Origin of the sequence: Francisella sciaenopsi, from assembly GCF_045862875.1 — a bacterium.
Classification (GTDB): domain Bacteria; phylum Pseudomonadota; class Gammaproteobacteria; order Francisellales; family Francisellaceae; genus Francisella; species Francisella sciaenopsi.
The window spans coordinates 115344-230686 of sequence record NZ_BTHG01000003.1 but is presented as its reverse complement, the minus strand read 5'-3'; the positions used below and the strand labels follow the sequence as shown (position 1 = coordinate 230686).

Sequence of the window (115343 nt, the reverse complement as noted above, 5' to 3'; positions counted from 1 at the left end):
AAATATACTGGGAATATACTAGCTCTACAGTTATGGTTATGGAACGTGTCAGTGGTGTGAGAGTATCTGATATCGAAACCCTCGATGCTTTAGGAGTAGACCGTCGCCTGTTAGCACAGCGTGGAGTAGAAATATTCTACTCTCAAGTATTTGATAACTGCTTCTTCCATGCAGATATGCACCCTGGAAATATGTTTATAGATGTCACAAATCCAGCAGATCCAAAATACATATCTATCGATTTTGGTATTGTTGGCACACTTAATCGCGATGACCAGCGTTATTTAGCAGGTAATTTTTTGGCATTCTTTAAACGTGATTATCGTAAAGTAGCCGAACTACACATAGAGTCAGGTTGGGTCCCCAGTGATACGCGTGAAGATGTACTAGAGTCTGCTATTAGAACAGTTTGTGAACCAATTTTTGAAAAACCTATGAAAGAGATTTCACTAGGCTATACTTTGATGCAGCTATTTGCTGTCGCTCGTCGTTTTAATATGAATATACAGCCTCAACTTACATTATTACAGAAAACTCTATTTCATGTTGAGGGTCTTGGACAAAAACTATGCCCAGAACTTAATATATGGGAAACATCCCGTCCAATATTAGAGAAATGGATGAAAGAGCAAATGGGATTGAGAGGTTTTTACCATCGTTCGCTAGAAAATATGCCTAGAGTTAGTGATAAGCTACCAGAGCTACCACGTATGGTATTTGATATATTACAACATACACAGATGAATTTAAAAACATCATCACCTAGCCAGGTTAGTGAAACTAAAGAGCCAAAGAAAAGGCATCGATTTGCATTGGGTGTAAGTATTGTGTTGATAGCTACAGGAGCTATAGCAAGTGTAACTAAAGATACTAACTCTCTGACTAAATTACAGAATTTAGTTACTACTCACAGTACAACCATATTGGTAGCAGGTGCTGTTTGTTTGGCTTATTATATTTTTAAAAAGGAGAAATAGATGTCTGATTGTATTTTTTGTAAGATTATTACTGGCGAGATTCCATCAAAGAAAGTTTATGAAGATGAGAATGTTTTTGCTTTTCACGATATTAATCCAGCTGCTGACACTCATGTTTTAGTTATTCCAAAAAAACATATAGCTAGCCTAAATGAGCTAACAGAGCAGGATGAAGAGCTTATGGGTAAATTTATGTTAAGCATTCCTAAAGTTGCTAAGCTTCTTGGTTTGAAAGGATTTAAAACCGTTTTTAATACAGGTAAAGAAGGTGGGCAAATGGTTTTTCATATTCATGCCCATATTCTAGGTGGTAAAATCAAACTCAAACTTCCTGAATAGACTTTACTCAGCTAATATCATCACTGGTGGTGGAAATGAGCTACTTGAGAAACTGTTTATCTCATGTAAACCACTAGCAAAACTTATATTTATTAATCCTATAACTGAAAACACTGATAAAACTAACTTTTTCATTTTAATATCTTTTTTGTAAACTTTTCTAATTTAGAAGAGTATTATTACATGACAATTTAACTTTGTTAAATATATTGACTTTATTATTTAAATAAGTTTTTCTTATTGACGGTGTTTTTAAATCATCCTCTAAATTAGTCAGGGCGCACGAGAGTAACTATAGATATTTTATCAATTTGACTATCTTTTGAAATGGTCTCTACAAATTCTCTAATTGTAGCGCCTGTCGTCAACACATCATCAAAAACTAAAAGATGCTTAGCTTTTATTGGCTGATTGAGTTTAAATACATTTTTTATTTGTGAAGCTCTTTTTTGTTTGGATGACTTAGCTTGTGACTTTGTATATTTGATACGCGAGTAATTTGAAAACACTGTTTTAATATCAGCATATTCTGCTAATTTGTCAGCAAGAAGCTCAGATTGATTAAATCCTCTGTAGATATATCTAAGTCTGTGTATTGGTACTGTAGCAATGGCATCTACATCTGAGAAATAGATATTTGCCATTTTATCCCACCATTTCTGCATAAGCTTACTGAACACCTGCGCTACTAACAAATCTTTTTGAAACTTAAACTTTTGCAATAAATATCTAACTTCTGTGGTGTAACTAAGTAAATGATAGTAATTATATTCGATATCAAAATCTAACTTGTACTGCTGTGTATTCAAGTCTTCTTCTAGATTGTGTAAACAATAATTACAAACGATATCATCACTATACTGTCTACACAAAATACAGTTCTGACTCTTTATAAACCTATATATACAGGCAAGAATATTACCAAAACTCATTTATATGTAAATATTCCTTGCTCTACTAGATTACTAAGACTTTCAGGCTTTGATAATAAATATCCTTGTACATATCTATATCCCAGATTACGCAACTTATCCAACGACTCTTGTGTTTCAACACCTTCAACAATGATATCCATATCCATTTCTGTAGCAATTTCTTTTATGGCTTTAAAAGTACTATTGCTACCTATCACATCATCTGCTAACTTATCAAGTAATGATTTATCTATCTTAAGAAGATTGAATCTACCGCCAATAAGTCTTTCAAAAGTTGAATATCCAGTTCCAAAATCATCAATAGCAAATAATATTTCTGCATCTTTAAATACATTTTGTATCTCAATCAACTCTAGCTCTGTTAAATCCATAAGTGCAGATTCTGTAAGTTCAAAAACTACCTTACACCTATTTTTAAAAGCTTTCTTTTTTTTAAGGACTAAATTTACCAAATCTTTAAGGTGCTGTAAAAAATTTGTTACAAAAGGCGATATGTTAATATTAATCCTGAAATCACAAGGTATATTTACAGTTTTTAGCTCATCAAAAACCACATTTATAATTAGTTTATTAAATTTATCTACTAAACCATTACGCTCGATCAGTCGAACTAGATTTTCGATATTTACATTTTTATACTCATTGATTGATGATCTTACTAAAGCTTCTACTCCTATAGCTTTCTCAGTAGATATTTCAAATATCGGTTGATATACAACTTTTATATGCTCTTTATTTATCAGACCCTTTAATACATGATTTAAAACAACTTCTTCTTTATATTGTTTTTTTATATCTTCATTAAAAAAACAGATTCCTAAATTTTTATTTTTTGCAGCTCGAATAGCATAGCTAGCATAAGTGATAATTTTATTGTCATCATAATCTGAAAATACAACACCAATCGCAGAGCTAACATCTATATCTAAGTCTCCAACTTTTACTCTTGAATTTACGATATTTGAGACTCTATTTACTACGATTTCAACCTCTTTGTTAGAACTTATGTTATTACAAAATATAGCAAATTCATTACCTCCGATTCTAGATAGAATATCTTGACTTCTAAACCTTATTGATTCTTTTAAGGTAGTAGCTATTTTCTTAAGAAGTTTATCCCCCGTATCATCCCCATAATAGTCATTTATTTGCTTAAACTTTCTTATATCTATAACTATTATTGCAAATAAAATATTTGTTTCCTTAAATTTTTTAGCTGCCTCTTTAAGAGTTTTTTCAAAAAAGAATCTACTATATACTTTTGTAAGAGAGTCTAGATTAACTACTCTTTTAAGAGTTGCATATTGAATTCTATAAGTATTATCTATAACAATGCCATCTATATGGATTACCTGACCTGAGTAATTTAAAGAATAATTAGCAAAAATTCTAAATATTTTTTCAGAATCATAATATGGCTTACAGATTATATCTATAGGCCTTTTTTCTTTAATACATTTTTGTACTGCTAATATAAATTTATCACGATCGTCAAACTGAAGAAGAGAAAGCCATTTATCCAGACTAATACTTCTATCTGGTGACTCATTAATAGCAAAATAATTAAAAAGATTTTTATCCCAATAAAACATATTCTTTTTAACATCAAAACTCCATGAAGCATATTCAATTACATCAAGAGCTTTATACTTAGCATTTTGCCTTATCTGTTGAGTTAAATCCTGAATAATCCCTATAAAAAAAGGTTCATGTGCCTGCACCTCACTTACTGATAAAAAAAGATTAAGTTCGCTTCTATCCTTTTTTAATCCTGTAATAACCCTACCCTTACCTATAATTGTTTTCTTATGAGTTTCAATATATTTATCAACATACTTATCATGATGATCTGCTATCTGTGCCGGCATTAATATTTTTATATTTTCGTTAAGTAATTCACTTTTATGGTACCCAAACAATTTACAGGCTGATTTATTAACCATCCTAATTTTTTTGAATCTATCTATAAGTATTACTGGTAGAACAGCATCATCTAATACAGAAAAATGACTAATATCTAATTCTTTCATATTCTACATAACTACCTTAAAATCTATATAAAATAATACATTATCCTTTTTATATTCTACCAATATCAATCTGCACTGGAACATCATTAATATTATATTGTTCCGGTATTTTTTCGACTGGCTTCACTATAATGACGACCATCGATTCATTTGAATCGAACATATTTTTTTCGTCACTTGACTCTGCAAATACAGGCCTTGATTCAACAACACCTTTAAATGTAGCTCCATTTTGGAAGCGAATAGTTACTTTAGTACCTTTTGAAACATAAGAAATAAATTCAGAATCTAGATGCGCTCGAATAAACGGCTCATCAAATAATGATAATAAAGCTAGTTCTTGACCCTTTTGTACAAATTCACCTTTATAGACATATACTCTACTAACTATAGCATCAACATCAATCTTTATGTCTAGGCTAGCAATCTTTTCTTCTAATATTCTCTTTTGGAGCTGAAGCTTCATAAGCACCTCCCCATAACTATTAGCCTTATCTAAAGCATAGCGCTGCTTTTCTACAAGAACCTCTTCAAGATCCATCTCAGCTGTATGCAATACCTGTGATGATTGCTGTAGTTCTATGATATTAATAATATTCTTCTTGCGTAGATCAATCATTGCATTATAGAACTTATCATTAATATCTACATATTTTTTAGCTACCTGATATTTCTCTTCAAGAGCTTTTAAATCACTATTATAAAGTCTCTCTTGCAATGTATTAATTTCTTTAATTTGAGAGTCAACTTCTGATAATTCTGCATTGAGTAATGGAGATGACATTTCAAAAACCATATCACCATTTGTTACTAGCTTTCCAACATAAATATTACTATTTTTTATAAAACTATCTTCATGGGCCCTGATAAGATATTTTTTTGTAACAATTGTTCCATTCGCAACTATGAAATAATTACTACTAAAAATTAACCACACTATATACACTAACGGTGCAATTACTACAGCAATAACTGAGTACCACTGCCACCTTGCAATATTCTTTTTTATCGGTGAAGCCTTTGGTTGTAATACTTGCTTATTTTTGGGTGGTCTAAACTTCATATAACAAAACCTTATTTAACTTTTTTGTTGACCCAGGTTAGAGCCATTGTACTATCACGATGTGTTTTTATAAAAAACTCACTCAACACAGCAACTGTTGCAACAAATTTCAAAAATATTGAATAAAATGGCATAAAAGGTAAGACATACCACATCGCCAAATCCTGTTTCTTGCGCTCTGATACTAATAATATAAATGTTATAAACAAAAATACACTTATAACTAGATAATAAATATATACTGTAATATATATAGGTACAATTACGTGAACTGGAAATACAAAAACACTATAAATAAGACTAATAACTATAACAATAGGTTGTATGGCATGAAAGAATAATCCAGAAAATATCGTCACAAAAAATGTTCTCCAGCCTAAATACTTCGGTAAAAGCCTTTTTAAATGTCGCCTTATATAAATAAAATATGTATCACCATCCCAACGCATCCTTTGTTTTATGAGTCCCCAAACTTTTTCTGGAGCTTCGGTATGAGCTATACTATCTTGTGAGTGGGTTACCTTGAGATTCTTATGTCTTTTGAAGAAAAACTGTAATCTCAAAGTAAAGTCTAAATCTTCAGCTGATCCATTTCTCCAGAGAGTTGTATTTTTGATAATGAAATCTCTCCTATAACACCCATAAGCACTTGATACATTATTAACACTATTAGCATTGGATAAAGCTATTTTTGATAAATGGATTCCAAGCATATACTCTATGCCTTGCATTTTCGTTAGCAAATTTTTATTAATATTTCTAACTCTAAGAGTACCTGAACAAGCTACAACATTCTTATCAACAAACTGTTGTACCATATTACTAATCATATCATTATCACAAGAGGTATCAGCATCAAGAGTCATAATCAACTCTCCAGTACTCAACTTAACTCCTAAGTTAGATGATGATGCGTGCCCCCCTCTATGCCATTTTGGAATTACTTTAAGAGATCTCTTAACATTTGCCTTAAAAGTTTTTTTATACTCCATTGCTACATCAAGGGTTTCTTTATTCACATCAGCGCCATCTATTACTAACAAAACCTCAATATGCCCACGATATAACTGCTCTTCCAAACTCTTTAAAGTAATTAAAATATCTCTTCCCTCACTATAAGCTGTAATAATACAACTAACTTTAGGGTAATATGGCACGCGTGCAGAAACACTAGTTACTTGCCTAAAATAAGAATATAATACTCCTAAAAATATAAATATTGTGTATGGTGTCTCAGTCAACAGCACAATAGCAAAAACAGAAACAAATAATTCTGTAGGATGAGAAAAAATCGCTAATAATTGATGATATAAGACACTTATAATCGTCACAATCTAGATTCCTGTAGATAACCTCTGTAAGAATTTCTCAGCAGTAGCATATGCGTCTAAACTCTTTGAGTGATATGTAGTCATTTTAACTGCACTTTCAATTCTACTTCCTTGTGATATATGTATTTGCTTAAGTTTATTGACTACTACTTCAGCACCTTTTATAGGTGTATTAGGTAGCCACAACCATATATCATATTTAGTGATTCTTGTTAACATATCTGTCTTACGCAATACATCTCTTAATGCCTTTGAAACAACGGCAACATCCGCCATACTTATATAATCAAATATATCAATTTGTATCAGTGAGAACTCATATGCGTCATTTCTATTTTGCATAGAATATGCCCAATCAACTAAGCTATAAAAAAACTCTGGCGCAATATAGTTTATTTCATCAAATACTGACATTGAGTATTCTAATAAACTCATTCTAATATAATTTTTTGCTTTGTCTGTAAGCTTATATTCAACAACCTTTTGCTTACGCATATTTTCTGTAGGTGTAATTGTACCGCAATCAATACATTCTGTGACTACTTCTGGATCTATAAATATACTATGACAAGCTCTACACGAATAACTTTCCAGAGGCCTATCATAATCAACACCTATATGCTTAAGTTTAGACTTACATTGAGGACAAACCAGCTCATCATCTGTAGTCATAAACTCACTTTCTGGTGCAATATTCCCACAGGTATAACAATGCAAAAAATCTGCCAGTAAAATATCTTCACTTTGACAATCAGGACATCGCTCTGAAAACAAAGCACGAGCTGATGAGCAATTAGAGCAACAAAAAAATGATTTGATAAATTTTTTAAAAGTTAGAATATCTCTATCGTTAAGTTCTCTAATCCAATCATAATAGTTAAACTGAGTATCTTCACAAAAAATGTCCAGCGCAGGATATGTATAATATGTATTTTTAGACTTATCTTTACAGGGAGTTAAGCCCCGTATAGATCTGCGAGTATACATATATATCAAAAACCTCGCTTGCCAATCATTAGCTATATTTTTGATATTTTGGGTAATTTGTTCAACTGTACTAACCTCATGATTAATTATATCAACAAATTTCACCAGTTCCTTAAGATCCACAAAATTCTCTACTGTATAATCACCACATTGATCACTACTACAAAATATTGGTTTAAGGTATGTATATGGATTTGCTCTTATTCTTTTAATAAGCTCAATAACATCGGAGATACTCTCATTGTCTTTATTTTGATCAAGTACAAAAGCATCCATCTGCTCTAACTCTTTGGATAGTTCATCATCACATGAGAGCTCATGAAGTAAACAGCCATCTAGCTTTTCACGGACTCCTGGACTTGTTGATGCCAATACAGCAATATTTAAGTTATCCATAGTCAGTTCATTAAAGAATCATAGTTTAACGATATATTTTTTGCTAAAAAAAGTAAATGTGTTTAAGGATTTATCATATATAAAAATATATAATAACTGATGTAACTATTTCCACGAGGTGTATGAGGAATTGTATTTAGTTCAGAGAAAGTCAGACATTATATTGAGTACTATAGTTATGCTAATAACTAGTACAGTTCTATTTGGCTGGATTACTAATAACCTAACAATAGTTAAATTAAGCCCAAACTTTCCACCTATGCAATTCAACACCGCATTTTGCCTACTACTATTAGCCATAGCAAATATAATACCTAAAAAAACCAAAATATCTTTTACTCGATGCTTTATATCTATAATGGTTTTGGTAATTGCTAGTGGAACTTTACTAGAATATTTATTCAATCTAAATCTTGGTCTTGATAATATCTTTTATAAGACCTGTGATAGTTCACTATATCCAGGTAGAATGTCACCAAACACTGCTATTTGCTTTACATTATTAGCCTTAGCCAATACTTTTACTCAATTTAAATTTCATACTACTTTATTTAAGGCTCTATATTCATCAGCCATCACAACAGTAGTTCTTATCACATTAGTAGCATTCTTTGGGTATCTATTTAATATTTCTTATTATTTTAATTGGGGCTATGTAACAGGCATGGCTTTACATACAACAACATGTATGTTTTTACTAGCAATATCAAGACTATCTTTTAGAACTATACATGATATATGGCAGAAATTAGCAATAATAGCCTCAAGTACAATATTTGTGATGTTTTTTATTCTTTGGCTATATTCAGTTCACTATGACGATCAAAGAATATATAAGCAAATAGGTGAAGACCTTCTATATATAAAGATAAATCTTAATAATGACTTAAACCTTGAGTATAGTGCTATTGATAGACTCTATAAAAGACTTATAACCAACTCCTATTCAAGTGATAAGGCCATATATGCAGACTTTCAAGCCTATGCAGATGATTATCCAAGTATTTACTTTATAGAATATACAAAAAATAATAAGCTTTTATTTCTATCTAATTATGATTTATCAAAATCAAACTTCTCTGAAATACTAAACCAGTGCAATGCAGTGGATAAATCAGAAAACAAGCTAATTTGTATTAAAAAACAAGAAGGAAACTTTAATGTTGTCTTTAAGACTAATTTCTCTGAGCAAACAATCGAAAGATATAATTCAAAAAATTATAACTTAGAGATTTATCTTAATAAGAGTAAAGTCTATTCAAATCTAAAAAACGATAAAGAATATACCAAGCAAATAAAAAAACATTTCAAAGGTAATGAAAATTGGACAATTATTGCAAACCTAACAACTAATGATTACGAAAATATGCAAAGAATTTTTCCTACAATATTTTTTGTACTTGGCGTCATCATTAGTCTAATGTCTGAAATTTTCTTTTATTTTTTGGACATTAACGCTCGAAAAAATAAAATACTTAAATCTCGAGAAAGAAAGCTAAAAGAACTTAGTTCCACAGATACACTAACCAAATCTCTAAATAGGCACGCTCTAATGAGCAGACTTAATTCTATGCTGAGTAGTAATAGAAAAAAAGATCTAAGATTAAGTTTACTATTTATAGACTTAGACAATTTTAAGTATATTAACGACAATTATGGTCATAATGTTGGTGATAAAATTTTAACAGAAACATCCTACAGGCTAAAAGATGCTTTAAGAAGTGATGATCTAATTGCACGTATTGGTGGCGATGAATTTATAGTTGTACTTACAGATATTGATAGTAAAGAAGCTATCACGGCTATTGTATCTAGGATGCTTAAGTTGTTTGAGAGCAGTATGTATATATCTAACGAGATTAGCATAACTCAATTCATTAGTATTGGTATATCCACTTATGAAAGTACAACCAACGAACACATGACAGCAGATGAACTTATTAAACAGGCTGATAAAGCCATGTATATAGCAAAAAGTAAAGGCAAAAATAATTATTACTATTACACATAATCAATAAGTGTAATAGTGCAAATAATAACTAAATTACTTATAATTAGATTGTAGGTTAGATCGGTGGGTTTATGGAACATTACTTAAAGACAGAACTATATAAGCTTTTGAGTGAAGATAAAAATATTTTTGATGCTCTTCAAGAAGCTAGTCTTGATGGTCTATGGTACTGGGATCTAGAAAATCCAGAGAATGAATGGATGAGTGAAAAATTCTGGGAAACACTTGGTTTTGATCCTAAAGAAAAAAAACATCTAGCGTCTGAATGGCAAGATTTGATTCATCCAGATGATCTAAAACATGCTTTATATAAATTTGAAAGACACTTAGCTGATCCTAATTATGAATATTCTCTAATTGTTCGCTATAAACACAAAAATGGCTCTACAGTTTGGGTTAGGTGCAGAGGTATGGCAATTCGTAATGAAAATGGTAAGCCTATTCGACTTCTTGGTGCTCACAATGATATCACTAGCTTAAAAGAAACTGAATTAATGCTCAAAGATATTAATAACTTCTCAGAACTTATGTTCAATGCAAGTGAAGATATCATGTTTATAAAAGACAGCGAATATCGCATTATTAAAGCTAATCAGGCAATGCTAAACTTATATCCCAAAGATATGCAAGATAGCATAATAGGATCAACAACTGTTGAAAAATATAATCCTAAAGATGCAGAATACTTCTTACGTCATGATAAAATTGCTTTTGATAAAGGATTTTCGAGAACCATTGAAAATGTAAAAATGCCTAATGGTGAAGATAAGATTATCGATACTCACAAAATCAGATTCTACGATAAAAATGGGCATGTCTTTATATTTGGGATTGCTAGAGATGTCACATTAAGAGAAAAACTACTACTACAAGTTCAAGATGCTAACAACAAATTAAAGTTTCTTGCGTATAATGACGATTTAACAGGTCTCTATAATCGACAAGGATTCATAGATAATGTTAAGAAAAAGCTTTTAAAAAACTCTTCACCTAATTTAACAGCTCTTTTAGTCATTGACCTAGATGGTTTTAAATATATTAATGATACTCTAGGTTATTCTATCGGTGATAAATTAATAATAGCAATATCTGAAATCCTGAAAAATGAACTTAGCGATTCAACATCAATTGCAAGATCAGGTGGTGATGATTTCTTAGTAATGATACAAGATATTCCAAATATCGAATGCCTCATTACTATAGTTAACAATTTACGTACTCAAATTTCAAAACCTCTAAAAATCAATAAAAATACTATAATGCAATCAACTAGTATAGGCATATCAGTATATCCCAATGATGCTGACAATATCGAAAAGCTATTACAATACGCAGATACTGCCATGCATAGTGCGAAATCTCAAGGTAAAAATACTTATGCCTTTTATAACGCGGATTTTGATGAAACTATACAAAGACGTAATGCAATAGACAAAGAGCTTAGAAACCTCGATATAAATGAGTTTCATATTGTATATCAGCCCCAATATGATAGAAACAAAAATATTTATGGAGTTGAAGCTCTACTTAGATGGAATTCTCCAGCTTTAGGCAATGTTACTCCTGATGAGTTTATTCCTCTTGCAGAAAAAAACCAAATGATCAAAGAACTTGGACATTGGATATTTACTCAAACAATCAAAGATTGGCAAGAACTTTCAGATGAAAATTTGGTTGATAATCTTAAGTTATCAATAAATATCTCAAGTGTACAGCTACTAGAGGAGAGTTTCTCGAGTGACATCATTAAAAATTTTGGTCAAATTGAAAAACAACATGTAACATTTGAGATTACAGAAACACACTTATTAAACAATATTGATCTTACAAGATCCATCATTGCTAATATCAACAAACTAGGTATTAGCTTTGCACTTGATGATTTTGGGACAGGTTATTCTTCACTTAAATATCTTGCTAACTTACCAATTGACTACTTAAAGATTGATAAAGGTTTCGTCCAAAATCTAGATAAACAAAATAATAAAGGCATAGTAGTAGCAATAGTCGAACTAGCTAAAAACCTTGGTAAACATTGTGTCGCAGAAGGTGTAGAGACTATTGAACAACTACAATTCCTTGAGTCTATTAATTGTGATTATTATCAAGGTTACTATTTTAGTAGACCTATATCTTTTAATGATCTAAAAAATTTACTAAAATCTAAATAAAAATAAGTAGTTTTTTTATGTTTAATTATAATCTCTTCTTAAATAGAATATCCAACAGAAAATTATATCGACAGTCTTTCATAAAAAATGAGATAGCTCATAGGCTACTCAAAAGACTAGATTTTATAAAACTTAATCCGTCAGACATCTTGATGACAGGATATTGTGATGACGATTATCTAAACAGTTTACAAAGTCGCTTTCCTAATGCAAAAATACATAAAAACCAAGATCAGACCCAATCTTTCGATATAATCATATCAAATAGTATTATTCATCTAACTAGTAACTTATCTCAAGAGCTAGATGACTATTATGAACTACTAAATGATGACGGCATACTGCTATTCTCAACTTTTGGTGATAAGTCTTTTGCCACTATGAAACAAGCTTTCGCATCTGTTAGTAAATCAAAGCATACAAATGATATGATCGATCTACTAACTTGGGGAAATACCTTACAAGCTAGTAGATACAAAACTCCTGCTATCGAATCAGATCTAATCACATTTACTTATGAAAATGTTAGGACTGTATTTGAGGATATAAGACACCTAAACGAGCCTCTAGCAGATACAAATATGAATACTTGTTTGACTGGTAAAAATAAATGGAATACTTTTATTGATAAATTCAAACAAAATCTGCAATTAGAAATAGAAGCTCTATACGGTTATGCAGTTCGCAAGAGTGAAGATAATAATATTACTCCACGCGCAAATCCTAATAGAATAAGTCTAGACGAGCTCAAAAAGCAAATAACTGAATTTAAGAAAAACTAATAAATACTTCTAAAAGCTTAACAATACATAATAGACATAGATGACAACTGTTGCCAGTCATAATCAGGACATTTGGTAGGTTGTTTAAGAGGCTGACAATACGTTCTCCATGTACCACCACCATAAGTCTTCATTATTAAACATTTTTTATAGCGCTTTTGTTCTCCATCTAATAATCCCACTGTAGTTATCTGTTCGATAGGATAACCATCCTTTAGCTTATATTTGAAATTATCGTTATCATCTTCATCTATATCATTGAAAGATTCTTCAATATCCTTAGGAGTACTGATACTTTCAAGAAGTCCATCATAGTTTTTTGGCTTATAATCCTCATCATAGTTTTTAACATTTTCATTTATATAATCACCTGATGATTTTTCTGAATATGTATTATAGGATTTATCAAATTTCTGATCCACTTTCTGCATTTGATTATTATTAACTATATCGCTCGCTTTACTCAAAGTATTACTTGCTGTACTTCTAAGAAACTCATCCTTTTCTTTTCGGGATTTTTCTTCTAATTCTTTATTAAAAGCATCGATCTTTTTTTTAGTTTCAGATGGTGTGCTATCCGCTAAAATAGCATTTGCCTCTGCAATTAGCTTATCGTAATCATCATCGCTTGTATCAACTAGACTACTTAATGCATCTCCATAATCATTTGCCTTAGGAACATTATCATTAGCCTGATTTGTTTTACTGATCTGAGTATTATTTGATGATGTAGATGCCGTATTAATTGCTGAATCTATATTTATAGATGTTTTTTGAGCATAATCTCGTAATGGATTATCATTCGTATCTACATCAACTGCTTGATTAGCTTTAGCTGTAATAGTATCAGCAAAAGAACTACCAAAAAATAAAGATACCATAACAAAAGAAGATAAAATCTTTACTTTCATAATTAATTAAAAATATTTTTCCTAAGCAAAGTATATTAGATATTAAACATATAAAAAAGAGCTTTCAACTAAAGATACTAAATAACGATTTGTTCCTCGTGCAATTCAATATTATAATGTTCTAAAATCTGCTGTTTTATAAACTCTATAAGTTGTAATACGTCCAGACCTGTTGCATGATCGTTATTAACTATAATTCCACCATGTTTAGGTGATATCTGTGCACCACCAATTTGTTTACCCTTAAGCCCTAGCTCTTCGACCATAACACCTACAGGTACATTTGCTTGAGGTCTTTTAAACACACTGCCAGCAGTTGGTTTTTGAGGTAAGTTCAATAATCTGCGTGAATAAATATCATCAAGTTTTGCCTTAATATCTTGCTTAGACTTCGGTTCAAACTCAAACTCTGCTGATAATATACAAATATTTTTGAGGTACTTAAACATAGAATATCTATAACCATACTCTATATCTTCTTTGAGATATTTTTTTATTTGTTTAGTTTCAAGATCTAGAACTGTAACACTTTTGACATAAGTATATATTTCATCACCATAAGCTCCTGCATTCATAATCAATGCACCACCCACACTAGCTGGAACATCATAAAAAGTCTCTATACCACTTAAACCTGCTCGATATGTTGCTAATGCAAGATCTTGTAACAAAGCACCTGACTGTACATCAAGACAATTACCCATAATAGTGTAAGAGTTAAAATTCTTACAAAAAACCACAAATGCAACATCATCATAATACTCTTTTGAGAAAATAATATTACTACCATTACCAAGGAAAAATACTTGATCATGCTTGTCTATTATCCGTAACAATTCCTGTTCACTACTTGGAAAATAAACATGCTTAGCATAAGATTTAATACGATATGTATTATATTGCTCTAAAGATATATACTCTAACATTTGCTACCTAAATATTATCATCCAAAATCTCAATCTGCATAAAATGAGACATATTTTCTATAAGATTATTATACCCTCTAAAAATTTGATGGGCATTATTAATAGTCGAAAACTCATTCAACAACGAACCCGCCATCAAACAAGCCATGCCCGCACGCAAGTCTTTGACACTCATTACAGCAGGACGTATATTTCTCAAATCATTTATAGGATTAATCTTTATTAGATTATTGTCTATTGAAATATTAAAACCCATCTTACGAATTTGATACACATAATTAATTCGCTCAGGATATACAGTATCCTGAATAGTACTTGAGCTATTTGCCATAAATAGCATAACTGCATATATTGGCTGTAAATCGGTAGGAAAGTGCGGAAAAGGAGCTGCAATTATATCATCACCTTTTATAGAACTATCTTTACCAAAAAACTTAATACTACGACTAGACTGATCATACTCCCATTTGGCTCCTATACTAGTAAGCTTCTCAAGAGGCTTTTCTATACTATAAGTATCAGGAGTATTAATATTTGTGATTGTAACATTTGTTTTGTACAGATATGCCATAGCAGCATAAGTCATAGCTTGGATTCGATCAAAGATTATCTCAAATTCACACCCTGATAATCTCGATACACCTATAATTCTAATTTTTCTACTATCAGTATCAAAATAAATATTAGCTCCACACTGATTTAGATAATCAATTAAAGTAACAACTTCCGGCTCTAATGCAACATTCTCAAGCACAACTTCTGAGCTACCTATAACAGCATACATGACTAAATTCATAGTTGCTCCGACAGAAGGAAAAGGCATCTTAAACTCAGCATCTTTTTCTTCTTTATAGATAACATCTATATAATCATCAGCTAATTTAACCTCAGCTCCTAGAGCCTCTAATCCATTAAGATGGATATCAAACGGTCGCTTCTCACTAAAGCTACATCCCCCAGGAAAACCAATCCTTACACGGCCTTTTTTCTTCAGCATAGAGCCCAACAACATTAATGAACATCTAGTTTTAGATGTCATCTCACCACATAGCTCTAATGGCTCATTTGAGATGGGATTAGTATCAATAGTTACACACTCTCCTTTCTCAACAACATTTGCACCAACATTTTCTAATATTTCTTTAGCTCCTTTATAGTCCAAAAGAGTTGTGGGTACATTAGAGAATTTGGTTTTAGTATCAGGAATCAAAGCTGCAAAGATCAAATGCAGAAGAGCATTTTTTGCACCACTAATATTAATCGTTATTTCATCAGCAATTTTATTTAGTTTTTTTACTCTTACTGCCTTCATCTTTTGTTCTCTTATTTTTTCTATCTGCAAAAGGATTTTCTGACTGCTTAAATTCAAATACTATAGGAGTACCACGAAAATCTAAAGCCTCTCTAAAGAAATTTTCTAAATATCTCTTATAAGAGTTAGGCAACCTATTAACTTGATTACCATGTATAACAATAACTGGAGGATTATGCCCACCCACATGAGCGTACTTCAGTTTGATTCTAAATTTGCCAACCATTGGTGGTGAATGTGCCTCTACCGCAAGTTGCATCAGACGAGTTGCATCTGCTGTAGTTATTTTTTTATTCGCACAAGCATATGCTGTATCTATAGACTCAAATACATGACCAACATTGGTGCCATGCAATGCTGAAATAAAGTGAATATCAACATAGTCCTCTAAGAAAAATAATTTTCGCTTCAAGTCCTGTTTGACTTGATTACGATCTTCCTCAGTCATACCATCCCACTTATTTATAGCTAACACAAGTGCTCTACCATTCTTGATAGCAAAATGTATCAAACTTAAATCCTGATCTGAAATTCCTTCTCTAGCATCTACTACTGCAACTACAACATTTGAGTCTTGTATGGCCTGTAAAGTTTTAATCACTGAGAATTTCTCTAGAGTTTGCTTGACCTTACCTCTTTTACGTACACCTGCTGTATCTACGATAGTATATTTATGTCCATGGCGCTCAAATGGAATACTAACACTATCAATAGTAGTACCAGGCATATCAAAAACTACAACCCGTTCTTCTCCAAGCATCCTATTTGTAAGAGTAGATTTACCCACATTAGGACGTCCAATAAGTGAGAAATGTATACCGTGACGAAGTTGTTCTTTATGTTCTTGTGTTTGCGTATAATCTTGATAAAACCCATTCAAAGGCTTCTTAAGAAACTTATCAAGTAACTTTTGAGTATTTCTTCTGTGAGCTGCTGATATTGCAAAAACCTTATCAAATCCTAGCTCATAAAATTCTGCCATTGCTGATTCTTCTTCAACACCGTCAACTTTGTTTACAACGACAACAACTCTTTTGTCCTTTTGACGCAAAAGATTCGCGACATACTCATCTCCAGATGTCAAACCTGACCTACCATCAACGACAAAGAAAACAAGATTTGCTTCATCTATAGCCATCTGCGACTGTTTTGCCATAAACTCATCAAAGCCAGCATCTTGATCTGATATACCACCTGTATCAACTACCAAATAATCTAAGTCATCATATTTAGCTTGACCATATTGACGATCACGAGTTACCCCCTCAAAATCAAAAACTAATGCATCTCGAGAGTTTGTTAAAACATTAAAAAGTGTAGACTTACCAACATTGGCTCTACCGACTATTGCAACTAAAAAAGACATAATTATTCTATTATCTTAAATATTATAAATTTATAACCAATCTTACTCTATTTATCGTTTTTTATAAAGCTAAAGCTTATATTAAACATATACAGATAAATCTATAGTAAATGTATTCATCTTTTGACCATTATATAAGCTTTGCCAAGAATACTCTGGACCAACCAAAACATTATCATCAAACAGAGATCTTTGAGTAGATATTAGTATTTGATCTTTAATACCTGAAGCTGTCTTGAATGTTCCTACGCCTGCTGACAATGGCATAGGTATATTATCAGCATTATATGAGTGTCCATAGCTGGCGTTAATATTTTGTCCCTTACCAAACAATTTCATAGTATAAGCTGCCTGTACTGTAAATGCTCCTGCATAGGCATTACTATAGCCATTATACTGTGTACTTTGTGTCGTAGTCGTAGCCCAACCAGCACCAAGATTTAGACTACCAGGTAAAAAAGGTATACTCTGAAAACTTGCTGCCGTATCAATATTAAACTCGCCTACACGACTATTTATAAAATTAAATCGACTACTAGCACCTCTAATATCATGCATATAGCCCAAATTAAAACCAATTTGTGCTAGATTTTCAATTTTTACAGCATCAAAATATGCTAATGAAAAAGTAGCATGATTCTCCGCATCAAAAAGCGTAATGTTAGCATTTGATGTATCTCCACGATAGTTAACAGCAGCATTGGTTACCCTATTGGGTCTAAACATATTAGCAGTGATACTATTTGTCCACGGTCCACCACCACCGTATGATCCAACAGAAGGTCTATATTTACCAACAGATACAAATATCGGTGTTGTATCAAGATTACCAAAAATGACAAAACCATCCTGGAGATCATAGTTATTGTTCTGATCGGCAACAAAATCCATATTGGCGGTTACATAATGACCAAGATTTGCTAAGAAATATAATGTCGCACTAGTTAAGTATATATTCTCGCCATTACCATTAAAGGTTCCGCCAGATCTTGTTGTTATATTACTACCATTCCATGCCTGGGCATCTGCTTGAATAAATCCACCGAAAAAAATCGCATAATCATCAAAGAAAGCTCTTTGTCTAAGAATACTTGATGCAAAAAGGTTACTAGGTAACTGTCCAATTGGTACGGTGTTATTACTTGAGAATGAACCCACATAAGTAACTTCACCTTGTGTAGTAATCTTAATTTGATCACCGACATCGACCTGATCGCTATTAACGGGGGCTCCGATAACCATTTGTTCTTGCAGATATTGCTCTCTAACTCTTACATTTTTATCAAAATCACCAAATTCAACATTCGTATTTTTTTGTTGGGAACCCAATCCAATAGCAACTTCACTACTTTCTTGTTTATTTAAGTTATTAATTTCAACTTGTAATGATTTAATTTGATTAGCAAGTTGCTCAACCTCTTGCTGACTCAACTGCTGTTGCTGATCCAGTTGTGACTGTTGATTACTAGCATAAGATGCATTAAAAAATAATGATATAAATACTAAAGCATATATATTTTTCTTAAACATTCATAAAAATATTTTATACGTATACTACCATATCGAGAGTAAGAGTATTCATATGCTCGCCACTATATAGCCTTTGGTAAGCCCACTCTGGACCGAACAGAACATTATCATCAAAATATGCTCTCTGAGCTGAGAAAACAAGCTGCTCTTTGATACCGGTGGCCGTTTGACCAAATGCAGGCGAAGCATTAGCAGTACTCATAGGAATAAGTGTAGCATTATAAGTCTGACCGTAGGTCACACCAAAGTTAGTATTTCTACCTCCAAGCATAGCAGCATAGTTAAGTGCTCCATACCACGCTCCAGCCAGTACATTACCTGTACCTATGCCATTGAACTCTTCGGCGTTAGTTGTGCTTGCCCAACCAGCGCCCATGTTGATAATACCACCCCAAACACTATAAGCTAAGTTTCCATCAACGTTCAGAGCTCCTACAGTATCTCCAGCACGCCCAAGACGATCTAACGAGTTACTAATATTGCTATTTCGAGCACCTGCAATATTATACACATAACCAATGTTAAAACCAGCTCCCAAATTCGGTGTCCAACTATCTGCATAAAATAAACCCGTCGAAAAGTTAGCATGCTTATCATCTGAACCAAATACAGCTACCGCAGCGTTCCATACACTATCTTTATAGTTTAGAGAAACGTTGGTAGGTGATCCCGGTTGTAAGAAACCTGTCACACCACCTACCCAAGCACCACCACCACCATAAGAACCAACTGTTAGTTTATTTCTACCAGCTGTAACAAAGAATGGTGATGTATCAAGATTACCGAATATAACAAAAGCATTACCCAAACCAAAGCTTCCTGATTCATCTGTATCAAAATCAAACTGAGCTGTTACATAGTGGCCTAAATTTGATAAGAAATATAGATTTGCTGCGGTTAGGTATATATTCTGCCCATTACTAGAAAGTGCATTATTACTAGAATCCCATTTAGATATACCACTACCCCACCAAGCTTGGGCATCTGCTTCTATCTTTCCTCCAAAAAATACTGAGTAATCATCAAATTTCTCTCTTTGACCTAATAATGTAGATGCAAAAAGGTTAGAAGATATCATCCCTATAGGAATACTGTTGTTACCAGAATATGAACCCAAATAAGTTACCTGACCCTGTGTTGTAATTGCAGGACCGCCACCGACGTCAATACCACCATTTGAGCTGAAAATACCTCCAGCAGGTTGATCACCTAAATTAACAATTGAATCACTAGCACTTACATTCTGCATAATGTCAGACGGATTACTATTTGACACCAAAGCTCTACTTAAATCCCTACTCTCACCATTACCACCAAGAGAAGCAGGGCCTTGATTACCATCAACTTTCGAACTATAAGTTGTGAATGATGACTTCCCATTAGATGTATTCTTTAAGCCACCTTCATCTTGTGACTTTAATTGCTGCAACTGACCTTGAAGCTGCTGAACTTGTCTTTGTAAACTTAGCAGTAATTCTCTTTCATTAATATTACCACTAGACTGCTGCGAAGAATTTGTTGTGCCAGAAGCTGAATTTGTACTACCTTGTGACGCTTGACCAAGGCTTTGATCTCCAATACTTGTTGCTCCTAAAGGCCCACCCTGTGAAACTACTTGAGGAGAATCTTCAGAATAAGCATAACCATAGCAAGCTAGTAAGCTGCCAACCAACATACAAGTTTTTTTCAATTTACTTACCACAACGAATCTTCCTCTAAAAAATTTAATCAGCGACACAGAAAAATCTTTTTGAGAATAGCATAATTTAATAGCTAGTTTCAACAATTTTTGTGCATCAAAATCAGATAGTGTTTATCAAATTTAGATAGGCATATATGGAGCGTATGTTGGCGTCCACGAAGAGAGATTAATTAATCTCTCTACTTCACTATCAAATTCATTTTCAGTAAGGTCTTCTAGATCAACATCTACACCATGGACATTTTCCAAAATAGCCTGCTTAGCTACTGCTTTTGTTATTTCCTTCGTTACCACTACCAAGTCAGATATCTTAGCAAGTAATGGTTGAGTTATATCTTCATTGATAACCATCGGTGACAACTCACTCAACCTATAGCAAGCTGCTCTAATCATACCTTTAGTTAGTACTCTAGCGTGCACTGCGACAGACCCTAGGCCTAAACCAGGGAATATAAACGCATTATTACCCTGAGATATACGATACTGACAACCATTAAAAGTAACATCTGGGAACGGGCTGCCTGCAGCTATTAATGCTCTACCTTCTGTCCATTTAATAATATCTTCAGGTAATGCTTCACATAGTGATGTAGGATTAGACAAAGGCATAATAATTGGATAATTATTATTTTTAGCCATTGTTTTAATAATCTCTTCAGTAAACGATCCTGGTTGACCAGACGTTCCAATTAAAATATCACACTTAGTATTTTTAACTGCCTCTTCTAGTGTTATGTAGTTTGGATCTTCAACTTTCCAACTATCAATCTCTTCACTAGATTTAACAAAAGGTTTTTGCTCTGGTGTAATTCTCTTAGCTCTTAATTTATCGCAAATCAAACCGTATCTATCAACTAGATAAATACTTTTCATAGCTTCCTCTATAGAGACTCCCGCTCTATCTGATATTACATCTGCAAGCTGTCTTGCAATACCGCAACCCGCACTTCCGGCACCAAATACAACTATTTTGATATCACATATACTGCTTAGAGCTTCTTCAACTGTTAATTCCCCTGCTGCTATTCTTTTGCCATTTGCTGTCTTAACAGCTGCAATACAGTTTGCAGCAGCAACAATACCTGTACCTTCTATATCATCATTAAATGTACATAGTTTATCTTTATATTTCTCAAGAATACGAGTAGCATTATCACGTCCTAGATCTTCCCAATGCAAGAAGACATTAGGGAATCTTGCTTTAACTTGAGTTACAAACTCATCAATGAACTCATCATAAGTCTCACCTGAAACTCTAGGTAATCTAATACCCAAGTAACCTTGTGCATTCAGCAAAGAATCGTTATTCGTCCCCATATCAAGCTGAACAGGTAAAACTCTTGCTGGATCTATACCACTAGCAGCAACATACACCATGATCTTACCAATGCTAATATTCATACCACCGATACCTTGATCGCCTATACCAAGAACAGCTTCGCCATCTGTAACAAGCACTAAATCAATACTATTATACTCATATCTTTCTAAAATCTTAGCAATGTGTTTTTTGTGACTTATAGATAAGAAAAGTCCACTTTGCTTCCTAAATGAGCTGCTATACTTTTGTACCGCCTCACCCACTGTAGGTGTATATATAATCGGCATTATTTCTTCAAGATTTTCTCTAATAAAATGATAAAAAAGAGTTGTGTTTAGATCATGCAACCTATTCAAAAAAACATACTTCTCTAGTGCATTTGGCTTAAGCTTTAACTGCCTCCTTACTCTAGCTGCTTGCTCATTAAGACTCTCAACCTTCTCAGGAAGATAACCAATAAGGTCAAAAGCAATTCTTTCTTCTTGACTGAAGGCAACATCTTTGTTTAAAACACGGTTATTTAACAACTGCCTACCAGTAAGATTTGTTTCAATCGCAAAAACCTTACCAATTTTATTTCTTAATTTTCTAATTCTTTTTTCACCTGCCATGACTAAACCACTCAATAAAATTTGTACTACACAATAACCCAAATATCTAACAGATAAGTATCTATCAGTAGTTGCTTTTTTTCAACAAAAAATGAATACTATACGCTATTATACTCCTAAATAAAATAGCTTTAAACCTTCTTTTTTATAATGAAAATTATTACAAACTTAAACAAAACTAATAATTCTTTAGCTAAAGCTGTAGCTATAGGATCATTTGATGGTGTTCATTTAGGGCATCAGGCTATTATACAAAAGCTTATATCTATCGCTAAAGAAAATGATCTAGTACCTTATATTATGTTTTTTGAACCTCTACCTAAAGAATTTTTTCTGAAGGAAATAGCTCCTACAAGAATATATGACTTTAGAAATAAGGTTATCAATCTCAACAAAATGGGAATCGAACATATAATTTGTCATAAATTTAATCAAAGGTTTGCAGATATTGAAGCAAAAGAATTCATTGAAGAGTTTCTTGTTAGAAAATTAAATACTAAGCACATCATAGTAGGCGATGATTTTAAATTCGGTAGAAATCGGATTGGCGATTACACTTTACTAAAACAATACTCCCTAACTCATGACTTCACTGTAGATAGAATTTCTACTCTAAATCTTGATAACCATCGTATAAGTAGTAGCCAAATTCGTCAAGCTATTGCTGAACACGATATTGAACAAGCCAACAAACTAATAGGTAGCTCACTAAAAATTAATTCAAGAGTTTTACATGGGCAAAAAAATGGTAGAAAAATTGGGTTTCCTACTGTTAACCAGAAACTCCTAAAGAACTCTGTCCTTAAAGGAGTATACTTATCAAAAATTTATATAGATGATCAAGTATTTTTTGGTATTAGTAATGCTGGAACTAGACCTACAATAGATGGTAAAAATAATCTTTTAGAAACACATATTTTTAATTTTGATGAATTTATATATGGCAAACATATAACAACCGAAATTATTGATTTCATCCGACCTGAAAAAAAATTCAACTCTTTTGATGAACTAAAAACCCAAATATATAAAGATGTCGAGATTGCAAAAAAATATTTCTTCAATTAATCACACAAATTTTTCTTTTAGTCTAAAATATAACTAATTTAATTTCTTTGACTAGATAACAAATAAAATAATTATAAACTAAGATATCAAATGAAAAACTCTATTTCTCAACCAACATCATGGATATACTTATCAGCTGTACTTCTACCCTTTAATGGTGGTTATATCAATGCAGCAACACTAATAAGTTTTCTACAAAACTCAGTAGGTTATGTAACAGGTAATTTAACTTATGCTGGTGTATTTTTATCTAATGGAGAGTTTTTAATATTTGCAAGAATGATCTTGCTGGTTATCTTTTTTTTAGTAGGTACTATAATTAGTGGATTAATCATAAAAAGTCCTCATTACAACCAAGACTACAGCTACCCCACCAACTTAATATTACAACTACTTTTAGTCCTTATTGCCATTTTATTTTTAAATTCACATCTAAGCTACTGTGAATATATTCTTGCTATGACAATGGGATTACAAAATGCTATGACAACATACTATGGCTCGGCAATAATTAGAACCACTCACATGACAGGAACGACTACGGACTTAGGGCTACTTATTGCTTATAAAATAAAAAATAGAAAAATTGCCACATGGAAACTTAAACTATACATAATATTAATATTATCTTTTTTAACAGGTTCTTTTATTGGAGCTTTAGCTTTTAAAAATTTTCATGGCAATGCTCTATACTGCTCTATACTTATTTATTCAATAATGATTATCCTCTATAAAAAGAACCATCAAACAAACTAGTTACTATCTATGTTTTTTTATGCAATTTATCTATTAACATAATCATCTTTGTACTTTATAATTTGAGCTTAAGTAATTTTAATTTCAAACATAACTTATTTAAATACCTAAGGAATCCAAATGAGTGACTATAAAGACACCTTAAATCTTCCCCAAACTTCTTTCTCAATGAAAGGTAACTTAGCTAACAAAGAACCAATGATCCTCAACAAATGGGAAAAACAAGGTATTTATAAGAAAATTAGAGAGCATTTTGCTGGTCGCGATAAATTTGTATTACATGATGGTCCTCCGTATGCTAATGGGAGCATACATGTTGGGCATGCTGTTAATAAAATTCTAAAAGATATAATCGTCAAATCGAAAACATTGAGCGGCTTTGATGCTCCTTATATTCCAACTTGGGATTGTCATGGCTTACCAATAGAATTACAAGTCGAAAAGAAACACGGCAAAGCTGGTCAGAAAATATCTGATGATGCTTTTAGAAAAGAGTGCCGTAAATATGCAAAACAACAAGTAGAAATACAAAAGAAAGACTTTAAGAGACTTGGTGTATTAGGTCAGTGGGAACAGCCTTATTTGACTATGGACTTTAGCTACGAAGCTAATATGATTAGAACATTAGCTAAAATAATTGAGAACAAGCATTTAACAAAAGGATTTAAACCTGTTCACTGGTGTACTGACTGCGGATCAGCACTTGCTGAAGCTGAAGTCGAATACAAAGATAAAATCTCACCAGCAATTGATGTAAAGTTCAAAATCAAAGAGAAAGAAAAACTTGCTAAAGCTTTTAATCTACAGTCTTTAAGCCATGATGCTTTTGCAATAATTTGGACAACTACCCCATGGACATTACCAGCCAACCAAGCAATCGCAGTTAATAATCAACTTAACTATAGTCTAATTAAAATTGAGGACTTCTACATTATTTTGGCAGAGAATTTAGTGGAACAAACACTCAAAAGATATGCTATTGAAAACTCTCAGGTTATAGCTAGCACAAGCGGAGATAAACTAATCGATATTATTGCAGAGCATCCTTTCTATAGCCGCCATGTACCTATCTTACATGGTGACCATGTAACTGATGATTCAGGTACGGGGATGGTTCATACAGCGCCTACTCACGGTGTTGAAGATTTCACTCTCGGGAAAGAGCATGATTTATCCATGGAGATTTTTGTAAAAGGCAATGGCTGCTATAGTGAAAATACTAAACTATTTGCTGGTGAGTTTGTATTTAAAGCAAATGATAGAGTTATTGAACTTCTTGGCGAGAAAAAGCGTCTAATGAACTTTGATAAACTTAAACATAGCTATCCTCATTGCTGGCGCCATAAAACTCCTTTGATATTCAGAGCTACACCTCAATGGTTTATTAGCATGGAAAAAGAAGGTTTACGAGAAAAGGCTATAGAAGCAATTAAAGAAACTAGCTGGGCTCCTAGTTGGGGACAAGCTCGTATAGAGGGTATGATTAAAGATAGACCAGATTGGTGCATATCTCGTCAAAGAACATGGGGCGTACCATTACCATTATTTATCCACAGAGAAACTGAAGAACTACACCCTGACACTATTGAAATACTTCACAAAGTAGCTCAAAAGATAGAAAAAGGTGGTATTGAGGCATGGTTTAATGCTGATGATAATGAGTTCATAGCTGAGACAGATACATATAAACGTGTAAAAGACACATTAGATGTATGGTTTGACTCTGGTTCATCAAGCATGTGTATTTTAGATATAGACAAAAGTTTAAGCTACCCTGCTGATTTGTATTTAGAAGGGTCTGATCAACATCGTGGCTGGTTCCAAACATCACTATTAGTGGCTATGTCTGCTAAAGGTAGCAAGCCTTACAAGGAAGTTTTCACCCATGGCTTTGTGGTTGACGAGCATGGACGTAAAATGTCTAAATCTCTAGGCAATGTAACTTCACCTCAAGATATTTATAATACCCTAGGTGCAGATATACTTCGTCTATGGACAGCATCTACTGATTACAAGAGCGAAATGGCTGTTTCTGATCAGATTCTAAAAAGAACTGCTGATACCTATCGTAGATTACGCAATACTGCTAGATTCTTATTATCAAACCTAGAAGGCTTTAATCCAGAAACAGATATTATTGAGTTTGACAAACTAGTCAAATTAGATCAATGGGCAATAGCTAAAACAAAAGAATTCCAAGACAAAATAATTGAAGCTTACGATAAATATCAAACTCATACTGTAGCTCAATTAATCCACCATTTTTGCTCTATTGAAATGGGTAGTTTCTATCTAGATATTATCAAAGATAGACAATATACTGCAAAAGCAGATGGTCATCCACGTAAATCAGCTCAGACTGCCATATATCATATAGTACATGCTCTAGTAAGATGGATGTCTCCTATACTTTCATATACAGCTGATGAAATCTGGGAAGCTACGCCAAAAACAACTGATTTACCTATTCAACTTTGTGAATGGTATACTGATCTAAAATCATTTAATGATCAGGATGAGTTAAATCTAGAATTCTGGGCAAAAATTCAAGAAATACGCTCAGAAGTCAATAGAATACTTGAGATTAAAAGAAATGAAGATGTAATTAAAGCATCATTAGAAGCAGAAATTATCATATATGCAGATAATGATAATTATAAACTTCTAGAGAAGCTTGGCAATGAACTGAGATTTTTACTGATATCATCAAAAGTAAGTCTGAGAACTATTGAAGAAAAAACAGCTAACTCTATTGAATCAAATATCACTGGTCTAAATATTGAAGTTAATAAGATTGAAGAGCCAAAATGTGAAAGATGTTGGCATCGTAGTGCTACTGTAGGCCAAAATCAAGAATATCAAGATATCTGCAGTCGTTGCGTTGAAAATATTACTACTGAAGACGGAGAGTCACGTGAATTCGCTTAAACCTAAGCTTAAATATTTTATTTTGGCAATTGCTATTATAATTGCTGATCTATACTCAAAATATTTGGCCAATACGCAATTAGAATTTGCCCAACCTGTTAAAGTGACTAGCTTCTTTAATTTTACTTTATTATACAATCATGGCGCGGCATTTAGCTTACTAAGTAATGATCAAACATCATGGCAAATGATTATGTTTGCCACTATTTCATTAATCGCAGCGATCATACTTATATATCTAATTATCAAACAACCAACTAGTGCCAAACTTAACTTGATTTCTTTCTCGCTTATATTAGGAGGGGCACTGGGTAACTTCTATGATCGAGCTTTTCAAGGTTATGTCATAGACTTTTTAGATTTTCATATTGGTAATTACCACTGGCCATCTTTTAATATAGCTGATTCAGCAATAACATGTGGAGTAATACTTCTCATCTTTGCCTCATTATTTACTAAAAAGTCATAGCGTTTTCTTATAGTTCGTATAGAATTGTCGAGCTTTAAACTCATTACCTCCATAAGAGATACTATATACAGTTTGACCCATTTTTGAATCTTGCTCCATTATAACTCCCATATACTTCATATCAGGAAGAGGCTTATTAAGTTCAGCAATAACAGTAGCTGTTTGAGGCAGCTTCTCATTTATCATAACTGTATAGCCATTATCTTTAAGATACTCTACTAACTTCTTATATCTGTCATCAAAATCTTTACCATCTAAACGAATAACTTGATCCGGATAGTTTGCAACTAAAAATCTAATACCATCAATATCATTTGTATACTTAGCATAACTAACCTCTTTAGTTTTACTATACCTAGTTAATTTATCATAGTGATCAATATTGTCTTGAATATCTTCTTTTATAGTACAAGAGGCCATAGACAAACCTATTAAACAGACCACAAATATTTTTCTATACATACTAAACTCAAAACATGAGAATCCTAGTAAATTAATTATAACTCTAAAACATCTGTTTTATAAGCTTTTGATATACATAAAAACAATATCCATCAGCATACTTTATTTATCTATAAAATATTCATACAATATAAAGAAAAAATTCTAAGATAACTATGTCTAAAGGTTCTAGTACTAAGAAATGGATTCAAGAGCATACTTCTGATTACTATGTAGCTCAAGCCAATAAACTTGGCTATCGAAGCAGGGCTAGTTTCAAAATTCTTGAAATACAAGATAAATATAACTTATTCAAACAAAATATGTTTATAGTTGATCTTGGAGCTGCTCCAGGAGGGTGGTCAGAACAAGTAATAAAGTTTATAGGCAATAATGGTAAACTTATTGCTCTTGATTTACTTGAAATGACTCCTATTGCTGGTGTCGAGTTTATCCAGGGAGACTTTTCTAGTGATGAAACTTACGAAAAGCTAAATCAACTTATAAATAACAACAAGATTGACTGTGTAATATCTGATATGGCCCCAAACCTAAGTGGAAACAAAACCTCTGATCAGGCAAGATCAATTTATCTTCTTGAACTTGCTCTAGACTTTGCAACTACGAATCTTAATAAAAATGGCTCTTTTGTTGCAAAGGTTTTTCAAGGTCAAGGAAGTGACGAGTATCTTAAATTAGTGAGAGAATCTTTCAATAAGGTAGTTCAATTCAAGCCCAAATCATCAAAACCCAAATCAAGAGAATTCTACGTTGTGGCAACTGGATTTAAAGGGTAAAAATTAGATATCATGCTTCCACAACTCTAGCATTTTATTTGCCACAACTCTATTAGCCTTCGCAGTGGGATGACAATAGTCCCAGCATAAATATTTCTCAGGGTCTCCAAGTATGTCTATATCATATTGAATATTACCCAAAGAATCCGCACCCCCATAACTATCAATACAAGCATCAGTAACATTTTCAAATCCATATTTTCTTGGAGAATCAATACAATCATTTAATAAGGTAAAAAAGTCAAAAAGCTTAAGATTAACACTTGGAAAAAGCATTTGAAGCTCTGCCACACGATTTCTTAATAATCCATTTTGCAAATTTACATTAGTTTTCAAATATGACTTAAAAAATTTACCAACCCAGTTAGAAAGATACTCTTTGTATCCAGGCGCTCTAGTTACATCTGGAATATTCCACAAGATTATATTTTTAGCACCCATTTTTATAACTTTACGGACAATTTTATTTAAGTCTCTAGCCACTCTAAATTTTGGCATTAGATTTATATATGGTATTTCATTATATACCATAAACATGAAGTTATTTGCTCCACCATTGACAATAACCAAATCATCAGCAGCAAAGCGCCCTTCTTCATTCTCAAATCTAGCAACTTGATCAGATACTGCAAACGAGTGATAACGTAATAGAGATGAAGGATTAGCTCCATGGGTCAATGCCCCACCTATTGCATAATTCTTATGTTTAATTTCTTGCATTTTTTGATCTTTAGCCAAGATTTCAGCCAAAACCTCTGTTGAAACAAGCCCATTTGAAAATCTGCCATCATGATATGGTTTACCTGGTATATCTAATGTCTTCATAATATTACCATTATCTAAAAGGCTATCACCAAAGACTACAATTCTACCTATTTGTTGCATACCTAATCCTTATACTCAAAAAAATTAGCCATCCAGTGGGCTATTATTAAACTATTATCCCTAATTCTTAAACTTTCTAAAGCATGATGAAATTCATTTTTTATATCATCTTGGTATTCTTTTATAAGAGCATGATTATGTACTTTTAGCATCTCAGGATGAGCCTGTATCCCTAAAATATGATTATTGATGCAAAACATTTGAACCTTACAATAATCACTTGTGCTTATAAGTTCAGCATCCTTAGGTAGCTCAACTATCATATCTTGATGATAAAATAATAAACTTAGATAGTTATGAAACGGACTCATCCATGCTTTCTTTAAAAGAACCTCAACATTACGTACACCTACTGCAAATCCCTTAGGACCTCTCTCTACTCTTCCACCAAGGGCTTGAGCTAAAATTTGATGTCCAAAACAGATACCTATAATCTTTCTATTCTGTTCGTAAAGCCTCTTTATTTCAGCTTTTAACTTAATAATCCACCCAAGATTATCAAAAGCAGTAGCCTTACTACCTGTAATAATAAAACCATCATAAATATCATAATTCTCTGGATATTCTTGGATAGTTACATCATAAATATCAAAATCAACAACCACAGACAATTTAAAAAAAAGATTAGCAAACATCTCAGGGTAATTACCACCTGCAACCCCTCGTCGATGCTCTGGAATATGGTCTGTTTGTAATATTGCTATTTTCATCTTAATTTTATTAACTTATTAATGCATCAAATAATATTTTTTTAAATTCTTCTGTTATCTCAAAAGTATAGCTATGATTCTTTGAATCCCCTCTGGCACCCTTTATTATCAGAAGATTACCATCTTTAGAAATATTCTTGATATTAATCACATTGATCTTTTCACTATCTAATATCTCAGCTTTACGCTTCCAGTTATCTCTATATCTAGTGATAGCACTACGATATGATCCTGATATTTTATTTTCTAAAGCTTTTTGAATAAACTGTTGAGCACCTTTGGGTATCTCTTCTGCGAACTTTTTAAGTTCATATAAAGTTCTTACATCTTCAATAATGCCTTTATTTGATAATTCACGAATGTTATCTTCAGCATCTGCTATTTTTAGACGCATCGATATCCAACTATTATCTCGACCTAGGACTTTGGCTATATCAGATTTTTTAACATTCTTATTTTCAATCAAATCTCTTAATGCATCAGCCTCTTCAAATGGTGATACATTCTCTCTTTGATCATTTTCTAAAAGCTGTAATAAGATAATACTAGCATCAGACTCTTCTTGTCTTACAATACACGGTATAGTTGTCAAACCTGCTTTTTGACTTGCTAAATATCTTCTTTCTCCAGCAATTATATGATGTACTCCATCATCTTTTTTAGCAGTAACAATAATTGGCTGAATAATGCCATTTTCTCGAATACTTTCCGCAAGAGAATCAATATTCTTAAATGTCTTTCTTGGCTGATTAGCATCAGGTTTAACAAGACTCAAAGGCAATTCAAAAAGTTGACCTACTTTGCTTGCTTGATCACTGAGCTCCTGTAATTGCATAGCCCTAAGAATATCTTTTTTTTCTTGGGCTACTGCGTCATGAATTTTAGGATTAGTTTTACGGTTCATTAAAGAAACTTTCTTAACCATTATTTTTCTTCTCCAAAAAACTCTATTATTTCTCTAGCGAGTTTTTTAACCTGAATATGTACTTTGCTTTGTTTCGCATAATCACCAACATATACTCCTTCAGCTTCAGCCTCAATGAACTTAACACTTTGAGAGACATAAGCTTCAAAGAAATTCCCATCTTCTTCAAAAAATTCTAGTAAGCTCTTTGCCATATTTGATTGCATTTGCACTCTATTAGCAAAAAACTTGTATGGCTTCTCAGCCGTTAACGCTAAATCTTTAGCTTCTATCAAACCTGACAAATCCATACCACTTGGAGAACACGGTATAACTACTAAGTCAGACAGCAGTGCTGACTTTAGAGCCGCTGTTTGGAAATTAGGTGGCGTATCAATAACAACAAAATCTAAATTTTGTTTTAATTCCATAACTTTTTCTCTTACATTTTTCTCATCAAGGTTATAAACAAAATCACTAGTATCATTGTTTTTTGTCATCCACATGTATGCATCTGGTTTATCTTTATCCATATCAACTATAGCAACCTTGTAGCCTTGCTCTTTTAGACCACACGCAATATTAATTGCCGTTGTTGTTTTTCCTGAGCCACCTTTTTGTTGCAACAAAGACACAACTTTTGCACATTTTTGATTCATTTTAAAAAAACCTTAAAATATATAAATTAACTTATTATATAGAGTACTCAAGAAATTATAGTCTATATTTGCTTGCTATAAAACCAACTTTTATACATTAACTATTGATAAGCTGACTGTTTTCTTATATTTTATTAATTCACTTGCGAGTATTCACAGAAATACTCTTTTTATACAAAATTATTTCAAAGGTTAAAAATGGCAAAAAATTTAGTAATTGTAGAGTCACCAGCCAAAACGAAGACTATAAAAAAATATCTTGGTAACGATTTTGATATTTTAGCATCATTTGGACATGTTAGAGAAATACCTTCTAAAGATACCTCTATTGATGTAAATGATGACTTTAAAATCAAATTTACAACAAGTGAAAAAAGCAAGAAACATTTAGATGCAATCAAAAAATCTGCAAAAAATGCTGAAAACATATATCTTGCTACCGACCCAGATAGGGAAGGAGAAGCAATATCTTGGCATGTACAAGAAGTACTCAAAAATGCACGCTTACTAAAAGATAAAAATGTTTATCGTGTCACATTTAATGAGATTACAAAATCAGCCGTAACAAATGCTATAGAGAATCCAAAAGAACTCTCTATGGATTTAGTTAATGCTCAAAAAGCTCGTCAAGCATTAGACTTTCTAGTTGGTTTTAATTTATCGCCTTTGCTATGGCGCAAAATAACTAGTGGATTATCAGCAGGAAGAGTCCAAAGCCCCGCTTTGAGAATGATCGTTGAGCGTGAAATAGAGCGTGAAAACTTTATAAAACAAGACTACTGGAGTCTAACTGCTGATGTTTTTAAACAAAAACAAATATTCGCAAATTTAATAGAGTTTAATAACTCTAAAGTAGAACAATTTACTTTTACTGCTGAAAAAGATGCTGACAAAGCTAAATCTACCATTGTTAAAGATGCAAACGGATTTTTGATAGTTGAAGGAATCACAGAAAAGAAAACTAGAAGGAACCCTTACCCTCCTTTTATAACATCAACACTCCAACAAGAAGCTTCAAAAAAATTAGGCTTCACTGCTAAAAGAACAATGTCTACAGCTCAGAAGCTTTATGAAGGTATTGATCTTGGTAATGGTGAATCTGTAGGTCTTATATCTTATATGAGAACAGACTCAACCAACCTATCTAATGATGCTCTAAATGACATAAGAAACTTTATTGAGTCTAAATTTGATAAGGACATGCTACCATCTAAGCCTAGAATTTTTGGCAAGAAGTCACAAAATGCTCAAGAAGCTCATGAAGCTATCCGTGTAACAGCAGCAAATAGAACTCCTGAATCAATCAAGCAACACTTAACCTCAGACGAGTTTAAACTGTATAGCCTAATATATAATAGAACTATTGCTTGCCAAATGAAGCATGCAACATTAAATAGCACCTCTGTTGATTTAATCACAGAAAACACAAAGCACAAATTCAGAGTTACGGGAACTGTCATTGTCGATGCAGGATTTTTAAAAATCTATAATGTTGAAAAAGATGAAGATGAAAAAGATTCTGATGATGAGCAAACTTTACCGAAGTTTGAAAAAGGTGAAAAAATACCATTAAGTGATATCATAATAAAGGCTCACTCAACTGAACCTCCTCCTCGTTACACCGAAGCATCTTTAGTTAAAGCTTTAGAAAAACATGGTATTGGCAGACCATCGACGTACGCCACTATCATTTCAACATTACAACAAAGAGACTATGTAGAGGTTGATAAACGTCGCTTTATACCTACTGACAAAGGTCGTATTGTAAATAAATTCTTAACCGAGTATTTTAAAAAATATGTTGAGTATTCTTATACTGCAGGACTAGAAAAAGAACTTGATGAAATCGCTAATCATAAAAATGACTATCTAACCGTATTAAATAGCTTCTGGAAGCCTTTCATTGAGAGAATTAACAAAATTTCTGAAGATGTATCTCGTAAAGATGTAATCCAAGAGGAACTTGATGAAGACTGCCCTGAATGTGGTAGTAAATTATCATCTCGCTTAGGTAAAAATGGTAGATTTATTGGTTGTACAAACTACCCTACCTGTAAATACACTCGTCGCATTGATAATGATGGTAAAGAAATAGAAAAAGAAGAACCTACTATTGTCGAAGGTAGAAAATGCCCAGAGTGCGAATCTGATCTACACATCAAGCAAGGACGTTATGGTAAGTTTATTGGCTGTTCTAATTACCCAACATGTAAACACATGGAACCTCTCGAAAAACCTAAAGATACCGGTGTAGTATGCCCTAAGTGCAATAAAAATCACATTGTTGAGAAAAAATCTCGCAAAGGCAAAGTATTTTATGCTTGCTCAGGCTTCCCTAAATGTAAAAATGCTTACTGGTATCCACCAATAAAAGAAGAATGTCCAAAATGTAAATCACCAATACTTTTACATAAAACAACTAAAAAAGATGGTGAACAAAAAGCATGCCCAAATACAGAATGTGATTACGCTGTACCTTGGGAAGAAAACAAATAATAACATTTTGCTATCTAAAAGTTTCTATTTAAATATTAGTAACCACACATCATGCATACTAAGTTTCTCTAGTATCTTTAAAGTTTATAAGTTAAAAGTTGAAATTTGAGTCTACAATTTTAGAATAACTAGCTCATATCCACATAGGTGGAAATATAAGAGGTAATATTGTTATACAAAATATACTAGCAAATATTAATGTTCCAACTACTATATAGCTTACAACTGACACATCAGTATTCTGCTTAGATTGTTTTACAAAAATAGATACGCAAAAGCCAAATACAAACACACAACCAAATAATCCTAGCGATGTTTTAAACATAGCATTTAACATGCCATCTATCATTCCAGCTGTTAGCATCATCACAAACATACAGTGATAAGGGTTAACACAAATATCTATACGTTTTTTAAGTAAATTTTTAACCGCTGTAATAATAACTATAATCGCAGCAATAAAAGCTGGAATACCCCATTGTGACCATATTTCTAGTAATAAATTATGAGGATATCCATCTGGTCGCTTAGTAATTGCAAGGTAATTCCATTGCCCTACTCCAGTAAGAGGATGTTCTACACCTATCCAGAATGCTTCATTCCATAGAGGAATCCTACCACTAAAACCTCCTCTAATAAGATCTGCTGATGACTTAATATTAGTATTATCAACCGCTGATATAAAATGAGTATAGAACAAGTCTAGTAAACCTCCACAAACCAAAGTTAAGCTAAGTATCAAGACAACTATCTTAAAATACTTACGAGCAAAAATAAAAAGCAAAGGTATTATTACAATATACTCAGCAAATATTGTTCTAAAAGCATGATTTATCAATACAAACCAAACTATAGTTAATGCTATAAAAGAACCTATCTTGTAAATAGGTCTTAAATCAATAAACCATGGTAATAATAACAAAGGTAAAAACCAACTAAAGTAATTATCCAAAAATCTTGGATTTAGACAGTTATATATGAACAATAAAACTTTTTGGATGCTACCAGCAACTACAGCTCCATAGACCGAATAATTAGCCAATGATAGCTGTAAAAATAATGCTCCTCCGAAGAAAATTAAAGAGAGTAATATAATCACATAAAAATATTGTATAGACTTAAAATTATCTCTCACATAACCTGCAATAAACAATACGCATATAAATTGTAAAAATGTTACGCTAACACCTTTAAATGCAATTGAAGGAGAAATAGCAAAAGCCGAAGATACAATGCCGAATATAAAAAACATGAAGATTGAATATCTTACTAGATTGCCAAAGCTCAAAAATACTTGTATAAGTTTAGAAAAACTTTGCTTATTTAGCAAAATAGCGACACTAGCAATACAAAGCGTATAAAAAAAAATATAATATCTATCTAAAAACAGATAAATGTTCGCACTAAAAGTATCATTAAAATAATGAGTAATCTTACCCCCTGATGACACTGGTACTAAATTTAGTGGGGTATATTTCATAAAAGGCATTAAAAATACCCAAAATAGTGAAATAGCAAGAAAATAAAATATACAGTCGTTATAATTAATCTTTTTGACAAAGTTTTTCACAATTAATTCTCGTGTTAGGAATTCATGTTAATAAGAAATATTGTAGTATTTGAAAGTACTAGAAAAATTTATTTAATCTCAATTGAAGACTTAGCGAGTTCTGAATTATCAGATTTATTAACAACAGTAGCAGTCCAAGTACCATCACAAACCTTATCATCACTAAGAACACTCTGATTGTCTACAGTATAGTCTTGAACATCTTTAAACTTTGTAATAGGGAAAGATGTACTATAGCAGTTAGTATCTTTAGGTGCTCTCCATGTTAAATAAATAGTGCCTTGTGGTGCACCATTCCAATTGGTTATTATCTTTGCCTCAATTTCATGAGACTCTGATTGATAGTTCAAGTTCAAAGTGGCTGTTGGCTTATCTTCTGAACTATCTTGAAGATCTTCTTGATCAGGATTATCAAGATTATCATCAGGATTAACTTGTATTGAATCATCCGAACTATACAACTTATCAACAAATGAGTTATATGTACTACATCCAGCTAAACCTGCTGTTATTAAAGTTAATAGTAAAATCTTTTTCATTATATTCTTATCCATTACTTTTTAGTTTCCTTTTTGCTCAACGACTATCTTATCTTTAAGTTGTTGAATTTCTTGATTTGTTTGCTCAAGATTATCTTGAGTTTGCTTTGTTTGTTCTTCTAACTTCTGAGATTTTTCTCTATAAATAGATGCTTTTTTAGTATAGCGTTTAAGTCTTTTTTGAATATGTACAGAATCTTGGGCAGATTTCATTAACTGTGCTTTTAATTCTTGTTTTTTAGCTAATGCTTCAGCTGTATTCTCTTTACTAAGTTTAGCGTGCTGAGCCTCCATCTTATCAATTTCTTGCTGCTGCTCATCCAATAAACTCTTATATTTATTAGAGAGTTTCTCATATTTATCAGCTTTCTGCTGAACCTTAGCTATTTCTTCCTGGAGGACTACTGTCTGCTGCTGTATTTGTTGCTGATTTTTTTGTAACTCAGCTAATTTTTCTGTATCTGAAGCACAAGCTGTTAGCATCAAGGCCATTAAAGAAATTAAGCAAATTAATAAAGTTGATAGATTATTTTTCATATATTAAGTTTATCTGTATAGTCTTATAAACATATATTTTATCAGCTAGACACCTTAAGTAAAGAAGATTAACAACTCAAGATAACAAATATATATATTATTTTGATTTAGACTGAAGCTCTACAATTTGTTGAGCTATTTTAGATGCTTGGTTTGCTTGAGTTTGCGAAGTAGCTTTTAGATTATTTATCTGCGATTGATATCCATTTGCAAGAGTTCGATACTCATTTATTTTCTCATCAATTTTAGCTTTTTGAAGAGTCTTTTGTACTAGTTCTTTATTAACAGCTATTGCACTATCATTATTTGGATCACTAAAGTTACTATACGCTTTCTTGAGATCATCGATATCACTACCTAATTTATCTGATTCTTTCTGTAAATCATCTGCTTGTAACCTATACTTGGCTATTTTAGTTTGTAGACTATCGATATTAGCAAGATTCTGAGACGCTTGTTCACTCAATTGTTTTTGTAACTGCTGAAGCTGTTGGATTTGTTCTGCAGTACTAGATCCACAAGAACTAAGACTTAATACTGCTGACAATACCACAGATGCTATTAAAACCTTTTTCATAAAACTTATTACCATCATTATTCCTGAATAATAAAGTATAGCAAAAAGTGCCACTTAATAATAATCTGATTTTCTAAATTTAAGAGTAGATTTTTAAAAGAGTTCCGTTAATTTTCAGGATGACTATACAGTGATTGAATCAGAAGCAATTACTTGCTTATCAAAAAGAACGTTTGCTGTCCATTTACCACTACAATACTTATTACCCTGTTTAATTTCCACAGTAGCCCAAGTTTTATCATTCTTCTCAGCATACTTAGTAATAGGGAAGCTAGTATCATGACACTTAGATCCTTCCGGAGCTTGCCATTGTAATCTTACACTTCCTTGAGGATTATTATTGTAAGTAGTATAGACCGTAGCTTTAATATCATCTTGGTTAGTTTTCTTTAGCTTGATCTTAGCCGTAGGTGCTATGCTCGTAGAAGCTTGAACAGCTGTTGCATCTGAAGCTTGCGCTGCTTGATCTTGAGCAGCAGGCTTATCACCTGACACTGTAGAACAACTAGCAAGACCTGCAACTGACAAAGATAAAAGACTTAGTTTGATTATTTTTTTCATATAAACCACTCCCATATAAGTTATACATTCACGATCGATTATAACACTAATTACTGTTAAATAAACAACTGTTTATCAAATGATAATACAACTGACACTACGATTTTCATTAACAAGTAAATTATATGTCTTACAAGCAGTATCACTTGCCATAAAATCAACACTTCTATTAGCCTTTGCAAGCTGATTAATTATTTCTATTGGAGGTAATAATTGTTTTTTCCCTGTACCAATAATGATGATCTCTGGACTTGTTGATAACACAAGATCAAGATGACCTTGATTAATGCTGTTAATATCACTAATTTTATCTTGATATTCTAACACCTCTGTAGAGGATAAAATCAAAGGATGATTATACTCACCAATATTAAGGATAATTCGCCCATCAATATATTCTTTAAAAAAAACAGGTGCTTGAATTTTTTCTTCTTGTAAAGTCATCATAGCAAAAAAACCTTGATTATAATAATATAGTTAGCATATACAAATTATAACTTATCAGTATCATATCTAAACATTATTTTGAGGCTATCATGAATTCAATACTAGAAGAATCTAATTTACCTAAACTTGCTGAGTTTAAAACCGATGAAGTCAAGCCAGCAATAGACTACCTTTTTGAGCAAGCTGAAAACCAACTTCAAAAAGCACTGCAAGAACAAAATCCTAGCTGGCAAACTCTCCTACAACTAGAAGTAGATGATGAGAAAATAAGCCAAGCGTTTTCTACAATTGCGCATATGAATGCAGTTTGTAATTCTAAGGAGTTACGCGAGAGCTACGAATACGCTGTAACCAAACTTACAGAGTACTATACAAAACTTGGACAAAATAAAGATTTATACAACTTATATAAACAAATCCAAAATCACGATCTTAATTCCGATCAAACACAAGCTATAAAAAAAGCTATCGTCGGCTTTGAGCAGTCTGGGGTAAATCTTGACGAATCCAAAAGAAAAAGACTACAAGAAATCTCGCAAGAGTTAGCCCAGCTAACTACAAAATTTGAAAATAATGTCTTAGATGCCACTATGGACTGGCTCTACACCACAAATGATGAGAAAGAGCTAAAAGGTCTATCTCAAAATACTATTGAATCAGCAATAAATAAAGCTAAACAAAAAAATACTGCTGAAAAATATGCATTAGGAATAGATATTCCAACATACCTAGCAGTATTACAGCAAGCTAACAATCGTAAACTACGTGAGAAATTCTATAAAGCATATTGTACTAGAGGATCAAAAGAAGCAGATAACAAAAACTTCAATAATGATGACAATATTGAAAAAATTCTAAAACTACGTGCTGAAAAATCGCAAATACTTGGTTTTGATAATTATGCAGAGAACTCTCTATTTACTAAAATGGCTGAATCTCCAAACCAAGTACTTGAGCTACTTAATAATCTTCTTGAAAAATCATTACCTCAAGCAAAGAAAGAACTTAATGAATTACGTAGATTTGCTGAAGATGCAGGACTAGTAGATGCCCTTCAACCATGGGATACAGCATATTATTCTGAGAAGCTCAAAAAGGCTAAATTTGACTTTACTGAAGAAGAGCTTAGAGAATATTTCCCATTAGAGAGAGTTTTAGAAGGACTGTTTAAGATACTTAATAAAATCTATAACTTAGAAATAAAAGAAAATACCATCTATACAAAATACATAGACGGACAACAGACTTTTGATTTTTTCAAAGATGGGGAATATATCGGTAGTATAATTTGTGATTTTTTTGCTCGTGATAATAAGCGCGGTGGGGCATGGATGGATGGTTCACGTACTGCATTTATCAAATTAGATGGCTTAGTTCAAAAACCAGTCGCTTATGTTAATTGCAATTTCTTACCACCGTCTAAAGATGGTGCAAACTTAACTCATAGCGATGTAGTAACACTATTTCACGAGTTTGGACATGCCCTTCATCATATCTTATCACGTGTAACTATTGCTTCAATTTCTGGAACCAATGGAGTTGAATGGGATGCTGTGGAATTACCTAGCCAATTCATGGAGAATTTCTGCTGGTGTGAAGAAGGACTAGCACTTATATCTGGATCACGAGATGGTAAAGCCCTTAGTGAAAAACAAATTGATAAACTTGTAGGTACTAGACATTTTCAATCTGCATTGATGATGGTTAGACAACTTGAGTTTGGTATATTTGATATGAATATCCACTATAAGAAATTAACTACCGCGACTGAAGTCCAAAATGAGCTAGATAGTATCAGAGAAAAAGTAAGCTTGCTTAAAACTCCTAGCTACAATAGATTCCAAAATGGATTTTCACATATTTTTGCTGGAGGCTATGCTGCTGGATACTATAGTTACAAATGGGCTGAAATATTATCTTCAGATGTGTTTTCACGTTTTGAAAATGAAGGAATCCTTAGTAATGAAGTTGGTAATGACTTATTAGAAAACATAATTTCAAAGGGCTCTTCACGTGATGCTATGGATAACTTTGTAGCATTTATGGGGCGTAAACCAAATGAAGAAGCCTTGCTTCGACATAGTGGAATTAATTAAAGTAACAAAGCTAAATGTAGCTATAGATCTTTAATCTACCAATAACATTTATTCGTACAATATATATCACAGTTATAAAAACTTCTAAAAATATGAAAACAATTGAAATAGGTAATAAAGCTGAAGAACAAGCCTCTAAATTTTTACGAACTAAAAACTTACAAATTCTAGCTCAAAACTTCAGAGCCTTACCTTATGGTGAAATTGATATTATTGCTTTAGAACAAAATACTCTTATATTTATTGAAGTAAAATATCGTAGCAAAACAAAATTTGCTAAAGCTGAGGAAATGCTAACTTATAGTAAACAACAAAAACTTATAAATACAGCTCATATCTTCTTGCAACAAAATCGCAAATTCGAAGATTATGAATGTCGATTCGATTTAATAGCAATTAACAAAAAAGATATTAACTGGATAAAGAATGCTTTTATCTTAAATTAAAGCTCTTGAGAAAGTTCTATAAGCTTTTTAGCTTGTAATAACTGATAAGCATCTGTTTCATCATTAAGGTTAAGATTTAGATGCCCTACTTTTCTGCCCTTACGTGGCTCCTTGTTATAGCTATGAATCTTAACTCTATCAAGTGCTGCTAAATCTTTTGTCGCTGGCATACCACCAATACAATTTAACATAACCGTCTTACGACTAGTTGTATCACCCAAAATCAATCCAGCAATAGCTCTAACATGATTTTCAAACTGTGAGGTAATTGAACCATCAATACTCCAATGTCCACTGTTATGCACTCTAGGAGCTATCTCGTTAACTATTAACTCATCGCCTTTGACAAAGAACTCTATGGCTAAAGTACCAACATAGGCAAACTCTTTGACTAATGTTTTAGCTATCTGCTGTGCTCTTTCAGCTAACACTAGATTTTCAAAAGGCGCTTCTGATTCAACTATAATACCTTGTTTATGAATATTTTTAGCTAATGGATAAAAAGCTACATTTCCTTTAATATCAGCCGTACATATTTGTGAAACTTCATAATCAAAGTCGACAAAAGCCTCATAAATAAGACCATCTGGAGCATTTTTAAGAGCATCCCAAGCTTTTGATACATCTTCTTGAAATTTCATCACAAACTGACCTTTGCCATCATAGCCAAATCTACGTGTTTTGACTATAGCCGGTAGCCCATAATCTTGTACAACTTTTTCAAGCTTGTCTAGACTATCAATATTTACAAATTTAGCAGTAGCTATACCATGATCTTGCATAAAAGATTTCTCAAGTAATCTATCTTGAGATATAGCAATAGCTTTCGCAGATGGATATACATTCACATCATGATTAATTGCTTTGATAAGCTCGTGAGATATATTTTCATTCTCAAAAGTTATTACATCAAACTGTTTTGCCCATGCAACAACATCATTAACTTGTTCTAAATCAATATCTGTAACACTTTTTACAACCTCTTCGGCGCAATCTCCTGTCTTGCCTAGACAATGAAATTCTAAACCTAAAGGCGTACCTGCTATACTTAGCATCCTTGCAAGCTGACCAGCACCAATAATACCTATTTTCATACTATTGCTCCCTAGGGTTAGGATTATCTAGAACTGATTGAGTTTGATCTGCTCTAAACTTAGCTAATGCTTGACCAACTTTTGAATCTACAAGTTGCAAAATACTTGCAGCAAAAAGAGCTGCATTTTTAGCCCCTGCCACACCAATAGCAAAAGTAGCAACCGGAATACCTGCTGGCATTTGCACGATTGATAGTAGACTATCTTTACCACTTAGCGTACTAGATTTCACGGGTACACCTAATACTGGTAGATCTGTTTTAGCAGCGACCATCCCCGGCAGATGGGCTGCACCACCAGCACCAGCGATTATCACTTTCAAGCCTCTAGATTTAGCTGCTTCAGCATAATCAAACATTTTGTCAGGAGTTCTATGAGCTGAAACAACCTCACACTCATAACTGATACCTAGATTTTCTAAAATATCACAACACTCTTTCATTGTGCTCCAATCAGATTTAGAGCCCATGATTACACCAACATCTATACTCATATATCATCTCTCCACATTAAAGCTAAATGTCATGCTAAATTCATTCAGCATTGTTGCTTTTATATTAATTGAGCTATTTCTTCCAATTCTTAATAACTTCAATCCAGGCTGTACTCTCTAATGCCTGTACTTTTTCTTTTAAGCTTTCAGCTGTATCATCTTTTGTTACATCACATTTTAACTGTAAGACTATATCACCACCATCAACCTCTTCACTTACTTGATGAATAGTGCATCCAGATATACTATCTCTAGCGTCAATAACTGACTGATGTACTGCCAAATCCATTAATCCTGCGTGCTTTGGTAATAGTGATGGATGAATATTTAGAATTTTACTCTCAAAAGCCTTTATAAATACTGGACTTAAAATACGCATAAAACCAATTAGTAAGATCAGGTCTGGATTGTATTTCTCTATTTCTTCGACAAGAAGCTTATCATAAACCTCTCTTGATAGACCTTTTGAAGCTATGAATTTATTAGCTATATCCTGATTTTTTGCTCTTTGTAAAATATAGGAATCTTGCTTATTAGAAATAACCAAACTTATTTCAGCATCTATTTGCTTATTCGCTATAGCATCCATTATAGCTTGCATATTAGTCCCTCGTGTAGAGCCTAATACAACAATTTTAAGCTTAGACATTTCTAAAGCTCCTGATACTTATTACCACGTAATAAATTCATATGCTTAATGCGCTTATTGATAAGCTCTTTAGTGCCAATATCAGGACGATGGAATAACTTACCGTAGATGTTTTTGACAGCGTTTTCTGCTTTTTGCTCTGCTTCTGCTATCGTATCGCCTAAACCTAATACTGCTATCGCTCTAGAACCCGTACCAATTAGTTTACCATCTCTAAAATCTACAGCTCCTAAGAAAATTTCAACATTATCAGGGCATTTTGATATATCTATCTCAAAGTTTTTGACTGACTGATTTGGATACCCTAGTGGTACTAAATATTTACAGACACTTGCTTTATTTTTAAATTTAGCTTTTAGCTTATCAAGAGTACCATTAGTTATTGCTTGTACTATCTCAACAAAATCTGTTTCAAGTAAAGTTAGCAAATTCATAGCCTCAGGATCTCCAAAACGAGCATTATACTCAATAACTTTTGTATCATCTTTGGTAGCCATAAAACCACCATATAGAATACCTTGATAAGGTTCGCCAAATTTATCAGCCAATGCTTTTGCAACTTTCTCATTTATCTCTTTTGCTCTAGCTATATCAGAATCTGATAAAAATGGTAAGCTATGGTTAGCATCTGAGTAAGTACCCATACCACCAGTATTTGGGCCTTTATCGTCCTCATGTGCACGTTTGTGATCTTGTACAGCTGGCATGTGAATAAAATGCTCACCGTCAGTGAAAGATATCAAAGAGAACTCTTGACCGACAAGCTTCTCCTCAATCACAAATTCCTTGCCTGAATCTATCAATGACTGACAATGTTTAAGAGCATCACTCATTGCATGCAAGTGATCTCCCCATACAAGAACCCCTTTACCCCCCATCAAACCGTCTGCTTTTATGACAAACTGATTTCTATACTCCTTGAGAGTCTCTTCTACACCATCCATAGTTGAGAACTTTCTAAAGAAAGGGTTTGCACCTATATCATAGTCGCGGATTAGATCTCTTGTGAAACCTTTTGATGTTTCAAGTTGAGCAAGCTTTTTAGTTGGACCAACCACACCTATGCCATTTTCTTTAAGAGTATCAGCAAGACCTACCTCAAGTGGAGCCTCTGGACCAATAATAGCTATATCAATACTCTCTGCTTTTGCATACTCAAGAACTGCCTCACAATCACAGATATTACCAACTTTATATCCTTGAGCTATTCTATCAATACCAGGATTTACCGCTGTACTTATACAAAAAAGGTTACTCTTAATAGCACTTCTTTTAACCGCTTCAGCTATTGCATGTTCTCTACTTCCTGAACCTACTAAAAGAATATTCACTTGACTCTCCGTACTTAAATAATTTGCAACATTTTTTGCTATTCTTTGACTAATATTTTTGACATCTACTGATACATCAAACTTTTGACCAGTTATCATCTCAAAAAGTGTTATGTATTTTTGTGACAACTCTACAACCAACTCTTGCGGCGCTTGTGGTAAGATATCATCATTGTATGGATCACAGTTTTTTGCAAACCATAATCTAAAAAATTCTTTGTCAATATTTTCTGGCTCTTCACCATTTTCAAATTTCTCTGCATAGCTATCTTTTAGCCAAAATCTTGAGCTATCAGGTGTATGAATCTCATCTATTAAAATAATTTCACCAGTCTTTTCATCAACTCCAAACTCATACTTTGTATCAGCTAATATCAAACCATGTTCTAGGGCTTTCTGCTGACCAAATTCAAATAATTCTAAGGCTTTTTGTGAAGCAAAATCCCATTGCTCTTGAGTTAACCAACCTTCTTTGACGATATCTTCGGCTGAAATTGGTCTATCATGATCTTGTTCTTTTGTTGTTGGTGTTAGAATATTTTGTGGTAGCTTTTGATTCTTTTTCAAACCCTCTGGGAGAATATTGCCACAATAATCACGACTTCCATTTTTGTAATGTGTCCACAACGATGTCGAAGTTGATCCAGTTATATAGCCTCTTACTACGAACTCAATTGGCAAGACCTTTGCTTTTCTTGCGATTACGACATTTGCATCAGGAGATGCTATAAAATGATTTTTGACAATATGAGCAGTTTCTTTGAACCACCAAACTGATGATTGAGCAAGAATCTGACCCTTAAATGGAATAAACCCTAACGATCTATCAAAAGCTGACTGTCTATCAGTTGATATCAAAATACTTTTATCATCAGTAAAGTACATATCTCTAACTTTACCAGTGTATTTATCTTTGATACCCAGATCTGTTGATTTTAAAACATTTTGTATATTATTGATGATGACTTGCTTATCAATCATTAGATAATTTCCACCTTGCCTGTATTTGTAATCTTACCTATTTGATATAGTTTCGTATTTGTATGCTTTTTAGCTAACTCTTTCATCTTATCAAATTGATCTTGGCTGGCAATTATAGTCATACCTATACCCATATTAAATGAGCGATACATCTCAAATTCACTAATGTCGCCAATTCTTTGCATAACTCTAAAGATAGCAGGAGTTTCAAAGCTATCTTTAACAATCTCAGCACCTAACCCTTGTGGTAAAACTCTTGGAATATTTTCTATAAATCCACCACCTGTAATATGTGCCATACCTTTGATATAAACACCATTATCCAAGAAATTATGGATAATATTAGTGTAGTTAATATGTGGTTCTAGCAATACATCACCGATAGTTTTGCCATCTAGCTCTGGATATGTATCAGTGTGCTTGTTGCCAGCGACATCAAAGAATAATTTACGTGCGAATGAATATCCATTTGTATGCAATCCTGATGAACTAAGACCAAATACTATATCACCTTCTTTGATATTCTCGCCATTGATAACTTTATTTTTATCAACGATGCCTGTGATTACACCCACCATGTCAATCTCACTTGCTTGATACACTCCTGGCATCTCGGCGGTTTCACCACCAACAAGAGATACACCACATTCGGCACAAGCTTTTGACATACCTTTTACAAGCTCTTCCATAATTGCTGGATCAAGCTTATCATGAGCAACATAATCTAGAAAAGTGATTGGTTTAGCGCCCATCACGACAATATCATTTGTCGCAGCTGAGAAAAGATCATAACCAAGATTTTCAAACTTGCCACACATTACTGCAACTTTAGTTTTAGTTCCAACACCATCTATTGATTGTACTAAAACAGGATCATCATAGTTATTGATGATCTCTTTTAATGAATAAAGAGATCCAAAACTCCCTAAGCCTGTCAAAACATTCTTTGTAAATGTTTTTTTGACATGTTCTTTCATTCTATTAACAGCTTCATTACCTGCTTCAATATTTACGCCAGCATCTTCATATTTTAAGCTTGCCATGTTATTTCCTTTCTACATAAATTAGTATCCCCGAGCAAGCGGGAATCTTTTCAATCTTATCCATTGGCCTAGAGATATCCGTCCACGAGGATATAACTTGCCATAATAAATTCGCTACCTATTTAACTCCTGAGCACACTGAAAAGTATTATAAAGAAGCTCTGTAATAGTCATAGGACCAACACCTCCCGGTACTGGAGTAATTGCAGCAACTTTATCTTTCACTACTTCAAAATCAACATCGCCAACAATTTTACCATCAACATGATTAATACCGACATCTATAACAACAGCACCACCTTTGACCATATCAGCTGTGATAAAACCTGGCTTGCCTACCGCTACTACCAAAATATCTGCTTTGGTTGTATGGGATTTAAGATCTTTAGTAAACCTATGACACGTTGTGACAGTTGCTTTGGCATTTAACAATAACTGAGAAACAGGTTTGCCGACCACATTACTAGCTCCAACTACTACTGCATGAGCGCCTTCTGTCTGTATACCATACTCTTTAAGCATAGTCAGGATACCTTTGGGTGTACAAGACTCTAGACACTTTTTGTCTCTAAGTTGTAGTCTACCAACATTTGCTGGATGAAAGCCATCCACGTCTTTTTCTGGCTTGATAGCATAGATAACTTTTTGCTTATTAATATGAGTTGGTAACGGTAATTGCACTAGAATAGCATGTACACTAGAGTCGTTGTTTAGTTTGTCAATCAATTCTAACAACTCTTGCTCAGTTGTTGCTTCAGGAAGTGTTATAACTTCTGAATTTATACCTACTTTTTCACAGGCTTTTTCTTTTGAGCCTACGTAAGTCTTACTAGCAGGATCATCGCCAACAATTATTGCTACTAACTTAGGAACTATACCAGTTTGTTCTTTGTACTCTCGAAGTTGATCGGTCAATCTTTCTTTTAGATCTATAGAAAGCTTTTTGCCATCGATTAAAGTCATTTTTTGATTACTTAATTTAATGAATAAAAAAGATATTAGATATAATATCAAATTTAATAGAATCTTTGGAGCTTTTTTAGAAATCTTTTTATAAAAATAAATTAAGAGATAATTAAATATCTTTAGAATTTTATTTTTTTGAAAGTAACTTTCTATTTAACATCCAATAATATATATATGCAGTACAGTAACAACCCAAGGCTACTCCAAAAATCACATCACTTGGATAGTGAGAACCAACTATAATTCTACTACCAGCAAATACAACTATTAATACATACCACAAATATTTAAATTTTGGAAAGATATAAAAAAACGCTATAAACATCGCACCGACCGTGATCGAGTGTCCTGAAGGCATACTTGCAAAATCATAACCCGGAGCATGAAAATGCTGAAAATAATGCGACCCATATTCTAAGAAAAATTTCGGTCTAGCTCTGCCTATTATAGTTTTGAGCACTTGCCCTACAATACCACTAATTGCTACTGTTGCTAGAATAAATCCCGAATATATACAAATCTTATTAAAAGCAATTTCGGCACTCTCAGAAATCTTATCTATATTGGTAAATAATCTTATTAAAACTATTACTCCACATATTATCAATATATACTCTGCTTTACCAACATCTGTAATATATCTAAAAGCATTACCAACAGCTTCAGGCATTGAATGTTTGATATAGTTCTCGACAGGCGTATCAAGGTTATAAAACGCAAATACAACCAAAATCAGTATTGGCACAAATGTATATTTAAGTTGCAAATATTTAGGTAAATGATAGTTGTGTTGCTTAGGTTTTTTAAAGATTGCTTTGAAGTCTTTAAAATTAGTTTTTAGTACATTTTTAAGCATAGTTGCTCAACAGTTAGTAGTTTTATTAGAACTTTATATTATAGCAGAATATTACTCGCTCGACAGAGTTTATAAATTTAAAGCTATAGTTCTAATACTCATAGCCATCATAGTGCTTGACATGTGGTGCTCTTAACCACTTGATAGATCTCCGTCCACGCGAGAATGACCACAAATATTAAATCAACGACTTTTGTAAGTGAAATTAATAATATTCTAAAACCATCTAATAGATACATTTAGATATATTTCAGCTATTAGTTTTTACTGTCTACCATTAGGTTTTGATCGATGACTATTTATAATAATCTTGGTATATTGCTCATCGAACAAATACATAATCATTCTTAAATAATAATGGGAATCATTAATTTATTTTAAATTAAATTATTAAATATAAAATTAATGTGCGGCAATGAAAACACTTGCATCATTTAATTTTAAGAATATAATGTAGTTCACAGTGAATTGACTTAATTTACTGGGATGTTAAAATCTAAACGTTATAAAAACAAAAGGAAAATAAATCATGAAAAAGAAAATGCAAAAAGGTTTCTCACTTGTTGAGTTAATGGTTGTAATCGCAATTATCGCAATCTTAGCAGCAGTTGCGATCCCTATGTACTCTAACTACACTACTCGTGCTAAAGTTTCAAGTGAAATCTCAGAAATGGGCGGTGCTAAAGCCGATGCTGCTGAGCGAATCGCAAATACTAATCCTACTTCAGGATCAACTATAGCTATTACAGCTCAATCTGCGGGAACAGGTGGATTGGCTCCAGACACTCAAATTCTTGATAATGGTACTGTTCAGAAATCTTCTACTGCATTATCAGGCTCAAACATTCAGTTGGTCCCTGCAGCAACTTCAGGTTCGATTCAATGGACTTGTAAGATAACAGGAAGTCCTTCTACTTCAAGCATTCCTTCAAATTGTAGTTCAATAGCTTAAAGCTAACAAGCATCAAAACCACCTCGCGTGGTCTTTTTATCTATAAATTCATCTTAATTTCTATTTTATTTTTTTTTAGCTATAATTAGCTTACAATGTTTTTTAGTTTTATAAAATATATGCAAATACAGAAACAATTCGGCTTCTCCCTTGTTGAGCTAATGATTGTAATCGCAATTATCGCGATCTTAGCAGCTATAGCAATACCAATATACTCAAACCATAAAGAACGTGCCGCAATTATTGAATCTTTTAATATTATTGGCAATATTAAAGCTAGTATCCAAAATGATATCAACAATAACAAAGATATCTCACAACAGACTTATGATCTACCTACAGGTGTTACCGTAACGGGAAGCACTTCAGGCGCAACAATAAATATAAACCTAAGCCAAACTGCTCCTCAGTATTTCACTAATACAAATGATATTATTAGACTTAGTGGTGTAGTTAGTGGTAGCACTTTCCAGTGGATATGCTCACATAATACAAATGCTTCTACACTAACATCTAGCAATGTCCCGCATACTTGCAAAAATACATTTATCACTTAGGATTTTAATACTACTCCGACCTATTTCGCAGCCCATCCACGAAGGCAAATATCTCTTTGGTACCAATTGATATTAAACCACCCTATAGTTTTAGAGTTGATATATTGATATAAATTAAGCAATTGAATTTGCCCTTTTATAATATATAATTAAATTAATTTTTTATTAATTATAACAGTATGCTAAACCATAATATTAAAAAAGGGTTCTCACTTGTTGAGTTAATGGTTGTAATCGCAATTATCGCGATCCTAGCAGCGGTAGCAATACCAGCATATTCAAATTATGTTACAAGAACTAAGCTGACCGAAAGTCTCACCTCCTTAGAGAATTATAAAAAAGATGTGCAGGACTATTTTTTTTCACATGGTGTTTCTACTCAAGAACAATTAGAAAACTATGATGTCACAGATGATGCTGATATTGGCGATGCAAGTACAAGCGTGATGAGTGATATAGTTGGGCATAACGGTAGAATCGTAGGTGTAAGCAACATAAAAGGCACAACCTACCAAATAGCCCTAACTCCAAGAATACAAGATAATACATTTCAATGGTCATGTTCAATATCTATCGTTGAAGAAGAATCCAGTATCGAAAGTAACTATAATGGACAGGTTAATTTCAGCTTCATTGATAGCTCCGGATCTTTTGCAGCACCAAGTAACAGTGTTCTACCAAGAGGCTGTAATTCATCTAGTGAAAACTTAGATAGTGACTTTGAGGAGTATAAATCTCAAAGACAAACACTAGATAATGAGTTAGTTAGTAGCCATCAAAATGCTCTCTCAGCATGGCAAAGTAGAACGGCTGAAGCAATAGCACAGGATAGTGAGTATGATGATCTTATAAGTGCTATGAGCACAGCTGAAACCAGTGCAGATAATGCTTTCAGTGATTACCAAAAATATCAAGACATACAAAGTAATCAATCTAATTTAGACTACTATCAAGGACTGATTGATAACGCTGCAAATGGTGTTGATACAACATCTTGGCAAAATAGTGTCGATTACTACCAAGGTAGAATCGATAATATAGAAGCGACAATGTCTAGCCAAGCAGGTAGCAACTACAATAACGCTACAGAAGCTGCAGCTTACTTTAATGAGCAAACAGATATTTATAATACTAATCGACAAGATGCAAATGCAAGATCGATAGAGCTTCAAAATGAACAGAGAAACGTATCTAGTTCAATTAATGGCATTGAAAGCCAGGGGTTTGATTCAGATTACAATGGCGCTTATGAACAATATAATAGCTCTATGGATTCACTACAATCTAGCGTCAATAGCTCAGTAAATGTTGAAAAATTAGATACTCAACAAGCTGAAAATTATAATCCCGGCACTTTTAATCAAACTTCTGATAAATATAGCTCTTGGCAGTATAATCAAATCAAAAGTTAAAAGTCTGATAACTACATCTATACAGTTTTAGCTATATAAATCCTTACTTAACTTATAACAATTACCTGTCGTATTCACACAGATGAATATCCGTGAAACACTATCATCAAGCATTAAGTGGACATACCACCTACACAAATCACAAACCTAAAAGCTCTCTAGCATGAGATAATGTATTTTCTGAAATATCTACTCCACCTACTATTTTAGCTATTTCTTCAATACGCTGTTGCTGACTTAGCTCTATAATTTTTGATTCTGTAGTATTTTTAAGATACTTCTTAGATACATGCAAATGTGTTTGACCTTGAGCTGCAACCTGTGGCTGATGAGTTATACACAACACTTGTAGTCTTTCTGATAGCTTCTTGAGCAACTTGCCAACTATCTCTGCCGTAGCTCCTGATATACCAACATCTACCTCATCAAAGACTAATGTTGGATAAGATCTCTTAGCAGCTGATACTGCCTGTATTGCTAACCCTATCCTACTGAGCTCACCACCTGAAGCAACTTTTCTAACTGGTGCAAGTTGCTCACCTAGATTAAAGTTAATCATAAATTGACACTCATCTATGCCTTTAGATGTTTTGCTTTGAGATGACAAAATCTGTACTACAAAACTACCTTTAGGTATATTTAGAGAACGAATATTTTTCTCAACTTGTTTAGAGAATTCTTTTGCGGCCATTTGACGTGCTTGGCTTAGCTCTTTAGCATAATTATCATATTCTTGCCCAAGCTTTTGCTTTTGGAGATTAAGTTGCACTAGCTTCTCACCATCTTGACTAAAATTTTCCAACTCACTATGAAGCTCTTGGATATAATGATACATATAGCTAGGTTCAACTTTATGTTTACGGGAAAATTCATATATCTCACTCATTCTTTGCTCGACTTTTGCTAGCTCTTCTGGATCTTGCTCTAGAGATTCTAGTCTACTCTGTGCTTCATCATAGCTTTCTTGAGCATACACCTTAGTTTGTGAAATCAACTCCTGAAGATTACTGAAAGATACACTATTAAGTTTTGACACCTCTTTTTCAATATCTGTTAGCATTGCTATAACATTAGTATCAGCATCATACATCAAATTTGAAATATAATTAAGGCTATAACCAATATCATCGACACTTGAAAGATCTTTTTGACGCTGAGATAACTCTTCAAACTCATTCTCTTCTAGATTTAATCCTACAAGCTCATCAAGTTTATATTCTAAGAGCTCACGTTGACTATTTTGTCCTTCAACAGATTCTTGAAGCTCTGATATTTCTACATTTATCTTTTGTAACTGATAAAAAACACTAGAGACTTTTTTTAAAATTTCATCATTATTTGCAAAGCTATCTAACAAGCTCAATTGTGATTTTGGATCGAGTAAATCTTGGTGAGAGTTTTGACTATAAATATTTATAAGCTTATCTGAGATTTTCTTAACATCTGTAGTTTTAGCAACACTGCCATTTATAAATAGTCGACTTTGTTTTGATTTGTTAACTACACGCCTAAATGTACATTCATCATTTTCATAGTCTATGAAAAGATCATCCAAAAGCCTTTTTGCTCTTTGATTATCTTTGATACAAAATGTCGCCGAAACTTCAGTTACATTACCATCTTGTAAAAAAGTTTTTTCTAACCTTGCACCAAGTACAAAACTCAAAGCATCAAGTAAAATAGACTTACCAGCTCCTGTCTCACCAGTTAGAACAGTCATACCCTCTCTAAAGTCAATTTCTGTAGATTTTATAATCGCAAAATTTTTAATAGCCAGATGTTGTAGCATACTAATATCACCCGAAATATTGTAACCTCTTCATTATATATACTTTTGTAGAAATTCTAAATTTATTAGTAATCGAAAATGGTATTCGAGCAAATAGGTAGTCAATAAATAATAAAATCAATTAATAAGTAACAAGTTCAAATAATTAGCTTATTTTTTCTAATTTATAATTTTTTAAGCTTTGAAAATATATTATAATCAAATTGTATATCTTAAACCAATGTCAAACAAAAAGGATTTACTAAATGCAATTATCAAGAAGAGTTAAGGCTATGCAAGCCTCTCCTGTACGTAAGTTAGTGCCATATTCTATAGCAGCTCAAAAGCAAGGCAAAAAGGTTTACCACCTAAATATAGGTCAACCTGATATCAAAACTCCTAGTGAATTTATGGATGCTATCAGAGCTTTTGATGAAGAGACTATCGCATACTCAGTAGCTAACGGTGAACCTAGCCTAATCAAGGCAATCTCAAAATACTACAAAAGATTCGGTATGGATTTTGCTGAAGACGAGATCTTAATTACAAATGGTGGTTCAGAAGCGTTAATATTTGCAGCGATTGCTGTTTGTAATGCTGGCGAAGAGATACTTGTACCAGAACCTTTTTATACAAATTACAATGGTTTTACAACTGCCGTTGATGTAGCAATTAGACCAATTACTACAAAAGCTGAAGAAGGTTTCCACTTACCTTCAAAAGAAGAAATTCTAGCATGTGTAACTGATAAAACTCGTGCTATCATGATATCTAACCCAGGTAACCCTACTGGTGTTGTATACTCTAAAGAAGAATTAGAAACTTTGGCAGAAGTAGCTAAAGAGAAAGACTTATTCATAATAAGTGACGAAGTTTATAGAGAATTCACTTATGATGGCCTTACTTGTACATCTTTCGGCAACATCAAAGGTGTTGAAGATCGCGTAATCATAGTTGACTCTGTATCTAAGCGTTATAGCGCTTGTGGTGCTAGAATCGGTTCTCTTTGTACAAAAAACAAAGAGTTCATCAAAGAAGTTACTAAACTATGCCAAACTAGACTATGTGTACCTACTCTTGAACAAATTGGTGCCGCAGCTCTTTATGAAGTATCTGAAGATTACTTAAAAGAAGTAAACACAGAATACCAAAAAAGAAGAGATATAACTTTTGAAGCTCTTTCAAAAATGGATAATGTAGTTTGTGAAAAGCCTACTGGAGCTTTTTATGTAATTGCTAAACTTCCTATTGATGATGCTGAGAAGTTCGCATTATGGCTACTAACAGACTTTGAAGATAATAAAGAAACAGTAATGGTTTCTCCTGCTGGGGATTTCTATGCAACTAAAGGTCTTGGTAAAGATGAAATAAGAATCGCATACATCTTAGAAGAAAAAGCTCTAAAAAGAGCTCTTGAGCTTCTAGACAAAGCTATCAAAGCCTATAACAACAAATAAATTTATTTTCTAAGTTCTTTTTGCCCTATAATTTCTTATTTAAGAATTTTACCATCAAATACTGATGATCAATTAACCTAAGTATTTCTTTAATTTATAGATATAAACTACTATGTCTAAAAGTAATACTTGACCGAATAGCTTATTAATAAGCTAAGAAGAAATACACGCATTCGTGAGAATAACGGCATGAAATACAATATATAGAATATCTAAAAAGTAACCACTGTTCTTATATTGTTATGCATATTTTCAAAGCCCTTATTAATATCTTCTATCTTAATATTTGAAGTAATAAGGCTATCAATATCAATACGACCATCCATATACCAATCAACAATCATTGGTACATCTGTTCTGCCACGCATGCCTCCAAATGCAGAACCCTTCCAAGTACGGCCTGTTACCAACTGAAATGGTCTAGTAGATATCTCTTCACCAGCGCCAGCAACGCCTATTATCACACTTTGCCCCCAACCTTTATGAGCACACTCTAAAGCCTGACGCATAACTTTTGTATTACCAATACACTCAAAACTATAATCGGCTCCGCCTCCTGTTAGACGTATTAAATGCTGTACTAAGTCTTCATCAATTTCATTTGGGTTAACAAAGTCTGTCATTCCATATTTTTCTGCTAATGCTTTCTTATCATTATTAGTATCAACACCAACAATCTGACCTGCTCCAACCAGCTTCGCTCCTTGAATAACATTTAGACCAATCCCACCTAGACCAAATACAACAACACTAGCACCAGCTTCAACATTTGCTGTTTTAACTACAGCACCCACACCAGTTGTCACTCCACAGCCGATATAGCAAACTTTATCCAAAGGCGCGTCTTTACGAATCTTAGCTACAGCAATCTCTGGTAGAACAGTATAATTTGAAAAAGTTGAGCAACCCATATAATGAAAAATCTCTCTGCCATCTTGAGTAGTAAACCTTGAACTACCATCAGGCATAAGACCTTTTCCTTGAGTTTCTCTAATTGCCTGACACAAGTTTGTTTTAGGATTTAAACAGTACTCACACTCTCTACATTCTGGAGTGTACAAAGCAATAACATGATCACCAGGTTTAACAGTGGTTACATTTTTACCAACTGCTACCACTTCACCAGCTCCTTCATGACCTAATATAGCTGGAAAAAGACCTTCAGGATCTCTACCTGAAAGCGTATATGCATCTGTATGACATATTCCTGTAGCCTTAATTTCAACTAGCACTTCATTATCCCTTGGTAGTGCTACATTTACTATCTCTACAGAGAGTGGCGCTCCTGCTTTATATGCTACAGCTGCTTTTGATTTTATAGACATTAAAATTATCTCCAACTATATGAAATTGTTGATTTTATACTTAAGTAGTATTTTAGATGATGAAGAAAAAATAAGTAACTTTTTTAGAAGAGTTTTAGAGAATTAATCACGCTTATATATATCTTCTAAACGTACAATATCATCTTCTCCAAGATAATCACCAACTTGAACTTCAATAATTTGAATGTCACTATCTGTGAAGTTCTCTAATCTATGCACAGCTTCTTTAGGGATAAATATATGCTCGCCAACATTATATTCTTTGACACTTTCATTAACAGTTATAGTCGGTTTACCAGTTACAACCACCCAATGCTCCGCTCTTTTGAAATGCTTCTGTAAAGAAAGTTGTCCTTTAGGCTTTACAGTGATTATCTTAGTTTGACTTTTTTCTGTAAAATTAATTGTTTGATAAGTCCCCCAAGGACGCTCGTAGACTTTACCAACTTGATTCATTTCAGACATTATTAAATCCTCTATCTAAACTATACATTCCAACTATAAGAACATTATTTAGTAAAAGCAAAATAAATTCAAGTTGAATAACTGCATAATTTTTTATTGACAAAGATGAAACTCGGTCTATAATTCGCTTACCTCATACATGAAGTACGTGAGAATACAGAAATCATATCTAAGTATTTTTGTATGAGTTTATTGCTTTGAATCACGATAGCAACTAACTATCCACCAAAATTCAAAGCGCTAAAAAAACCAATAAACAAAAAAAATAAAAATCTGTATTTTCAGGTACTTTGTGTAACAATTTTTGGAGGTAGTGTTATGGCATTAGCTAAAACTCTAAAACCTCGCCACATTGAGCTAATAGCTCTTGGCGGTATCATTGGTTCTTGTTTCTTTTTAGGCACAGGATATGTTCTCTCAGAAGTTGGTCCAGCGGCTATCATTGCTTATATATTAGCAGGTATCATAGTGTACTGCGTTACGCTATGCTTAGCTGAGTTAACGGCAAATTCGCCAAATTCAGGATCCTTTATTCACTATACAGCAAAATACGTCTCTCCTTCGATAGCGTGTGGTATGGGATGGTCATACTGGCTTAATTGGATAATTTATATTCCTTCGGAATGTATAGCTGGTGGAATAATCATGCATACATTCTTGCCTTCTGTACCAACTTATATGTGGGCAACTCTGTTTGGGTTATTTATAACAATCATAAACCTTACTAAAGTCAAGCTTTTTGGTGAAATTGAGTTCTGGTTAGCTCTTATAAAAATCATAGCTCTTGGCTTATTTAGTGTAGTGGCTATACTTATATTTTTCAACATTATCAGTAATGATACTGGTGGTGTACTAGGTAGCACTTATATTGTTGGTGAAGAGGGTTTTTTTCCTAAAGGAAAATTAATTCTAATCACAACAATGGTCATACTACTAGTAAATTTCCAAGGCTCTGAAATCATCGGGTTAGCTGCAAGTGAATCTAATGATGCAGGAAAACAAATGCCTAAAATTGCTAAACATGTAGCAGTAAGAATTGTAGGATTATATGTAATTCCAGTATTCCTATTAGCAACAATTTTTCCTTGGCAACAAATGAATTTAAGCGACTCTGTATTTGCTACAGCACTACAACACTATCACCTTGACAAATTTGCTGGAGCATTTGCATTTGTAGTACTTGTAGCTGCATTTTCATGTGCAAATAGTGGCTTCTATGCAGCTGTTCGTTCTCTATATGGATTATCTAAAATGCGAATGGCTCCTAGTATTTTTAGAAAGTTAAATAGCTCTTCAATACCGCATTATGCTGTGTATGTGAGCATAGCTGGGGTATGGATATTTTTAATACTTTCATTCAAACTATCTGCATCTGCTGCATTTACAAACTTACTTGCTATGTCAGGCTTCACAGCTACAATCTGCTGGATCTGTATATGTTGGTCGCAATATAACTTTAGAAAGCAAATGATACAAAAAAATGCAGTTGAAACAATGGTATTCAAAACGCCATTATTTCCATACATCCCTCTTTTTGGAGTTTGGATACAAGTATTATGTTTAGTACTAACATTATTTAACGAAGATATAAGAGGAGCTTTTTATTTTGGTGCTCCAGCGATGATTATTCCTTGCTGTGTATACTTTTTTATTTCAAAAAGAAAAAGTACAAAAGTAATCAAAGAACCTATTTTTTTGAAAAAGGTATTTTAAGCATACTTAAAAATGGTTGAGTAATTTTAGAATCTCTATAATTGCTTAATCCTATATCCATTTGAATATGTCCCTTCTTAGGTTGAGCAATATAAGTCCCCATGATCTTATCCCACCAAATTAGATTAAAACCGAAATTAGAGTTTGTCTCAGCAGGTATTGTAGAATGATGAACCCTATGAGTATCTGGTGTTACCATAAACAATCTCAAAAACTTATCAAACGATTTTGGTAAGCGAATATTGCCATGATTAAACAAAGAAGTACTATTAAGAACTATTTCAAAAATAATAACAGCTAATACAGGTGCTCCAATAAGAAATATTGCCATAAATTTTATCAACATTGACAAAACTATCTCGACAGGATGAAAGCGCAACCCTGTAGTGACATCATAATCCAAGTCAATATGATGAACCTTATGAAATCTCCATAACAATGGTAAATAGTGAAATAATACATGTTGAAGATATATCGTAAAATCTAAAGCTAAAAAAGCTACTATAACCTTAATCCAAGCAGGTATATCAAAAAGGTTCAATAATCCTAAATTATATTGCTGAGAAGATATCGCTACTCCAACAGCTGCTGCAGGAAATAAAATTCTTAATATCAAGGTATCTAAAAATACCAGCACTAAGTTATTAAACCAGCGAGAGATTTTAGAAAGTCTGAGCTTACGCATAGGAGCTACAGTCTCCCAAATAGAAATTCCAAAAAGAATCAGTAGAAAAAAACCTAATCTAGCTATTAGTTCATAACTCATAGTTTAATCTGTAATAACCCCACACCACATTCTAGCACCACCCCCACCTAAAGGTTTTGGAGTATCTGAGTAATTATCTCCTCCTTCATGAATCATCAAACTATGACCTTCCAGCTCTTCTAAAGAATCAAGTCTTGGTGCCACCACAGATTTAGTTGCAGTACCATCCGCATTCACAACTAACTCTGGCAAATCCCCTTTATGCCCTTTGTCATTATAAGGACCAAGGTGTTTACCAGTATTATCAGGATCCCAGTGCCCTCCTGCAGCCATGCCGCCATTATCACAGCTAGGATTAATATGGATATGCATACCATGCACACTTGATGCTGGCAAGTTATATAGATAAGGTGTTATTAGAATACCATCCTGTTTGCCATCTTGAGTGTGATATGAAATTGTTACTGTACCCACATCTTTTTGAGTTTTAACATCTTTCATATGCACAATTAGCTCATTATCATGATAAAGATCATACGGTTTATTTTGTTTATCAAATAGTGAACAGTTAGTTAGCAAAAACGTACACATACTTATACCCAACAACTTACAAAAATTACTCATTTATATACCTCTAAAAAATTGTAGTTTATATACAAACAATCATACAAATATTTATTTTTTTAATCTAGAGTTTAAACCACAATTAATATTTTAACCGTAAAAAAATATATATAATGTTTAAATAGATAGTTAAAAGTAAAGGGTGGTGTTTGATGAGTAAGTTAGTATCTGTTATTTTTTTTGTGCTTCCATTAATAAGCTTTGCAAACATTCCTAGTTGGCAAAACTTTGATAAACAAAAAGCCTTAGCCAACCTTAGCAAGCAACAATATTATGTAACACAACAAGGCGGTACTGAAAAAGCATTTAATAACGAATACTGGAATAATCATAAACAAGGAATTTATGTTGATGTTGTGTCTGGTGAACCTTTGTTTAGCTCAACAGATAAATATGATTCTGGAACTGGATGGCCAAGCTTCACAAAACCTATAAATGATTCATTCATTAAAACCAAAAATGACAATAGCTGGTTTATGAGTAGAACAGAAGTTCTGTCTAAATATGGAGATTCTCATCTAGGTCATGTCTTTAACGATGGTCCGCAACCTACCGGTAAAAGATATTGCATAAATTCCGCAGCTTTGAGATTTATACCTAAAAAGGATATGCAAAAAGAAGGTTATGGTAAGTATCTACAGCTATTTAAATAAACCTTGGTTGTAATTATTTGTTAAAATCTTAATAAGTGTTATTATTAACAGCATCATATTTAAATAAAAATAGAGATAATGGACGGTTCTTTTTTTGGCCAAATTATTTTAAATGTCTCTATCATATTATATTGTGGTCAATTTATTCCACAGATAATACATAATAATAAAAATAAGAACTCTCTATCTAATATTAGCGTATTAACTCAACTTGGTATTTTCATTACTGTTCTATGTGACATAATACAAACTATTAGCTTTGGGTATGAGTGGCAGTATGCAACTGTTGCTATAATCTATTTAATAGGAGTATCTATACAACAGCTACAAATTTCTATTTTTTATAAGAAATTACCCGAAATAGTTAATTTCAGCTTTATTATTTTATTTATGCTTGCATTACTTGCGATGGGATCTGATAATGAAAATATCTATAGTTTAATAGAGTATATTGGTTTCGTTGTAAACACGTTATATTGGTTACCGCAGATTTACAAAAATTATAGACAAAAAAGAGCTGATGGTTTTTGCTTAAGTTTTATATTGATTGCATTAATAGGAACTAGCCTTTATATAGCGAGTAGTTTTATACTCTCGTGGGGACCAATATTTACACCAAACGCACTAATAATTCTCCCTGCATTAATAATACTTTTAGTACAGAAGTTTTATTACAAAAATAACTACCATAAGAAAAATATTACAATAGGTAGATTTTAGTCAACTACGACCATATAATTAAAGATAGTAAATATAAATTCAAATAGTTCGTACATGGAACAACTATCGACTAGCACTCAAGAGCTTAGCGAATTGGTTTTAAACATATCACTTATAATATATTTAATACAATTTATTCCACAAATTATCTATAGCACAAAAAATAGAGAGTCTCTAAATAACATAAGTATACTTACCCAATTTAGTCTACTTATTTTTACACTTTGTTGTATTGTACAAATAGTTAGTTTAAACCTTGACTGGAGATTGCTAGTTATCGCTATGGGTTGCCTAATCGGAATAACGATACAACAATTACAAATATCTTTTAATAACAAAAGAATGCCAGAAGTAATCAATTTGGTTTTTGTGATGCTAATTACAATCGCGATATTAGCTATTCGTTATAAACCAAATGCAATGTACATGTTCACAACAGTTTTAGGTATTTTAGCATGCTCTATATATTGGTTACCTCAAACATACAAAAATCACAAACAAAAACTTTTTACAGGATATTGTTCACTATTTATTATTCTAGCTTGGCTAGGTTTTTTATGCCTTCTAATAAATAGTTTCTTACTTTATACTCCACTAAACATAAAAATAGGACTAGTCGTAATAACTATAACCATACCATTATTAATTATTCAAAAACTGCTCTATAGAAACTCTAAAAAAATAGTCTAACACATTTAAATTAAAATAGCTCAACGCTAGGTACTTATAAGGCTAGTAAAGGCTCGGTCATATATTAGGGGCAATATTAGAAACAAAAAACTTTTTATCTAAAATGGATATTAGATTAGACAAATTTAGTTATCATTTATGCTATTATAAAAAAATACACTATTTATTATTGTTGAGTATGTCAGGAAATACTTTTGGTAAAATTTTTACAGTAACAACATGTGGTGAGAGCCATGGCGATTCACTTGCAGCAATTATTGACGGTTGTCCAAGCAACATCCCTCTCTGCGAAGCAGATATACAGTTTGAACTAGATAGACGTAAGCCAGGTCAATCTAAATTTACAACTCAACGCAAAGAGCCTGATGAAGTTAAAATCATCTCAGGTATTTTTGAAGGTAAAACTACAGGAACGCCAATAGGTCTAATAATAAAGAATCAAGATCAGAAATCAAAAGATTATGGTGAAATAAAAGATAAATTTCGTCCAGGCCATGCGGATTACACATATTTCAAAAAATATGGAATTCGCGATTATCGTGGTGGAGGAAGATCTTCTGCTAGAGAAACAGCTATGCGTGTTGCAGCTGGTGCAATAGCAAAAAAAATATTAAAACATAATGGTATCGAAATTTTTGGTTTCTGCTCGCAAATTGGTGATCTTAAGATTGATTTTGTAGAAAAAGACTTTATTAATGAAAATCCCTTTTTCATAGCAAATAGAGGTGCCATTACAAGTTGTGAAAACTTAATTCATAATATTCGTAAACAGGGAGATTCAATTGGTGCAGAAGTCTCTGTTATTGCTACTGGTCTACAAGCAGGACTTGGTAGACCAGTTTTTGATAGGCTTGATGCTACTATTGCTTACGCTATGATGAGTATTAATGCTGTAAAAGCAGTCAGCATTGGTGACGGCTTTGATTGTGTTAGTCAAAAAGGTAGTGAGCATCGCGATGAAATAACTCAAAAACAAGGTTTCTTAACAAACCATGCTGGTGGAGTTTTAGGTGGTATATCCACAGGGCAAGATATTATTACTAAACTTGCTTTTAAACCAACATCTAGTATTTTACAGCCTGGTAAAAGCATAGATATAAGTGGTAATGACACTACAGTTGTTACAAAAGGTAGACATGACCCTTGTGTTGGCATTAGAGGTGTGCCTATAGCCGAAGCAATGCTCGCACTAGTTTTGGTTGATGAATTACTAATCACAAATGCTTACGGAAAGTAAACATGACTCAAGCTGAATTTTGGAATCTATTAATGGATTGGGGATATTTAGCTGTAATATTAGCAGTCCTAATAGAAGGTGAGATATTTCTGATTATGGTTGGTATAGCAACAGCGGCGGCATTGTTTAATTATCCACTAGTTATTTTAGCAGCGACATTTGGAGCTATACTCCATGACAACACGATATTTACTATCTCTAAACTTATGGGTGAAAGAGTTCTTACAAAAAAAGCTTCTTGGCACTACAAAGCTCAAAGATCTCTAGCTATTTTAGATAAGCATGAAACATTAGCAATATTAAGTATAAGATTTTTATATGGCTTAAGAACAGTTACTATCTTAATCGTAGGTATTAGTAAAGTAAAAAGAGCTAAATTTATGACCTTAGATGCTATAAGCAGTTTTGTTTGGTCAACTATATATATATCTTTAGGATATATTTTTGGTAATGCTCTATTACAACTAGTCAATAAAGCTAATATTAAACTATGGATATATGAACACAAATTCTTATCATTATTTATCCTTATATTCATCTCTAGTATTACATACTATGGATATAGAAAAATTCGCTCAAAAAGAGCTAAGAGGCATACAAAATGAATAGATTAGATCTCCTAAAAAAAGCTCCCTCAACTAGTCAAAAAAAAGCTAGTACTAAAAGCAACCCTCGTGGTGGAATGTTAGGACAAAAACCACAACAAAATTCAGATGAGTTATCTGATGATATATTACTAGAAGATGATTTTGAGAATGATTTAGTTGATACTACGGCTGATGCGTATGATACCAATGATGATATTAGTGATGATATTGATATCGATGATGAAAATGTAAATATTATTGAAATTGATCTCGGAGAAACTAAAGGACTTGATATAGATTCTTCACTTATAAATGAAGAAAATGAGAACAATGAAATTGTTGATGAAGATGATATAAATAGCGGTGAGTTGGCTATCAAAGAAGATAATGATAGCTCAACTGAAATAGTCGAAGGTCAAATAGGAGTTGACTATAGTGAAGATGACATTAAATTTGAAAAAGAATATTTATTTGATCAGCGTGAACAACTATATAATCACTTTGTTAAGTTAATCAAAAATGGTGGTATAGAAATTGGTAGCTCAAAACTATTACACTTAGATGATATAGTAAGAATCTCTGTAACTCTGTCTGAATTAAAAGAACAAGTTGGCTGTGAAGCTCGAGTTATTTCTATTTTTCCACCAAGTATTTCAATTAATGATGAAAATGCAGAAAGATATCGCTATATAGTTCAATTCATCGGTCCCAATGCTTCTGAAACTGAGAGAATACTCTCCAAGTATCTATTAGGTTATAAGGCAAAATAAACTAAATCATGGCTAAGCAAAAAACGATCTTTATTTGCCAAGAATGCGGAGCTTCTTCACCTAGATGGCAAGGACAGTGTCATAATTGTAATCAATGGAATACATTTATTGAAGAGATCAAACCTGATCCGAAAAAAACTCCTCAAGCTAGAGCTGGATTTGCTGGCAGTATCTCAAAGGCTACTGCATTATCGGATATCAAAGGTAAAGAACATTCCAGGATGTCTACCAATATATCTGAATTTGACCGAGTACTTGGTGGTGGAATTGTAAAAGGATCTGTAACACTAGTTGGTGGAGATCCTGGTATTGGTAAGTCTTCAATATTACTACAAATTATGTCTTTTTTATCTCTAAAAAAGAAAGTTCTATATGTTAGCGGTGAAGAATCTCTTGAGCAAATAGCACTACGAGCAGAAAGATTAAATCTCCCCAAAGATAATCTTCTAGTAATGTGCGAGACAAATATAGAGCAAATCTCTAGCTATATGATAGAACACAAACCAGAAGTAGTTGTAATAGACTCAATCCAGACTATGTATAATCCTGAAATCTCATCTATGGTCGGAGGCGTCTCACAAGTACGAGAGTCTACAGCTTATATCACTCAAATTGCCAAGCAACATGAGATATCTATTTTTTTGGTAGGACATGTCACTAAGTCTGGCGAGGTTGCTGGTCCACGAGTATTAGAACATATTGTTGATGCGGTAATATTTATAGAATCTCAAGACAATGGCAGATATCGTATGATGCGCGCCCTAAAGAATAGATTTGGTGCTGTAAATGAAATTGGTGTCTTTGCAATGACTGATAAAGGTATGAAAGAAGTCAAAAACCCATCTGCGATTTTCTTAAATAATGGTCGCACAAATTTAATTGGTAGCGTAATAGTATCAGTTTGGGAAGGTACACGCCCTCTACTTGTTGAGCTACAATCATTAGTTGTGGACAAAAATATTAATCAGCCTCCACGAAGATTATGTGTGGGTATTGATAGCAATCGTTTAGCAATGATACTAGCCATTATTCAACGCTATATGCATATTGACTTATATGACAAGGATGTATTTTTAAATGTTGTTGGTGGAATCAAAATTAGTGAAACAAGTATTGATTTGGCACTAATATTGATTATATATTCTAGTATAAAGGAAATAGAGATTCCTCATGATATGCTAATAATGGGAGAAGTTGGTTTATCAGGTGAAATTAGGCCAGTACCTTATGGTATAGAACGAATAAATGAAGCTAAGAAACATGGTTTTAAGAAAATCATTATACCTCAATCTAATGTTTCAAAATCGCTAAAGACTGATGGTATTGAGATTATTGGGATAACAAAATTGAATCAAATCAAAGATATAATCACGGGATAAAAAATGGATTTTTTAACAAGTCTTAACTTTTTAGATATTCTTATAATAATCTTTATTTTTATACTAAGTCTTTTTGCAGCTGTGAAAGGATTATTCAAAAATATTGTGTTATTTATTCTTATGATATTTGCCGTAGTATTAGCAGGTATACTTGCTCAAAAAATACAAAACGCATACCTTAATTCTCTGATCACAGACAACAATACCTCCTATATAACTTCATTTATACTAGTTCTAGTCTGCGCATACTTAATCATATTTGGTGTAATGAAAGTATTTATGCGCAATAATAAAGAAAAAGAAGGTATATCAAATACTTTATTTGCTTTCATAATAGCGTTAGTTCGTTTTAGCTTTATAGCAGCAATCGTATGCTCAACTCTCAACTCTATTGATTATGTGAAAAACTCTTCTTTATGGGAAAATTCGACTATAGTTAAACCTCTAATTAAGTTTGGTGACTACGCTTTTAATACTAAAGTAAAAATGCAAGAAACTAACTTCAAAGATTATGTACCAAAACAAGTTGCTGGAGGAGATTAATTTTCATTTTTTAACTGTCTATTCATTAGCTGTCTAACCATATCTTTTGGATCTACATTCTCATATAAAACTCTATATGTAGCAAAGACCAAAGGCATATCAACTCCATGCTTTTGAGCAAGTTTATATACTGCTATAGCAGTAGAATATCCTTCAACAACATTATTTACCTTAAGCAAAGACTCTTCTATAGACATACCTTGACCTAGGTAATATCCAAATCTACGATTACGCGATTGATTGTCTGAACAAGTAAGCAACAAATCACCAAGACAGCTCAAGCCCATAAATGTTTCAACATCGGCTCCAAGCTTAAGTCCTAATTTTTTAATTTCTGCTAGACCTCTTGTAATTAACGCTGCATGAGCATTAACACCAAAGTCCATACCCGCAGCAATACCCGCAGCAATTGCTAAGACATTCTTGACAGCCCCACCAACCTGAGCACCGATAATATCAGTAGTTGTATAACACCTAAAATTTTCATTGCTGAAAAGCTTTTGCGTGTATTTAGCATACTCAATATCTTTAGATGCTACTACAACAGCTGTTGGGAGTTTATTAGCTACCTCTTTGGCAAAACTTGGGCCTGTTAATAAAGCGAATTTTGTATTTGGTATAATATCTTCTGCTATTTCACTTAGTAGAGCATAGGTATCATGACAAAATCCTTTCGTAGCACTAATAATATTTTGATGAGGCAACATACTCTCTTTTAGCTCTAAAATAGTCTTCTTAAAACCAGAACTAGGAGTTGCAACTAATATATCATCAAAATAATCAATACTAGCTTGCCAATTTTGTATAGCTTTTAGTGTATTTGGGAATTTTTCTATGCTCGGTAAATATTTTTGATTATTACCTTCTGCGAGCATTTGATCGTTATGCTCCGCTTTCCAAGAGTTAATTCTCACTTCATGGCCTTTATAAGCTAACTGTAATGCCAGTGCAGTACCCCAAGCACCAGCACCTAAAACAAGTATTTTCTTGTGCATAAACTAAACCTGTTTTCTTTTTATATCTACTATATTCTATAGTTGTTAAACTGTAAACACTTACACATCATAAGTTTTTATTATCAAACTTATACATTTAATATATTTAACATTACGGAAATATGCTGAGATAATACACACATCAAATATTAGAAAGTATTTTAAGGAATGAGAAATGAAAAAGATTATGTTAGCAGTGGTAACAATTTTAAGTATTATTTCAGTATCTAATGCTAGTAACTTACATCAAATAAATAGTTTTTCATCTAAGTCATTTCCAGCGCCCATAATGATTTTAGCAGAGTAAAAGCTACTTTTTAGGTTGTGCTATAACATATATACCTTTTATACCTTTTGAATCTTGCCACATATATTGAAATCTATCTGGATTAATAGCGCTCAATCCATAAATGGTTTTCACATTATTAAAATGTGCTGCCGGATCAATCATAAACAATGTATCTTTATCATCATCAATTGTTTTTCCCAACTTCTGATATCCTGATACTAATGTCCAGTGGCCTCCCCAATCAATCCAATCTACAAGTACAGGTACACCTTTATCTATACTCTGATAAATCAGTTTGATATCACCATCAGTAGCATATTTTACCTCAAAGCCATGTTTTTCTAGCCAGTTAGCTATCTGTTGCGCTGTAGTACCATAATCATCATTTGTACCCATTTCTTTAGCTATTTGCAACTCCATTTGATGATTCATTTGAGAATCCTTAAGGACTCCATAATAATTGAGCAAACTCATAACAGCAGATGGTCCACAAGTATAATCGGTAGTTTGTTGATGATCTTTTATGTCTAGTATTTTTATATTCTTATCTGTTGATAAATCAAATGTTTTAACAACATTTTCTATATAAGTCTTATTAGCATATTCTCCAGAACTATAACTTAAACTCATAGTAAAAATTAAAGTTAATAAAATAAAAATCACTCTTTTAGACATATCATTTAACCCACTAATTTAGAAATTTGAGAGATTTTAGCATTAACTTTGAAAAAAGAAATTAAAATCTGCTATATCACTTGAATATAATAAACTTTATGAATATTATTTCGTTAATTCGCGAAACATGGTTTTATAAAAATGAAATTAGCAAATATCGTAGATTTTCAAAAAGCATTAAGCGATGAAACTAGAATTAGAATTCTAATGGTTATATATCAGCATGAACTATGCCTTTGTCATCTAGCTCATATTTTCAAACTTGCAAACTCAACATTATCTAAACATTTAGATATACTTAGACGTAATGGTTTTATACATAAGCGTAAACAAGGCAGATTCCACTACTTTTATTTTAATTCTGCATTCAAAGAGCAGTTAAACTGGCTACTAGACACTCTTAATGATGACGAAATTATTCAAGCCGATCAAAAACTAGTCAAGAACTTAATACAAGAAAATCTAGAGCATTTACCAGAGATACATGCAAAGGAGAGTATTGTATGAGTAAACAATATCAAAGCTTTAAAGTATATGGATTAGACTGTATTGAAGAAGTCAATATTATCAAAAAAGCATTAAGTAAAAAAATTCCCGCAGATAGTATGCAATTTGACCTACTTAACGGTAAATTATCTATTGATAATCAAAATATTTCTGAAAAAGAAATTATAACTCTAATAAAAAAAGCAGGACTAAAAGCAATTACTTGGGGTGAGCATATTACAGAAAATCAAAACACTAGTTTTTTAACTAAACACTCTCGACTAATTACAACACTACTTAGTGGAGCATTCATCATTTTTGCATACCTATATCATAGTATAAATCATGGATTTGTACACGCATTTATAGATAATGAGAACATCCCTCAAACAGTTCCTCTTATATCTCAAGCCTCTTACTTAATAGCTATTTTATTTGGCAGCTGGTTTGTTTTACCAAAAGCAATCTCTGCTATTAAAAGGCTTGATGCCGATATGAACCTATTAATGTTAATTGCCATAACTGGCGCAATTATTATTGGTCAATTATTTGAAGCAGCCGTAGTAAGCTTTTTGTTTGCTTTTTCACTTTTGCTTGAATCATGGAGTGTCGCAAATGCTCGATCAGCAATAACAAAGCTTATGAAACTAACTCCAGATACAGCTCTAGTTTATTGCTGTCATGATAAACAATTTGAAGAAAAGCCTCTAGCAGAAATAAATATAGGCAAAACTCTTCTAATAAAACCAGGACAAAGAATTGCTCTAGATGGGATTATACTTAAAGGTAATAGCTATATAAATCAAGCACCTATAACAGGTGAATCTATTCCTGTGGAAAAAACCATTGGTGATCAAGTTTTTGCAGGAAGTATAAATGGAAACTCTGCGATTGAGATAAAAACGACAAGTACAGCTGAAAACTCATCGATTGCAAAAATAATCCAAGCTATTGAACATGCTCAATCAAAACGCTCAAAAGCAGAAAAGTGGGTCGATAAGTTTGCTAAGATTTACACCCCTACAATGATATTTTTAGCAATTATAATAGCTACTATCCCTCCACTCTTACTAAATGAATCTTGGCTTAAATGGGGCTATGAAGCTTTAGTAATACTAGTTATCGCTTGCCCTTGTGCACTAGTGATATCTACACCAATTTCAATAGTTTCAAGTTTAGCAAAAGCTGCTAGAAATGGGATCTTAATCAAAGGCGGTGAATTTATAGAAATACCAGCCAAGTTAAAAGCTATTGCCTTTGATAAGACCGGTACATTAACACAAGGCAATCCTTCTATTACAGAAATAATCGTCACACAAAATTATTCTCAGCAACAATTAATCACTATAGCTGCAAGTCTTGAGAGTTCTGTTGATCATCCAATCGCTAAAGCTATTTTAGACTATGCTAAAAACAACAGCATAACGTTTACACAGGCTACAAATACGGCGGTTTCAGGTGGTAAAGGAGTAACAGGAAAAATCAATGATAGTAGCTTTTGGCTTGGAAATCATGCTTTTGCTCATGAAAAACAGCTATGTACTAATGAATATCTGCATAGCCAAGCGATAAAACTTGCAAATAATGGTCAAACATTGATTTTCATTGGCAGTGATGAAAATATTATTGGTATCATTGCTGTACAAGATATGATAAAAAATAATGTTAACGATGCTCTCAAACAATTAAAAAAACTTGGGATTAATCAAACCATCATGCTTACAGGTGATAATATAGCAACAGCTCAATCTATCTCCACACAAGCTGGAATTGATAAATTCTATGCGGAGTTACTACCTCAGGACAAAGTTGCTAAAGTTGAGGAGCTAGTTAATAATTATGGGAATATTGCTATGGTTGGAGATGGTATCAATGATGCTCCTGCACTAGCAAGATCTAATTTAGGAATTGCTATGGGTACTATAGGTAATGATATCGCAATAGAAACCGCAGATATTGCCTTAATGTCTGATGATATTGCAAAGTTGCCTTGGCTTATCAAGCATTCAAAGAAAACATTAAAAATAATAAAACAGAATATAGCTTTTGCTATTGCTATAAAAGCGATTTTTATATCTCTTGCAATAACAGATTTAGCTACTTTATGGATGGCAATAGCTGCTGACATGGGAGCTACCCTGATTGTAATTATAAATTCACTCAGATTACTAAAATAAACTAAATATCATATCTCGTCCACAATGGTAAAAAACGCTTAATATCATTCATAAACTTAAATAAACCAACATTTAGCTCAACATTACCATTAGGATCTGTTACTTTACGTGGAAATGCTATACCCGCACCAAAAAGTCCTGGTGCTATAATTCCCGTAGTAGGATCATAAACTCTAGCATCCATACTATCTACACAAGGTATTCTTTGATCAAAGCCTACTGCATAAATAACTTTATTATATTCATGTAAATGCTTATCTATCTCTTCATTAGTTGATAAATATCTTTTGACTCGACTATCTAAATTTTGAGAGATATTTGCTCTAACCCATTTAGCTGTCTCACCTTTTAAACCCGAGTTATCATATAAAATCCAATCTCCCATATTGATAGCATATCTCAATGGTTGATGATAGAAATTAGCTACATCTTCAATATCGAACTCAATTAAATTTCTAATGATTATCATTGCTGAATGAGATGAACCAAAAACAGCAACTCTATCTCCCTCAATAAGCTCTTCTTTCAGTTTACTTGGAGATAATGCTGTAGCAAGATCAATTTCTTTTGTAATTTCAGGATTATGAATATTCAAAGTTTTAGGTATAGAACCTGTTGCTAAAACAACTTTCTCAGCCATATAGTTTTCTCTTGCGCCATACAAATTCCATACACCCTGAGCTATTTTCAATTCTGCTATAGTATCTAAACTATAATCAACTTTTTGAAGTAGATTATCCGTAATGTATTGCAAAGGTTCTGCAACATCTTTTAACTGTGAAAATCCTTGTTTATCATAATTTTCTAAAGCAAATTTTTGTAATCTTTTTTCAAACTCAAAAGATTTGATATCATTCAGAAATCTCAAGAATAACTCTACTGTTGTATTACTACTAACTTCGCCCCATTTTTTACCAAGATCACCAACACCAAAATTTGGATCAATCCAAAGTATATTTTTTGCATTTATACCACTATCCAATAATTGCCCAATAGTTGCCATACCTGCAGGACCAGCACCAACTACTGCCCACTTATATCTTATAAAGCTTTCCATAATTAACCTAATTTATTTGCATAAGATATATTATACTCAATCATCAATATCCTGTCTTAATAAATCTTATATATATTGAATATCAGAAAATCTTATAATAAAATCCTGTCATATAAGTATTACTAAAATATAAATATGCGAATCACATTAAAACAATTACAAGTATTTGTAAATACTGCGAAGTCAGAATCCATTAGTGCTGGTGCTGAAAAATGTTTCATCTCACAAGCAGCCGCAAGTATGTCGCTATCTCAACTTGAAAACATGCTTGATACGACATTATTCGACCGTGTTGGTAAAAGAATGAAACTAAATGATAATGGCAAAAATATGCTAGCAAAAGCTATTAAAATTTTAGATGAAATTGAGGAATTTGAATCTTTTAGCTTAAATAGTAACCAATTATCGGGGAAGATAATTATTGGTGCTAGTACCACAATAGCCAATTATGTATTACCAAAATATGTAGCAATGTTTAGAAAGTTACATCCAGATACAGATTTTGAAATTATTTCAGGCAATACAAAAGAAATTATAAATAGTGTTGAGTCACTAAACTGTGATGTAGGCTTTGTCGAGGGCGAATGTAATAGTAAAACATTAGAGACTCATCTTTGGGCAAAAGATAGTCTAAAAATAATTTGTCGTATAGACCACCCATTAACTAAGAAGAAAAATATTAAGATAAAAGATCTTTTAGATTATGAGTGGGCAATGAGAGAACAAGGCTCTGGAACATTTGAAATATTCTTTAATGCTCTTGAAGATAAAGTATCAAGTATAAAAAAAGCTATAACTCTGCGTAGCTCAGAAGCAATAAAACAGTATATTGCATATAGTGATTGCCTGGCTTGTATATCTGAGGTAATTACAACCCAAGCTTTAGATACTGCTAAATATTATATACTTGAAACTAAAGAACTCGATCTGTCTAGAAACTTCTACAAATTATTACATGAGAAAAAATATCACACCGCTTTAACACAAGCTTTTTGTAAATTCATAGAAGATGATATCAAATAGCTAAGATAAAACTTGAAAATTTTAGACTTTGGAGTCATCTTTACATAGGTAACACAAATTCAAATAAATGGAGATAATATGTCTATAGGGATAATACTACTGATAATAATAGCTATAGCCGCTGTATATATAGTTATGACTTACAACAAACTAATAGCAGAGATCGAAACAGTCAAAAACTCTGAAAAACAAATAGATGTACAGCTTGATCGAAGAGCCAAAGTATTTGATTCGTTAGTTAATGTTGTCAAAAAGTATATGGACTATGAGCAAACAACTCTAAAGCAGGTTGTAGCACTAAGAAACCAAGCTAATTTAGCCAAAGCAAATGGCGATATTCAAGAAAGAATAAATGCTGAAAATCAAATCTCAGATTTAGCGAAAGGTATAAATGTTCAATTTGAGAACTATCCAGAATTAAAAGCTAATCAAAATGTAATTCAGTTACAGGAAGAAATTACATCTACTGAAAATAAATTAGCTTTTGCTAAACAGGCGCTTAATGATTCAATAGAAAAATACAACGCTCATAAAAAATCATTCTTTGCTGGTATGGTAGTTAATATCTTCAAGAAACTAAATGAAGAATTTGTATACTGGAATATCTCAGAAGAGAAAAAACAACAACTAGAAGACTCTAGAGTGGAATTATAAAATGTCAAATACTGATAATCTACAATATGGCTCTGTTGACTGGCGTGAAGTTGTTCGCAAAAATACTTATCGCACATATTTTGTCATAGCAACATTCCTAATTGTTTTTTTTCTACTAGGAATTTTCGTTGATACCTTTTGGCGATATGGTGAGTTTGCTAACTATTATTATGCTCAAACACACCAGCAACTTCCCATCAGTCAAGTTTTCATTTGGTTAGCAACATTTCAAATACCTCCTTACGCTACTATGATCATATCTGCTATAGCGGTAATTTGGATATTCATCACTTTTAACATGTATGACAAAATCATGCTATCTGGCACCGAATATCATGAAATCTCAGCAGATAACCAAGATCCTCTAGCACGCCGTGTATATAATGTAGTTGAGGAAATGAAAGTAGCTGCTGGCATGCGATATATGCCAAAGGTTTTTTTAATTGATGCAAATTATATGAATGCTTTTGCATCAGGTTACTCTGAAAAATCTGCAATGGTTGCTATTACAACAAAACTTGCAAATGCTCTTAATCGTGATGAACTACAAGCTGTTATGGCACATGAGTTAACTCATATTAGAAATCAAGATATTAAGCTTAACCTATTTACTATGGTTTTATCTAATATGATGCTTATTATTATGGATTTCTTATTTTACTCAGCACTTTTCTCAGGAAACAATAATAATAGCAACAATAATAACCGTAACAATAATGCTGCTGTATTTTTTATCATTATTATGATTTTAAGATATGTGTTACAAATTTTTACGATATTTATGATGCTGTTCTTAAGTCGTACAAGAGAGTATATGGCTGATGCTGGAGCAGTTGAGCTAATGCGTACAAATGTGCCAATGGCGAATGCGCTACTAAAGATTGCTGGCGATAGTAAAACTGCCGAAGCTCAATATAGCTATAAGCATAATAAAAATGAAAATCTCCGTCGTGCATCATATATCTTTGATCCACTAAGTGCTGGTATAGGCAGTGGAGATATGTCTGATATGTTCTCTACTCATCCATCTATCGAAAAAAGACTAGCTTCAATTGGTGTTAAAACTAGATAGAACTTTTTAAAACATTTGAAACTGTAAATTTAGTAACAAATATATTATAATCATTAAATTAAATTGTTATTCTTAAACAATTTCAACACATTAGATCTAAAATTTAAATAACAAAGAGATATAAATGTCAGAACAAGAACCTCGTAAAAAACTTTCTTTAGGTAGTAGAAAAAAGCTATCAGTAAATAGAACTTCTAGTCTAAGCACAAACCTTAAAACTAGACTACAAGCCAAAAAAGAAGATAATATCCAAAACTTTTTTAATAACACTAACAAAGAGCTTCGTGAGCTATATCAAGAAAGACAAACATTAGAGGATCAGATCAAACAAATAGAACAAAGACTTCTTTTTGCAAAAAGCGAACCATTGCAAGAGTTTTTATTTGAATTAAAATCACAAGATTTTGATCTACTAGCTAAGATAAACTCTTATATAAATACTCTTTAAGATTTTATTTTATAATAATTATGTTTATTAAGAACTAGAATATACTTTCAAATATTTCTTTAATACCTTTTTTAGCAAGACCTAGCATTTTAGCAAACTCCTCTTCTGAGAAGTCTTTGCCTTCTGCTGTACCTTGAATCTCAATCATACCACCATTTGAGTTCATAACTACATTCATATCTGTTTCAGCATTCGAGTCTTCATCATAATCTAGATCAAGTACAGGCTCATTATTATAAATACCAACAGATATTGCAGCAACTTGAGATATTAATGGATTAGTTTGTTCATCAAGCATGCCATTTTGCTTCATATAATCTATAGCATCCCTAATAGCTAATGATGCTCCGGTGATAGACGCTGTACGTGTGCCGCCATCTGCTTGGATCACATCACAGTCGACTTTGATAGTATTTTCACCTATTTTCGTTAAGTCAACACTCGCACGTAATGCTCTACCAATTAGTCTTTGGATTTCTTGTGTTCTACCAGATTGCTTACCTCTAGCAGCTTCTCTATCCATACGAGTATGAGTTGAACGCGGTAACATACCATATTCAGCAGTTAACCACCCCTCACCAGAATCTTTTTTGAATCTTGGTACGCCAGCAACTACAGAAGCTGTGCATAAAACTTTAGTATCACCAAACTCTATTAAAACTGAACCTTCAGCATGTTTTGTAAAATTGTGTGTAACTTTTAAACTACGTAATTGATCGTTATTTCTTCCACTTGGACGCATTTTGGAACCCTTTTAATTAAATTCATAAGTATTAAGTGTATAATTATACAAATCGATATTAAAATAAGAAACCTTAAGTTTAAGGTATTTCTGATATATGAATATTATTAATAAACAAAACTTATCAAAAGTAAAAAGATACTGGCTCAATGATGCAAAAAACTTAGTTACCAGCCTATCAAAAGGCTATGGTGAAATTATATTAGATAAAATCTCTCAGAGTTTTACAAATGTTAATCAATTAGAAGCATCACTATTAGAGATTAAGACTGCATTAGTACGACAAATAACTCTTTCAAGTATTAATGAAACTTTAGTTTTTGCTAGGACAATTATTCCCTGTGATACTTATGATTTTTTTTCACAAGAAGTTGATAACCTTGGCACAAAGCCAATTGGTGATAACCTACTTTTTGAAAAATCTAAGTTTACTCGTGATGAATTTATAATCCGGAAGCTATCTAGTAATAATTTTTATCAAGAAGCAAATAGACATATTCAGCAGGAAATCTTTTCTCGTAGTTCGATATTTACATACAAAGATAATCAAAAGCTTAAATTTTTAATTACAGAATATTTTCTAGTTTTACCGGAGTTTTGTAATGCAGAGTAATACAAAATTCAAAGCATATATTATGCTAATGAGATTGCATCGCCCTATTCCAATACTGCTAATTCTTTGGCCAACTCTTACTGCATTAGTTTTGGCAAGTCATGGTATTCCAGATATTAAATATTTGATTATCTTCACTATTGGTGTAGTTGTAATGCGTACAGTGGGTTGTATTGTTAATGATATAGCAGACATAGATTTTGACAAACACGTAGAGCGTACTAATACTCGTCCTTTAACCAGTGGTAAACTTAGTGTCAAGAATGCATTATATTTGTGTCTAGTTCTTACATCAGTTGCTTTTATCTGTGTATTATTTTTAAACTTATACACAATTTTACTATCATTTGTAGCTCTATTTCTGGCTGTACTATATCCATTTTGTAAAAGGTTCTTTGCAATACCCCAACTAATCCTTGGTTTAGCATTCAACTTTGGTATTTTCATGTCATTTTCTGCTATACAAAATCATATACCACTCGAAGCTTGGATATTTTATCTATCAACGATATGTTGGACTATAGCTTATGATACTATCTATGCTCTAGCTGATCGAGAGTTTGATTTAGAAATTGGTATTAGATCATCAGCTGTTTTATTTGGAGATAAAGTTTTCAGATATATATTTTTATTTAATTTTATATCACTAATACTTTTGATAGCTCTAGGTATATATCTAAGCTTTAATATTATTTTTTACATAGGTGTTGTTATTAGTGCTTTTTTATTTATCAGAAATTATTTCTTATACAAAAAACTAGGTATAGCTAACTGTATAAAAGCTTTTTCTGATAATCATTGGATTGGATTGATAGTTTTCATCACAGTATTGCTTCAATATGTATAGGAGATGATATGACTTTAATAATTGGTGCAATCTTAGGTTTTATATCAGTAGCTTTTGGCGCTTATACAGAACATGGTCTAAAATCACAAATCTCAGCTGAACACTTTGATTTCGTAATGACTGCAGTTCGTTATAATCAAGCTTATGCTATCGTAATTAGTGGTATTGGAATAGCTCTTTTAAGTAGTAAGAGCTTAGCACGAAGCTTATCTCTTAAACTAAGCAACTTATTTTTTATAATTGGCACAATCTTATTTAGCTTTAGCATTTATATTTCTGTGGTTTATAATATACCTATTATTTTGAAGCTAGCACCATTAGGTGGCACTGCTCTAATGATAGGCTGGCTAATGCTAATTTTAGCTGCTATTTTTTTGAAGAAGAACCTAAAGAGAAACTTATGAAGAGATATATAATTACACTAGTAATATGTATATTTGTGTTATCTGATACTAGCTTTGCAGATGCCAAAAATAATCAAGGATATATCGTCAAACTTTACTTTGGCAGAACTATGAAAGATGATAAAAATAATATCTCTTATGTTTCAGATAATATGTTCAAAAATTTTGAGAACAAATACATAACTCCTGCTTTCCCTGATGGTTATACTGAAAATGATGCTAGAGGATATTGGCGTAGCCCAACAGGAACTACTTATAGTGAAAAAACCAAAATTGTCACAATACTTGCAGATGATAAGTCAAAACAACTAGAGCAGAAAGTACATAATCTAGTTAATGTCTACGAAAAGTCATATCATCAAGAAAGTGTTTTGGTAACTTATACAAAGACAGATTATTCTTTTATTTAAAACTGGCGGAGAGGAAGAGATTCGAACTCTCGATAGTCGTTAAACTATACACGCTTTCCAGGCGTGCTCCTTCAACCACTCGGACACCTCTCCAAAGAGATATTAAGTATACAGCAAAAGCTTATATTTTCAACTTTTAGATAATCATTACACCGCCAGAAACAAACATCAAAACTATGAATAAATTCTTTAGAAGCTTTGGAGAAATTATCCCTAAATAATTAACTGCCAAAAGACTACCTGCCAATGCAAATATACCCGATGATACTAACAATGGAATATTTAGATAACCAAGTGTTGATGGTACATTAACACTAATTCCATAAGTAAGTACAAATGCTGCAATTGATGAGTTTATGAGTACACAGATACTAGTTATAGCTATGGCTTTTTTGATATCTGTACCAATCTTTATAAAAAACATTGTTGCAAATGTTGTTGAACTTGCTAAAACACTCAACACACCACAAAAACTAAAAATACTATATCTAGCACTTCTAGGTAATTTAACAACCTTATTATCATTATGCAATATCATCCAGATGCCACTACCAAACAACAATATTGCAAAAACTATTTTCAAAAGATCTGTATTTATATGCTTTGCGACTATTGAGCCTACTAACGCCCCTACTGATAAATATAATAAATAATACTTTAATTCCCCCAAGTGTATATTACCCTTACGATAGTGCTTATATGTTGCTATAGAACTTAAAAATATAGACATCCCACAACAAGTCGCTATGGCTATTTGCATAGCAAAGTCAGCTCCATAAGTATGTACAATTATAAAATAAAAAGCTGGAACCGCTATTAAACCAGCGCCCCCACCAAGTAGTGTAGAAATAAAACTAGCTACAAAACCGACAATTGCTCCTAATATGATTAACATTATTTTTTTCCTATGATTATTTAAGATAGTTATAGACAGTAGCTCGACTAATATTTAGTGCATTTGCAATGTATTTACTAGCATTTTTCCCATCTAGCGCGCCTTGTTGTTTAAGTTCTAAAATCAAATTTTTCTTTTGATCTCTAGTTAAGTTATCAATTGATAAATTATTATCGATACAATATCTCTGAACAAAATTGTTAATTTTTTCATAAAAAATATCTCTAAAAAGACTCTGTTGCTGCTGAGACATTTGCATATTGTTATTATTTAGAAACACGTTTATTAAGTTTTGATATCTATCAAATACAGAAACATCTAAATTTATACATAATGTTCCAATAACATCATTTGTTGAGCTTTTAATTACAGTGATAATACATTTCATTTTGCGCCCATCATAATTTATTTTGTCATACGGCCCTATTACAGAATCATCGTATGCATCTAAATCTATATGGTCTAAATATGATATATCTCCAATTTCTCTTTTAGAGATAGGATTAAAAATTGCTACTATCTTGTTCTTAGATAAATCATGAATTACAACTTCTGCAAAGGGATGCAAAAGTCTACTTATAGCGTCCGCGACATTTATAAATTTTTCTAACTCAGAATTCATTTTGATATCTAAAACCATATTTTTAGATATATTAGTCTATTTTAGATTTTTTTGTCAACAAAATGTTTTAAGAAGATTTAAACTTAGTACTGTGACATATATTTACAAAGTTAACAATTATAGGTCCAATAATATTCTGCCAAATTGCATAAAAAGTTGCAGCAATAGCTGCTTGATTACCAAAGAAGGTCAAAGCTATAACTATCCCTAAGCCAACATCTAATATACTAAACTCAAATAGCAAAGCTAATCTACTATCAAAATCTAGACCTAAAACTTTACCTATTAAATATCCAAATACATTAGCAAATATACTAAGCATTATAACGCTCAAAATAATATCTAAAGGCACAAGTATAATGGCTTCTTTATTTAAAGCTGTTACAACCATTACTATTAGCATAATCAAGAGTATTGGAATACTGGAGATTTTCTTTAAAGTTAAATCATTTAGTTTAGTAAATTTACTAATTAAACTTCCTAAAATTATTGGTAGGATAACTATTATTGCCATTGTTTCAAACATACCAAACCAATCTAACTTAATATTTTTTGCAAAGAAAAAATAGATGATCAATGGCATAACTATTGGTGCTAACAGCGTAGTTAGAAAAGTTAAACTAACAGTAAGAGAAATATTTGCTCTAGCTAATAAAGCCATAACTCCAGAAGCTGTACCTCCTGGACAAGCCCCTACAATAACTAAACCTATTAATGCTGTTAAGCTCAACCCAAAGATCTTACCCATTATAAAAGCCGCTATTGATGTAACAGTTAATTTTAGCACTAATATAATGAGCAGCTTTCCCCTTAGGTTAGCAACTTTTACAAAATCTTTTGCTTGTAGATGAAGTCCTATTACCAACATAATAGTAGCCAACAAATAAGTAATATATGGCTTTAATGGTATAAATATGGAAGGTATTGATATCGCTAAAACAACTCCTGCCATAACTATAATCGCAAAATATTTTTGGATAAAGTTCATTTTTATAGTTATTACCTAATTTTTTCAAACCATTTTATATACTAATTAAACATAAAAATAGATTTACATCTTTTATAACATCGAAAATAAGAAACAAGTTTGGAAAACTATAGCAGCTTGATATAATGAATTTGTTAGACTATTAATTCATACACAAACAACAACCTCGTGAGGTAAAATTATGATGAAGAAGAAACTAATAACAATCGCAACTCTTTTAGCTGCTTCAGTGGCGATTACATCGTGTACAGCCGAAGCTGTAGCTGTAACTGGTCTAGTCTTAGCTAGCGTTGCTGTGGGCGCTTTAGCATATAAATGGATGGAAAACCCTGATGCGTACAATGCTTATGCTAAAAATAGAGAGACCGTATTCTCTGTTGCCACAGAAGTATTAAAAGAAAATAATTATACTACAAAAGAACAAACTGTCGATGAGAAAAAATCTGAAATCAAAGCTGTTTCCCCAACAGGTGATTCTATTAATATAGTAGTTCAATCAGCTAAAAATAATCCTAATCAATCAGCTATCTATATTAAAGATGATAGTAAAACTGATGCAACAATCATACTTAATCAAATTAATCAAAAACTTGCAGATTCAAAGTAATTTTTATAGACAACGTCTCTTTATAAAACCAATATTTATAATATCTTATTTCCTTAAACAATATCTAGCAAGTTATAGTTCTTTTAAATTACTATGGAATAATCTCCTTACCATCCCATGCAAAACATTTACCACTATCTTCTAATTTCAAACTATCTAAAACTTCAACTAACTTACTAGCTGAATACTCCGACGTAAAAGCTTTCTTTGAGGCTCTATAAGCATACCAGCCACCAAGTTGATTATCAGAGATACTACCAACTCTCGCAGAAATAGCAGCAAATACAGACTTGTTATCCTTAGCTAACTTGGGTATGAAATACTTTGCGACCAAAGCCGGAAATATTGTATTTGCTTGAAAAAGCTCAATAAATTTATCAGCTGATAATTCTTTTAGTGCTTTCTGCGGTTTTATTTCAGAGGTATGTAATATACCAGTAGCAACAAAAACTAGATTAATAGCTCCTGATTTTTCATAAACATCTTTCGCGGCTTTTTCAATTGTTGATTCATCCGAGTAATCAATATACCCATAAACTACACCTTCTAAACGATCAGCTACTATAGAACGTGAAAAAACATATATATTCGCATCTGGGTACAAATATCTCAATCTCTTAGTTACAGCACAACCTATAGAACCAGAAACTCCGATAACAACTAGATTACTACTCATAATACTTCCTCAAATAAAGGTTTAGTATTCTAAGTATACAAATAAGATTATAGATTTTTTATACAGATAAATAAATATTAAGAAAGTTTAATAAATAGAATCTAATCTGCAATTAAATCATATTCAGTTGACTCAGTAATCTCAACTGTTGCAAACTCACCTACTTTTAAGCCTCTCTCTGCTGCGTCACCAACAATGACTTGTCCATCTACTTCTGGCGCATCATATTTAGTACGACCAATTGCATAGTTTTCTTCAGTATTTATTGAATCAATTATAATCTGTTGCTCTGTTCCAACAAAACCTTCTAACTTATCTGCACTTATTTGAGCTTGTAATCCCATAAACTCATCTAATCTCTGTTGCTTAACTTCTTCAGAAATCAAATTATCAAATTGGTTAGCCTTTGCACCCTCTACTTCCGAGTATTTAAAACAGCCGACTCTATCTAGTTGAGCTTTTTCTGCAAAATCTAATAAATGCTCAAAGTCAGCTTCTGTCTCACCTGGAAATCCCACTATAAATGTACTACGAATAGTTATATCAGGACAAATATCACGCCACTTATTAATTCTATCAAGAGTTTTTTGCGTATGTGCTGGGCGCTTCATTCTTTTTAAAACTTCTGGTGATGAATGTTGTAAAGGCACATCTAAATAAGGAAGTATCTTCCCTTGTGCCATAAGAGGTACTATTTTATCAACATGCGGGTATGGATAGACATAGTGTAATCTTGTCCACATATCTAATTCCCCAAGAGCAGTAGCAAGATCTAAAATATTACTTTGATATTCTTTATCATTCCATATACCCGACTTATACTTGATATCAACACCATAGGCTGAAGTATCTTGTGATATTACAAGTAGCTCTTTAACACCAGCATTTTTAAGTTTTTCAGCTTCTTTCATGATATTGTCAATTGAGCGACTTTTCAGCTTACCACGAATATCTGGAATAATACAAAAAGTACAAGTATTGTTACAACCTTCTGATATTTTCAAGTACGAATAATGTCTTGGAGTAAGCTTGATACCCTGTGGTGGTACCAAAGATACAAAATCATTTGCAAATATTGGAGCATGAGTATGCACCGCTTCTATTAAGTTCTCATAATCTTGAGGCCCCGTAATACTTAGAACTTCTGGATGTTTTTCTTTGATAAGATCTGCCTTATTTCCAAGACATCCTGTTACAAGTACTTTACCATTTTCAGCAATTGCCTCACCAATAACCTCTAATGATTCATCAATAGCAGAATTCAAAAAACCACAAGTATTAACTATAACCATATCAGCATTATCATAGCTATCAACTAAATCATAACCTTCAGCTTTTAACTTAGTTATTATACGCTCAGAATCTACAAGGTTTTTTGGACAGCCAAGACTCACAAAACCAATTTTAGGAATTTTAATCATAATATTTAATTCAAACAAAAAATTATGCGATTATTGTAGAACAATTTGAGATAAAAAAATAGTTAAAGATAAAATTACAAATCAAGATGAAAGGTTATTAATTAGTTTGAAGAATTACTCTCATCACACTTCACACCGAAATCAATTTCCGTTCTTCTATCTAAGTAGAAAGCTTTTTCAGATGCTTTATATGAACATGTATCATTAACGCCATCTGTACAGAACTCATCATAGAACTGAGTTGGTTCTGCAGCAGGCTTTAATTTACCATAGCTTACAACACAGATTTGGTCTTTATTTACATTTTTACCTAATAAGTAGTTATATACTGCTTCAGCACGCTTTTGCCCTAGATTAAAGTTATATTTCTCACTACCTCTAGGGTCAGTATTACCTGATAACTTAATTGGTTGATCTGGATGCGCTATTAGATAGTCTGCCGTCTTATCTAAACACTCTTTAGCATCATCAGTAATATTATAACTATCAAAACCAAAATATACTGATCTACAGTTAATATCCATTAGTTCTTTTTTCATTTGCTCAACTTGATCTGAGCTCATATTATCAGAACCATATATTTGCGAAGACATCTCTAAAGCCTGTGAACTATCAACACCAGCATACTTATCTTTGATTAAATCACTATTATCTGGTCTAGTGCTTGAACAGCTCGCTAACATAAGTATAGAACTTACAACAGCCATACCCATAATACTTTTTTTCATCATATCTAACTCCTTTTAGCTATTTTCAAAACCTGAAACTTCATAATTACCTCCATTATCTGCGAAACCAGTATCACTTGATCCGTAGTTATCTGCAGACTTTAAGGTACTAATAAAACCTGGACCACTTGTTTCATTTAGCGATGATCCATCTAAACTACCATTTGCGTTAGCTTGTAAAGGAGGCCCTTTATACCACGCACAACTTGTAACTAACAAAGCTAAAGCAAAAATAACATAATTTTTAACCAAAACTTTCATACAAGCTCCTTAAAAGTTTTTGGGTGACCAGCTTGGTGACTGAATTAAGATGTTACCATTATTAGCTGCATCAACATTAAAATGATTGTCTCCATCTAATGATACCATATCTAATGAACTATAGCCTCTAGAGTTTGTGGATATATATGCAATCATATTGCCAAATGGAGATACTGTAGGTGAACTATCTGATTTACCATTTGTGATATTTGTCACACTTCCATTAGCTAAATTAAAATCAGCTATCTGAGTACCACTTGATCTAGATTGGTTCATAAACACTATATCTTTGCCATCTGGAGTATAATTTGGCTCATAGCCTTGATATATCCTACTACTTAGTTTAGATGATTGAGGATATCTTGAGTTAACCGGCGCAACATAAATATTTGGACGCCCATCTCTATCAGATGTAAATACTATACTCTGACCATTTGGTGAGAATTTTGGAGCTGTATTTATACCGTTTATAGTTATTCTCTTTAAGGCTTTAGTAGCTAAATTTAATATATAGATATTAGTTTGATCAGAATAACCTTTAGATAAAGCTAAAGCAATTTCTTTGCCATTAGGAGAGAATGATGGAGAACTATTGATACCTTTAAAATTAGTTATCCTAGTAACTTTTCCTGTAGCTATCTCTAAAGTGTACACACCCATGCTACCGCCACTATAGCTTGAATAAACTATATATCTTCCATCATTCGACCATGATGGTGTAGCTATTGGATTATCACTCTGTCTAAGAACAGTATGTTTGTTATACCCATCATAATCAGATATCACAAGCTCATAAACTCTACCATATCTAGCATAAGGATTACTTACTTGCACATATGCCAACTTTGTCAAAAAGAAGCCTTGCTCTCCAGTAAGTTTTTGGTATACATAATTAGCGATCTTATGTGCTAGAGGTCTCACTAAAGATGTACTTATGTTTTTATATGTTATTGATCTAATATAACTTGTATCATTTCTCTTATATATCTGTACTTCAACAGTGTAGCTATTATTTGAATCTTTTGCATATTTTGTTAAAACAACATAATCAGACTTCAAACTCTTCCAAGGTATATTCTGACTTTGATTAATTTCATACTTAATAGGATCTTCGCCTTGTAGCTTACCATTATGGTTAAGATCTGAAACTATTATAGAATTTACTTGTTGAGGAAATTGATCTACAACATTATTACTTATCACCGTTACTAACGGTTTTTGAATAACGCCTGTTGTCACCTCAGCGACTAAGTCTGCATATAGACTAGATATTAAAAAAACAAATATCGAAAAGCCTGTAATGATTTTTCTCATATTATTCCTCATTAACTTTGTTTAAATATAAAGCTTATATTTTCTGTTTGTATCGTTCTTCTTGCAATAGGGTTTGACACCTCTGGTGGAGTCGTATTTTTAATAGCATCTATAAGCGACTGATCACAACTATAATCACCTGAAGTTCCTGTGAGTTTAATAAACTCTCCATTTCTGATTATTGCTCTTGGTAAATCATATATACCTCTACAATCATCTTTAATCCAGTTTGAGCCAACTCTATCAGTATATTCTGTAACATACTTGCTAACAGCTAAATCTGCCTGATTTTTTGCCGCCTCGCGCTTAGCTGATGCAATAGCTTCTGCTCTTGCTTTGGCTAATCTCTCTTGACGAGCTTTTTCTTCTGCTTCTTGTTTAGCTCTCAGCTCTTGTTCTTTTTTACGTTTTGCCTCTTCTTGAGCTTTCTTTTTCTCTTCTAGCTCTTTCTTACGTTTTGCTTCCTCTTGCGCCTGCTTCTCTTGTTCGGCTTGACGTTTTTGCTCTTCTTGAGCCTTTTTCTTAGCTTCTTCTATAGCTTTTCTTTTTGCTTCCAACTTTGCTTTTTTCTCAGCTTCAGCTTGTTCTTTTAGTTTTTGCTGATGTTTTATAAGGGCCTGTTTTTTTGCTTGCTTAATATCTTCTCTAGCTTGTTTTAATTCTTGCTGGTGATTTTCGTAAGCAGAAATCTGTTTATCTAATTCACTACTACTTATCGACGTTGCTTGGATAATTTGAAGTTGCTTAGGGGCCTTCTGAACCTCAGCACTCAAAGCCGCCTGACTAGTTTCAAACTTAAGATCACTTATAAAGGCTAGAGTGTATAACAAAATTACAATACCAATATGTACGAGTATTGCTTTTACTAAGAATGGATTTTCATCCACTGTTTTTTTACAGAAACGAATAATTTTTTGATAATTAAGATTTGCCATCTTCAGTGACTAACCCCACTTTATCTACACCTGCTCTTTGAATAAGAGCCATAGCTTTTACTACCTCGCCATAACTTGCACTACTATCACCTCGTACGTATACAGGCTTACCAGGAGATTGCTGAGATAAGCTAATAACCGCATTTGTAAGATCTCTAGCGCTTAATGGCGCTTTTGGATCACTAACTCCTTGATTAACAAAATACTCTCCATCCCTATTAACAGTAACAACAATAGGTTTACTATCGTTAGAAGGTATTTTCTCAGATTGAGCTTTAGGTAAATCGACCTTTACACCCTGCGTTAGTATAGGTGTTGTAATCATAAAAATAACCAAAAGCACCAACATTACATCAATGTAAGGTACTACATTGATTTGCACCATTGGTCTCTTTTTTCTAAAAAATCTTTTGTTTCTCTTTTTCATATTAAAAAGCCTTTATTTAAAAGCTTTCTTGATGTTGCTGTTGAACTTCATCTCTATGCGCTTCTTTTAAAAGTAATATACATAGATCATCTTGAAATGATTCATAACCTGACAAAACATCATCAACCAGATTAGACAATCTACTATGACCGATAACAGCAGGAATTGCCACAAAAAGACCAAGTGCTGTAGCAATCAATGCTTCTGCTATATGAGGAGCAACTACAGAAATTGTAGCCTGCTCTACACCACCAAGTGTATTAAATGACGACATAATACCCCAAACAGTACCAACCAGTCCAATATATGGAGATACAGCACCTATCGTAGCCAAAGCTGGTAACTTTCTATCTAGCTCTTTCGCCTCTTGAGCTATAGCTATACTTACTGTTCTTTCCATACCTTCTAGAATAGTATCGCCTCTTAGTATCCCAGTATCTTTAAGATTATTAAATTCTCTTAAACCTGAGCAAAATATTATTGATTTACCAAAGATATTTTCTTTATGTTGAAGATAGTAGTCATACAACTTTTGTATATGATGTCCCGCCCAAAATAACTTGTCAAATTGAACTTGTTCATTACGATATTTTTTAACACGATTGTTAACTTCAAACATGATAGCCCAAGAGTAAACAGACATGGCTACTAGACCTAACATAATAAGCTGAACTATAAAGTTAGCATGTAAAATTAATTGAACTAAAGAAATAGAATTGTCCATAAATATTCCTGAAAGATTTATATTTTCATATATTTTCGCACGTGTTGTCGCTAATTATACGTAAACCTATATAAATTATAAACCATTTAATGCATCTAAATTAAATATAAATCTGTTATTATTAGATCAATAATAAAATTTTAGATTGTTATATAATGAAAAAAACAACTTTGTTAGTATTAGCTTTTGTCGCTACAGCTTTGATATCGTGCACAAACTCGGGAGGAGATTCTTTCGGATATGTAACCCCTCCTCCAACTGATCAAAACTTAGACTCTAACGAGCCAGGATACATGCAACAACCAGGAGGAGTATCTGCAGGTATTATAAGTGAACAAGGTCATGTTAGCCACGATGCTTTTGTAACAATTACAGAATAACCTTCTATACTAATCAGCATCTATAATTTTTTTACCGTCTACTACAGAGTCTTCATTCAAATCACTATTTTTGATTTTCTGCTTATATCTATAATGAGATACAGGACCAGACAAAGCGTAACCAATCATTATAAAATAAAGTAATTTATCCGGCATTGTAAATAGCATCAAAATTATTAGTATAAAGCAAATAACATATAGCTTACTAATATTACCTTTACCATCACTATCCTTGAAACTTCTAAATTTAATATCACTAACCATCATAAATGCTAAATATAGAGCAGTGAATGCTGTAAGGACAACAATCACAACACTTAAGAATGTAGAGTCCCCAACCAAAAATCTTTGACCCATCCAGATTAAGCCTGAAATAGTTACAGCCCCAGCTGGGCAAGGCATACCATAGAAGTATAGACGACGTTCTAATACGCTTTCTTCAGAATTATCACTAGCCGGCATAGTATCAAATTTTGCTAATCTCAAAGCAACAGCAAGTAAATATAAAAATGCAATGGCAGCTCCTAAAGCCCCCAAATTATGCAAACTCCAAAAATACATTACCAAGGCAGGAGTTGCTCCAAAAGAAACTACATCAGCAAGACTATCTAATGCAGCACCAAATTCTGTCTGAGTGTGAGTATATCTAGCAACTCTACCATCAAATGCATCAGCGAATCCTGCTAACAACATATATACTGCCGATGAGATAAAGTTACCTTGAAAGGCAGCAATAATAGCCAAAAAAGCAAACAACAAACTCGCACTAGTAAATAAACTAGGAAGTATATATTTTGACTTTTTCATATCAATATTTTCCAATAACCACATAACTATAATCCTACTACTTTATTAATAAATCTGGTCTTAATACTTTCGCCCCATGCAAGTACACATGTTTTACGTCAACCTGGGACTTAGTTGTATTATATGTCAACATAACCCTAATACAAAACTCTAATGCTCCCTTACGCATCATTTGCTGACAATCAATCAAAGGTACATCAACCAAATTGAGCTCACGGGCTGCAACAGCCGGAAATTCCGAGGTAATATCGTTGGTTGCAGTGAATATAATATTAACAATATCTTCTGACTTAATATTATTGAGATCTATCATCTCTTGCAAAAGCTCTCTTGTCGCACTTAAGACATTTTCTTTAGTATCTTTTTCTATCGTTGTCGCACCTCTAACTGACCTCTGCATAAGCTCTCCTTAATTAGTGCCAATAATTTTCTGCTTTAGTAATCTAGGAAGAGGAAAATATACTTCTTCTTTAATACCATCAAATTCCTCTACGGCAACATCTCCTTCACAAATCCTAGATATCTCTGTAATTATTTGCTGAACAAGATATTCAGGTGCAGACGCTCCGGCACTTACACCACAAACTTTCTTATTGTCAAACCATGCTCTTCTAATTTCCAAACGGTTATCAACCAAATAAGAATCAATACCTTCTAGTGTCGCCAGCTCTTTAAGCCTATTAGAATTCGAGCTATTTTGTGAGCCTACAACAACTAAGACATCTATTTCTTTAAGCATTGATTTTATTGCAGTTTGACGATTCTGAGTTGCATAGCAAATATCTTCTTTTTTAGGTCCTTTGATATTTGGGAATTTATTTTTTAAAGATTCTATAATTCCTTGAGTCTCATCCACTGATAAAGTGGTTTGTGTTGCATAGTACAAATTATCAGGGTTTCTTATATTTAGCTTGGCAACATCTTCCTCATTTTCGACTAGATATATAGCTCCTTTTTTACTACGATACTGACCCATAGTACCCTGTACTTCAGGATGTCCTTTATGCCCAATCAAAACACATTCAGCATCGTTATTACTAGCTAGTCGAACACCTCTATGAACTTTAGTAACTAATGGGCATGTCGCATCATATAACACAAGATTTTTTTTAGCCGCAGTCTCTTCGACCTGTAGCGAAACACCATGAGCACTGAATATACATACAGCATCATCTGGAACCTCATCAACCTCTTTAACAAAAACTACACCCTTTTTCTTCAAAGAATCTACAACAACTTTATTGTGGACAACTTCATGACGCACATAGATAGGAGACTTTTCAACTTCTAAAACCTTTTCTACAGTTTCTACAGCTCTACTTACTCCTGCACAAAAACCTCTGGGATTAGCTAATAATATCTTCACCTAAATCTTCCTCTTTTTCTGCTATATCTAAAATCTTAGCTTCGAATACAATTATCTGACCTGATAATGGATGATTAAAATCTACTGTAACATCATTTTCATTAATTTCGGTAATCAAACCTGGTAGCTTAGATCCATCTTTTTGGCTAAATGATACAATTAAACCTTCTTCTAACTCCATATCCTTCGGAAATCTATACTTTGGTACGGAATATATACTTGCTGGATGTTTTTCACCAAATGCTTCTTCTGGCATTAAAACGACTCTTTTGCTGTCACCAATAGATGCCCCCTCTAGCTCGCTTTCAACCTTATCAGTAAAGCACCCTTGACCCATCTGAAATATAAAAGGTCTATTATAGTTTTCTGTATCTTCAGCTATAGAACCATCTTTCAACCTAAATTTAAAGTGCATTTTTACAAAGCTATCTGAAGTTATTTTCATATAAATTCTAATTATATTTTTTGAACTTCAAGATACCATATTTACAAGTTTTATTCATCTTTTGTTTACAATAACAAACTGATTTCATAGATATAAGTTAATAACCTTAATTATAAATACTACTCTCAATAACAACTTTATAGTAAAATCCTACTAATAGATTATAAGCTTTATTTATCCCATATGAAAAAACTATTAAGCATTGGTGCAATATTAATATTGGTGCTTGCCATTACAAGCTGTGAAACTTTTACTGGTAGTGAGAATCCTAGCAATGAAAACCTCACCTTTCCAACATTAGAGCCCTGCACAAAAAAATTAATAGAGTCTGACCAATCTTTTATATGTTTAAAAGAGCAACAAGGTCCAGATCTAATTCAAACAAATATAAAATTTGATGCTGATAGTTATACTCTTAATGATCAAGCCAAGCAAATTCTCAATAAACTCTATGCTTACCTAAAACTTACTGACACTACAGCATTTACAATAAGAGGATATGCAGGAAAAGTTGAGTCAAAACTTCTAACTGATAAACACATCCTGACGGAATACAACATTAGACTATCTCAAAACCGCGCAGAAAGTGTTGAAGAATATCTTGTTAGAAGAGGGTTAGATAAAAATAATGGTATTATAATTAAGGCTCTAGGCTACCAAGACCCTATTGCCCCAAATGATACAAGCTCAAATAGAGCAATAAATCAAAGAGTTGAAATTACTCTAAAAAGTAGACTTATCGAGCAAATAGATAATATAGAGCAAAATCTAAAACATGTAAAACCTACAGATTATACTAAGTTTTTTTCAAATGTTTACTTACTAAATGGTAATGAGGTTGATAATGTATCAAGAATATACGATTCTAGTGAAAAAAGACCTGTACTTAGCATAGACTTCAAGATCTTTGCTGATAAAGAATATCCACAAAGTGTTGATAACAAAAATTTTATTATTATTTCAGAACCTAAACCACTATCTTCGTTTAATGATGATACAAAGTACTATAGATTAGGAACAGCTAAATATGACCATACCTATAAAGGTATTACCGCTCTTACGATTACTAATCTAACTAGAGAAGCCAGCGTTGGTAATTATGTCATACCTGATGCTATTGCAGATCAAAAACTTCCAAGTGAAACATTTAGAATGAGCAGTAAAATAACTGCCAATGTACTCGAAGATGTTATGAATACAAACACCTTCTCATCATCTTATAACAGTATTCTGCTTAACAAAGGCGCTACTGATGGTCTAAAATTAGGAGCGGAAGTTATTTTATACGAACCAGAGAGTAGAGCTGATGGCTTTCCAATACCTCCTAAATATATAGGTTATGGTTTTATATATAGAGAATCTAACAACTACTCTATAGCAATAATTGTAAATTCATTACAAGAAATTACTAGCAACTCAATGGCAACAACCCGATTGTAATGAAGGATACTACTAATGTCATAATTGCTCTTTCATGCACTCCCTATTTTAGTAATAGTCGTCTTTTGAGAGCATTAGAGTTTAACATTAGCTTTAGGGAGATTGTCGATAATCCAAGCAAATTTGTCAAAAGCTTATCGTTACGTTCTGAGAGTATAGAGTATCTAAGCAATAGAAAATATCAAAGCTATCTAGATAAAATTAATAGCTGGTTAAAAAATAGCAATAACAAGTTAATAATATACACAGATAAAGATTATCCAGAAAATCTCAAACATATTAACAATCCTCCTTTTGTATTATATTGTACAGGTAATACAGAGCTTTTAGAGACTGCTCAATTAGCAATTGTTGGTGCAAGAAATAACTCTACTTATGGAAAGAATGTTACTTACAAACTTTGCAAAGAACTCAAAGACTCAAATATTACTATAACAAGTGGACTAGCCTATGGTATTGACACACTAGCTCATAAATATGCTCTTGAAAACAATTTAAATACTATAGCAGTAGTAGGTACAGGAGTTGATATTATATATCCAAGTTCGAATAGAGAACTATATAGCAATATTATTTCCAATAATGGATTAATAATATCTGAGCTACCTCTAGGAACAACAGCTTCACGTTACACTTTTCCTCAAAGAAATCGTATCATTAGCGGACTATCTAAAGGAGTAGTTGTAATCGAAGCAGCTAGCAAAAGTGGCTCATTAATAACTGCCCAACATGCTCTTGAACAAAACAAAGAAGTATTTGCAGTACCAGGAAGTATTTTTAGCACATCAAGTCAAGGATGTAATGAATTAATCAAACAAGGAGCAAAACTAGTTTGCGATATCAATGATATTCTAGAAGAGATAAATATCAACCCAAATAACTCATTACAAAAGACTTCTACAAAAATAACTGACAATGATGTAAACCTAAGCAACACCGAGAAAGTAATTCTAGATATTATAGGACAAGAGCTCACAACGATTGATAAAATAGTTACTGAGTCGAAACTTCCTTATATCGAAATAACTCCTATTCTATTTGAGCTCGAACTCAAATCACTGATTGAGTCAGTACCAGGCGGATATATAAATACTCAACGAATCACAACTCCGTAATTATTATACCTACCAAGGTCTGCTATACTTTATATATGCGGTCATACTGGGATTCAAGATGCTTCTACAGTTAGTGCTTAATATACTCAAAAACCCTTTCATAGCACTATTTTTAACAATAAGTATTGGTTATTTACTCGGAAAGATTAAGTACAAGACTTTTGTATTAGGTGGTATTTCAGGATCTCTAATAATTGGTGTAGTCATAGGACAACTTAATATTATGATTCCACCAGAGATAGGCTCTTTGTTTTTTGCTTTATTTATATATGCTGTTGGCTATCAAGGAGGAGCACAATTTTTCAGATCATTAAACAAAAGTACTCTTTTGTTATTAACTTCCTCAACGATAACATGTTTACTAGGATTAGTATGCGTACTAGCTTTTGCTTGGATATTTCAGTTAGATAAAGGTACTGCAGCTGGATTAGGTGCTGGAGGATTAACTCAATCAGCCATGATAGGTTCAGCAAATAATGCAATAGCTGCAATAAGCTCACTACCAGAATCAATTATTCATACAATGCAAGCTAACGTCGCTGTTGGATATGCTGTATGTTATATCTTTGGATCTTTTGGTCCGATTATTCTACTAGCTACAATCTTCCCACTTATAATGAAGTGGGATATCAGAAAAGAAGCTATTAAACTAGCAATGGAACAATCTGATGGCAGCTTAGATTTAGAGGCTGGTCAATTCTCTGCTTTTAGCGAATACACTACTCGAGCATATAGAATTAATCACAACTCAGAACTACTAAATAGATCAGTTGTAGAAATATATAAAGCATATGAGTATAAAGTCGTGATAGAAAATATCATTCGTGATAATAAACTACTAACTATAACCTCTGAAACTACCCTAAATACTAATGATATAGTGGCCATAACCTTCTACGAAGATTTAGACATACAATCTATCATTTCAAATGATGATGAAATTACCAAACCTCAGCAATTCAATTTCATTGAAGAAAAAAGATCTTTCATCTTAACAAACAAAAATCTTTTCAACAAAACTATCCAAGAAATCAAAACTATAATTCAAAACAAAAATTACTATGGAATCTTTTTACAAAAAATTATTCGTTCTGGTCAGAAGCTTCCTATTTCTGACAATCTAAAACTAAGAAGAGGCGATGAAATTGTCCTAGTAGGCAAACCAGAAGATCTTGACAAAATTAGCAACAAGATAGGGACTTATATTTCTGAAGCTCCGATTACTGATTTTATTTTCTTTGGTTTAGGGATGGTTTTAGGTTATATTTTGGGCCTAATAAGTTTCAATATCTTTGGTATTTCAATAACTTTAGGAGCTGGTGTTGGTTGCTTACTATCAGGCTTGATTTTTGGTTGGATCAGATCAGTAAAACCTCAATTTAGCAATCTACCATTAGGTGCTTCTAATTTTATCAGAGACTTAGGTTTAGCAATATTTGTAGCTAGTGTTGGAATTACTGCTGGGCCTCAAGCTATAATTGCCATCAAGGAGCACGGACTTACACTATTTTTCTTGGGTATTGGCGTAACTATCATACCTCAAGTAATTTCTTTTTATATATCGTACTATTTACTTAAAATCAAAAACCCAATTATATTATTAACAACTATTGCCGGTGGTAGAAGCGCAAACCCTGGTTTTGCTGCTTTATTAGAACGAGCAGGCAACGCCACCCCTGTAATTCCATTCACATCATCTTACGCTTTAGCAAATATATGGCTGACACTATGGGGGCCTATTATAGTTGCATTAGTAACAATCATACCTAACTAAAAGGATATTTTTATGAGCCAACAAGATTTAAGTCCATTTGAATTTAAGGATGAATTAATAAAATTAGCAACAAGTAAAGCCGATAGATTAATGTTGAATGCTGGTCGTGGTAATCCTAATTTTTTGGCAACCGTTCCAAGACATGCTTTCTTACGTCTTGGAGACTTTGCACTCAAAGAATCTGAAAGATCTTACTCCTATTTTGATAGCATCTTTGGTGGCTTACCTGAGAAAAAAGGCATGTTAGAAAGATTTGATTTCTACTGCATGGCTAATGATAAGCTAGATGGAATTAGTTTTCTTAAAGCTGCAATTTCTTTTGTTGATGATCATTTAGGCATCAATAAAGAAGACTTTTTATATGAAGTGACTAATGCATATCTTGGATGCAACTACCCTTCACCGCCAAGAATGCTTTCTATTACTGAAAAAATTGTAATGTACTACCTACGCGAAGAGCTCTATAAAAATACAGACATCCCACTAGAGTTCGATATTTTTGCAACAGAAGGTGGCACCGCTGCCATGACATACATTTTTCAATCAGCGAAAATAAATGGATTGCTTAATATCGGTGATAAAATAGCAATGATTAGCCCTATCTTCTCACCATATCTTGAAATTCCAGAGCTTCCAGAATATAACAATACTATAGTCCACATCTATGCTGATGAACAAGCAGACTGGCAAATTACTGACAAAGAGCTAGAAAAACTATTAGACCCTACTATCAAAATTCTTTGCTTAGTAAATCCAAGCAATCCGCCATCTGTCAAAATTAGTGATGCTGTTCTAGAAAAAATAGCGAAGATCATCGAATATCATCGATCTGATTTAATGATTATTACCGATGATGTTTATGCAACTTTTTCAGATGACTTTGAATCATTATTCTCAAAATGCGCCTACAACACTCTTTGCGTCTACTCATTCTCCAAATACTTTGGAGCAACTGGCTGGCGCATTGGTACGATTGCCCTACACAAAGACAATATTTTTGATAAATTAATTAGCGAACTTGATGGTAAAAAACTGCAAGAGCTTGATAAGCATTACAGCTCTCTTACAACAAATTCAAGAACATTAAAGTTTATTGATAGATTAGTAGCTGATAGTCGCTCTGTTGCCCTAAATCATACTGCTGGTATCTCACTACCTCAACAATTACAAATGAGCCTTTTTGCACTTTCTAGCTTATTAGACAATCAAGATATTTACCGTAAAGAAGCAAAAAAGCTTATCAGAAGACGCTACAATATCTTATTTAATTCCATATCACCTAAAATACAGCACCATTATAATTCAAATAATGTTGGATATTATACACTTCTAGATTTAGAACATCTCTCAACTGTAATTTATGATAAGTTTTTTTCTAAATGGTTAATACAAAACCATAGTGTTAATGATATGCTAAAAACTTTAGCATCTGAAACAGGAGTGGTTCTTCTACCTGGTAATGGCTTTGATGATCTACATCCTTCTGCTAGAGTTTCTTTAGCAAACTTACGCGAATGTGATTATAGAAATATAGGAATCAATATTAGACAACAATTAGACAACTTATATTCTGAATATAAAAAATCTTGCTAAACATCAAAACCAAATAGACTTTTGTCATACTAATTACTACAATATAACTTTTAGTGATTTAGCTGTAAAATATGTTGAAAACAATAGAATCATTCTTTGATCTAAAAGCAAATAACACCTCAATAAAAAAAGAATTCCTAGCAGCATTGGCTTCCTTTCTAGCAATTTCTTATATCATCGTAGTAAATCCAAAAATATTAGCTGCTGCTGGTATGCCTAGCAATGCTTTGGTAACAAGCACAATCTTAGTATCTGCTTTTGGTAGCATAATCATGGGATTATTCACACGCAATCCTTTTGTAGTAGCTCCTGGTATGGGAATGAATATTTTCTTCTCATATACTGCCGTATCAGTGTATCACTTGCCATGGCAAACCGTATTAGGTGCGACATTTTGGTCAGGAGTAATATTTAGCTTATTAGTAATTTTAAATATTCGTACAAAAATCATGCTAAGTCTCCCTAAGTCAATCAAGCAATCTCTAGGAGCTGGCATTGGACTCTTTATTGCATATATCGGCTTTATAAATAGTGGCTTTATTACTTCTAACGAAGGCCTATTAACTTTAAATAGCATCAATCCACATACCATATTATTTATGGTATGTTTAATATTATTAGTAATACTTTTTATAAAGAAAATTCCTGCCCCAATTATTATAGTAATCATAATAGGCTACATATTATCTATACCTTTAGAGCATTTTTCTCATGAAAAAATAATAGCACTACCAACTACTATAGTAAGTGCTCCTGATTTCTCTTTGATAGGTCAAATAGATTTCATAAGTGGCCTAAAATTCGCTATTTTACCAACAATATTCACATTTTGCTTTTTAAGTCTTTTTGATGGTACTGGAACCATATCAAGCTTATATGGAAGTATGCAAAAAGAGCACAATCATAGAGATAAAGAACTAAAGAAAACCTTCCTTGCTGATGCTACAAGTGCTACCGTATCTGGCATACTAGGCTCTAGTCCATCTACAGTAGTTGTAGAATCTGGTGTAGGCATTGCTCAAGGAGCACGTTCTGGTCTTACAGCTATCTTTGCAGGGTTAATGTTTTTACCATTTTTATTTCTATCACCATTAATCAGCTCTATTCCGATAGAAGTGATTTCTCCAGCATTAGTTCTAATAGGTATAATGATGATGCAACAAGTAGCTAATGTTAACTGGAACGACTTCGTTCAAGCTACACCAGCATTTTTTACCATAATAATGATGACTCTCGCATCATCAATATCAACAGGTATTGCTACGGGTATTTTAGTTTGGTTCCTAATATCTGTTTTTTGCAATAGAAAAGAGCTAAATATTACTGCCGGTATTATTACAGTTTTCTGTGCAATCATGTTTCTTCATGCTGTTAACTTATTCTAAAAGCACTATCACTAAGAATTCCTCATTACTCACCTAAGATATAATCACTAATTTTTAATAAAAAATTAACCATTTAGTATTTACTAATAATTATTGATTTAGCATAATTAAAATGATATCAATTAATTTGTGTCAATTTGATTTTAATAACTGTTAGGAGAATAACCAATGACTATAAAAAGATTATCAGGAATATTACTTACTTCTGTAGTATGTGTAAGCTTACTTGCTTCATGTGGACCAAATAAAAAAGAACGTGCATTACAAGATCTAGAGCAACAACAAAGCCAATTAAATGAACAGGCTAAACAGGACCAATTAGAAGCTAATACACTAACAACTGATGCTGGAAATCTTGATAAAGAAGCCAAAGCTGATACTTCTAAGTCGCAATATAACAAAGATCAGGCAAATGTTTTAAATGCAGAAGCTCAACAAAATCTTTCAAAAGCAGCTAGTCTAGATGCACAAATTGAGAAAGCAAAATCTGACGCAACAGAATAAAACATCTCAAATTTTAAATCATTCTAACCCCACTTTTCTTCATATTCTTTTTTATTCCAGCCAGTTCTAGCATAGTTGCCATCTACAACTAGCGGCCTTTTAAATAATAAGGCATCGGTAACTAAAAGCTCAAATGCTTCTTGCTCTGACAAGCTATCAAATTTTTCTTTAAGACCCATTTCTGTAAAAAGCTTACCGTTAGAGTTAAATAAGTCTATTACTTGAAAATCACCAATTTGTTTTATCTCTTTCATTTCTTGCCAAGTAGGTTTATTTTGTCTGAGATTTATATATTCAACTTTCTTGCCTTTTTCTTCAAAAAACTTAAGAGCATTTCTTACGCTTGTACAATTATTTATCCCAAACACCTTTATCATATTATTCTCCTTTTTAAACTAATAAAAGAAACCTTTGATTCCATCAAAAATCATTTCTACCGAAATAGCAACCAACATCAAACCCATAATCTTTGAAATAACATCCATAGCATGCTCTCCAAGAAATACTGATATCTTAGGTAAATACCTAAAAAACAACCACAACACAATTGCCACAAACAATAAACATAAATTTGCAACAATCTTTGACTCGATAGTAGCAAAATATTCATGAGAATCTGTAATTACAGTAGCTATTGTCCCTGGACCAGCTAATAAAGGTATAGCCAGGGGCACAACTGCTAAATCTCTAGCAGAAATAGCTCTCACTGTAGCATTTGATACTGGCTGTGCTAATACTCCCAAAATTCTCAAGCCAAAGAATAAAACAATCACCCCGCCACCAGCACGAAAAGCATCCTGGTTAATACCAAAAACAGATAAGATATCATTACCAAACCATACCATTAGACTAAGTATAGCCAAAAATGCTAATATCATTGTGAAGACAATTGTATTCTTTTCTTTTTGATCCGATTGTTTTACAGTATCAAGATATATTCCAGCTAATGAAAATGGATTAATTATTGCAAATAAGCTAACAATAAATTTTAAAATAATTGCTATTTTGACTCCTAATATCACAACATAATGGTTAGTTTATAAATCATTACACAAATACTATTTATCTAATAACCAAATGTAAACCCGCAATATACAATTTTTATTCAAAATAAACAGTATCATCCTTATATGTCTTCAATATAATATCTAACTCTTCTTTTGTAAGCTTATGCGACAATTTTGGTAGCTCATTAACATCAAAGAAATCTACTTTATTAACCTCAAAATTTGGATTATTTTCACCACCTACAATTTCTGCTACAAATACCAAACTATAAACATTATAAATTTCACTTTGAGTATAATTATTTCTATCCATAAGCGCTAAAAATTTAGTCACCTTAATATCATAACCAGTCTCTTCTTTAACCTCTTTGACACATGTTTCAACTGGCGAAAGATCAACATCACACCACCCTCCCGGAATAGTCCATTCACCAAGCGTATCCATATCTTCCGCCATTAGAAGCTTATTATTTTGAAAAATAACAACTCGCACACCTGGTTGCGGTGTTGGATAATACATCTCTCGATATATATCATAAGGTTGTACATCAGATTTGATATACTCATGTAGCATCTTTGAGCTCAACTCTAATAATTCATGATAATTATCCAAAGCATATGGACATTTAGAATAAACAACACCCGTATGAGATATTGCTTGGACTTTCTTTATAAACTCAAATATTTTATCTTTATGCATCAATTTATTTTTTCAAAACAAATAAAGTAAAATATATCACATATACAACTTAAGATTAATGGCTAAACTTAGCTATAATGTTATTTACAATGTAACAAAGGAATCACAATATATGAGAATAGAACATATTGCAATTTGGGTCAAAGATATTGAACTAATGAAAGATTTTTATTGTAAATACTTTAATGCAACATCAAATGATAAATATATAAACTCTGTAAAAGGATTTTCTTCTTATTTCTTATCTTTTGAATCTGGAACAAGATTAGAAATTATGCACTCAAAAAACATGAACAATTTAAATCTCGATAATTCTAAAGAAAGATTTGGATTAATCCATCTTGCTATATCAGTAGGATCAAAAGAAAAAGTAGATCAACTAACAGAACAACTAAAGAATGATGGTTTCAAAATTACAGGAGAACCTAGAACCACAGGCGATGGATACTATGAAAGCTGTGTGCTAGACCCAGAACAAAATTTAATAGAAATCACAGTCTAACAAAAACTTATTATACAAAAAATCAAAACCTACTATAAATTAATCTTTTTTGTTTTTATGTTTTTTACCACCATGGACTTTACATTTTTTTAGATCATCTTTTGAATTAGCTTTTTCTACACAGGCTTGTTTTTCTTGTAACATTTTAAGAATTTGTTGCTTTTTAGCCTCAAATTTTTGTTGTTTTACTTGTTGATTATCTACATTTGTATTCGAATCTGTTGTCGTATCTGCAGCAAAAACAAGTACTGGAGAAGCCAATAGTAACATTAATAACATTTTTTTCATATCTAGCTCCCTAAACTATCAAAAATGAAAAGAAGTGTGACTCTAATATACCACATATATGCTGGTATTATCACTATAATATTTGTCACTAAATTCTAATTTTTTTGAACATTAAAAACATCACAAATCGATTACTTACTATACCTTAGAAAAATAAAACTGACTAAACTACTGGAGTAAATAGATATTATAAATTTACACAATATACAGAATGATATAAATAGAATTAACCTTTTTTGATTTCAGCAATCTTAGCTTTCCAAAGCTTAGGACCTTGCTGATGCGCTGAAACACCAAGAGAGTCTACAGCAACAGTTACTGGCATATCCTCTACTTCAAACTCATAGATAGCTTCCATACCAAGATCTTCAAAAGCAACAACCTCCGCTTTCTTGATTGATTTAGAGATTAGGTAAGCAGCCCCACCAACTCCCATAAAATAAACAGCCTTGTTTTTCGCAATAGAGTCAATAGTAGCCTGACCTCTTTCTGATTTACCAATCATACCGGCAATACCAGCTTTTTCTAACATAAATGGTGTAAATTTATCCATACGCGTAGCTGTAGTAGGACCAGCAGGACCAACCACCTCATCACCAACTGGATCAACTGGACCTACATAATAGATAAATCTACCTTTAAGATCTACAGGGAACTCTTCACCCGCATTATACATATCCTGTAAACGCTTATGTGCTGCATCACGACCAGTCAAGATCTTACCTGTCAATAAAACATTATCGCCAGATCTAAGAGCTTCGATTTCATCTTTAGTAACTGTATCAAGATTGATTTTCTTAACATCATCATTTTGTGCTTGCTCGATTACTGGCCAATCTTCGATCTTAGGTGCTGGCAAATCAACAGCTCCAAAACCATCTAATGTGAAATGCACATGACGAGTAGCCGCACAATTAGGAATAAGAGCTACAGGCTTACATGCTGCGTGAGTTGGGTATTCATTAATCTTAACATCAAGTACAGTTGTCAAACCACCAAGACCTTGAGCACCTATACCAAGATCATTGACACGATTATAAATATCTAATCTTAGTTGCTCAGTCTCATTTTGAGGACCATTTTTGATGATATCTTGCATATTAATCTCATCACCTAGAGACTCTTTTGCAAGAAGCATAGCTTTCTCAGCTGTACCACCAATTCCAATACCAATAATTCCTGGAGGACACCAACCTGCTCCCATTTGTGGAAGCATCTCTTCTACCCAATCGATAATGCTATCACTAGGATTAAGCACTTTAAATTTTGACTTAAACTCAGATCCGCCACCTTTTGCAGCGATATCAATCTCAATCTTATCACCATGGACCAAGTCAATGTGTACAATTGCTGGCGTATTATCTTTTGTGTTTTTTCTAGCCCCATGAGGTGGGAAAACCATAGAAGCTCTCAAAGGGTTATGTGGATCATTATAACCACGACGCACACCTTCATTAACAAGCTCTGTAATTGTTCTATCAGTTTTATCAAGCTTAGCATCCATACCAACTTTTACGAACGCACACACCATACCTGTATCTTGACAGATTGGACGCTTACCCATAGCAGACATTCTTGAATTAATAAGAATCTGTGCCATCGCGTCTTTTGCTGGCTTTGACTCCTCACGTTGGTACGCTTCATACATTGCATCAATAAAATCTTTCGGGTGATAATATGAAATATACTGCAATGCTTCTGCAACACTATTTATTAGATCTTCTGTCTTGATAACAGCCATTAGCTAATCCTCTTGTTTTTAAATACAATATTCATCCTTATTATACCAATATTAGCGAATATTTTTTAAGTTTATAATCTTATTATATCCATTTGCTATAGTTCTTAAAGCAACCAAGCAAGCCTCAAATATTTATGATTAACACATATGAGAAACTACTTACACAAAAAAACACCAAGCCAACGATAACTCCATTAATAACTTTATCTTTTTTAGATTTAAGTGTTCCTTTCCTAACACTATGCTTATACAGAGCCCTAACAACTACAACAGTAACTATCAAACCAATTAAAATTGCAACCACACTAGCCAATAACATAATAATTACACATCCACGTAATTTACTCTTTGCTTAAACCACTTATCCACCAATTTCTTTTTTAGATGTGGATATTCACTTTCCACTATAGCTGTAGCACTAGATATTCTATCATAATTATCATAATACTCATTTATATCAAAAGTCTTAAATGTTGAGACCCCTGATTGCTCTTTGCCTAAAATATCCCCCGCTCCGCGTATCTCGAGATCTTTCTCAGCCAAATAAAAACCATCTTGCGACTCTCTTACAAGCGATAGTCTCTTCTTGCCAACTTCGCTTATCCTATCACTATAAAGCAGTATACAATAACTCTCCTTTGCCCCTCTACCAACTCTTCCTCTTAGCTGATGAAGCTGAGATATACCCAATCTTTCGGCATTATCAATAATCATAATACTTGCATTTGGCACATCTACTCCAACCTCAATCACTGTAGTAGCAACTAATACCGAGTATTTTTTGGCTTTAAAATCATTCATCTCTTGTATTTTATCTTTTGACTTCATACTGCCATATACAAGACCTACATTTTCCTGTCCTAAAGCTTCTGCTAGTTCTTTATGTAAAGTTTTAACATCTTGCAAAAAGTCCATATTTTCAGACTCTTCAACCAAAGGACAAACCCAATATACTTGTTCACCACGAGATACTGCTTCTTTAACTTTACCTATCAAACTTTGTTTTTTAGCCCTATTTAAAACTGTTGTTACTATAGGTTTACGATTAGGTGGTAACTCATCAAGTATTGATAATTGCAAATTCCCATATAGAGTCATTGCTAGAGTCCTAGGAATAGGTGTGGCTGAAATTATTAGCTGATGAGGTGCCAAATTCTTATCATTTAGAGATGATTTATTAATTAAAGCTAAACGCTGCTCAACACCGAACCTATGTTGCTCATCGACAACAACCAAACCCAAATTACAATACTCAACACGCTCTTGAAACACAGCATGAGTTCCGACAATAACACAATCTTTTTTAGATTTAATAACTTCTAAACTTTTTCTAGTTTGCTTTGCAGTTAATTTACCTAATAGTGGCACAACCTCAATATCGAAATCTGCCATATATGATGCAAAAAAACTATAATGTTGCTCAGCCAAAATCTCTGTAGGTGCCATCACAACTGCTTGATATCCAGACTTAACCGCAATATATACAGCCATAGCAGCCACAATTGTTTTACCCGCTCCAACATCACCTTGCAGAAGCCTTATCATAGCATTTGATTGACTTATATCCGCTAAAATCTCTGTGATTGTACGTTGCTGAGCCTGAGTCAATTGATACGGTAGCTTTTTATAAAATTCATTTTGCTGAGACTTTTCTAAAGACAATCTTGGAGCACTACTATTTGTTATGCTTTTACGAATACTCTCCTCAGCAAGTTTGTAGGCAAGCATTTCTTCAAACTTTATAGAAGATCTAGCAATATTTATAAGTTTGTTATCTATAGAATCTGTAAGAGCATGGACATAATACAGGGCATCATTAAAACTCATCAAACCAAATCCACGCAATAGCTGTCTTGGTAAGATATCTGCAACACTTTTATTCTTAATGCAAGATAAAACTATTCTAGACACTAATTTATCAGAGACCTTTTTCAAGCGATAAACTGGTGAAAATTCTTTTTTGATAGCACACTCACCATCTTTTATAACCGCCCATTCTGGATGAACCATTTGTGGATTCAAAGATAAATCGACTTTGCCATAACAGCGCACATATTCAGCATTTTCAAGCGCAACTATTTGATTAGGGTAAAATTCAAACATCACAATAGTGCAAATTCCAGTCTCATCATTTACTATAAAGCGTAAAAATTTCTTACCAAACTTCTTGTATGTTAAATTGGTTACTCTACCCTCGACAAGATACTTCTTATCTGCCACCAAAGAATTTATTGAGCTTACAAAACGAGTATCTTTGTACTCTTTAGGGAAAATTGTCAAAAGGTCATCCGGATTATACAGATTATATTTAGCTAGCGCTTTAATAGTTGCCTCACCGACACCTTTGACTTCATTAAATTGCATAAACTTTTAAACCAGAAAGTCGACTGAATTGAATTTTAACATCTCAAAAGTCAAATTAACAATTCAATTGCTAATACAATCATTTATTGTTAAATTTGAATAATCTATTTATAACTAAAAGCATAAATATTATGAAACAAAAAGTTTTTATTGCGATTTCAATTGCATTAATTTTAGGATTAACAGCCTGTGGTCAGACTGGTGCTTTATACTTACCAGATGAAAAAAATGTAAGCTCCGGTTCTACGATTGCTACTTCAGGCTCTAGCATGATGAATAAATCCAAACAACAAAACTCATCATCAAACAATGCAAATGACAAAATAGATTATGACCCGAGCACTCCATCAAGATACATTAACCCAACTACTGCTCAAGCCTATGAAGGAGAAGGCAACTTTAATTACAATAGTAATATTTTAGACTCGGAGCAAGCCGGTGGAACTCCTATAGTATAACCTCAAAAGCTATTATGCGTAGATAAAACAATAAAACTTATTCATATTACTGGTTTACTTTTTAGACAAAAAATAATAAAATCTTCGAGATATTGTATAAAAATAATAAATAAATTTGCCCAGGGAGGGTTTCTAGATGTCTAAAGTTTGTATAGTTACAGGTAAAAGACCTGCTACTGGTAATAATGTTTCTCACGCACAAAACAAAACAAGAAGAAGGTTTTTACCTAATCTTCATACTCATAGATTTTGGGTTGAAAGTGAAAATAAATATATCAAACTAAAAGTTAGCTCAAAAGGTATGAGAATTATTGATAAAAAAGGTATCGATGCTGTTCTTAGTGATCTTAGAGCTCAAGGCCACAAAATTTAATCAAAGTTTTTTATAAAAAGGAATAAAAAAATGAGAGAAAAAATTAGATTAGTTTCTTCTGCTAAAACTGGACACTTCTATACTACTACTAAAAACAAAAGAGAAATGCCAAACAAGATGGAAATCAAAAAATTTGATCCTGTTGTTCGTAAGCACGTAATGTATAAAGAAGCTAAAATCAAATAAGATACATTCTTAAACTTTAAGGCCTTACACATGAAGCAAGCTTTTCATTTTAAAGGTGGTAACTATACTATCAGTGCCATTAACATTAATGTAACTGAAATTACACAGATTGAGAGTTTACTAAACTCTAAGCTTTCGCAGTCACCCTCTTTTTTCCAAAACACTCCTTTTGCGATTGATATTCGCGATATAGATAAAAGTGAAAAGTGCACTATCAACTTCTTAGAAAAAGTTATTGAATCATTCAAAGCTAACGGTATGGTTCCTATAGGTTTTGTAGTTGATAATAAAGAAATAAAAACTCAACTAGCTAAAGCTGGGCATAACATACTTAAAGGCGGGAAAGCTAAAGATGCAAACGCCGAGGATGAAAAACAATCTTATTCAACAAAAATAATCACTTCTCCTGTTCGTACTGGTCAATCGATCAATGCTCGTGATGCTGACGTAATTGTTACTGCAAATGTTAACAATGGTGCCGAAATCATTGCTGATGGTAGCATCATTGTATATGGTAGAGTTGGTGGTAGAGTAATTGCTGGTAGCTCAGGGAATAAAGATGCTAAAATAGTATGTAAGGACTTAAAAGCAGAGTTAGTATCTATTGCAGGTAAATATGTTACACTTAATAATGAAAGTATACCTGTTGACAGTTCTAAAACTGATGGATATATAGTGTACTTACAAGATGACAAAATCCATATAGAAGGTTTTTAAAATTTTTAATAAGAGGCTTAAGCTAAAATGAGTGAAAAAAAGCAAGGTAAGGTTTTCGTAGTTACTTCAGGTAAAGGCGGTGTTGGCAAAACAACTTCGAGTGCAGCTATTGCATATGCTTTTGCAAAAAGAAACCTTAAAACAGTTGTTATTGATTTCGACGTTGGTTTAAGAAACCTCGACCTTATTATGGGTTGTGAAAGAAGAGTCGTTTATGACTTGATAAATGTTGTAAGAGAAGAAGCCACTATAAATCAGGCTATTATTAAAGATAAAAGAATAGATAATCTTTATCTTATTCCTGCCTCCCAAACTAGAGATAAAGATGCTTTGACAGAAGAAGGGGTTGATAAACTTATTGAAGAATTAAAAAATTCTTTTGATATCATTATATGCGACTCTCCTGCTGGTATTGAGAAAGGTTCTCTAATGGCTATGAGATGCGCTGATGCGGCAATCATAGTAACCAATCCTGAAGTTTCATCTGTAAGAGACTCTGATAGAATATTAGGAATGTTATCAAGTAAAACTCTGAAGGCTCAAAAAGAAGGCGAATTTAAAGAAATCCATTTACTTCTTAATAGATATGATTCAGCTAGAGCAAAGGCAGGAGCTATGCTAAAAGCTGAGGATGTTAGCGAAATATTATATACACCCATCGTAGGAATAATTCCTGAATCTAAAGATATTCTTGAAGCTTCAAACAGTGGGCATCCAATTACTCATCTTAATGATACCATAGCTGCCAAAGCATTCTTTGATGCTGTTGATAGAATTCTTGGTAAAGAGATTCCAATGAGATACACTGAGCAAAAAACTGGCTTCTTTAAAAAATTAATAGGTAAATCGTAATATGTTGGCTAAACTTTTTGGATTAGGTAAAAAACAACAAAGTGCTTCTTTAGCAAAAGAAAGGCTTCAAATCATTGTTGCTCATCAAAGAAATGAACTACATCCAAGATCTTCAAAAATCAGTAGTCACTTACTTGCTGAACTTAAAGATGAAATCATTGAAGTTGTTAAGAAATATGTTGCTTTATCTGAAGATAATATTCGTGATATTGATATAAAAGTTGAAGATAGTAGCAAAAATTCAATAATTGAAGTTAATATCCCATTCAATTAATTATCATTTATAATAATGAACAACATTGAATTCAAAAATGTCTCCTTCTACAGAGGTGAACGCTGTATCTATAATGATATCACATTCTCGATCCCCACAGATAAAATAACAACTGTTCTGGGTCCATCAGGAGCTGGCAAAACTACCATATTGCAACTTATTGCTGGATTAATTAAACCTGATCTTGGCGAGATACATATCGCTAATAACATCATTAAAAAAAATACCAAAGAAAAGCAGCTTGCTCAACTACGTAAGAAGATGGGCTTTCTTTTTCAATCTGGTGCACTTTTTACTCATCTAAGTGTATATGATAACATCGCATTTCCTTTACGAAAAAATACCAACCTAAGCGAAGAATTGATTAGAAATATCGTTTTACTCAAACTCCAAGCAGTTAGATTAGCTCATACTATTGATATGATGCCCAGTGAACTATCTGGAGGAATGGCACGCAGAGTCGCATTAGCAAGATCCATAGCGATGGATCCAGATATTATGATGTATGATGAGCCATTTACAGGTCAAGATCCCGCTTCTTTTAACAAGTTGTTAGAGCTTATTTCAACACTAAATGAATCATTAGGAATGACTTCTTTAATTGTCTCACATGATATACAAGAATCATTGAGCATTTCTGATCACATTATCATAGTCGGCAACAAAAAAGTCATAGCCAGCGATACTCCTGAAAATATAAAGAATAGTAAAGATAAACAAATACAAGATTTTTTGGCTGGTAGGCCTCTAGAGAATAACAGTAAAAACTCTGTAGATAAAAACTTCTTTTATAAAGAAATTTTGAGGTAATTATGTCAGTTTTTAATAATATATATAAACTTACAATTTCACTGATATATAGTTTTTTAAAATCTATTGATCTTGTGTTAAGAATAGTTTTTAGTAAATTAAGCATAAGAGATTGCATAACTCAGATAAAAGCAGTTGGCGTTAACTCTGTTATTATCATAGTGACATCTGGGATTTTTATAGGATTAGTATTAAGCCTACAAGGTTATTACACATTGTCAAAATTTGGAGCTCACTCGCTACTAGGTGTGATGGTTGCATTAAGTGTTCTAAGAGAACTGGGGCCTGTAGTTACAGCAATGCTTTTTGCTGGACGCGCTTGCAGCTCAATCACATCTGAAATAGGGCTAATGAAGGCTACAGATCAAATTAATAGCCTAAAGGTTATGAATGTTAATCCAATTAGCTTTATATTATCTACAAGATTCTGGGCATGTGTAATTAGTGGACCAATCTTAGCTCTTATCTTTGCAACAGTTGCAATACTTGCTGGGTTTGTACTCGCAGAAGCTGGGTTAGGGATAAGTTATGGAGAGTTCTGGAGTAATATCCAATCATCTGTCACAATCTCAGATATTACAAATGGCATTATTAAAAGTTTGGTTTTTGCATTCATAACTGCATGGATAGCATTATACCAAGGTTATTATTGTACTGCTGATTCAAACGGTATAGCTAAAGCTACTACAAAGACAGTCGTGTATTGCTGTATGAGTGTCTTAGGTGCAGATTTAATTTTAACATCAATCATGTTTGGGGGAATTTAATGAGGAATAAGCATTTTGAAACCTCTGTAGGGATTTTTATCATTATAGGCGTTTTATGCCTTATATTTTTAACATTCAAAGTAAGTGGAACCTCTTTTAAGTCCTTTGGGTCAAATGAATATACAATTGAAGCAGATTTTAAGAACGTAGGATCTCTACGCACAAATGCTTCTGTAAAAATTGCTGGTGTAGAAGTAGGTAGAGTGACAAAAATTTCATTAGAAAAAACCTATAATGGCTTTATGGCAGCAGTCTCTATAGCAATAAATAGCGATAAGAAAATTCCTGCTAACTACTCTGCTGCAATAGCAATGTCAGGCATTTTAGGAGATAATTATGTTGCACTAACTCCACCTAGTGAAGATATAATGTCTATAGCGGGTATTGGTGATACTGAGAGCAACTCCGAGCAAGATAAGTATCTACACCAAGGTAGCGTGATAGAGCTAGAAAATACACAATCTGCTTTAGATCTAGGATCATTAATAAATACCTTTGTCGCAGGAAAGGATGACGACAAAGGTAAGTGATAAGATTTGCTACTTTTAAATATATTATTTTTGTATTAAAATCTATGCTCGTAAATTAAATCTAGGAAAACTGAATATGCTACGTAAAATTTCAATTTTATTTATAATTATGGTATTAACTATATCAAGTGCTTGGGCTATAGAAAATCCAGTTGATATGCTCAACAGAACTATAGTACAAACTCAAGATAAGCTAATCAAAAATGCTGATGAATACAAACAAGACCCATATAAATTATTGCGTCTTGTTGATGCAGAAATTATTCCAATAGTTGCACCTAAAGTGATTGCACAACTTGTAGTTGGTACTCCAAAATGGAAACAAGCGACTCCAGAGGAACAAAAACAATTTATACGTTCGGCAACTGAAATGTTAGCATTTATGTATGCTAAAAATGTTGCCTACGCTGGAAAATATAGATTGACATTATTCCCATTCAATAAGGATGATAATAGCTGGGAGAAAAAACCTATAGTTGTTGTAAATGGTAAAATTACTAACATTGATAACAATCAAAGCTCAGACTTTGCAGTGAAAATGTTCCAAAAAGATAATCAATGGCATATATATGACTTTGATGTTGCTGGTGTAAGTATTCTAAGAACATATCAACAACAATTTGCAGCCTACAAAACTGTTCCAGAGATGACAGAAGCTGCTCAAAAAGTTACTCAAAAAATCAAAGAAAAAACATATCCGAAACTTTTAGATAAGAACTATAATCTTCAAAGTATAGAATGATAAAGATAAATAATAATAAATGGATTATAGAATCAGAACTGACACTAAAAACAGTTTCTCAACTCTATAAAACATATAAAAAAGAACTAACTAAGCTAGGTGACATATGGATTATTGATTTTTCAAAATGTAAAAAAATCGATAGCTCAGGTTTATCACTAATAATTGAATATATAAAATGTGCTAAAAAAAATAATATACAACTAAAGCTAGAAAATATTGATCAAAAAACACTTTCTTTAGCGAAGGTTCATGGTGCAAATACTATATTAGAAGAATACATAATTTAGTAATATTGGGAGAAAATATGACAAAAGAACAACTTAAAGATATTTTAGAAAATTCACTAACAAACTGTAACGCCGATATTCAAAGTGATGATAATGTACATTTTTCAGCTACTATAATTGCTGATGATTTTAACGATATGAAAAGCAAAGTTAAAAGACAGCAATTGGTATACTCTAAAATAAACGAGTACATCCTTTCTGGTGAACTTCATGCTATAGCAATGAAAACTATCGCTACTAATGAAGTTAAATAATTACTACACACCATAGCATTGAATCAAAACCAATATTTCTTATACTTGAGTCATTCTTTAAATCATACAAAAATATAAAATGATCATGAATCGCGCATAGGTGATAATGAACTTATTATTCTAGCAGCTTCCTCAACATCAAACTACTATAAAAATTTAAGACAGAAATAATGTAGTAATTAATACTTATCAGATAACAACTACTCATCAAGATTAAAAACGAATATATCTAGTTCTTTACCTAATATTAAAATCTCGGAGATAATCACTTCATACTGGCTAATACTTATGATAAGGATTTTAGCTCCGCATTTGGTTTGTACGTAAATATACTAGTTACAAAGCACAACATATATCTTACACAATGTCATATAGACAGTGACATTATTGCTATTAGCCAGTTAAGTAAAATCACTTCAAAAAATATAATTCCTATTGATTGCTCTTATATCTGTGAGCTAGGTACGTCGTTAGATGTATAGTCTCTATAACTAAGAAATGAAAATAAAGATAGATTTATAATTTTTTTAAAAGAATGTAACAACTTAGCCTTGTTCAGCAAGAGTTTGTAAAGTAGCTGCTGGAGAATCTGCGTCTCCTGGTAAGTCAGCTTTAGCATCATTAATCTGAGTCTGAAGTTTTTCTGACTCAGTTTCTATAGTGTCATCTTTATCCATATGAGCTAAGTCAAGAGCACTACTATCTTTTGAATAGGTCTGATCAAATGCTTCTTGAACTTGAGTAGCTTTATTAATAGTTCCTATATTACTCTTGAATATTGCTGGAGGTTCTGAAGACTTAGCAGCTGCTGAACCAGTCGTAGCAATTTTGCCTTCTATATTATCATTATCCATTCCTAATACACCAAGTACTGCCATATCTGTCTGAAGTGCTGCATCATCTTTACGTAGTTCTTGCTTAAGCACTTTAGCTATACCATAGTCATAGCTTTGCAAATAAGCATTTCTCATTGCTATATATGGATCTACTGATACCTCTTTCAAATTCGAATAAGAAGGCAAGTATGATACACCTTGGTTTACATAATATGTACCAGTAGTACCAACACTCACACCCCAAGAAATAGCTGGTGCTACAGGTGCGAAGAAAAATATATACGTCAATGGATTAAATAATGCATCTACACCTGTTGTAACGTCTTCTAAAGTACCTGGTCCAATCAAAGGCCATACGACATAAGGAGATGCCTCATTATCATCATATACACCCCACTTATGTAGAGTAACTGCAAACTTCTGGTGATATCTCATTGGCTTATTAAACCAACTATCAGCGACATCAAAATAACCTACAAGCCCTAAAGTCGTATTTGTTAAGAACCTTACACTATCATCACCAGCATAACTTAATTCACCTTGGAATAAATCGTTAACAATTCTCGCAGGCTCTGCTAAGTTTTGGAATATATTAAATATACCACTCTTGAACGAATCTGGAACAGTAGCATCATAAGCATTTGCTGCTGGAGTTAATGTCTCATAAGCTTTATCATTAAAAGCATACATTGATCGATTATAGTTCTCAAAAGGATCACGATTATCTTTAGTTGCTTTCATGCTGGAACAACTACCCAAAGTCATCCCAATAACTGACAATATTAAAATGTTCTTAACATTTGATTTCATTAAAGTTTAGTCTCTTATTTCAGGTTGGCAAAAATATACAAACCCTATTATAGTAAATTAGTATCAAAAACTCTAATAAAAATTTTCTTAGATACTATATCTTTGATATTATTTAAAAAGTATATATCGAATAAAAAATACTAAGCATGAGCAATATAGATAATAATGAAGTTGATAAATTTTCTCGTTTAGCCAGTGATTGGTGGAATCCAAATGGAAAATTAAAAACCCTACACCAAGTAAACCCTTTAAGATTAGAATTTATCAAAAAACATATAGACTTAGATGATAAGAAAATTATTGATATAGGTTGTGGTGGTGGAATTCTAACAGAATCATTAAAAAAACAAACTAATAATACCTATGGATTAGATGCTTCTTCACAAGCTATTAGTGTAGCTAAGGAGCATGCAAAGCTAAGTAATCTTGAGATAGAGTATATAAATTCCACTATTGAAGATTTTGTTACTAACAGTAATACTCAATTTGATGTTGTAACTTGTATGGAAATGTTGGAACATGTTCCAGACCCTGAAAGTATTATTGCTTCTATTTCAAAACTTATCAAAAAAGATGGATTATTCTTTGCATCAACATTAAATAGAAATCTTAAGTCATATTTATTATCTATAGTTGCTGCCGAACACATCTTAAAAATGGTACCTCAGGGAACACACCAATACACTAAATTTATTAAACCTTATGAACTTATAAAAACAGCCGAAAAATATGGTTTTAGTGCCATCGAAATAATCGGTGTACACTATAATCCAATCACTGATAGCTTTAAGCTTGGTAAGGATACCGATGTTAATTATATTGTCGCATTCAAAAAGGTATAAATATGCAATACAACTACTTTAACTATCCTAATGAAAAGCTTCCCCCATATGGATCGGTAGTTTACTTTGCATATCGTAAACTTAGTACAAGAAAACAAGAGATTCTTTATCTCCTTGATCAAATAAAGTCTCAAATAATTTCATGCACCGAGCTATACAATAATATTGAGATTGCTAATGAAAAAATGAATTGGTGGCTAAAAGAAGTAAATAACTTAAATAATGATAAAAGTATTTCATCTCCTCAACTAAAAAAATTAGCTGAAGTTTTTGATGCTAAAACTCTATACAAGCATTTAGCAGATGATATAAGTATATCTATAGATAATAGTAGTGCTACAGAAAGAAATTTTACGTGCCATATATCTAATAATTTCCTAGGTATAGAAACTTTGAAAATGATGTATCTGAATGATTTTGCAGCAACTGATGAATCTTTGATTAAACAAGTTAATATTAATAATGAGATAATAAGACATATTTTCTGTATGCCTAAACATTTTTATAATCAGATCTCGTTTAATAATAAGATCACACCTACTATTTCTAATGAAGATTTTAGAAATATAGCTAATCAATGGTTACAACATTACAAAAAGATAAGCCTGAACAAAAAGCTTAAGCCATTAGAGAAAATCAACAATATCCATTATAAAATGGTAAAAAAATATATTAAGAAAGTTGATAGCCCCTTCAAAGAAACATTACATTTCTCTCCATTAAATTTACTATTTTACTCGATTTAAGGATAAGCAGATGATGCATAGATATAAACTACTTGTATTCTTTTCATACTTACTTAGCATAAATCTAGCAACTGCAGTGCCATCACCTACCCTTACACGGGATCCATAGAACAACCGGACTTCAAGTATGATAAAAATCTAAGCCCCTATGTTAGTAACTATGGTCCACTCTATAATCAACAATATCAACCTATTAAAACAAACTCTTCTCCTTATCAAGTCAACCTTCAAGGTCAAAATAGTCCAGCAGGATTTTATACTGGTATTAGCAAAAACTTTACCTTCTAATTTTTCAGTTTAACAAATAACTCTATTGCTAAATAGCTCGATTAGAGTGTATATTCTAAATTACCTGTGTATTTTTTAAAAATAGGAAAACTTATAATGGGGACGATTA

Annotated in this window: 124 protein-coding genes and 1 tRNA gene (2 of these 125 cut by a window edge); 61 read left to right on the top strand and 64 right to left on the bottom strand. The window is 32.7% G+C overall.

The features are described from left to right. On the top strand, positions 1 to 977 hold the 3' portion of the coding sequence (ubiB, locus tag ACKTR7_RS05325; protein WP_407877346.1) for a ubiquinone biosynthesis regulatory protein kinase UbiB. Its footprint begins 679 nt before the window's first position; 977 of the gene's 1656 nt are visible here — the last part of the coding sequence; the start codon falls outside the window, past its left edge; it ends in the stop codon at positions 975 to 977. Further along, positions 978 to 1316, top strand: a complete 339-nt coding sequence (locus ACKTR7_RS05320; RefSeq protein WP_369851981.1) for a histidine triad nucleotide-binding protein — start codon at positions 978 to 980, stop codon at positions 1314 to 1316. It abuts the gene before it with no gap. 3 nt (positions 1317 to 1319) lie between these two features. On the opposite strand, the gene ACKTR7_RS05315 is transcribed toward ACKTR7_RS05320, so the two are convergent. The 6 genes from ACKTR7_RS05315 to ACKTR7_RS05290 all read right to left on the bottom strand — a co-directional run bounded on the left by ACKTR7_RS05315 (position 1320) and on the right by ACKTR7_RS05290 (position 8058). Beyond that, the gene (locus ACKTR7_RS05315; RefSeq protein ID WP_261986278.1) at positions 1320 to 1451 is read right to left on the bottom strand and encodes a hypothetical protein; all 132 of its coding nucleotides are present in this window, start codon (positions 1449 to 1451) and stop codon (positions 1320 to 1322) included. 134 nt (positions 1452 to 1585) lie between these two features. Then, the gene (locus tag ACKTR7_RS05310) at positions 1586 to 2248 is read right to left on the bottom strand and encodes a ComF family protein (RefSeq protein WP_407877345.1); all 663 of its coding nucleotides are present in this window, start codon (positions 2246 to 2248) and stop codon (positions 1586 to 1588) included. Then, positions 2245 to 4281, bottom strand: coding sequence for an EAL domain-containing protein (locus ACKTR7_RS05305; protein ID WP_407877344.1), 2037 nt, complete (start codon positions 4279 to 4281; stop codon positions 2245 to 2247). Before ACKTR7_RS05305 ends, ACKTR7_RS05310 begins: the two co-directional genes overlap by 4 nt. Positions 4282 to 4330: 49 nt before the next feature. Beyond that, on the bottom strand, positions 4331 to 5344 hold the full coding sequence (locus ACKTR7_RS05300) for an HlyD family secretion protein (RefSeq protein ID WP_407877343.1): 1014 nt from the start codon (positions 5342 to 5344) through the stop codon (positions 4331 to 4333). A gap of 11 nt (positions 5345 to 5355) precedes the next feature. Then, a complete protein-coding gene (locus ACKTR7_RS05295) occupies positions 5356 to 6675 on the bottom strand; it encodes a glycosyltransferase family 2 protein (RefSeq protein ID WP_407877342.1) in 1320 nt (439 codons plus the stop codon). A 3-nt stretch (positions 6676 to 6678) separates the two neighbouring features. Beyond that, positions 6679 to 8058: a TackOD1 domain-containing metal-binding protein gene (locus ACKTR7_RS05290; RefSeq protein WP_407877341.1), complete on the bottom strand. Its 1380-nt coding sequence runs from the start codon at positions 8056 to 8058 to the stop codon at positions 6679 to 6681. A 178-nt stretch (positions 8059 to 8236) separates the two neighbouring features. On the opposite strand from ACKTR7_RS05290, the gene ACKTR7_RS05285 reads away from it, so the two are divergent. From ACKTR7_RS05285 to ACKTR7_RS05275, 3 genes are all read left to right on the top strand, one after another. Further along, positions 8237 to 10069 (top strand): GGDEF domain-containing protein, encoded by a 1833-nt coding sequence (locus ACKTR7_RS05285; RefSeq protein ID WP_407877340.1) that lies wholly within the window; start codon positions 8237 to 8239, stop codon positions 10067 to 10069. A gap of 71 nt (positions 10070 to 10140) precedes the next feature. After that, entirely contained in the window at positions 10141 to 12240 is a 2100-nt protein-coding gene (locus ACKTR7_RS05280) for a sensor domain-containing protein (RefSeq protein ID WP_407877339.1), read from the top strand. A gap of 17 nt (positions 12241 to 12257) precedes the next feature. Further along, positions 12258 to 13022 carry a methyltransferase domain-containing protein gene (locus ACKTR7_RS05275; RefSeq protein ID WP_407877338.1) on the top strand — a complete coding sequence of 255 codons (765 nt, stop codon included), beginning with the start codon at positions 12258 to 12260 and terminating at the stop codon, positions 13020 to 13022. Positions 13023 to 13039: 17 nt separating this feature from the next. Here ACKTR7_RS05275 and ACKTR7_RS05270 read toward each other — a convergent pair whose 3' ends face one another. The 7 genes from ACKTR7_RS05270 to ACKTR7_RS05240 form a co-directional block, all read right to left on the bottom strand. Continuing rightward, the gene (locus tag ACKTR7_RS05270; protein WP_407877337.1) at positions 13040 to 13933 is read right to left on the bottom strand and encodes a hypothetical protein; all 894 of its coding nucleotides are present in this window, start codon (positions 13931 to 13933) and stop codon (positions 13040 to 13042) included. Positions 13934 to 14010: 77 nt separating this feature from the next. Continuing rightward, positions 14011 to 14859: a UDP-N-acetylmuramate dehydrogenase gene (murB, locus tag ACKTR7_RS05265; protein WP_407877336.1), complete on the bottom strand. Its 849-nt coding sequence runs from the start codon at positions 14857 to 14859 to the stop codon at positions 14011 to 14013. A gap of 7 nt (positions 14860 to 14866) precedes the next feature. After that, positions 14867 to 16171 carry a UDP-N-acetylglucosamine 1-carboxyvinyltransferase gene (locus tag ACKTR7_RS05260; protein ID WP_407877335.1) on the bottom strand — a complete coding sequence of 435 codons (1305 nt, stop codon included), beginning with the start codon at positions 16169 to 16171 and terminating at the stop codon, positions 14867 to 14869. After that, complete coding sequence (gene der / locus ACKTR7_RS05255; RefSeq protein ID WP_407877334.1) at positions 16140 to 17537, bottom strand: ribosome biogenesis GTPase Der; 1398 nt, start codon at positions 17535 to 17537, stop codon at positions 16140 to 16142. Before der ends, ACKTR7_RS05260 begins: the two co-directional genes overlap by 32 nt. 81 nt (positions 17538 to 17618) lie before the next feature. After that, positions 17619 to 19067, bottom strand: a complete 1449-nt coding sequence (locus tag ACKTR7_RS05250) for a DUF3573 domain-containing protein (protein WP_407877333.1) — start codon at positions 19065 to 19067, stop codon at positions 17619 to 17621. A 13-nt stretch (positions 19068 to 19080) separates the two neighbouring features. Continuing rightward, complete coding sequence (locus ACKTR7_RS05245; protein WP_407877332.1) at positions 19081 to 20769, bottom strand: DUF3573 domain-containing protein; 1689 nt, start codon at positions 20767 to 20769, stop codon at positions 19081 to 19083. 120 nt (positions 20770 to 20889) lie between these two features. Continuing rightward, on the bottom strand, positions 20890 to 22701 hold the full coding sequence (locus ACKTR7_RS05240; protein ID WP_407877331.1) for an NAD-dependent malic enzyme: 1812 nt from the start codon (positions 22699 to 22701) through the stop codon (positions 20890 to 20892). A 150-nt stretch (positions 22702 to 22851) separates the two neighbouring features. Here ACKTR7_RS05240 and ribF point away from each other — a divergent pair, with 150 nt between their 5' ends. The 4 genes from ribF to lspA all read left to right on the top strand — a co-directional run bounded on the left by ribF (position 22852) and on the right by lspA (position 27922). Further along, the gene (ribF, locus tag ACKTR7_RS05235; protein WP_407877330.1) at positions 22852 to 23769 is read left to right on the top strand and encodes a bifunctional riboflavin kinase/FAD synthetase; all 918 of its coding nucleotides are present in this window, start codon (positions 22852 to 22854) and stop codon (positions 23767 to 23769) included. A 90-nt stretch (positions 23770 to 23859) separates the two neighbouring features. After that, entirely contained in the window at positions 23860 to 24525 is a 666-nt protein-coding gene (locus ACKTR7_RS05230) for a YoaK family protein (protein ID WP_407877329.1), read from the top strand. Between the two features lie 120 nt (positions 24526 to 24645). Continuing rightward, positions 24646 to 27453 carry an isoleucine--tRNA ligase gene (gene ileS, locus ACKTR7_RS05225; RefSeq protein WP_407877328.1) on the top strand — a complete coding sequence of 936 codons (2808 nt, stop codon included), beginning with the start codon at positions 24646 to 24648 and terminating at the stop codon, positions 27451 to 27453. Then, positions 27440 to 27922, top strand: a complete 483-nt coding sequence (lspA, locus tag ACKTR7_RS05220) for a signal peptidase II (protein ID WP_407877327.1) — start codon at positions 27440 to 27442, stop codon at positions 27920 to 27922. Before ileS ends, lspA begins: the two co-directional genes overlap by 14 nt. On the opposite strand, the gene ACKTR7_RS05215 is transcribed toward lspA, so the two are convergent. Next, on the bottom strand, positions 27917 to 28384 hold the full coding sequence (locus tag ACKTR7_RS05215) for a hypothetical protein (RefSeq protein ID WP_407877326.1): 468 nt from the start codon (positions 28382 to 28384) through the stop codon (positions 27917 to 27919). The genes lspA and ACKTR7_RS05215 overlap by 6 nt on opposite strands. 155 nt (positions 28385 to 28539) lie before the next feature. Here ACKTR7_RS05215 and rlmE point away from each other — a divergent pair, with 155 nt between their 5' ends. Next, positions 28540 to 29160 (top strand): 23S rRNA (uridine(2552)-2'-O)-methyltransferase RlmE, encoded by a 621-nt coding sequence (gene rlmE, locus ACKTR7_RS05210; protein WP_407877325.1) that lies wholly within the window; start codon positions 28540 to 28542, stop codon positions 29158 to 29160. Positions 29161 to 29163: 3 nt separating this feature from the next. Here rlmE and ACKTR7_RS05205 read toward each other — a convergent pair whose 3' ends face one another. From ACKTR7_RS05205 to ACKTR7_RS05190, 4 genes are read right to left on the bottom strand one after another with little or no spacing between them, the layout of a single operon-like run. Further along, positions 29164 to 30045: an SGNH/GDSL hydrolase family protein gene (locus ACKTR7_RS05205; RefSeq protein WP_407877324.1), complete on the bottom strand. Its 882-nt coding sequence runs from the start codon at positions 30043 to 30045 to the stop codon at positions 29164 to 29166. Between the two features lie 2 nt (positions 30046 to 30047). Beyond that, a complete protein-coding gene (locus ACKTR7_RS05200) occupies positions 30048 to 30755 on the bottom strand; it encodes a glutamine amidotransferase-related protein (protein WP_044525685.1) in 708 nt (235 codons plus the stop codon). A gap of 10 nt (positions 30756 to 30765) precedes the next feature. Further along, positions 30766 to 31680 (bottom strand): ParB/RepB/Spo0J family partition protein, encoded by a 915-nt coding sequence (locus tag ACKTR7_RS05195; protein ID WP_407877323.1) that lies wholly within the window; start codon positions 31678 to 31680, stop codon positions 30766 to 30768. Next, positions 31680 to 32318, bottom strand: coding sequence for a ParA family protein (locus ACKTR7_RS05190; protein WP_407877322.1), 639 nt, complete (start codon positions 32316 to 32318; stop codon positions 31680 to 31682). The genes ACKTR7_RS05195 and ACKTR7_RS05190 overlap by 1 nt, the downstream gene beginning before the upstream one ends. A 198-nt stretch (positions 32319 to 32516) precedes the next feature. On the opposite strand from ACKTR7_RS05190, the gene topA reads away from it, so the two are divergent. Next, positions 32517 to 34814 (top strand): type I DNA topoisomerase, encoded by a 2298-nt coding sequence (gene topA / locus ACKTR7_RS05185; protein ID WP_407877321.1) that lies wholly within the window; start codon positions 32517 to 32519, stop codon positions 34812 to 34814. 133 nt (positions 34815 to 34947) lie between these two features. Here topA and ACKTR7_RS05180 read toward each other — a convergent pair whose 3' ends face one another. The 6 genes from ACKTR7_RS05180 to ACKTR7_RS05155 all read right to left on the bottom strand — a co-directional run bounded on the left by ACKTR7_RS05180 (position 34948) and on the right by ACKTR7_RS05155 (position 39045). Continuing rightward, the gene (locus tag ACKTR7_RS05180; protein ID WP_407877320.1) at positions 34948 to 36303 is read right to left on the bottom strand and encodes an O-antigen ligase family protein; all 1356 of its coding nucleotides are present in this window, start codon (positions 36301 to 36303) and stop codon (positions 34948 to 34950) included. Between the two features lie 149 nt (positions 36304 to 36452). Beyond that, the gene (gene lpnB / locus ACKTR7_RS05175; protein ID WP_407877319.1) at positions 36453 to 36923 is read right to left on the bottom strand and encodes a TUL4 family outer member lipoprotein LpnB; all 471 of its coding nucleotides are present in this window, start codon (positions 36921 to 36923) and stop codon (positions 36453 to 36455) included. A gap of 21 nt (positions 36924 to 36944) precedes the next feature. Continuing rightward, the gene (locus tag ACKTR7_RS05170) at positions 36945 to 37460 is read right to left on the bottom strand and encodes a hypothetical protein (RefSeq protein WP_407877318.1); all 516 of its coding nucleotides are present in this window, start codon (positions 37458 to 37460) and stop codon (positions 36945 to 36947) included. Positions 37461 to 37557: 97 nt separating this feature from the next. Continuing rightward, complete coding sequence (locus tag ACKTR7_RS05165) at positions 37558 to 38037, bottom strand: hypothetical protein (protein ID WP_407877317.1); 480 nt, start codon at positions 38035 to 38037, stop codon at positions 37558 to 37560. Positions 38038 to 38160: 123 nt separating this feature from the next. Continuing rightward, positions 38161 to 38598: an outer member lipoprotein TUL4/LpnA gene (gene lpnA / locus ACKTR7_RS05160; RefSeq protein WP_407877316.1), complete on the bottom strand. Its 438-nt coding sequence runs from the start codon at positions 38596 to 38598 to the stop codon at positions 38161 to 38163. 75 nt (positions 38599 to 38673) lie between these two features. Continuing rightward, positions 38674 to 39045 (bottom strand): Mth938-like domain-containing protein, encoded by a 372-nt coding sequence (locus tag ACKTR7_RS05155; protein ID WP_407877315.1) that lies wholly within the window; start codon positions 39043 to 39045, stop codon positions 38674 to 38676. A gap of 89 nt (positions 39046 to 39134) precedes the next feature. On the opposite strand from ACKTR7_RS05155, the gene ACKTR7_RS05150 reads away from it, so the two are divergent. Continuing rightward, positions 39135 to 41141 (top strand): M3 family metallopeptidase, encoded by a 2007-nt coding sequence (locus ACKTR7_RS05150; protein ID WP_407877314.1) that lies wholly within the window; start codon positions 39135 to 39137, stop codon positions 41139 to 41141. A 92-nt stretch (positions 41142 to 41233) separates the two neighbouring features. Next, entirely contained in the window at positions 41234 to 41587 is a 354-nt protein-coding gene (locus ACKTR7_RS05145; protein WP_407877313.1) for a YraN family protein, read from the top strand. On the opposite strand, the gene ACKTR7_RS05140 is transcribed toward ACKTR7_RS05145, so the two are convergent. The 7 genes from ACKTR7_RS05140 to lpxE form a co-directional block, all read right to left on the bottom strand. After that, on the bottom strand, positions 41584 to 42681 hold the full coding sequence (locus tag ACKTR7_RS05140) for a 5-(carboxyamino)imidazole ribonucleotide synthase (RefSeq protein ID WP_407877312.1): 1098 nt from the start codon (positions 42679 to 42681) through the stop codon (positions 41584 to 41586). The two genes, ACKTR7_RS05145 and ACKTR7_RS05140, sit on opposite strands and share 4 nt — an antisense overlap. A 1-nt stretch (position 42682) precedes the next feature. Next, positions 42683 to 43174 (bottom strand): 5-(carboxyamino)imidazole ribonucleotide mutase, encoded by a 492-nt coding sequence (gene purE / locus ACKTR7_RS05135; protein ID WP_407877311.1) that lies wholly within the window; start codon positions 43172 to 43174, stop codon positions 42683 to 42685. Positions 43175 to 43247: 73 nt separating this feature from the next. Continuing rightward, positions 43248 to 43823 (bottom strand): phosphoribosylglycinamide formyltransferase, encoded by a 576-nt coding sequence (gene purN, locus ACKTR7_RS05130; protein ID WP_407877310.1) that lies wholly within the window; start codon positions 43821 to 43823, stop codon positions 43248 to 43250. A 2-nt stretch (positions 43824 to 43825) separates the two neighbouring features. Next, on the bottom strand, positions 43826 to 46135 hold the full coding sequence (locus ACKTR7_RS05125; RefSeq protein ID WP_407877309.1) for a phosphoribosylaminoimidazolesuccinocarboxamide synthase: 2310 nt from the start codon (positions 46133 to 46135) through the stop codon (positions 43826 to 43828). Next, positions 46135 to 47178, bottom strand: coding sequence for a phosphoribosylformylglycinamidine cyclo-ligase (purM, locus tag ACKTR7_RS05120; protein WP_407877308.1), 1044 nt, complete (start codon positions 47176 to 47178; stop codon positions 46135 to 46137). The genes ACKTR7_RS05125 and purM overlap by 1 nt, the downstream gene beginning before the upstream one ends. Before the next feature lie 114 nt (positions 47179 to 47292). Continuing rightward, positions 47293 to 48141 carry a bifunctional methylenetetrahydrofolate dehydrogenase/methenyltetrahydrofolate cyclohydrolase FolD gene (gene folD, locus ACKTR7_RS05115; protein ID WP_407877307.1) on the bottom strand — a complete coding sequence of 283 codons (849 nt, stop codon included), beginning with the start codon at positions 48139 to 48141 and terminating at the stop codon, positions 47293 to 47295. Between the two features lie 130 nt (positions 48142 to 48271). Next, positions 48272 to 49000 carry a lipid A 1-phosphatase LpxE gene (gene lpxE / locus ACKTR7_RS05110; protein WP_407877306.1) on the bottom strand — a complete coding sequence of 243 codons (729 nt, stop codon included), beginning with the start codon at positions 48998 to 49000 and terminating at the stop codon, positions 48272 to 48274. Between the two features lie 529 nt (positions 49001 to 49529). Between lpxE and ACKTR7_RS05105 the strand changes: the two genes are divergently transcribed. From ACKTR7_RS05105 to ACKTR7_RS05095, 3 genes are all read left to right on the top strand, one after another. Further along, positions 49530 to 49952 carry a pilin gene (locus tag ACKTR7_RS05105; protein WP_407877305.1) on the top strand — a complete coding sequence of 141 codons (423 nt, stop codon included), beginning with the start codon at positions 49530 to 49532 and terminating at the stop codon, positions 49950 to 49952. 119 nt (positions 49953 to 50071) lie between these two features. Continuing rightward, positions 50072 to 50509: a prepilin-type N-terminal cleavage/methylation domain-containing protein gene (locus ACKTR7_RS05100; protein WP_407877304.1), complete on the top strand. Its 438-nt coding sequence runs from the start codon at positions 50072 to 50074 to the stop codon at positions 50507 to 50509. 179 nt (positions 50510 to 50688) lie between these two features. Continuing rightward, on the top strand, positions 50689 to 51921 hold the full coding sequence (locus ACKTR7_RS05095; protein WP_407877303.1) for a pilin: 1233 nt from the start codon (positions 50689 to 50691) through the stop codon (positions 51919 to 51921). A 139-nt stretch (positions 51922 to 52060) separates the two neighbouring features. Here ACKTR7_RS05095 and recN read toward each other — a convergent pair whose 3' ends face one another. Beyond that, positions 52061 to 53710 (bottom strand): DNA repair protein RecN, encoded by a 1650-nt coding sequence (gene recN, locus ACKTR7_RS05090; protein ID WP_407877302.1) that lies wholly within the window; start codon positions 53708 to 53710, stop codon positions 52061 to 52063. A 245-nt stretch (positions 53711 to 53955) separates the two neighbouring features. On the opposite strand from recN, the gene ACKTR7_RS05085 reads away from it, so the two are divergent. Next, positions 53956 to 55146 carry a pyridoxal phosphate-dependent aminotransferase gene (locus ACKTR7_RS05085; RefSeq protein ID WP_004286435.1) on the top strand — a complete coding sequence of 397 codons (1191 nt, stop codon included), beginning with the start codon at positions 53956 to 53958 and terminating at the stop codon, positions 55144 to 55146. A gap of 212 nt (positions 55147 to 55358) precedes the next feature. On the opposite strand, the gene ACKTR7_RS05080 is transcribed toward ACKTR7_RS05085, so the two are convergent. Together ACKTR7_RS05080 and ACKTR7_RS05075 are read right to left on the bottom strand one after the other, a co-directional pair. Beyond that, positions 55359 to 56471 (bottom strand): S-(hydroxymethyl)glutathione dehydrogenase/class III alcohol dehydrogenase, encoded by a 1113-nt coding sequence (locus ACKTR7_RS05080; RefSeq protein WP_407877301.1) that lies wholly within the window; start codon positions 56469 to 56471, stop codon positions 55359 to 55361. Between the two features lie 102 nt (positions 56472 to 56573). Beyond that, positions 56574 to 56936, bottom strand: a complete 363-nt coding sequence (locus tag ACKTR7_RS05075) for a phosphomannose isomerase type II C-terminal cupin domain (protein WP_407877300.1) — start codon at positions 56934 to 56936, stop codon at positions 56574 to 56576. A 318-nt stretch (positions 56937 to 57254) separates the two neighbouring features. Here ACKTR7_RS05075 and ACKTR7_RS05070 point away from each other — a divergent pair, with 318 nt between their 5' ends. Beyond that, complete coding sequence (locus ACKTR7_RS05070) at positions 57255 to 58649, top strand: amino acid permease (RefSeq protein WP_407877299.1); 1395 nt, start codon at positions 57255 to 57257, stop codon at positions 58647 to 58649. Here ACKTR7_RS05070 and ACKTR7_RS05065 read toward each other — a convergent pair. Next, on the bottom strand, positions 58624 to 59415 hold the full coding sequence (locus tag ACKTR7_RS05065) for a sterol desaturase family protein (protein WP_407877298.1): 792 nt from the start codon (positions 59413 to 59415) through the stop codon (positions 58624 to 58626). The two genes, ACKTR7_RS05070 and ACKTR7_RS05065, sit on opposite strands and share 26 nt — an antisense overlap. Before the next feature lie 3 nt (positions 59416 to 59418). Continuing rightward, positions 59419 to 59979: a superoxide dismutase family protein gene (locus tag ACKTR7_RS05060; protein ID WP_407877297.1), complete on the bottom strand. Its 561-nt coding sequence runs from the start codon at positions 59977 to 59979 to the stop codon at positions 59419 to 59421. A 152-nt stretch (positions 59980 to 60131) separates the two neighbouring features. Here ACKTR7_RS05060 and msrB point away from each other — a divergent pair, with 152 nt between their 5' ends. The 8 genes from msrB (at position 60132) to ACKTR7_RS05020 (ending at position 66558) form a co-directional block, all read left to right on the top strand. Further along, on the top strand, positions 60132 to 60632 hold the full coding sequence (gene msrB / locus ACKTR7_RS05055) for a peptide-methionine (R)-S-oxide reductase MsrB (protein WP_407877296.1): 501 nt from the start codon (positions 60132 to 60134) through the stop codon (positions 60630 to 60632). Between the two features lie 78 nt (positions 60633 to 60710). Beyond that, complete coding sequence (locus tag ACKTR7_RS05050; protein WP_407877295.1) at positions 60711 to 61352, top strand: PQ-loop repeat-containing protein; 642 nt, start codon at positions 60711 to 60713, stop codon at positions 61350 to 61352. Between the two features lie 54 nt (positions 61353 to 61406). After that, positions 61407 to 62042, top strand: a complete 636-nt coding sequence (locus tag ACKTR7_RS05045; RefSeq protein ID WP_407877294.1) for a hypothetical protein — start codon at positions 61407 to 61409, stop codon at positions 62040 to 62042. Positions 62043 to 62220: 178 nt separating this feature from the next. Continuing rightward, positions 62221 to 63279 carry a chorismate synthase gene (aroC, locus tag ACKTR7_RS05040; protein WP_407877293.1) on the top strand — a complete coding sequence of 353 codons (1059 nt, stop codon included), beginning with the start codon at positions 62221 to 62223 and terminating at the stop codon, positions 63277 to 63279. A 2-nt stretch (positions 63280 to 63281) separates the two neighbouring features. Next, on the top strand, positions 63282 to 63884 hold the full coding sequence (locus ACKTR7_RS05035) for a DedA family protein (RefSeq protein WP_407877292.1): 603 nt from the start codon (positions 63282 to 63284) through the stop codon (positions 63882 to 63884). Continuing rightward, positions 63881 to 64636 carry a PilZ domain-containing protein gene (locus ACKTR7_RS05030; RefSeq protein WP_407877291.1) on the top strand — a complete coding sequence of 252 codons (756 nt, stop codon included), beginning with the start codon at positions 63881 to 63883 and terminating at the stop codon, positions 64634 to 64636. Before ACKTR7_RS05035 ends, ACKTR7_RS05030 begins: the two co-directional genes overlap by 4 nt. An 8-nt stretch (positions 64637 to 64644) precedes the next feature. After that, positions 64645 to 66015 (top strand): DNA repair protein RadA, encoded by a 1371-nt coding sequence (radA, locus tag ACKTR7_RS05025; RefSeq protein WP_407877290.1) that lies wholly within the window; start codon positions 64645 to 64647, stop codon positions 66013 to 66015. A 3-nt stretch (positions 66016 to 66018) separates the two neighbouring features. Beyond that, positions 66019 to 66558 carry a CvpA family protein gene (locus ACKTR7_RS05020; protein WP_407877289.1) on the top strand — a complete coding sequence of 180 codons (540 nt, stop codon included), beginning with the start codon at positions 66019 to 66021 and terminating at the stop codon, positions 66556 to 66558. On the opposite strand, the gene ACKTR7_RS05015 is transcribed toward ACKTR7_RS05020, so the two are convergent. After that, positions 66555 to 67553 carry an NAD(P)H-dependent glycerol-3-phosphate dehydrogenase gene (locus tag ACKTR7_RS05015; RefSeq protein WP_407877288.1) on the bottom strand — a complete coding sequence of 333 codons (999 nt, stop codon included), beginning with the start codon at positions 67551 to 67553 and terminating at the stop codon, positions 66555 to 66557. The genes ACKTR7_RS05020 and ACKTR7_RS05015 overlap by 4 nt on opposite strands. A 175-nt stretch (positions 67554 to 67728) precedes the next feature. On the opposite strand from ACKTR7_RS05015, the gene ACKTR7_RS05010 reads away from it, so the two are divergent. Continuing rightward, positions 67729 to 67860, top strand: coding sequence for a hypothetical protein (locus ACKTR7_RS05010; protein WP_267906210.1), 132 nt, complete (start codon positions 67729 to 67731; stop codon positions 67858 to 67860). Positions 67861 to 67863: 3 nt separating this feature from the next. Here the strand turns inward: ACKTR7_RS05010 and ACKTR7_RS05005 are convergent, their stop codons facing one another. Continuing rightward, positions 67864 to 68517, bottom strand: coding sequence for a peptidase C39 family protein (locus ACKTR7_RS05005; protein ID WP_407877287.1), 654 nt, complete (start codon positions 68515 to 68517; stop codon positions 67864 to 67866). A 141-nt stretch (positions 68518 to 68658) separates the two neighbouring features. Between ACKTR7_RS05005 and ACKTR7_RS05000 the strand changes: the two genes are divergently transcribed. Both ACKTR7_RS05000 and ACKTR7_RS04995 read left to right on the top strand, forming a co-directional pair. Continuing rightward, positions 68659 to 69024: an ArsR/SmtB family transcription factor gene (locus ACKTR7_RS05000; RefSeq protein WP_407877286.1), complete on the top strand. Its 366-nt coding sequence runs from the start codon at positions 68659 to 68661 to the stop codon at positions 69022 to 69024. Next, the gene (locus ACKTR7_RS04995) at positions 69021 to 71180 is read left to right on the top strand and encodes a heavy metal translocating P-type ATPase (RefSeq protein WP_407877285.1); all 2160 of its coding nucleotides are present in this window, start codon (positions 69021 to 69023) and stop codon (positions 71178 to 71180) included. Before ACKTR7_RS05000 ends, ACKTR7_RS04995 begins: the two co-directional genes overlap by 4 nt. 1 nt (position 71181) lies before the next feature. Here ACKTR7_RS04995 and ACKTR7_RS04990 read toward each other — a convergent pair whose 3' ends face one another. Then, complete coding sequence (locus ACKTR7_RS04990) at positions 71182 to 72237, bottom strand: FAD-dependent oxidoreductase (RefSeq protein WP_407877284.1); 1056 nt, start codon at positions 72235 to 72237, stop codon at positions 71182 to 71184. A 135-nt stretch (positions 72238 to 72372) separates the two neighbouring features. On the opposite strand from ACKTR7_RS04990, the gene ACKTR7_RS04985 reads away from it, so the two are divergent. The 4 genes from ACKTR7_RS04985 (at position 72373) to ACKTR7_RS04970 (ending at position 75434) form a co-directional block, all read left to right on the top strand. After that, entirely contained in the window at positions 72373 to 73260 is an 888-nt protein-coding gene (locus ACKTR7_RS04985) for a LysR substrate-binding domain-containing protein (RefSeq protein WP_407877283.1), read from the top strand. Positions 73261 to 73338: 78 nt separating this feature from the next. Beyond that, on the top strand, positions 73339 to 73914 hold the full coding sequence (locus ACKTR7_RS04980; protein WP_149367850.1) for a LemA family protein: 576 nt from the start codon (positions 73339 to 73341) through the stop codon (positions 73912 to 73914). A 1-nt stretch (position 73915) separates the two neighbouring features. Beyond that, positions 73916 to 74986, top strand: coding sequence for a zinc metalloprotease HtpX (gene htpX / locus ACKTR7_RS04975; protein ID WP_407877282.1), 1071 nt, complete (start codon positions 73916 to 73918; stop codon positions 74984 to 74986). A 124-nt stretch (positions 74987 to 75110) separates the two neighbouring features. Beyond that, a complete protein-coding gene (locus tag ACKTR7_RS04970; RefSeq protein ID WP_407877281.1) occupies positions 75111 to 75434 on the top strand; it encodes a hypothetical protein in 324 nt (107 codons plus the stop codon). Between the two features lie 34 nt (positions 75435 to 75468). On the opposite strand, the gene rph is transcribed toward ACKTR7_RS04970, so the two are convergent. Continuing rightward, positions 75469 to 76176 carry a ribonuclease PH gene (gene rph / locus ACKTR7_RS04965; protein ID WP_407877280.1) on the bottom strand — a complete coding sequence of 236 codons (708 nt, stop codon included), beginning with the start codon at positions 76174 to 76176 and terminating at the stop codon, positions 75469 to 75471. 97 nt (positions 76177 to 76273) lie between these two features. Between rph and ACKTR7_RS04960 the strand changes: the two genes are divergently transcribed. From ACKTR7_RS04960 to ACKTR7_RS04945, 4 genes are read left to right on the top strand one after another with little or no spacing between them, the layout of a single operon-like run. After that, the gene (locus ACKTR7_RS04960; protein ID WP_407877279.1) at positions 76274 to 76789 is read left to right on the top strand and encodes a chorismate--pyruvate lyase family protein; all 516 of its coding nucleotides are present in this window, start codon (positions 76274 to 76276) and stop codon (positions 76787 to 76789) included. Beyond that, positions 76779 to 77636, top strand: a complete 858-nt coding sequence (ubiA, locus tag ACKTR7_RS04955; RefSeq protein WP_407877278.1) for a 4-hydroxybenzoate octaprenyltransferase — start codon at positions 76779 to 76781, stop codon at positions 77634 to 77636. Before ACKTR7_RS04960 ends, ubiA begins: the two co-directional genes overlap by 11 nt. Before the next feature lie 8 nt (positions 77637 to 77644). Continuing rightward, the gene (locus tag ACKTR7_RS04950) at positions 77645 to 78040 is read left to right on the top strand and encodes a DUF423 domain-containing protein (protein WP_407877277.1); all 396 of its coding nucleotides are present in this window, start codon (positions 77645 to 77647) and stop codon (positions 78038 to 78040) included. Then, positions 78037 to 78450 (top strand): DUF3574 domain-containing protein, encoded by a 414-nt coding sequence (locus tag ACKTR7_RS04945; RefSeq protein ID WP_407877276.1) that lies wholly within the window; start codon positions 78037 to 78039, stop codon positions 78448 to 78450. The genes ACKTR7_RS04950 and ACKTR7_RS04945 overlap by 4 nt, the downstream gene beginning before the upstream one ends. A 3-nt stretch (positions 78451 to 78453) precedes the next feature. Here the strand turns inward: ACKTR7_RS04945 and ACKTR7_RS04940 are convergent. The 4 genes from ACKTR7_RS04940 to ACKTR7_RS04925 form a co-directional block, all read right to left on the bottom strand. After that, positions 78454 to 78543, bottom strand: a tRNA-Ser gene (locus ACKTR7_RS04940). A 43-nt stretch (positions 78544 to 78586) separates the two neighbouring features. Beyond that, positions 78587 to 79345 (bottom strand): sulfite exporter TauE/SafE family protein, encoded by a 759-nt coding sequence (locus ACKTR7_RS04935; RefSeq protein WP_407877275.1) that lies wholly within the window; start codon positions 79343 to 79345, stop codon positions 78587 to 78589. A 16-nt stretch (positions 79346 to 79361) separates the two neighbouring features. After that, complete coding sequence (locus ACKTR7_RS04930) at positions 79362 to 79985, bottom strand: helix-turn-helix transcriptional regulator (RefSeq protein WP_407877274.1); 624 nt, start codon at positions 79983 to 79985, stop codon at positions 79362 to 79364. Between the two features lie 49 nt (positions 79986 to 80034). Further along, positions 80035 to 80955, bottom strand: a complete 921-nt coding sequence (locus ACKTR7_RS04925; RefSeq protein ID WP_407877273.1) for a bile acid:sodium symporter family protein — start codon at positions 80953 to 80955, stop codon at positions 80035 to 80037. A gap of 181 nt (positions 80956 to 81136) precedes the next feature. Between ACKTR7_RS04925 and ACKTR7_RS04920 the strand changes: the two genes are divergently transcribed. Continuing rightward, positions 81137 to 81562: a DUF3568 family protein gene (locus ACKTR7_RS04920; protein WP_407877272.1), complete on the top strand. Its 426-nt coding sequence runs from the start codon at positions 81137 to 81139 to the stop codon at positions 81560 to 81562. Positions 81563 to 81653: 91 nt separating this feature from the next. On the opposite strand, the gene ACKTR7_RS04915 is transcribed toward ACKTR7_RS04920, so the two are convergent. From ACKTR7_RS04915 to tolQ, 8 genes are all read right to left on the bottom strand, one after another. Continuing rightward, complete coding sequence (locus ACKTR7_RS04915) at positions 81654 to 82238, bottom strand: SDR family NAD(P)-dependent oxidoreductase (protein WP_407877271.1); 585 nt, start codon at positions 82236 to 82238, stop codon at positions 81654 to 81656. 101 nt (positions 82239 to 82339) lie between these two features. Continuing rightward, positions 82340 to 83659 (bottom strand): 30S ribosomal protein S12 methylthiotransferase RimO, encoded by a 1320-nt coding sequence (gene rimO / locus ACKTR7_RS04910; protein WP_222830042.1) that lies wholly within the window; start codon positions 83657 to 83659, stop codon positions 82340 to 82342. Between the two features lie 101 nt (positions 83660 to 83760). Next, the gene (locus tag ACKTR7_RS04905; RefSeq protein WP_407877270.1) at positions 83761 to 84390 is read right to left on the bottom strand and encodes an OmpA family protein; all 630 of its coding nucleotides are present in this window, start codon (positions 84388 to 84390) and stop codon (positions 83761 to 83763) included. A 12-nt stretch (positions 84391 to 84402) separates the two neighbouring features. Further along, positions 84403 to 84648 carry a hypothetical protein gene (locus ACKTR7_RS04900; RefSeq protein WP_042516876.1) on the bottom strand — a complete coding sequence of 82 codons (246 nt, stop codon included), beginning with the start codon at positions 84646 to 84648 and terminating at the stop codon, positions 84403 to 84405. 9 nt (positions 84649 to 84657) lie between these two features. Next, positions 84658 to 85962 carry a translocation protein TolB gene (locus ACKTR7_RS04895; protein WP_407877269.1) on the bottom strand — a complete coding sequence of 435 codons (1305 nt, stop codon included), beginning with the start codon at positions 85960 to 85962 and terminating at the stop codon, positions 84658 to 84660. A gap of 11 nt (positions 85963 to 85973) precedes the next feature. Continuing rightward, positions 85974 to 86897, bottom strand: a complete 924-nt coding sequence (gene tolA / locus ACKTR7_RS04890; RefSeq protein ID WP_407877268.1) for a cell envelope integrity protein TolA — start codon at positions 86895 to 86897, stop codon at positions 85974 to 85976. Continuing rightward, a complete protein-coding gene (gene tolR, locus ACKTR7_RS04885) occupies positions 86884 to 87324 on the bottom strand; it encodes a protein TolR (protein WP_222830046.1) in 441 nt (146 codons plus the stop codon). The genes tolA and tolR overlap by 14 nt, the downstream gene beginning before the upstream one ends. Positions 87325 to 87340: 16 nt before the next feature. Beyond that, on the bottom strand, positions 87341 to 88048 hold the full coding sequence (tolQ, locus tag ACKTR7_RS04880; RefSeq protein ID WP_407877267.1) for a protein TolQ: 708 nt from the start codon (positions 88046 to 88048) through the stop codon (positions 87341 to 87343). 155 nt (positions 88049 to 88203) lie between these two features. Here tolQ and ACKTR7_RS04875 point away from each other — a divergent pair, with 155 nt between their 5' ends. Further along, positions 88204 to 88428, top strand: coding sequence for a hypothetical protein (locus ACKTR7_RS04875; RefSeq protein ID WP_407877266.1), 225 nt, complete (start codon positions 88204 to 88206; stop codon positions 88426 to 88428). Between the two features lie 9 nt (positions 88429 to 88437). On the opposite strand, the gene ACKTR7_RS04870 is transcribed toward ACKTR7_RS04875, so the two are convergent. Genes ACKTR7_RS04870 through fkpB form a run of 4 tightly spaced genes read right to left on the bottom strand, consistent with a single transcriptional unit; the run spans position 88438 to position 91046 of the window. Then, positions 88438 to 89259 (bottom strand): CDP-alcohol phosphatidyltransferase family protein, encoded by an 822-nt coding sequence (locus ACKTR7_RS04870; RefSeq protein ID WP_044525623.1) that lies wholly within the window; start codon positions 89257 to 89259, stop codon positions 88438 to 88440. A 13-nt stretch (positions 89260 to 89272) separates the two neighbouring features. Further along, a complete protein-coding gene (aroH, locus tag ACKTR7_RS04865; protein ID WP_407877265.1) occupies positions 89273 to 89635 on the bottom strand; it encodes a chorismate mutase in 363 nt (120 codons plus the stop codon). Positions 89636 to 89644: 9 nt separating this feature from the next. Beyond that, a complete protein-coding gene (ispH, locus tag ACKTR7_RS04860; RefSeq protein WP_407877264.1) occupies positions 89645 to 90601 on the bottom strand; it encodes a 4-hydroxy-3-methylbut-2-enyl diphosphate reductase in 957 nt (318 codons plus the stop codon). Further along, complete coding sequence (gene fkpB, locus ACKTR7_RS04855) at positions 90582 to 91046, bottom strand: FKBP-type peptidyl-prolyl cis-trans isomerase (RefSeq protein ID WP_407877263.1); 465 nt, start codon at positions 91044 to 91046, stop codon at positions 90582 to 90584. Before fkpB ends, ispH begins: the two co-directional genes overlap by 20 nt. Positions 91047 to 91229: 183 nt before the next feature. On the opposite strand from fkpB, the gene ACKTR7_RS04850 reads away from it, so the two are divergent. From ACKTR7_RS04850 to ACKTR7_RS04825, 6 genes are all read left to right on the top strand, one after another. Further along, positions 91230 to 92486, top strand: coding sequence for an OmpA family protein (locus ACKTR7_RS04850; RefSeq protein WP_407877262.1), 1257 nt, complete (start codon positions 91230 to 91232; stop codon positions 92484 to 92486). Beyond that, on the top strand, positions 92486 to 93601 hold the full coding sequence (gene dprA, locus ACKTR7_RS04845; RefSeq protein WP_407877261.1) for a DNA-processing protein DprA: 1116 nt from the start codon (positions 92486 to 92488) through the stop codon (positions 93599 to 93601). The genes ACKTR7_RS04850 and dprA overlap by 1 nt, the downstream gene beginning before the upstream one ends. A 58-nt stretch (positions 93602 to 93659) precedes the next feature. Beyond that, complete coding sequence (gene aspT / locus ACKTR7_RS04840) at positions 93660 to 95375, top strand: aspartate-alanine antiporter (RefSeq protein ID WP_407877260.1); 1716 nt, start codon at positions 93660 to 93662, stop codon at positions 95373 to 95375. Between the two features lie 12 nt (positions 95376 to 95387). Beyond that, complete coding sequence (locus ACKTR7_RS04835; RefSeq protein ID WP_407877259.1) at positions 95388 to 96968, top strand: bifunctional aspartate transaminase/aspartate 4-decarboxylase; 1581 nt, start codon at positions 95388 to 95390, stop codon at positions 96966 to 96968. 71 nt (positions 96969 to 97039) lie between these two features. Next, positions 97040 to 98353: an NCS2 family permease gene (locus ACKTR7_RS04830; protein WP_407877258.1), complete on the top strand. Its 1314-nt coding sequence runs from the start codon at positions 97040 to 97042 to the stop codon at positions 98351 to 98353. Positions 98354 to 98521: 168 nt separating this feature from the next. Then, entirely contained in the window at positions 98522 to 98857 is a 336-nt protein-coding gene (locus ACKTR7_RS04825; RefSeq protein ID WP_407877257.1) for a hypothetical protein, read from the top strand. 23 nt (positions 98858 to 98880) lie between these two features. Here ACKTR7_RS04825 and ACKTR7_RS04820 read toward each other — a convergent pair whose 3' ends face one another. The 3 genes from ACKTR7_RS04820 to ACKTR7_RS04810 form a co-directional block, all read right to left on the bottom strand. Further along, a complete protein-coding gene (locus ACKTR7_RS04820) occupies positions 98881 to 99234 on the bottom strand; it encodes an arsenate reductase family protein (RefSeq protein WP_407877256.1) in 354 nt (117 codons plus the stop codon). 18 nt (positions 99235 to 99252) lie between these two features. Further along, entirely contained in the window at positions 99253 to 99879 is a 627-nt protein-coding gene (locus ACKTR7_RS04815; RefSeq protein ID WP_407877255.1) for a MarC family protein, read from the bottom strand. 79 nt (positions 99880 to 99958) lie between these two features. Then, complete coding sequence (locus ACKTR7_RS04810) at positions 99959 to 100564, bottom strand: NUDIX hydrolase N-terminal domain-containing protein (protein WP_407877254.1); 606 nt, start codon at positions 100562 to 100564, stop codon at positions 99959 to 99961. A gap of 112 nt (positions 100565 to 100676) precedes the next feature. Here ACKTR7_RS04810 and ACKTR7_RS04805 point away from each other — a divergent pair, with 112 nt between their 5' ends. Next, positions 100677 to 101066, top strand: a complete 390-nt coding sequence (locus ACKTR7_RS04805) for a VOC family protein (protein ID WP_407877253.1) — start codon at positions 100677 to 100679, stop codon at positions 101064 to 101066. A 39-nt stretch (positions 101067 to 101105) separates the two neighbouring features. On the opposite strand, the gene ACKTR7_RS04800 is transcribed toward ACKTR7_RS04805, so the two are convergent. The 4 genes from ACKTR7_RS04800 to ACKTR7_RS04785 all read right to left on the bottom strand — a co-directional run bounded on the left by ACKTR7_RS04800 (position 101106) and on the right by ACKTR7_RS04785 (position 105459). Then, on the bottom strand, positions 101106 to 101354 hold the full coding sequence (locus ACKTR7_RS04800; protein WP_222830062.1) for a hypothetical protein: 249 nt from the start codon (positions 101352 to 101354) through the stop codon (positions 101106 to 101108). Positions 101355 to 101580: 226 nt separating this feature from the next. Continuing rightward, a complete protein-coding gene (locus ACKTR7_RS04795; RefSeq protein WP_407877252.1) occupies positions 101581 to 103095 on the bottom strand; it encodes a fumarate hydratase in 1515 nt (504 codons plus the stop codon). Between the two features lie 124 nt (positions 103096 to 103219). Beyond that, positions 103220 to 103414: a hypothetical protein gene (locus ACKTR7_RS04790; protein WP_407877251.1), complete on the bottom strand. Its 195-nt coding sequence runs from the start codon at positions 103412 to 103414 to the stop codon at positions 103220 to 103222. A gap of 5 nt (positions 103415 to 103419) precedes the next feature. Further along, complete coding sequence (locus ACKTR7_RS04785) at positions 103420 to 105459, bottom strand: ATP-dependent DNA helicase RecG (protein ID WP_407877250.1); 2040 nt, start codon at positions 105457 to 105459, stop codon at positions 103420 to 103422. A gap of 131 nt (positions 105460 to 105590) precedes the next feature. On the opposite strand from ACKTR7_RS04785, the gene lptM reads away from it, so the two are divergent. The 12 genes from lptM to ACKTR7_RS04725 all read left to right on the top strand — a co-directional run bounded on the left by lptM (position 105591) and on the right by ACKTR7_RS04725 (position 111712). Next, positions 105591 to 105917, top strand: coding sequence for an LPS translocon maturation chaperone LptM (gene lptM / locus ACKTR7_RS04780; RefSeq protein ID WP_407877249.1), 327 nt, complete (start codon positions 105591 to 105593; stop codon positions 105915 to 105917). Between the two features lie 136 nt (positions 105918 to 106053). Next, entirely contained in the window at positions 106054 to 106290 is a 237-nt protein-coding gene (rpmB, locus tag ACKTR7_RS04775) for a 50S ribosomal protein L28 (protein WP_222830065.1), read from the top strand. Between the two features lie 30 nt (positions 106291 to 106320). Continuing rightward, on the top strand, positions 106321 to 106476 hold the full coding sequence (gene rpmG / locus ACKTR7_RS04770; RefSeq protein WP_004286519.1) for a 50S ribosomal protein L33: 156 nt from the start codon (positions 106321 to 106323) through the stop codon (positions 106474 to 106476). 30 nt (positions 106477 to 106506) lie between these two features. After that, a complete protein-coding gene (gene minC / locus ACKTR7_RS04765; protein ID WP_222830066.1) occupies positions 106507 to 107193 on the top strand; it encodes a septum site-determining protein MinC in 687 nt (228 codons plus the stop codon). A 27-nt stretch (positions 107194 to 107220) separates the two neighbouring features. Then, positions 107221 to 108045: a septum site-determining protein MinD gene (gene minD, locus ACKTR7_RS04760; protein ID WP_407877248.1), complete on the top strand. Its 825-nt coding sequence runs from the start codon at positions 107221 to 107223 to the stop codon at positions 108043 to 108045. Between the two features lies 1 nt (position 108046). Further along, on the top strand, positions 108047 to 108319 hold the full coding sequence (minE, locus tag ACKTR7_RS04755; protein ID WP_004286522.1) for a cell division topological specificity factor MinE: 273 nt from the start codon (positions 108047 to 108049) through the stop codon (positions 108317 to 108319). 15 nt (positions 108320 to 108334) lie between these two features. After that, positions 108335 to 109129, top strand: a complete 795-nt coding sequence (locus tag ACKTR7_RS04750) for an ABC transporter ATP-binding protein (RefSeq protein WP_407877247.1) — start codon at positions 108335 to 108337, stop codon at positions 109127 to 109129. 2 nt (positions 109130 to 109131) lie between these two features. Continuing rightward, positions 109132 to 109896: an MlaE family lipid ABC transporter permease subunit gene (locus ACKTR7_RS04745; protein WP_407877246.1), complete on the top strand. Its 765-nt coding sequence runs from the start codon at positions 109132 to 109134 to the stop codon at positions 109894 to 109896. Next, positions 109896 to 110426, top strand: coding sequence for an outer membrane lipid asymmetry maintenance protein MlaD (gene mlaD / locus ACKTR7_RS04740; RefSeq protein WP_407877245.1), 531 nt, complete (start codon positions 109896 to 109898; stop codon positions 110424 to 110426). The genes ACKTR7_RS04745 and mlaD overlap by 1 nt, the downstream gene beginning before the upstream one ends. A gap of 76 nt (positions 110427 to 110502) precedes the next feature. Further along, entirely contained in the window at positions 110503 to 111168 is a 666-nt protein-coding gene (locus ACKTR7_RS04735) for an MlaC/ttg2D family ABC transporter substrate-binding protein (protein ID WP_044525604.1), read from the top strand. Then, positions 111165 to 111458, top strand: coding sequence for an STAS domain-containing protein (locus tag ACKTR7_RS04730; protein ID WP_222830069.1), 294 nt, complete (start codon positions 111165 to 111167; stop codon positions 111456 to 111458). Before ACKTR7_RS04735 ends, ACKTR7_RS04730 begins: the two co-directional genes overlap by 4 nt. A 17-nt stretch (positions 111459 to 111475) precedes the next feature. Then, positions 111476 to 111712 carry a BolA/IbaG family iron-sulfur metabolism protein gene (locus ACKTR7_RS04725; RefSeq protein ID WP_407877244.1) on the top strand — a complete coding sequence of 79 codons (237 nt, stop codon included), beginning with the start codon at positions 111476 to 111478 and terminating at the stop codon, positions 111710 to 111712. 545 nt (positions 111713 to 112257) lie between these two features. On the opposite strand, the gene ACKTR7_RS04720 is transcribed toward ACKTR7_RS04725, so the two are convergent. Then, complete coding sequence (locus ACKTR7_RS04720) at positions 112258 to 113358, bottom strand: MlaA family lipoprotein (protein ID WP_407877243.1); 1101 nt, start codon at positions 113356 to 113358, stop codon at positions 112258 to 112260. 146 nt (positions 113359 to 113504) lie between these two features. On the opposite strand from ACKTR7_RS04720, the gene ubiG reads away from it, so the two are divergent. The 3 genes from ubiG to ACKTR7_RS04705 form a co-directional block, all read left to right on the top strand. After that, positions 113505 to 114200, top strand: a complete 696-nt coding sequence (ubiG, locus tag ACKTR7_RS04715; RefSeq protein WP_407877242.1) for a bifunctional 2-polyprenyl-6-hydroxyphenol methylase/3-demethylubiquinol 3-O-methyltransferase UbiG — start codon at positions 113505 to 113507, stop codon at positions 114198 to 114200. A gap of 2 nt (positions 114201 to 114202) precedes the next feature. Further along, complete coding sequence (locus ACKTR7_RS04710; protein ID WP_407877241.1) at positions 114203 to 114946, top strand: hypothetical protein; 744 nt, start codon at positions 114203 to 114205, stop codon at positions 114944 to 114946. Between the two features lie 384 nt (positions 114947 to 115330). After that, positions 115331 to 115343: the 5' portion of an APC family permease gene (locus ACKTR7_RS04705; RefSeq protein WP_407877240.1), read on the top strand. It continues 1490 nt past the right edge of the window; only the first 13 of its 1503 coding nucleotides appear in the window; its start codon is at positions 115331 to 115333; its stop codon lies beyond the right edge, outside the window.

Excerpts from the sequence above, each read along its gene's own strand:
- ACKTR7_RS05320 (WP_369851981.1), top strand. The coding sequence starts at position 978 with ATGTCTGATTGTATTTTTTGTAAGATTATTACTGGCGAGATTCCATCA.
- ACKTR7_RS05315 (WP_261986278.1), bottom strand. The coding sequence starts at position 1,451 with ATGAAAAAGTTAGTTTTATCAGTGTTTTCAGTTATAGGATTAATAAAT.
- ACKTR7_RS05310 (WP_407877345.1), bottom strand. The coding sequence starts at position 2,248 with ATGAGTTTTGGTAATATTCTTGCCTGTATATATAGGTTTATAAAGAGT.
- ACKTR7_RS05305 (WP_407877344.1), bottom strand. The coding sequence starts at position 4,281 with ATGAAAGAATTAGATATTAGTCATTTTTCTGTATTAGATGATGCTGTT.
- ACKTR7_RS05300 (WP_407877343.1), bottom strand. The coding sequence starts at position 5,344 with ATGAAGTTTAGACCACCCAAAAATAAGCAAGTATTACAACCAAAGGCT.
- ACKTR7_RS05290 (WP_407877341.1), bottom strand. The coding sequence starts at position 8,058 with ATGGATAACTTAAATATTGCTGTATTGGCATCAACAAGTCCAGGAGTC.
- ACKTR7_RS05285 (WP_407877340.1), top strand. The coding sequence starts at position 8,237 with ATGCTAATAACTAGTACAGTTCTATTTGGCTGGATTACTAATAACCTA.
- ACKTR7_RS05280 (WP_407877339.1), top strand. The coding sequence starts at position 10,141 with ATGGAACATTACTTAAAGACAGAACTATATAAGCTTTTGAGTGAAGAT.
- ACKTR7_RS05275 (WP_407877338.1), top strand. The coding sequence starts at position 12,258 with ATGTTTAATTATAATCTCTTCTTAAATAGAATATCCAACAGAAAATTA.
- ACKTR7_RS05270 (WP_407877337.1), bottom strand. The coding sequence starts at position 13,933 with ATGAAAGTAAAGATTTTATCTTCTTTTGTTATGGTATCTTTATTTTTT.
- murB (WP_407877336.1), bottom strand. The coding sequence starts at position 14,859 with ATGTTAGAGTATATATCTTTAGAGCAATATAATACATATCGTATTAAA.
- ACKTR7_RS05260 (WP_407877335.1), bottom strand. The coding sequence starts at position 16,171 with ATGAAGGCAGTAAGAGTAAAAAAACTAAATAAAATTGCTGATGAAATA.
- der (WP_407877334.1), bottom strand. The coding sequence starts at position 17,537 with ATGTCTTTTTTAGTTGCAATAGTCGGTAGAGCCAATGTTGGTAAGTCT.
- ACKTR7_RS05250 (WP_407877333.1), bottom strand. The coding sequence starts at position 19,067 with ATGTTTAAGAAAAATATATATGCTTTAGTATTTATATCATTATTTTTT.
- ACKTR7_RS05240 (WP_407877331.1), bottom strand. The coding sequence starts at position 22,701 with ATGGCAGGTGAAAAAAGAATTAGAAAATTAAGAAATAAAATTGGTAAG.
- ribF (WP_407877330.1), top strand. The coding sequence starts at position 22,852 with ATGAAAATTATTACAAACTTAAACAAAACTAATAATTCTTTAGCTAAA.
- ACKTR7_RS05230 (WP_407877329.1), top strand. The coding sequence starts at position 23,860 with ATGAAAAACTCTATTTCTCAACCAACATCATGGATATACTTATCAGCT.
- ileS (WP_407877328.1), top strand. The coding sequence starts at position 24,646 with ATGAGTGACTATAAAGACACCTTAAATCTTCCCCAAACTTCTTTCTCA.
- ACKTR7_RS05215 (WP_407877326.1), bottom strand. The coding sequence starts at position 28,384 with ATGTATAGAAAAATATTTGTGGTCTGTTTAATAGGTTTGTCTATGGCC.
- rlmE (WP_407877325.1), top strand. The coding sequence starts at position 28,540 with ATGTCTAAAGGTTCTAGTACTAAGAAATGGATTCAAGAGCATACTTCT.
- ACKTR7_RS05205 (WP_407877324.1), bottom strand. The coding sequence starts at position 30,045 with ATGCAACAAATAGGTAGAATTGTAGTCTTTGGTGATAGCCTTTTAGAT.
- ACKTR7_RS05200 (WP_044525685.1), bottom strand. The coding sequence starts at position 30,755 with ATGAAAATAGCAATATTACAAACAGACCATATTCCAGAGCATCGACGA.
- ACKTR7_RS05195 (WP_407877323.1), bottom strand. The coding sequence starts at position 31,680 with ATGGTTAAGAAAGTTTCTTTAATGAACCGTAAAACTAATCCTAAAATT.
- ACKTR7_RS05190 (WP_407877322.1), bottom strand. The coding sequence starts at position 32,318 with ATGAATCAAAAATGTGCAAAAGTTGTGTCTTTGTTGCAACAAAAAGGT.
- topA (WP_407877321.1), top strand. The coding sequence starts at position 32,517 with ATGGCAAAAAATTTAGTAATTGTAGAGTCACCAGCCAAAACGAAGACT.
- ACKTR7_RS05180 (WP_407877320.1), bottom strand. The coding sequence starts at position 36,303 with ATGCCTTTTATGAAATATACCCCACTAAATTTAGTACCAGTGTCATCA.
- lpnB (WP_407877319.1), bottom strand. The coding sequence starts at position 36,923 with ATGAAAAAGATTTTACTATTAACTTTAATAACAGCAGGTTTAGCTGGA.
- ACKTR7_RS05170 (WP_407877318.1), bottom strand. The coding sequence starts at position 37,460 with ATGAAAAATAATCTATCAACTTTATTAATTTGCTTAATTTCTTTAATG.
- ACKTR7_RS05165 (WP_407877317.1), bottom strand. The coding sequence starts at position 38,037 with ATGAAAAAGGTTTTAATAGCATCTGTGGTATTGTCAGCAGTATTAAGT.
- lpnA (WP_407877316.1), bottom strand. The coding sequence starts at position 38,598 with ATGAAAAAAATAATCAAACTAAGTCTTTTATCTTTGTCAGTTGCAGGT.
- ACKTR7_RS05155 (WP_407877315.1), bottom strand. The coding sequence starts at position 39,045 with ATGATGACTTTACAAGAAGAAAAAATTCAAGCACCTGTTTTTTTTAAA.
- ACKTR7_RS05150 (WP_407877314.1), top strand. The coding sequence starts at position 39,135 with ATGAATTCAATACTAGAAGAATCTAATTTACCTAAACTTGCTGAGTTT.
- ACKTR7_RS05145 (WP_407877313.1), top strand. The coding sequence starts at position 41,234 with ATGAAAACAATTGAAATAGGTAATAAAGCTGAAGAACAAGCCTCTAAA.
- ACKTR7_RS05140 (WP_407877312.1), bottom strand. The coding sequence starts at position 42,681 with ATGAAAATAGGTATTATTGGTGCTGGTCAGCTTGCAAGGATGCTAAGT.
- purE (WP_407877311.1), bottom strand. The coding sequence starts at position 43,174 with ATGAGTATAGATGTTGGTGTAATCATGGGCTCTAAATCTGATTGGAGC.
- purN (WP_407877310.1), bottom strand. The coding sequence starts at position 43,823 with ATGTCTAAGCTTAAAATTGTTGTATTAGGCTCTACACGAGGGACTAAT.
- ACKTR7_RS05125 (WP_407877309.1), bottom strand. The coding sequence starts at position 46,135 with ATGATTGATAAGCAAGTCATCATCAATAATATACAAAATGTTTTAAAA.
- purM (WP_407877308.1), bottom strand. The coding sequence starts at position 47,178 with ATGGCAAGCTTAAAATATGAAGATGCTGGCGTAAATATTGAAGCAGGT.
- folD (WP_407877307.1), bottom strand. The coding sequence starts at position 48,141 with ATGACTTTAATCGATGGCAAAAAGCTTTCTATAGATCTAAAAGAAAGA.
- lpxE (WP_407877306.1), bottom strand. The coding sequence starts at position 49,000 with ATGCTTAAAAATGTACTAAAAACTAATTTTAAAGACTTCAAAGCAATC.
- ACKTR7_RS05105 (WP_407877305.1), top strand. The coding sequence starts at position 49,530 with ATGAAAAAGAAAATGCAAAAAGGTTTCTCACTTGTTGAGTTAATGGTT.
- ACKTR7_RS05100 (WP_407877304.1), top strand. The coding sequence starts at position 50,072 with ATGCAAATACAGAAACAATTCGGCTTCTCCCTTGTTGAGCTAATGATT.
- ACKTR7_RS05095 (WP_407877303.1), top strand. The coding sequence starts at position 50,689 with ATGCTAAACCATAATATTAAAAAAGGGTTCTCACTTGTTGAGTTAATG.
- recN (WP_407877302.1), bottom strand. The coding sequence starts at position 53,710 with ATGCTACAACATCTGGCTATTAAAAATTTTGCGATTATAAAATCTACA.
- ACKTR7_RS05085 (WP_004286435.1), top strand. The coding sequence starts at position 53,956 with ATGCAATTATCAAGAAGAGTTAAGGCTATGCAAGCCTCTCCTGTACGT.
- ACKTR7_RS05080 (WP_407877301.1), bottom strand. The coding sequence starts at position 56,471 with ATGTCTATAAAATCAAAAGCAGCTGTAGCATATAAAGCAGGAGCGCCA.
- ACKTR7_RS05075 (WP_407877300.1), bottom strand. The coding sequence starts at position 56,936 with ATGTCTGAAATGAATCAAGTTGGTAAAGTCTACGAGCGTCCTTGGGGG.
- ACKTR7_RS05070 (WP_407877299.1), top strand. The coding sequence starts at position 57,255 with ATGGCATTAGCTAAAACTCTAAAACCTCGCCACATTGAGCTAATAGCT.
- ACKTR7_RS05065 (WP_407877298.1), bottom strand. The coding sequence starts at position 59,415 with ATGAGTTATGAACTAATAGCTAGATTAGGTTTTTTTCTACTGATTCTT.
- ACKTR7_RS05060 (WP_407877297.1), bottom strand. The coding sequence starts at position 59,979 with ATGAGTAATTTTTGTAAGTTGTTGGGTATAAGTATGTGTACGTTTTTG.
- msrB (WP_407877296.1), top strand. The coding sequence starts at position 60,132 with ATGAGTAAGTTAGTATCTGTTATTTTTTTTGTGCTTCCATTAATAAGC.
- ACKTR7_RS05050 (WP_407877295.1), top strand. The coding sequence starts at position 60,711 with ATGGACGGTTCTTTTTTTGGCCAAATTATTTTAAATGTCTCTATCATA.
- ACKTR7_RS05045 (WP_407877294.1), top strand. The coding sequence starts at position 61,407 with ATGGAACAACTATCGACTAGCACTCAAGAGCTTAGCGAATTGGTTTTA.
- aroC (WP_407877293.1), top strand. The coding sequence starts at position 62,221 with ATGTCAGGAAATACTTTTGGTAAAATTTTTACAGTAACAACATGTGGT.
- ACKTR7_RS05035 (WP_407877292.1), top strand. The coding sequence starts at position 63,282 with ATGACTCAAGCTGAATTTTGGAATCTATTAATGGATTGGGGATATTTA.
- ACKTR7_RS05030 (WP_407877291.1), top strand. The coding sequence starts at position 63,881 with ATGAATAGATTAGATCTCCTAAAAAAAGCTCCCTCAACTAGTCAAAAA.
- radA (WP_407877290.1), top strand. The coding sequence starts at position 64,645 with ATGGCTAAGCAAAAAACGATCTTTATTTGCCAAGAATGCGGAGCTTCT.
- ACKTR7_RS05020 (WP_407877289.1), top strand. The coding sequence starts at position 66,019 with ATGGATTTTTTAACAAGTCTTAACTTTTTAGATATTCTTATAATAATC.
- ACKTR7_RS05015 (WP_407877288.1), bottom strand. The coding sequence starts at position 67,553 with ATGCACAAGAAAATACTTGTTTTAGGTGCTGGTGCTTGGGGTACTGCA.
- ACKTR7_RS05010 (WP_267906210.1), top strand. The coding sequence starts at position 67,729 with ATGAAAAAGATTATGTTAGCAGTGGTAACAATTTTAAGTATTATTTCA.
- ACKTR7_RS05005 (WP_407877287.1), bottom strand. The coding sequence starts at position 68,517 with ATGTCTAAAAGAGTGATTTTTATTTTATTAACTTTAATTTTTACTATG.
- ACKTR7_RS05000 (WP_407877286.1), top strand. The coding sequence starts at position 68,659 with ATGAAATTAGCAAATATCGTAGATTTTCAAAAAGCATTAAGCGATGAA.
- ACKTR7_RS04995 (WP_407877285.1), top strand. The coding sequence starts at position 69,021 with ATGAGTAAACAATATCAAAGCTTTAAAGTATATGGATTAGACTGTATT.
- ACKTR7_RS04990 (WP_407877284.1), bottom strand. The coding sequence starts at position 72,237 with ATGGAAAGCTTTATAAGATATAAGTGGGCAGTAGTTGGTGCTGGTCCT.
- ACKTR7_RS04985 (WP_407877283.1), top strand. The coding sequence starts at position 72,373 with ATGCGAATCACATTAAAACAATTACAAGTATTTGTAAATACTGCGAAG.
- ACKTR7_RS04980 (WP_149367850.1), top strand. The coding sequence starts at position 73,339 with ATGTCTATAGGGATAATACTACTGATAATAATAGCTATAGCCGCTGTA.
- htpX (WP_407877282.1), top strand. The coding sequence starts at position 73,916 with ATGTCAAATACTGATAATCTACAATATGGCTCTGTTGACTGGCGTGAA.
- ACKTR7_RS04970 (WP_407877281.1), top strand. The coding sequence starts at position 75,111 with ATGTCAGAACAAGAACCTCGTAAAAAACTTTCTTTAGGTAGTAGAAAA.
- rph (WP_407877280.1), bottom strand. The coding sequence starts at position 76,176 with ATGCGTCCAAGTGGAAGAAATAACGATCAATTACGTAGTTTAAAAGTT.
- ACKTR7_RS04960 (WP_407877279.1), top strand. The coding sequence starts at position 76,274 with ATGAATATTATTAATAAACAAAACTTATCAAAAGTAAAAAGATACTGG.
- ubiA (WP_407877278.1), top strand. The coding sequence starts at position 76,779 with ATGCAGAGTAATACAAAATTCAAAGCATATATTATGCTAATGAGATTG.
- ACKTR7_RS04950 (WP_407877277.1), top strand. The coding sequence starts at position 77,645 with ATGACTTTAATAATTGGTGCAATCTTAGGTTTTATATCAGTAGCTTTT.
- ACKTR7_RS04945 (WP_407877276.1), top strand. The coding sequence starts at position 78,037 with ATGAAGAGATATATAATTACACTAGTAATATGTATATTTGTGTTATCT.
- ACKTR7_RS04935 (WP_407877275.1), bottom strand. The coding sequence starts at position 79,345 with ATGTTAATCATATTAGGAGCAATTGTCGGTTTTGTAGCTAGTTTTATT.
- ACKTR7_RS04930 (WP_407877274.1), bottom strand. The coding sequence starts at position 79,985 with ATGGTTTTAGATATCAAAATGAATTCTGAGTTAGAAAAATTTATAAAT.
- ACKTR7_RS04925 (WP_407877273.1), bottom strand. The coding sequence starts at position 80,955 with ATGAACTTTATCCAAAAATATTTTGCGATTATAGTTATGGCAGGAGTT.
- ACKTR7_RS04920 (WP_407877272.1), top strand. The coding sequence starts at position 81,137 with ATGATGAAGAAGAAACTAATAACAATCGCAACTCTTTTAGCTGCTTCA.
- ACKTR7_RS04915 (WP_407877271.1), bottom strand. The coding sequence starts at position 82,238 with ATGAGTAGTAATCTAGTTGTTATCGGAGTTTCTGGTTCTATAGGTTGT.
- rimO (WP_222830042.1), bottom strand. The coding sequence starts at position 83,659 with ATGATTAAAATTCCTAAAATTGGTTTTGTGAGTCTTGGCTGTCCAAAA.
- ACKTR7_RS04905 (WP_407877270.1), bottom strand. The coding sequence starts at position 84,390 with ATGATGAAAAAAAGTATTATGGGTATGGCTGTTGTAAGTTCTATACTT.
- ACKTR7_RS04900 (WP_042516876.1), bottom strand. The coding sequence starts at position 84,648 with ATGAAAGTTTTGGTTAAAAATTATGTTATTTTTGCTTTAGCTTTGTTA.
- ACKTR7_RS04895 (WP_407877269.1), bottom strand. The coding sequence starts at position 85,962 with ATGAGAAAAATCATTACAGGCTTTTCGATATTTGTTTTTTTAATATCT.
- tolA (WP_407877268.1), bottom strand. The coding sequence starts at position 86,897 with ATGGCAAATCTTAATTATCAAAAAATTATTCGTTTCTGTAAAAAAACA.
- tolR (WP_222830046.1), bottom strand. The coding sequence starts at position 87,324 with ATGAAAAAGAGAAACAAAAGATTTTTTAGAAAAAAGAGACCAATGGTG.
- tolQ (WP_407877267.1), bottom strand. The coding sequence starts at position 88,048 with ATGGACAATTCTATTTCTTTAGTTCAATTAATTTTACATGCTAACTTT.
- ACKTR7_RS04875 (WP_407877266.1), top strand. The coding sequence starts at position 88,204 with ATGAAAAAAACAACTTTGTTAGTATTAGCTTTTGTCGCTACAGCTTTG.
- ACKTR7_RS04870 (WP_044525623.1), bottom strand. The coding sequence starts at position 89,259 with ATGTGGTTATTGGAAAATATTGATATGAAAAAGTCAAAATATATACTT.
- aroH (WP_407877265.1), bottom strand. The coding sequence starts at position 89,635 with ATGCAGAGGTCAGTTAGAGGTGCGACAACGATAGAAAAAGATACTAAA.
- fkpB (WP_407877263.1), bottom strand. The coding sequence starts at position 91,046 with ATGAAAATAACTTCAGATAGCTTTGTAAAAATGCACTTTAAATTTAGG.
- ACKTR7_RS04850 (WP_407877262.1), top strand. The coding sequence starts at position 91,230 with ATGAAAAAACTATTAAGCATTGGTGCAATATTAATATTGGTGCTTGCC.
- dprA (WP_407877261.1), top strand. The coding sequence starts at position 92,486 with ATGAAGGATACTACTAATGTCATAATTGCTCTTTCATGCACTCCCTAT.
- aspT (WP_407877260.1), top strand. The coding sequence starts at position 93,660 with ATGCTTCTACAGTTAGTGCTTAATATACTCAAAAACCCTTTCATAGCA.
- ACKTR7_RS04835 (WP_407877259.1), top strand. The coding sequence starts at position 95,388 with ATGAGCCAACAAGATTTAAGTCCATTTGAATTTAAGGATGAATTAATA.
- ACKTR7_RS04830 (WP_407877258.1), top strand. The coding sequence starts at position 97,040 with ATGTTGAAAACAATAGAATCATTCTTTGATCTAAAAGCAAATAACACC.
- ACKTR7_RS04825 (WP_407877257.1), top strand. The coding sequence starts at position 98,522 with ATGACTATAAAAAGATTATCAGGAATATTACTTACTTCTGTAGTATGT.
- ACKTR7_RS04820 (WP_407877256.1), bottom strand. The coding sequence starts at position 99,234 with ATGATAAAGGTGTTTGGGATAAATAATTGTACAAGCGTAAGAAATGCT.
- ACKTR7_RS04810 (WP_407877254.1), bottom strand. The coding sequence starts at position 100,564 with ATGCATAAAGATAAAATATTTGAGTTTATAAAGAAAGTCCAAGCAATA.
- ACKTR7_RS04805 (WP_407877253.1), top strand. The coding sequence starts at position 100,677 with ATGAGAATAGAACATATTGCAATTTGGGTCAAAGATATTGAACTAATG.
- ACKTR7_RS04800 (WP_222830062.1), bottom strand. The coding sequence starts at position 101,354 with ATGAAAAAAATGTTATTAATGTTACTATTGGCTTCTCCAGTACTTGTT.
- ACKTR7_RS04795 (WP_407877252.1), bottom strand. The coding sequence starts at position 103,095 with ATGGCTGTTATCAAGACAGAAGATCTAATAAATAGTGTTGCAGAAGCA.
- ACKTR7_RS04790 (WP_407877251.1), bottom strand. The coding sequence starts at position 103,414 with ATGTTATTGGCTAGTGTGGTTGCAATTTTAATTGGTTTGATAGTTACT.
- ACKTR7_RS04785 (WP_407877250.1), bottom strand. The coding sequence starts at position 105,459 with ATGCAATTTAATGAAGTCAAAGGTGTCGGTGAGGCAACTATTAAAGCG.
- lptM (WP_407877249.1), top strand. The coding sequence starts at position 105,591 with ATGAAACAAAAAGTTTTTATTGCGATTTCAATTGCATTAATTTTAGGA.
- rpmB (WP_222830065.1), top strand. The coding sequence starts at position 106,054 with ATGTCTAAAGTTTGTATAGTTACAGGTAAAAGACCTGCTACTGGTAAT.
- rpmG (WP_004286519.1), top strand. The coding sequence starts at position 106,321 with ATGAGAGAAAAAATTAGATTAGTTTCTTCTGCTAAAACTGGACACTTC.
- minC (WP_222830066.1), top strand. The coding sequence starts at position 106,507 with ATGAAGCAAGCTTTTCATTTTAAAGGTGGTAACTATACTATCAGTGCC.
- minD (WP_407877248.1), top strand. The coding sequence starts at position 107,221 with ATGAGTGAAAAAAAGCAAGGTAAGGTTTTCGTAGTTACTTCAGGTAAA.
- minE (WP_004286522.1), top strand. The coding sequence starts at position 108,047 with ATGTTGGCTAAACTTTTTGGATTAGGTAAAAAACAACAAAGTGCTTCT.
- ACKTR7_RS04750 (WP_407877247.1), top strand. The coding sequence starts at position 108,335 with ATGAACAACATTGAATTCAAAAATGTCTCCTTCTACAGAGGTGAACGC.
- ACKTR7_RS04745 (WP_407877246.1), top strand. The coding sequence starts at position 109,132 with ATGTCAGTTTTTAATAATATATATAAACTTACAATTTCACTGATATAT.
- mlaD (WP_407877245.1), top strand. The coding sequence starts at position 109,896 with ATGAGGAATAAGCATTTTGAAACCTCTGTAGGGATTTTTATCATTATA.
- ACKTR7_RS04735 (WP_044525604.1), top strand. The coding sequence starts at position 110,503 with ATGCTACGTAAAATTTCAATTTTATTTATAATTATGGTATTAACTATA.
- ACKTR7_RS04730 (WP_222830069.1), top strand. The coding sequence starts at position 111,165 with ATGATAAAGATAAATAATAATAAATGGATTATAGAATCAGAACTGACA.
- ACKTR7_RS04725 (WP_407877244.1), top strand. The coding sequence starts at position 111,476 with ATGACAAAAGAACAACTTAAAGATATTTTAGAAAATTCACTAACAAAC.
- ACKTR7_RS04720 (WP_407877243.1), bottom strand. The coding sequence starts at position 113,358 with ATGAAATCAAATGTTAAGAACATTTTAATATTGTCAGTTATTGGGATG.
- ubiG (WP_407877242.1), top strand. The coding sequence starts at position 113,505 with ATGAGCAATATAGATAATAATGAAGTTGATAAATTTTCTCGTTTAGCC.
- ACKTR7_RS04710 (WP_407877241.1), top strand. The coding sequence starts at position 114,203 with ATGCAATACAACTACTTTAACTATCCTAATGAAAAGCTTCCCCCATAT.